Annotated in this window: 112 protein-coding genes (1 of these 112 running past the window's edge); 66 read left to right on the top strand and 46 right to left on the bottom strand. The window is 69.4% G+C overall.

Annotation, left to right across the window (positions count from 1 at the left end):
* The 3 genes in view from ABTX24_RS14550 to ABTX24_RS14540 are tightly spaced (each overlapping or abutting the next) and all read left to right on the top strand, a layout consistent with a single transcriptional unit that may run on beyond the window.
* Positions 1 to 361: the end of an ABC transporter substrate-binding protein gene (locus ABTX24_RS14550; RefSeq protein ID WP_160022544.1), read on the top strand. 941 nt of this gene lie to the left of the window's left edge; 361 of the gene's 1,302 nt are visible here — the last part of the coding sequence; the start codon falls outside the window, past its left edge; the stop codon is at positions 359 to 361.
* Positions 358 to 1,353 carry a carbohydrate ABC transporter permease gene (locus ABTX24_RS14545; protein ID WP_160022546.1) on the top strand — a complete coding sequence of 332 codons (996 nt, stop codon included), beginning with the start codon at positions 358 to 360 and terminating at the stop codon, positions 1,351 to 1,353. Before ABTX24_RS14550 ends, ABTX24_RS14545 begins: the two co-directional genes overlap by 4 nt.
* The gene (locus tag ABTX24_RS14540; protein WP_350840520.1) at positions 1,353 to 2,192 is read left to right on the top strand and encodes a carbohydrate ABC transporter permease; all 840 of its coding nucleotides are present in this window, start codon (positions 1,353 to 1,355) and stop codon (positions 2,190 to 2,192) included. The genes ABTX24_RS14545 and ABTX24_RS14540 overlap by 1 nt, the downstream gene beginning before the upstream one ends.
* 72 nt (positions 2,193 to 2,264) lie before the next feature.
* On the opposite strand, the gene ABTX24_RS14535 is transcribed toward ABTX24_RS14540, so the two are convergent.
* Positions 2,265 to 3,914, bottom strand: a complete 1,650-nt coding sequence (locus ABTX24_RS14535) for an acyl-CoA dehydrogenase family protein (protein WP_350840518.1) — start codon at positions 3,912 to 3,914, stop codon at positions 2,265 to 2,267.
* A gap of 38 nt (positions 3,915 to 3,952) precedes the next feature.
* Between ABTX24_RS14535 and ABTX24_RS14530 the strand changes: the two genes are divergently transcribed.
* Together ABTX24_RS14530 and ABTX24_RS14525 are read left to right on the top strand one after the other, a co-directional pair.
* Entirely contained in the window at positions 3,953 to 5,047 is a 1,095-nt protein-coding gene (locus tag ABTX24_RS14530) for a potassium channel family protein (RefSeq protein ID WP_160022552.1), read from the top strand.
* A gap of 201 nt (positions 5,048 to 5,248) precedes the next feature.
* Positions 5,249 to 5,533 carry a DUF3263 domain-containing protein gene (locus ABTX24_RS14525; protein WP_160022554.1) on the top strand — a complete coding sequence of 95 codons (285 nt, stop codon included), beginning with the start codon at positions 5,249 to 5,251 and terminating at the stop codon, positions 5,531 to 5,533.
* 254 nt (positions 5,534 to 5,787) lie between these two features.
* On the opposite strand, the gene map is transcribed toward ABTX24_RS14525, so the two are convergent.
* The 3 genes from map to ABTX24_RS14510 are packed head-to-tail and all read right to left on the bottom strand — an operon-like array spanning position 5,788 to position 8,294.
* Entirely contained in the window at positions 5,788 to 6,555 is a 768-nt protein-coding gene (gene map, locus ABTX24_RS14520; RefSeq protein ID WP_160028780.1) for a type I methionyl aminopeptidase, read from the bottom strand.
* A 48-nt stretch (positions 6,556 to 6,603) separates the two neighbouring features.
* Complete coding sequence (locus ABTX24_RS14515; RefSeq protein WP_350840516.1) at positions 6,604 to 7,854, bottom strand: RNA polymerase sigma factor; 1,251 nt, start codon at positions 7,852 to 7,854, stop codon at positions 6,604 to 6,606.
* Positions 7,851 to 8,294 (bottom strand): YciI family protein, encoded by a 444-nt coding sequence (locus ABTX24_RS14510; protein ID WP_350714742.1) that lies wholly within the window; start codon positions 8,292 to 8,294, stop codon positions 7,851 to 7,853. The genes ABTX24_RS14515 and ABTX24_RS14510 overlap by 4 nt, the downstream gene beginning before the upstream one ends.
* Positions 8,295 to 8,408: 114 nt before the next feature.
* Between ABTX24_RS14510 and ABTX24_RS14505 the strand changes: the two genes are divergently transcribed.
* Positions 8,409 to 9,182 carry a GNAT family N-acetyltransferase gene (locus ABTX24_RS14505; protein WP_160022558.1) on the top strand — a complete coding sequence of 258 codons (774 nt, stop codon included), beginning with the start codon at positions 8,409 to 8,411 and terminating at the stop codon, positions 9,180 to 9,182.
* On the opposite strand, the gene ABTX24_RS14500 is transcribed toward ABTX24_RS14505, so the two are convergent.
* From ABTX24_RS14500 to ABTX24_RS14490, 3 genes are read right to left on the bottom strand one after another with little or no spacing between them, the layout of a single operon-like run.
* A complete protein-coding gene (locus tag ABTX24_RS14500; RefSeq protein WP_350840514.1) occupies positions 9,183 to 9,893 on the bottom strand; it encodes a transporter substrate-binding domain-containing protein in 711 nt (236 codons plus the stop codon).
* Entirely contained in the window at positions 9,886 to 10,836 is a 951-nt protein-coding gene (locus tag ABTX24_RS14495; RefSeq protein ID WP_350840512.1) for a D-2-hydroxyacid dehydrogenase family protein, read from the bottom strand. The genes ABTX24_RS14500 and ABTX24_RS14495 overlap by 8 nt, the downstream gene beginning before the upstream one ends.
* A gap of 21 nt (positions 10,837 to 10,857) precedes the next feature.
* Entirely contained in the window at positions 10,858 to 11,526 is a 669-nt protein-coding gene (locus tag ABTX24_RS14490) for a hypothetical protein (protein WP_350840511.1), read from the bottom strand.
* Between the two features lie 120 nt (positions 11,527 to 11,646).
* Between ABTX24_RS14490 and ABTX24_RS14485 the strand changes: the two genes are divergently transcribed.
* Complete coding sequence (locus ABTX24_RS14485) at positions 11,647 to 12,279, top strand: ClpP family protease (protein ID WP_160022564.1); 633 nt, start codon at positions 11,647 to 11,649, stop codon at positions 12,277 to 12,279.
* Positions 12,276 to 12,881, top strand: coding sequence for a ClpP family protease (locus ABTX24_RS14480; protein WP_350840509.1), 606 nt, complete (start codon positions 12,276 to 12,278; stop codon positions 12,879 to 12,881). Before ABTX24_RS14485 ends, ABTX24_RS14480 begins: the two co-directional genes overlap by 4 nt.
* Before the next feature lie 34 nt (positions 12,882 to 12,915).
* Here ABTX24_RS14480 and ABTX24_RS14475 read toward each other — a convergent pair whose 3' ends face one another.
* Positions 12,916 to 13,236, bottom strand: a complete 321-nt coding sequence (locus ABTX24_RS14475) for a helix-turn-helix domain-containing protein (protein ID WP_350714745.1) — start codon at positions 13,234 to 13,236, stop codon at positions 12,916 to 12,918.
* 541 nt (positions 13,237 to 13,777) lie between these two features.
* Positions 13,778 to 14,044 carry a hypothetical protein gene (locus tag ABTX24_RS14470; protein ID WP_350840507.1) on the bottom strand — a complete coding sequence of 89 codons (267 nt, stop codon included), beginning with the start codon at positions 14,042 to 14,044 and terminating at the stop codon, positions 13,778 to 13,780.
* Positions 14,045 to 14,075: 31 nt separating this feature from the next.
* Here ABTX24_RS14470 and ABTX24_RS14465 point away from each other — a divergent pair, with 31 nt between their 5' ends.
* Positions 14,076 to 14,552, top strand: a complete 477-nt coding sequence (locus tag ABTX24_RS14465; protein WP_350840505.1) for a hypothetical protein — start codon at positions 14,076 to 14,078, stop codon at positions 14,550 to 14,552.
* On the opposite strand, the gene ABTX24_RS14460 is transcribed toward ABTX24_RS14465, so the two are convergent.
* The gene (locus tag ABTX24_RS14460; RefSeq protein WP_350840503.1) at positions 14,553 to 15,236 is read right to left on the bottom strand and encodes an MBL fold metallo-hydrolase; all 684 of its coding nucleotides are present in this window, start codon (positions 15,234 to 15,236) and stop codon (positions 14,553 to 14,555) included.
* Between the two features lie 150 nt (positions 15,237 to 15,386).
* Here ABTX24_RS14460 and uvrA point away from each other — a divergent pair, with 150 nt between their 5' ends.
* Positions 15,387 to 18,371: an excinuclease ABC subunit UvrA gene (uvrA, locus tag ABTX24_RS14455; RefSeq protein ID WP_350840501.1), complete on the top strand. Its 2,985-nt coding sequence runs from the start codon at positions 15,387 to 15,389 to the stop codon at positions 18,369 to 18,371.
* A gap of 75 nt (positions 18,372 to 18,446) precedes the next feature.
* The gene (locus ABTX24_RS14450) at positions 18,447 to 18,869 is read left to right on the top strand and encodes a Rieske (2Fe-2S) protein (protein WP_160022577.1); all 423 of its coding nucleotides are present in this window, start codon (positions 18,447 to 18,449) and stop codon (positions 18,867 to 18,869) included.
* Positions 18,870 to 18,991: 122 nt separating this feature from the next.
* Here the strand turns inward: ABTX24_RS14450 and ABTX24_RS14445 are convergent, their stop codons facing one another.
* Entirely contained in the window at positions 18,992 to 20,275 is a 1,284-nt protein-coding gene (locus ABTX24_RS14445) for a tetratricopeptide repeat protein (RefSeq protein ID WP_350840499.1), read from the bottom strand.
* A 60-nt stretch (positions 20,276 to 20,335) separates the two neighbouring features.
* Positions 20,336 to 21,370 (bottom strand): LacI family DNA-binding transcriptional regulator, encoded by a 1,035-nt coding sequence (locus ABTX24_RS14440; protein ID WP_350840497.1) that lies wholly within the window; start codon positions 21,368 to 21,370, stop codon positions 20,336 to 20,338.
* A 178-nt stretch (positions 21,371 to 21,548) separates the two neighbouring features.
* On the opposite strand from ABTX24_RS14440, the gene ABTX24_RS14435 reads away from it, so the two are divergent.
* From ABTX24_RS14435 to ABTX24_RS14420, 4 genes are read left to right on the top strand one after another with little or no spacing between them, the layout of a single operon-like run.
* On the top strand, positions 21,549 to 25,529 hold the full coding sequence (locus tag ABTX24_RS14435) for a GH92 family glycosyl hydrolase (protein WP_350840495.1): 3,981 nt from the start codon (positions 21,549 to 21,551) through the stop codon (positions 25,527 to 25,529).
* 60 nt (positions 25,530 to 25,589) lie between these two features.
* Positions 25,590 to 27,566, top strand: a complete 1,977-nt coding sequence (gene uvrC, locus ABTX24_RS14430; RefSeq protein WP_350840493.1) for an excinuclease ABC subunit UvrC — start codon at positions 25,590 to 25,592, stop codon at positions 27,564 to 27,566.
* Between the two features lie 3 nt (positions 27,567 to 27,569).
* On the top strand, positions 27,570 to 28,436 hold the full coding sequence (gene rapZ, locus ABTX24_RS14425; RefSeq protein WP_091041005.1) for an RNase adapter RapZ: 867 nt from the start codon (positions 27,570 to 27,572) through the stop codon (positions 28,434 to 28,436).
* 2 nt (positions 28,437 to 28,438) lie between these two features.
* Positions 28,439 to 29,419, top strand: coding sequence for a gluconeogenesis factor YvcK family protein (locus ABTX24_RS14420; RefSeq protein ID WP_502891087.1), 981 nt, complete (start codon positions 28,439 to 28,441; stop codon positions 29,417 to 29,419).
* Positions 29,420 to 29,486: 67 nt separating this feature from the next.
* On the opposite strand, the gene ABTX24_RS14415 is transcribed toward ABTX24_RS14420, so the two are convergent.
* On the bottom strand, positions 29,487 to 29,843 hold the full coding sequence (locus tag ABTX24_RS14415) for a hypothetical protein (protein ID WP_350840489.1): 357 nt from the start codon (positions 29,841 to 29,843) through the stop codon (positions 29,487 to 29,489).
* A gap of 329 nt (positions 29,844 to 30,172) precedes the next feature.
* Between ABTX24_RS14415 and whiA the strand changes: the two genes are divergently transcribed.
* The 6 genes from whiA to ABTX24_RS14385 all read left to right on the top strand — a co-directional run bounded on the left by whiA (position 30,173) and on the right by ABTX24_RS14385 (position 35,181).
* On the top strand, positions 30,173 to 31,159 hold the full coding sequence (gene whiA, locus ABTX24_RS14410) for a DNA-binding protein WhiA (RefSeq protein ID WP_045547796.1): 987 nt from the start codon (positions 30,173 to 30,175) through the stop codon (positions 31,157 to 31,159).
* Positions 31,160 to 31,345: 186 nt separating this feature from the next.
* Positions 31,346 to 32,344: a type I glyceraldehyde-3-phosphate dehydrogenase gene (gap, locus tag ABTX24_RS14405; protein WP_350840487.1), complete on the top strand. Its 999-nt coding sequence runs from the start codon at positions 31,346 to 31,348 to the stop codon at positions 32,342 to 32,344.
* Between the two features lie 38 nt (positions 32,345 to 32,382).
* Entirely contained in the window at positions 32,383 to 33,606 is a 1,224-nt protein-coding gene (locus ABTX24_RS14400) for a phosphoglycerate kinase (RefSeq protein WP_350840485.1), read from the top strand.
* Complete coding sequence (gene tpiA, locus ABTX24_RS14395) at positions 33,606 to 34,415, top strand: triose-phosphate isomerase (RefSeq protein WP_350840483.1); 810 nt, start codon at positions 33,606 to 33,608, stop codon at positions 34,413 to 34,415. Before ABTX24_RS14400 ends, tpiA begins: the two co-directional genes overlap by 1 nt.
* Before the next feature lie 43 nt (positions 34,416 to 34,458).
* Entirely contained in the window at positions 34,459 to 34,689 is a 231-nt protein-coding gene (gene secG, locus ABTX24_RS14390; RefSeq protein ID WP_008357155.1) for a preprotein translocase subunit SecG, read from the top strand.
* Positions 34,690 to 34,821: 132 nt separating this feature from the next.
* Positions 34,822 to 35,181 carry an RNA polymerase-binding protein RbpA gene (locus ABTX24_RS14385; RefSeq protein ID WP_160022595.1) on the top strand — a complete coding sequence of 120 codons (360 nt, stop codon included), beginning with the start codon at positions 34,822 to 34,824 and terminating at the stop codon, positions 35,179 to 35,181.
* A 126-nt stretch (positions 35,182 to 35,307) separates the two neighbouring features.
* On the opposite strand, the gene ABTX24_RS14380 is transcribed toward ABTX24_RS14385, so the two are convergent.
* From ABTX24_RS14380 to tkt, 6 genes are all read right to left on the bottom strand, one after another.
* Positions 35,308 to 36,276 carry a type IV toxin-antitoxin system AbiEi family antitoxin domain-containing protein gene (locus tag ABTX24_RS14380; protein ID WP_350840481.1) on the bottom strand — a complete coding sequence of 323 codons (969 nt, stop codon included), beginning with the start codon at positions 36,274 to 36,276 and terminating at the stop codon, positions 35,308 to 35,310.
* A 170-nt stretch (positions 36,277 to 36,446) separates the two neighbouring features.
* Positions 36,447 to 37,655 (bottom strand): endonuclease, encoded by a 1,209-nt coding sequence (locus tag ABTX24_RS14375; RefSeq protein ID WP_350840479.1) that lies wholly within the window; start codon positions 37,653 to 37,655, stop codon positions 36,447 to 36,449.
* A gap of 147 nt (positions 37,656 to 37,802) precedes the next feature.
* Complete coding sequence (gene pgl / locus ABTX24_RS14370; RefSeq protein ID WP_160022601.1) at positions 37,803 to 38,543, bottom strand: 6-phosphogluconolactonase; 741 nt, start codon at positions 38,541 to 38,543, stop codon at positions 37,803 to 37,805.
* Positions 38,540 to 40,192: a glucose-6-phosphate isomerase gene (gene pgi / locus ABTX24_RS14365; protein WP_350840477.1), complete on the bottom strand. Its 1,653-nt coding sequence runs from the start codon at positions 40,190 to 40,192 to the stop codon at positions 38,540 to 38,542. The genes pgl and pgi overlap by 4 nt, the downstream gene beginning before the upstream one ends.
* Positions 40,192 to 41,295, bottom strand: coding sequence for a transaldolase (gene tal / locus ABTX24_RS14360; protein ID WP_350840475.1), 1,104 nt, complete (start codon positions 41,293 to 41,295; stop codon positions 40,192 to 40,194). The genes pgi and tal overlap by 1 nt, the downstream gene beginning before the upstream one ends.
* A gap of 3 nt (positions 41,296 to 41,298) precedes the next feature.
* Positions 41,299 to 43,410 (bottom strand): transketolase, encoded by a 2,112-nt coding sequence (gene tkt, locus ABTX24_RS14355; protein ID WP_350714775.1) that lies wholly within the window; start codon positions 43,408 to 43,410, stop codon positions 41,299 to 41,301.
* Between the two features lie 170 nt (positions 43,411 to 43,580).
* Here tkt and ABTX24_RS14350 point away from each other — a divergent pair, with 170 nt between their 5' ends.
* Positions 43,581 to 44,519 carry a heme o synthase gene (locus ABTX24_RS14350; protein WP_160022609.1) on the top strand — a complete coding sequence of 313 codons (939 nt, stop codon included), beginning with the start codon at positions 43,581 to 43,583 and terminating at the stop codon, positions 44,517 to 44,519.
* Between the two features lie 54 nt (positions 44,520 to 44,573).
* Positions 44,574 to 45,443, top strand: coding sequence for a GNAT family N-acetyltransferase (locus ABTX24_RS14345; RefSeq protein WP_350840473.1), 870 nt, complete (start codon positions 44,574 to 44,576; stop codon positions 45,441 to 45,443).
* Positions 45,444 to 45,464: 21 nt separating this feature from the next.
* On the opposite strand, the gene ABTX24_RS14340 is transcribed toward ABTX24_RS14345, so the two are convergent.
* The 3 genes from ABTX24_RS14340 to ABTX24_RS14330 are packed head-to-tail and all read right to left on the bottom strand — an operon-like array spanning position 45,465 to position 48,107.
* On the bottom strand, positions 45,465 to 46,364 hold the full coding sequence (locus tag ABTX24_RS14340; RefSeq protein WP_350840471.1) for a COX15/CtaA family protein: 900 nt from the start codon (positions 46,362 to 46,364) through the stop codon (positions 45,465 to 45,467).
* Positions 46,361 to 47,152: an ABC transporter permease gene (locus ABTX24_RS14335; RefSeq protein WP_350840469.1), complete on the bottom strand. Its 792-nt coding sequence runs from the start codon at positions 47,150 to 47,152 to the stop codon at positions 46,361 to 46,363. The genes ABTX24_RS14340 and ABTX24_RS14335 overlap by 4 nt, the downstream gene beginning before the upstream one ends.
* Entirely contained in the window at positions 47,145 to 48,107 is a 963-nt protein-coding gene (locus tag ABTX24_RS14330; protein ID WP_502890807.1) for an ABC transporter ATP-binding protein, read from the bottom strand. The genes ABTX24_RS14335 and ABTX24_RS14330 overlap by 8 nt, the downstream gene beginning before the upstream one ends.
* A 247-nt stretch (positions 48,108 to 48,354) precedes the next feature.
* Here ABTX24_RS14330 and ABTX24_RS14325 point away from each other — a divergent pair, with 247 nt between their 5' ends.
* From ABTX24_RS14325 to ABTX24_RS14310, 4 genes are all read left to right on the top strand, one after another.
* Complete coding sequence (locus tag ABTX24_RS14325; RefSeq protein WP_350840467.1) at positions 48,355 to 48,996, top strand: glyoxalase; 642 nt, start codon at positions 48,355 to 48,357, stop codon at positions 48,994 to 48,996.
* On the top strand, positions 48,962 to 49,432 hold the full coding sequence (locus tag ABTX24_RS14320) for a PPOX class F420-dependent oxidoreductase (RefSeq protein WP_350840465.1): 471 nt from the start codon (positions 48,962 to 48,964) through the stop codon (positions 49,430 to 49,432). The genes ABTX24_RS14325 and ABTX24_RS14320 overlap by 35 nt, the downstream gene beginning before the upstream one ends.
* Before the next feature lie 280 nt (positions 49,433 to 49,712).
* The gene (locus tag ABTX24_RS14315) at positions 49,713 to 50,912 is read left to right on the top strand and encodes an RtcB family protein (RefSeq protein ID WP_502890806.1); all 1,200 of its coding nucleotides are present in this window, start codon (positions 49,713 to 49,715) and stop codon (positions 50,910 to 50,912) included.
* A gap of 143 nt (positions 50,913 to 51,055) precedes the next feature.
* Positions 51,056 to 52,252, top strand: coding sequence for an outer membrane protein assembly factor BamB family protein (locus ABTX24_RS14310; protein WP_350840463.1), 1,197 nt, complete (start codon positions 51,056 to 51,058; stop codon positions 52,250 to 52,252).
* Positions 52,253 to 52,350: 98 nt separating this feature from the next.
* On the opposite strand, the gene ABTX24_RS14305 is transcribed toward ABTX24_RS14310, so the two are convergent.
* Positions 52,351 to 52,992, bottom strand: a complete 642-nt coding sequence (locus ABTX24_RS14305; RefSeq protein WP_350840461.1) for a methyltransferase domain-containing protein — start codon at positions 52,990 to 52,992, stop codon at positions 52,351 to 52,353.
* A gap of 104 nt (positions 52,993 to 53,096) precedes the next feature.
* Between ABTX24_RS14305 and ABTX24_RS14300 the strand changes: the two genes are divergently transcribed.
* From ABTX24_RS14300 to ABTX24_RS14265, 8 genes are all read left to right on the top strand, one after another.
* Positions 53,097 to 53,480, top strand: coding sequence for a hypothetical protein (locus ABTX24_RS14300; RefSeq protein ID WP_350840459.1), 384 nt, complete (start codon positions 53,097 to 53,099; stop codon positions 53,478 to 53,480).
* Positions 53,481 to 53,574: 94 nt separating this feature from the next.
* The gene (locus ABTX24_RS14295; RefSeq protein WP_350840457.1) at positions 53,575 to 54,306 is read left to right on the top strand and encodes a helix-turn-helix transcriptional regulator; all 732 of its coding nucleotides are present in this window, start codon (positions 53,575 to 53,577) and stop codon (positions 54,304 to 54,306) included.
* On the top strand, positions 54,303 to 55,721 hold the full coding sequence (gene sufB / locus ABTX24_RS14290) for a Fe-S cluster assembly protein SufB (RefSeq protein ID WP_160022627.1): 1,419 nt from the start codon (positions 54,303 to 54,305) through the stop codon (positions 55,719 to 55,721). Before ABTX24_RS14295 ends, sufB begins: the two co-directional genes overlap by 4 nt.
* Positions 55,721 to 56,905 carry a Fe-S cluster assembly protein SufD gene (gene sufD, locus ABTX24_RS14285; RefSeq protein WP_350840455.1) on the top strand — a complete coding sequence of 395 codons (1,185 nt, stop codon included), beginning with the start codon at positions 55,721 to 55,723 and terminating at the stop codon, positions 56,903 to 56,905. Before sufB ends, sufD begins: the two co-directional genes overlap by 1 nt.
* Entirely contained in the window at positions 56,902 to 57,660 is a 759-nt protein-coding gene (gene sufC, locus ABTX24_RS14280) for a Fe-S cluster assembly ATPase SufC (protein ID WP_160022631.1), read from the top strand. Before sufD ends, sufC begins: the two co-directional genes overlap by 4 nt.
* Before the next feature lies 1 nt (position 57,661).
* Positions 57,662 to 58,915 carry a cysteine desulfurase gene (locus tag ABTX24_RS14275; protein ID WP_160022633.1) on the top strand — a complete coding sequence of 418 codons (1,254 nt, stop codon included), beginning with the start codon at positions 57,662 to 57,664 and terminating at the stop codon, positions 58,913 to 58,915.
* Positions 58,915 to 59,367, top strand: coding sequence for a Fe-S cluster assembly sulfur transfer protein SufU (gene sufU / locus ABTX24_RS14270; RefSeq protein ID WP_160022635.1), 453 nt, complete (start codon positions 58,915 to 58,917; stop codon positions 59,365 to 59,367). The genes ABTX24_RS14275 and sufU overlap by 1 nt, the downstream gene beginning before the upstream one ends.
* A gap of 140 nt (positions 59,368 to 59,507) precedes the next feature.
* Positions 59,508 to 59,843 carry a metal-sulfur cluster assembly factor gene (locus tag ABTX24_RS14265; RefSeq protein WP_160028798.1) on the top strand — a complete coding sequence of 112 codons (336 nt, stop codon included), beginning with the start codon at positions 59,508 to 59,510 and terminating at the stop codon, positions 59,841 to 59,843.
* Positions 59,844 to 59,902: 59 nt separating this feature from the next.
* Here ABTX24_RS14265 and ABTX24_RS14260 read toward each other — a convergent pair whose 3' ends face one another.
* Positions 59,903 to 60,244 (bottom strand): WhiB family transcriptional regulator, encoded by a 342-nt coding sequence (locus ABTX24_RS14260; RefSeq protein WP_160022637.1) that lies wholly within the window; start codon positions 60,242 to 60,244, stop codon positions 59,903 to 59,905.
* Between the two features lie 391 nt (positions 60,245 to 60,635).
* Between ABTX24_RS14260 and ABTX24_RS14255 the strand changes: the two genes are divergently transcribed.
* From ABTX24_RS14255 to ABTX24_RS14230, 6 genes are read left to right on the top strand one after another with little or no spacing between them, the layout of a single operon-like run.
* Entirely contained in the window at positions 60,636 to 61,820 is a 1,185-nt protein-coding gene (locus tag ABTX24_RS14255) for a dicarboxylate/amino acid:cation symporter (protein WP_350840453.1), read from the top strand.
* A gap of 12 nt (positions 61,821 to 61,832) precedes the next feature.
* Positions 61,833 to 62,474, top strand: a complete 642-nt coding sequence (locus tag ABTX24_RS14250; RefSeq protein WP_350840451.1) for a maleylpyruvate isomerase family mycothiol-dependent enzyme — start codon at positions 61,833 to 61,835, stop codon at positions 62,472 to 62,474.
* A 20-nt stretch (positions 62,475 to 62,494) separates the two neighbouring features.
* Entirely contained in the window at positions 62,495 to 63,241 is a 747-nt protein-coding gene (locus tag ABTX24_RS14245) for a GNAT family N-acetyltransferase (RefSeq protein WP_350840449.1), read from the top strand.
* 25 nt (positions 63,242 to 63,266) lie between these two features.
* The gene (locus ABTX24_RS14240; protein WP_350840447.1) at positions 63,267 to 63,800 is read left to right on the top strand and encodes an ASCH domain-containing protein; all 534 of its coding nucleotides are present in this window, start codon (positions 63,267 to 63,269) and stop codon (positions 63,798 to 63,800) included.
* A gap of 23 nt (positions 63,801 to 63,823) precedes the next feature.
* Positions 63,824 to 64,186: an MmcQ/YjbR family DNA-binding protein gene (locus ABTX24_RS14235; RefSeq protein WP_350840445.1), complete on the top strand. Its 363-nt coding sequence runs from the start codon at positions 63,824 to 63,826 to the stop codon at positions 64,184 to 64,186.
* A 9-nt stretch (positions 64,187 to 64,195) separates the two neighbouring features.
* Positions 64,196 to 64,810 (top strand): acVLRF1 family peptidyl-tRNA hydrolase, encoded by a 615-nt coding sequence (locus ABTX24_RS14230; RefSeq protein WP_350840443.1) that lies wholly within the window; start codon positions 64,196 to 64,198, stop codon positions 64,808 to 64,810.
* A 4-nt stretch (positions 64,811 to 64,814) separates the two neighbouring features.
* Here the strand turns inward: ABTX24_RS14230 and ABTX24_RS14225 are convergent, their stop codons facing one another.
* Positions 64,815 to 65,243, bottom strand: a complete 429-nt coding sequence (locus ABTX24_RS14225; protein WP_160022651.1) for a hypothetical protein — start codon at positions 65,241 to 65,243, stop codon at positions 64,815 to 64,817.
* Between the two features lie 102 nt (positions 65,244 to 65,345).
* Between ABTX24_RS14225 and ABTX24_RS14220 the strand changes: the two genes are divergently transcribed.
* Positions 65,346 to 66,263 (top strand): phosphotransferase, encoded by a 918-nt coding sequence (locus ABTX24_RS14220; protein ID WP_350840441.1) that lies wholly within the window; start codon positions 65,346 to 65,348, stop codon positions 66,261 to 66,263.
* Between the two features lie 121 nt (positions 66,264 to 66,384).
* On the opposite strand, the gene ypfJ is transcribed toward ABTX24_RS14220, so the two are convergent.
* Positions 66,385 to 67,338, bottom strand: a complete 954-nt coding sequence (gene ypfJ / locus ABTX24_RS14215; protein ID WP_350840439.1) for a KPN_02809 family neutral zinc metallopeptidase — start codon at positions 67,336 to 67,338, stop codon at positions 66,385 to 66,387.
* A 63-nt stretch (positions 67,339 to 67,401) separates the two neighbouring features.
* On the opposite strand from ypfJ, the gene ABTX24_RS14210 reads away from it, so the two are divergent.
* Positions 67,402 to 69,000, top strand: coding sequence for an ABC-F family ATP-binding cassette domain-containing protein (locus tag ABTX24_RS14210; RefSeq protein ID WP_350840437.1), 1,599 nt, complete (start codon positions 67,402 to 67,404; stop codon positions 68,998 to 69,000).
* Between the two features lie 3 nt (positions 69,001 to 69,003).
* Here the strand turns inward: ABTX24_RS14210 and ABTX24_RS14205 are convergent, their stop codons facing one another.
* Genes ABTX24_RS14205 through ABTX24_RS14185 form a run of 5 tightly spaced genes read right to left on the bottom strand, consistent with a single transcriptional unit; the run spans position 69,004 to position 73,147 of the window.
* Positions 69,004 to 70,236, bottom strand: a complete 1,233-nt coding sequence (locus tag ABTX24_RS14205) for a cytochrome P450 family protein (RefSeq protein ID WP_350840435.1) — start codon at positions 70,234 to 70,236, stop codon at positions 69,004 to 69,006.
* Positions 70,237 to 70,269: 33 nt separating this feature from the next.
* On the bottom strand, positions 70,270 to 70,869 hold the full coding sequence (locus tag ABTX24_RS14200) for a GTP-binding protein (protein ID WP_160022661.1): 600 nt from the start codon (positions 70,867 to 70,869) through the stop codon (positions 70,270 to 70,272).
* Positions 70,850 to 71,209, bottom strand: a complete 360-nt coding sequence (locus ABTX24_RS14195) for a DUF742 domain-containing protein (RefSeq protein ID WP_160022663.1) — start codon at positions 71,207 to 71,209, stop codon at positions 70,850 to 70,852. Before ABTX24_RS14195 ends, ABTX24_RS14200 begins: the two co-directional genes overlap by 20 nt.
* 14 nt (positions 71,210 to 71,223) lie before the next feature.
* Positions 71,224 to 71,610, bottom strand: a complete 387-nt coding sequence (locus ABTX24_RS14190; protein ID WP_160022665.1) for a roadblock/LC7 domain-containing protein — start codon at positions 71,608 to 71,610, stop codon at positions 71,224 to 71,226.
* A complete protein-coding gene (locus ABTX24_RS14185; protein ID WP_350840433.1) occupies positions 71,600 to 73,147 on the bottom strand; it encodes an ATP-binding protein in 1,548 nt (515 codons plus the stop codon). Before ABTX24_RS14185 ends, ABTX24_RS14190 begins: the two co-directional genes overlap by 11 nt.
* A gap of 230 nt (positions 73,148 to 73,377) precedes the next feature.
* Between ABTX24_RS14185 and ABTX24_RS14180 the strand changes: the two genes are divergently transcribed.
* Entirely contained in the window at positions 73,378 to 75,261 is a 1,884-nt protein-coding gene (locus tag ABTX24_RS14180) for an ABC transporter ATP-binding protein (protein WP_350840431.1), read from the top strand.
* Positions 75,262 to 75,265: 4 nt separating this feature from the next.
* Here the strand turns inward: ABTX24_RS14180 and ABTX24_RS14175 are convergent, their stop codons facing one another.
* Positions 75,266 to 76,153 (bottom strand): SURF1 family cytochrome oxidase biogenesis protein, encoded by an 888-nt coding sequence (locus tag ABTX24_RS14175; RefSeq protein WP_350714821.1) that lies wholly within the window; start codon positions 76,151 to 76,153, stop codon positions 75,266 to 75,268.
* Positions 76,154 to 76,219: 66 nt separating this feature from the next.
* Here ABTX24_RS14175 and moaA point away from each other — a divergent pair, with 66 nt between their 5' ends.
* Positions 76,220 to 77,239 (top strand): GTP 3',8-cyclase MoaA, encoded by a 1,020-nt coding sequence (gene moaA / locus ABTX24_RS14170; protein ID WP_350840429.1) that lies wholly within the window; start codon positions 76,220 to 76,222, stop codon positions 77,237 to 77,239.
* A 100-nt stretch (positions 77,240 to 77,339) separates the two neighbouring features.
* Here moaA and ABTX24_RS14165 read toward each other — a convergent pair whose 3' ends face one another.
* From ABTX24_RS14165 to ABTX24_RS14155, 3 genes are read right to left on the bottom strand one after another with little or no spacing between them, the layout of a single operon-like run.
* The gene (locus ABTX24_RS14165; RefSeq protein ID WP_350840427.1) at positions 77,340 to 78,278 is read right to left on the bottom strand and encodes a nucleoside hydrolase; all 939 of its coding nucleotides are present in this window, start codon (positions 78,276 to 78,278) and stop codon (positions 77,340 to 77,342) included.
* 24 nt (positions 78,279 to 78,302) lie between these two features.
* Positions 78,303 to 78,497, bottom strand: coding sequence for an acetone carboxylase (locus tag ABTX24_RS14160; protein WP_091041080.1), 195 nt, complete (start codon positions 78,495 to 78,497; stop codon positions 78,303 to 78,305).
* Positions 78,497 to 78,820, bottom strand: a complete 324-nt coding sequence (locus tag ABTX24_RS14155) for a DUF3099 domain-containing protein (RefSeq protein ID WP_160022677.1) — start codon at positions 78,818 to 78,820, stop codon at positions 78,497 to 78,499. The genes ABTX24_RS14160 and ABTX24_RS14155 overlap by 1 nt, the downstream gene beginning before the upstream one ends.
* Before the next feature lie 140 nt (positions 78,821 to 78,960).
* On the opposite strand from ABTX24_RS14155, the gene fabG reads away from it, so the two are divergent.
* From fabG to ABTX24_RS14140, 3 genes are read left to right on the top strand one after another with little or no spacing between them, the layout of a single operon-like run.
* The gene (gene fabG / locus ABTX24_RS14150) at positions 78,961 to 79,686 is read left to right on the top strand and encodes a 3-oxoacyl-ACP reductase FabG (RefSeq protein WP_350840425.1); all 726 of its coding nucleotides are present in this window, start codon (positions 78,961 to 78,963) and stop codon (positions 79,684 to 79,686) included.
* A gap of 2 nt (positions 79,687 to 79,688) precedes the next feature.
* Positions 79,689 to 80,462: an enoyl-ACP reductase FabI gene (fabI, locus tag ABTX24_RS14145; protein WP_350840423.1), complete on the top strand. Its 774-nt coding sequence runs from the start codon at positions 79,689 to 79,691 to the stop codon at positions 80,460 to 80,462.
* A 17-nt stretch (positions 80,463 to 80,479) separates the two neighbouring features.
* A complete protein-coding gene (locus ABTX24_RS14140; protein ID WP_350840421.1) occupies positions 80,480 to 80,986 on the top strand; it encodes a SixA phosphatase family protein in 507 nt (168 codons plus the stop codon).
* A gap of 80 nt (positions 80,987 to 81,066) precedes the next feature.
* Here the strand turns inward: ABTX24_RS14140 and serB are convergent, their stop codons facing one another.
* Complete coding sequence (serB, locus tag ABTX24_RS14135; RefSeq protein ID WP_160022683.1) at positions 81,067 to 82,311, bottom strand: phosphoserine phosphatase SerB; 1,245 nt, start codon at positions 82,309 to 82,311, stop codon at positions 81,067 to 81,069.
* A gap of 34 nt (positions 82,312 to 82,345) precedes the next feature.
* On the bottom strand, positions 82,346 to 83,128 hold the full coding sequence (locus tag ABTX24_RS14130) for an Rv1486c family protein (RefSeq protein ID WP_350840419.1): 783 nt from the start codon (positions 83,126 to 83,128) through the stop codon (positions 82,346 to 82,348).
* Between the two features lie 53 nt (positions 83,129 to 83,181).
* On the opposite strand from ABTX24_RS14130, the gene ABTX24_RS14125 reads away from it, so the two are divergent.
* The 5 genes from ABTX24_RS14125 (at position 83,182) to ABTX24_RS14105 (ending at position 87,095) form a co-directional block, all read left to right on the top strand.
* Positions 83,182 to 83,979 carry an ABC transporter ATP-binding protein gene (locus tag ABTX24_RS14125; protein WP_160022687.1) on the top strand — a complete coding sequence of 266 codons (798 nt, stop codon included), beginning with the start codon at positions 83,182 to 83,184 and terminating at the stop codon, positions 83,977 to 83,979.
* A 69-nt stretch (positions 83,980 to 84,048) separates the two neighbouring features.
* Positions 84,049 to 84,510, top strand: a complete 462-nt coding sequence (locus ABTX24_RS14120; protein ID WP_350840417.1) for an NfeD family protein — start codon at positions 84,049 to 84,051, stop codon at positions 84,508 to 84,510.
* Positions 84,511 to 84,557: 47 nt separating this feature from the next.
* Positions 84,558 to 85,646 carry an SPFH domain-containing protein gene (locus tag ABTX24_RS14115; protein ID WP_160022691.1) on the top strand — a complete coding sequence of 363 codons (1,089 nt, stop codon included), beginning with the start codon at positions 84,558 to 84,560 and terminating at the stop codon, positions 85,644 to 85,646.
* Complete coding sequence (locus tag ABTX24_RS14110) at positions 85,647 to 86,408, top strand: sulfite exporter TauE/SafE family protein (RefSeq protein ID WP_350840415.1); 762 nt, start codon at positions 85,647 to 85,649, stop codon at positions 86,406 to 86,408.
* Positions 86,409 to 86,426: 18 nt separating this feature from the next.
* Positions 86,427 to 87,095 (top strand): nitroreductase family protein, encoded by a 669-nt coding sequence (locus ABTX24_RS14105; RefSeq protein WP_350840413.1) that lies wholly within the window; start codon positions 86,427 to 86,429, stop codon positions 87,093 to 87,095.
* A 46-nt stretch (positions 87,096 to 87,141) separates the two neighbouring features.
* On the opposite strand, the gene ABTX24_RS14100 is transcribed toward ABTX24_RS14105, so the two are convergent.
* Positions 87,142 to 88,932 carry a BCCT family transporter gene (locus ABTX24_RS14100; protein ID WP_350840411.1) on the bottom strand — a complete coding sequence of 597 codons (1,791 nt, stop codon included), beginning with the start codon at positions 88,930 to 88,932 and terminating at the stop codon, positions 87,142 to 87,144.
* Positions 88,933 to 89,148: 216 nt separating this feature from the next.
* Here ABTX24_RS14100 and ABTX24_RS14095 point away from each other — a divergent pair, with 216 nt between their 5' ends.
* From ABTX24_RS14095 to ABTX24_RS14085, 3 genes are read left to right on the top strand one after another with little or no spacing between them, the layout of a single operon-like run.
* Positions 89,149 to 90,549 carry an ethanolamine ammonia-lyase subunit EutB gene (locus tag ABTX24_RS14095; protein WP_160022699.1) on the top strand — a complete coding sequence of 467 codons (1,401 nt, stop codon included), beginning with the start codon at positions 89,149 to 89,151 and terminating at the stop codon, positions 90,547 to 90,549.
* The gene (gene eutC / locus ABTX24_RS14090) at positions 90,546 to 91,304 is read left to right on the top strand and encodes an ethanolamine ammonia-lyase subunit EutC (protein WP_350840409.1); all 759 of its coding nucleotides are present in this window, start codon (positions 90,546 to 90,548) and stop codon (positions 91,302 to 91,304) included. The genes ABTX24_RS14095 and eutC overlap by 4 nt, the downstream gene beginning before the upstream one ends.
* A 40-nt stretch (positions 91,305 to 91,344) precedes the next feature.
* Positions 91,345 to 92,928: an amino acid permease gene (locus ABTX24_RS14085; protein ID WP_350840407.1), complete on the top strand. Its 1,584-nt coding sequence runs from the start codon at positions 91,345 to 91,347 to the stop codon at positions 92,926 to 92,928.
* On the opposite strand, the gene ABTX24_RS14080 is transcribed toward ABTX24_RS14085, so the two are convergent.
* From ABTX24_RS14080 to ABTX24_RS14070, 3 genes are read right to left on the bottom strand one after another with little or no spacing between them, the layout of a single operon-like run.
* The gene (locus tag ABTX24_RS14080) at positions 92,908 to 93,849 is read right to left on the bottom strand and encodes an alpha/beta hydrolase (RefSeq protein ID WP_160022705.1); all 942 of its coding nucleotides are present in this window, start codon (positions 93,847 to 93,849) and stop codon (positions 92,908 to 92,910) included. The genes ABTX24_RS14085 and ABTX24_RS14080 overlap by 21 nt on opposite strands.
* Positions 93,850 to 93,879: 30 nt before the next feature.
* Positions 93,880 to 95,295: a hypothetical protein gene (locus ABTX24_RS14075; protein ID WP_350840405.1), complete on the bottom strand. Its 1,416-nt coding sequence runs from the start codon at positions 95,293 to 95,295 to the stop codon at positions 93,880 to 93,882.
* A gap of 1 nt (position 95,296) precedes the next feature.
* Positions 95,297 to 96,649 carry a hypothetical protein gene (locus ABTX24_RS14070; RefSeq protein WP_350840403.1) on the bottom strand — a complete coding sequence of 451 codons (1,353 nt, stop codon included), beginning with the start codon at positions 96,647 to 96,649 and terminating at the stop codon, positions 95,297 to 95,299.
* 327 nt (positions 96,650 to 96,976) lie between these two features.
* Here ABTX24_RS14070 and ABTX24_RS14065 point away from each other — a divergent pair, with 327 nt between their 5' ends.
* The 3 genes from ABTX24_RS14065 to ABTX24_RS14055 are packed head-to-tail and all read left to right on the top strand — an operon-like array spanning position 96,977 to position 101,155.
* The gene (locus ABTX24_RS14065) at positions 96,977 to 98,362 is read left to right on the top strand and encodes a condensation domain-containing protein (RefSeq protein WP_350840401.1); all 1,386 of its coding nucleotides are present in this window, start codon (positions 96,977 to 96,979) and stop codon (positions 98,360 to 98,362) included.
* Positions 98,359 to 99,801 (top strand): condensation domain-containing protein, encoded by a 1,443-nt coding sequence (locus ABTX24_RS14060; RefSeq protein ID WP_350840399.1) that lies wholly within the window; start codon positions 98,359 to 98,361, stop codon positions 99,799 to 99,801. Before ABTX24_RS14065 ends, ABTX24_RS14060 begins: the two co-directional genes overlap by 4 nt.
* On the top strand, positions 99,782 to 101,155 hold the full coding sequence (locus tag ABTX24_RS14055; protein ID WP_350840398.1) for a condensation domain-containing protein: 1,374 nt from the start codon (positions 99,782 to 99,784) through the stop codon (positions 101,153 to 101,155). Before ABTX24_RS14060 ends, ABTX24_RS14055 begins: the two co-directional genes overlap by 20 nt.
* A gap of 12 nt (positions 101,156 to 101,167) precedes the next feature.
* Here ABTX24_RS14055 and ABTX24_RS14050 read toward each other — a convergent pair whose 3' ends face one another.
* From ABTX24_RS14050 to ABTX24_RS14040, 3 genes are read right to left on the bottom strand one after another with little or no spacing between them, the layout of a single operon-like run.
* On the bottom strand, positions 101,168 to 102,115 hold the full coding sequence (locus ABTX24_RS14050; protein WP_350840396.1) for an ABC transporter ATP-binding protein: 948 nt from the start codon (positions 102,113 to 102,115) through the stop codon (positions 101,168 to 101,170).
* A gap of 1 nt (position 102,116) precedes the next feature.
* Entirely contained in the window at positions 102,117 to 102,944 is an 828-nt protein-coding gene (locus ABTX24_RS14045; protein WP_350840394.1) for an ABC transporter permease, read from the bottom strand.
* A complete protein-coding gene (locus tag ABTX24_RS14040; protein WP_350840392.1) occupies positions 102,937 to 103,734 on the bottom strand; it encodes an ABC transporter permease in 798 nt (265 codons plus the stop codon). Before ABTX24_RS14040 ends, ABTX24_RS14045 begins: the two co-directional genes overlap by 8 nt.
* Before the next feature lie 162 nt (positions 103,735 to 103,896).
* On the opposite strand from ABTX24_RS14040, the gene ABTX24_RS14035 reads away from it, so the two are divergent.
* From ABTX24_RS14035 to ABTX24_RS14025, 3 genes are all read left to right on the top strand, one after another.
* Positions 103,897 to 105,072 carry an LLM class flavin-dependent oxidoreductase gene (locus ABTX24_RS14035; RefSeq protein WP_160028804.1) on the top strand — a complete coding sequence of 392 codons (1,176 nt, stop codon included), beginning with the start codon at positions 103,897 to 103,899 and terminating at the stop codon, positions 105,070 to 105,072.
* Positions 105,069 to 105,710, top strand: a complete 642-nt coding sequence (locus ABTX24_RS14030) for an FMN reductase (protein ID WP_350840390.1) — start codon at positions 105,069 to 105,071, stop codon at positions 105,708 to 105,710. Before ABTX24_RS14035 ends, ABTX24_RS14030 begins: the two co-directional genes overlap by 4 nt.
* Before the next feature lie 117 nt (positions 105,711 to 105,827).
* Positions 105,828 to 106,490: a response regulator gene (locus ABTX24_RS14025; RefSeq protein WP_160022723.1), complete on the top strand. Its 663-nt coding sequence runs from the start codon at positions 105,828 to 105,830 to the stop codon at positions 106,488 to 106,490.
* A gap of 51 nt (positions 106,491 to 106,541) precedes the next feature.
* On the opposite strand, the gene ABTX24_RS14020 is transcribed toward ABTX24_RS14025, so the two are convergent.
* On the bottom strand, positions 106,542 to 107,069 hold the full coding sequence (locus ABTX24_RS14020) for a YbhB/YbcL family Raf kinase inhibitor-like protein (protein WP_350840388.1): 528 nt from the start codon (positions 107,067 to 107,069) through the stop codon (positions 106,542 to 106,544).
* Positions 107,070 to 107,138: 69 nt separating this feature from the next.
* On the opposite strand from ABTX24_RS14020, the gene cobA reads away from it, so the two are divergent.
* The 4 genes from cobA to ABTX24_RS14000 all read left to right on the top strand — a co-directional run bounded on the left by cobA (position 107,139) and on the right by ABTX24_RS14000 (position 109,966).
* Positions 107,139 to 108,365, top strand: a complete 1,227-nt coding sequence (gene cobA, locus ABTX24_RS14015; RefSeq protein ID WP_160022727.1) for a uroporphyrinogen-III C-methyltransferase — start codon at positions 107,139 to 107,141, stop codon at positions 108,363 to 108,365.
* Positions 108,366 to 108,503: 138 nt separating this feature from the next.
* Positions 108,504 to 108,830, top strand: a complete 327-nt coding sequence (locus ABTX24_RS14010; protein ID WP_160022729.1) for a type II toxin-antitoxin system RelE/ParE family toxin — start codon at positions 108,504 to 108,506, stop codon at positions 108,828 to 108,830.
* A 9-nt stretch (positions 108,831 to 108,839) separates the two neighbouring features.
* Complete coding sequence (locus ABTX24_RS14005; RefSeq protein ID WP_160022731.1) at positions 108,840 to 109,160, top strand: helix-turn-helix domain-containing protein; 321 nt, start codon at positions 108,840 to 108,842, stop codon at positions 109,158 to 109,160.
* Between the two features lie 2 nt (positions 109,161 to 109,162).
* Positions 109,163 to 109,966, top strand: coding sequence for a TrmH family RNA methyltransferase (locus ABTX24_RS14000; protein ID WP_350840385.1), 804 nt, complete (start codon positions 109,163 to 109,165; stop codon positions 109,964 to 109,966).
* Positions 109,967 to 110,100: 134 nt separating this feature from the next.
* Here the strand turns inward: ABTX24_RS14000 and ABTX24_RS13995 are convergent, their stop codons facing one another.
* Positions 110,101 to 110,478: a hypothetical protein gene (locus ABTX24_RS13995; RefSeq protein WP_350840383.1), complete on the bottom strand. Its 378-nt coding sequence runs from the start codon at positions 110,476 to 110,478 to the stop codon at positions 110,101 to 110,103.
* Positions 110,479 to 110,774 lie beyond the last annotated feature (296 nt).

The raw sequence follows: 110,774 nt of genomic DNA, 5'->3' as shown, positions 1-110,774 counted from the left end.
CGGCTTCGAGGGCAACCCGGTGCTCGGCGGCGGTGACATGGCGACCGCCTTCACCAACGACACCGACGTGGTCGAGCTGATGGAGTTCTTCGCGTCTCCCGACTTCGGTGCCGAGTGGGCCAAGTCCGGTGGCTGGCTCTCGCCGAGCGTCGAGTTCGACAACTCGCAGTACGCCGACCCGATGTTCGGTGAGATCGCGACGCTGCTGCAGGACGCCGACACCTTCCGCTTCGACGGTTCGGACCTGATGCCCGCACAGGTGGGCGCCGGGACGTTCTGGAGCGAGATGAACGCCTACGTCGGAGGTGAGAAGAGCGCTCAGGAGGCGGCCGACGCGATCGAGGAGAGCTGGCGAGGATGAGCGATGACCCATATCTGAAGATCCTCAACGGCCTGATCGCGATCGTCCTCGGGGTCGGTGGCACCGCTGCGCTCTTCTGGCTGCTCAACTTCCTCTCGGGCCTGCTGCCGGGCAAGTGGGAGCGGCGGGTCAAGCCGTACGTCTTCATCGGCCCGGCCATCCTGGTGGTCGCCGTCTTCCTGGTCTACCCGGCCCTGATGACGGTGATCTACAGCTTCGCCGATGACAACAGCATCAACTGGGTCGGGTTCGACAACTACACGGCGCTCTTCCGGGACGACGAGTTCATCGGCACGTTGGTCAACAACCTGCTCTGGATCCTCATCGTCCCGGCCGCCAGCGTCATCGTCGGTCTGCTCGTGGCGGTGCTGGCCGATCAGCTCAAGGCGTTCCCGGAGCGGGTCGCGAAGTCGGTCATCTTCATGCCGATGGCGATCAGCTTCGTCGGGGCGAGCACGATCTGGGGTTTCGTCTACGCGACCAGGTTCGCGCAGGGGGACAAGCAGATCGGTCTCCTCTCGGCGATCTCGACCAGTCTCGGGTTCGAGCCGGTCGCCTGGCTGCGCATCTCCGACTACAACCTCAACGACCTGCTCCTGATCGTCATCATGATCTGGTTGCAGGCGGGGTTCGCGATGGTGCTGCTCTCCTCGGCGATCAAGAGCGTCCCCGAGGACACCGTGGAGGCGGCGCGCATCGACGGGGCCAGCGAGATCCAGATCTTCTTCAAGGTCGTCGTACCGCAGATCTGGCCGACGGTGATCGTGGTCTTCGTGACCATCCTCATCCTGGTGATGAAGGTCTTCGACATCGTCTACGTGATGACCGGTGGCCGGTCCGGCACCTCGGTGCTGGCCAACACCTTCGTCCTCGAGCTCTTCGAGTTCGGTGACGCCGGTCGCGCGGCCGCGGTGGTCGTGGTCCTGATGATCGCGGTGATCCCGGTGATGGTCTACCAGATGCGCCAGTTCAAGAAGCAGGAGGCCCGCTGATGAGGAGCTTCACCCTCGGCAGCATCGCTGTCCGTGTGGGCATCGTCCTGCTGTGCGTCCTCTGGTTCATCCCGACGCTGGGTCTGCTGATCTCGTCGTTCCGCGACGAGGCCGATGTGAAGTCGTCGGGCTGGTGGACGGTCATCACCGACCCGTTCTCCCAGTGGACCTTCGACAGCTACTCGCAGGTCCTCGAGAGCGGGATGGCGAACGCCTTCGTGAACTCGATCGTCGTCTCCGTCCCCGCGACGGTGCTGCCGATCATGATCGCCGCGTTCGCTGCGTACGCGTTCACGTTCATGCGGTTCCCGGGGCGCAACGTGCTGTTCATGGTGATCGTCGGGTTGCTGGTCGTCCCGCTGCAGGTGGCGTTCGTGCCGCTGCTCAACCTGTTCGGGAGCTACGACCTCAACGGCACCTTCCTCGCGGTGTGGCTGGCCCACACGGCGTTCGGGATGCCGTTGGCGGTCTTCATCCTGCGCAGCTACATGGCGACACTGCCGCAGGAGATCATCGAGTCGGCCGAGATCGACGGGGCCTCCCACTTCCAGACCTTCTGGAGGCTGATCGTGCCGATGTCGGTGCCCGCACTGGCAGCGTTCGCGATCTTCCAGTTCCTCTGGGTCTGGAACGACCTTCTGGTCGCGCTCATCTTCCTCGGGGCGGGTGACAACGAGGTCGTCACGATCACGTTGCGCGACCTGATCGGTGACCGTGGCCAGGAGTGGCACCTGCTCACTGCTGGTGCGTTCATCACGATGACGGTGCCGCTGCTGGTGTTCTTCTCGCTGCAGCGCTACTTCGTCCGTGGGCTCACGGCCGGGTCCGTCAAGGGCTGAGGTCCGGTCCGCAAGCGGCGGGCGTCATGTCTCCTTCGGGGCATGGCGCCCGCCGCTTGCGCGTCGAGGCCGCTACAGGGTCGGCGTCGCCCGCTGCACGACCGCCACCTGGTCGCCGCCGGCGAGCATGCCGTACGTCCCACCGTGGCCCGGCAGGCGGCTGGCGCAGAAGATGTCGGCCACCTCGTCGGGTCCGTGCTGGACCAGGAGGCTCCCCTGCAGGAGTGTCGCCATGCTGCCGGCCAGGCGCCTGGCCGAGCGCTCCAGCTCCTCGGGACCGGTCATCGACTCGCCCAGCAGGGAGAGGGTGGCGTCGACGGCCCGGTCGTAGCGCCGGTCGGCGCCCTTGGCCTTGCCGACCTCGGTGATCCAGGCGTCGAGGACCCCGGGTTCGCGCTGGATGGCACGCAGGACGTCGAGGGCGTTGACGTTGCCGGAGCCCTCCCAGACCGAGTTGAGCGGGGACTCGCGGAAGAGCAGCGGCATCACCGACTCCTCGACGTACCCGTTGCCGCCCAGGCACTCCAGCGCCTCCGCCACCATCGCCGGAGTGCGCTTGCAGACCCAGAACTTGGCCAGCGGCAGGCCGATACGGCGCAGGGCCCGCTCGTGCTCGTCGTCGGGCCGGTCGACGGCGGCGGCCAGGCGCATCGCCAGGGTCGTGGCCGCCTCGGACTCGACGGCCAGATCGGCGATCACGTTCTGCATCAGCGGCTTGTCGGCCAGGGTGGAGCCGAACGCGGAGCGGTGGGCGACGTGCCAGCTCGCCTCGGCCACGGCCCGGCGCATCAGGGAGGCCGAGCCCAGCACGCAGTCGAGGCGGGTGGCGGCGACCATCTCGATGATCGTGCGTACGCCGCGGCCCTCCTCGCCCAGCCGGTAGGCGGTGGTACCGCGGAACTCGAGCTCGGAGCTGGCGTTGGAGCGGTTGCCGAGCTTGTCCTTGAGCCGCACCACGTCGAGCCGGTTGCGGCTGCCGCCGGGCAGGATGCGAGGCACGAGGAAGCAGGTGAGGCCATCAGGTGCTTGGGCCAGCACCAGGAAGACGTCGTTCATCGGTGCCGAGGTGAACCACTTGTGCCCGTGCAGCTCGTAGACGCCGTCGCCGGCGGGACGCGCCTCGGTGATGTTGAGGCGTACGTCCGAGCCGCCCTGCTTCTCGGTCATCCCCATGCCCGCCAGGGCGCCGAGCTTCTCGGCGGGGTCGCGGGGACCGAAGTCATAGGTCGTGGAGGCGAGCCTCGGCACCCACTCCTCGGCGAGCGACTCGTCGGCGCGGAGGGCTGGGACCGCGGCGTAAGTCATGGAGATCGGGCACAGGTGGCCGGGCTCGGTCTGGGACCAGGCGAGGAAACCGGCGGCGCGGCGTACGTGGGCGTTCTTCTCGCCCTTCTCGGCCAGTGCCCAGGGCGCGGCGGCCAGACCGTGGCCGACGGCTCTGTCCATCAGCCAGTGCCAGGAGGGGTGGAAGGCGACCTCGTCGATCCGGTTGCCGTAGCGGTCGTAGGGGACCAGCTCGGGGTGGAAGCGGTTGGCGAGGCGGCCGTGCTCCTGTGCCTCGGCGGTGCCGGCCTCGGCGCCCAGGGAGACGAGCGATTCGAGGGTCTCCTCGCCCGCGTGACGCAGGACCGCCGCCGACAGCGCGGCATCGCCGGTGACCACGTTGTGGCCCGCGAGCGGGGGCGCCTGGTTGGTGACACGGCGGATGTCGGAGGCACTCATGCAACAGACGATAGAGCGCGGCGGATAGGGTCACAGATGTGTCCGAGACATCTGCATACGCCCCGAAGTGGGCCGGTGTCGAGCAGGTCGCTCTTCCCGAGACGGTGCGGTCGCCCTGGTGGCAGCTCGGGCGGCGGCTGCTGGCCGCCCTCGCGATCCTGATCGGGACGGTTCTGCTGGTCTATCTCGACCGCGACGCGTACGCCGACAACAACGATCCCACCGGCCAGATCAGCCTGATCGACGCGATCTACTACACGACGGTGACGCTGAGCACGACCGGCTACGGCGACATCGCCCCGGTCGAGGCGCACGCGCGGATGATCAACGCGTTCATCATCACGCCGGCTCGCATCGCCTTCCTGGTGCTGCTGATCGGCACGACTCTCGAGGTCCTCACCAAGCAGGGCCGTGACCTCATCCGAGTAGCTCGCTGGAGGAAGAAGATGTCCCAGCACATCGTCGTCGTCGGTTACGGCACGAAGGGCCGTAGCGCCGTGGAGACGCTGATCAGCAGCGGAGCGGATCCCGAGGAGTTCGTCGTGGTCGACCCCGACCCGGTGGCGCGCTCGGATGCCCACTCCGACGGGATCGCGGTGGTCACCGGCGACGCGACCCGGCGCGAGGTGCTGATGCGGGCGGGCGTCAAGGACGCCGAGCAGGTCATCATCACCACCAACCGTGACGACTCCAACGTTCTCACGATCCTGACGGTGCGGCAGATCAACCCCGAGGCGTGGATCGTCGCTGCCGCTCGCGAGCGCGAGAACGCGCCGTTGATGAAGCAGTCCGGAGCCGACTCGGTGATCACCTCCGCCGACGCGGTCGGCCGGCTGATGGGCCTGTCCACCATCTCGCCGACCCTCGGGTCCGTCATGGAGGACCTGCTCAACTCCGGCACCGGCCTGGAGGTCGCCGAGCGCGACCTGCTGGTCAACGAGGTCGGCAAGCAGCCGCAGCAGCTCGCCGACCAGGTGATCGCGGTCGTACGCGACGAGAAGGTCTTCCGCTACTTCGACCCGGTCGTCGGCACCCTGTCGCGCGGGGACCGGCTGGTCGTCGTGCGGGCCGCGAGGGAGCTGCCCTGGGCACCGCGACCGGGGACGCACGGCGAGGACACCGCGGACGTGTGACACCCGCTGAAATAGAAGTCAGCCGCTGGCGTCTCGGGTCACCAGCGGCTGACATGGAAGAGATTAGCGGACGGTCCGGCGAGCTTCAAAGAGTTGATCTGCACTTTTATGAAGATGGCCCAGATGGGCTATGCCGGGTAGTTCTAGACGGTGACGCGTGGCGGTTTCGGAGGCGCCCGCCGCGCCTGGGATGATGTACGCATGACCGAGGCGCCCCACAGCCCCGGGTCTGCCGACGGGCAGCCGGGCCTTTCCGAGAACGAGAAGCAACTGCTGGACTTCGAGCGTTCCTGGTGGTCGGCCGGCACCGGACGCGACGAGGCGGTCAGGGAGCAGCTCGGGATGAGCGCGGCCGAATACCACCGAGCCGTCAACGATCTGATCGACAAGCCCGAGGCGCTCGCCTACGACGGCGTCCTGGTGCGTCGGCTGCGGCGGCAGCGCGACGCGCGGCGTACGCAGCGCTCGAAGAACCCGCGCTCATAGCCCACTCGGGTGGTCCGAGTAGCCCGGTCGGATCATTTGCAGTCTTCTGCATTGCAGGTGCTTGCACGTGTTCGACTTCGTCGGCTAACGTTCTTCTTGTCAGCCGCTGGTGACCCGAGACGCCAGCGGCTGACTTCTGTTTTGCCGCCCCTCGCCGAGACGTCACTCGCGCAGGCCGAGACGTCGCGGCGCTGCCCACTCGGCCGACGGCGGTGACGCCTCGACCGCCGTACCTGACGCCTCGGCCGGGTTGGTCAGTCGCGAGCGGTGAGGACGAGCGGGCCGTCCTCGGTGATCGCCACGGTGTGCTCCATGTGAGCGCCGCGGGAACCGTCGGCGCTGCGCAGGGTCCAGCCGTCGGGGTCGGTGAAGATCTCGTCGGTGGTGTGCAGGAACCACGGCTCGATCGCGATGACGAGTCCGGGCTGCAGCTTGAAGCCGCGGCCGGGACGACCGTCGTTGGCGATGTGCGGGTCGCCATGCATGGTGCGGCCGACGCCGTGGCCGCCGAACTGGGTGTTGATCTTGAGGCCCTTCGCGCGGGCGACGCTGGCGATCGCGTGGGAGATGTCGCCGACCTTGTTGCCGACGCGCGCGGCGTCGATACCGGCGGCGAGCGCCTGGGTGGTGGTCTCGATCAGATCGAGGTCCTCCTGGCGGGGCGTACCGACGACGACGGAGAGGGCCGAGTCGGAGACCCAGCCGTCGACGCTGGCCGCGAAGTCCACGCTGAGCAGGTCGCCGTCCTGCAGCTTGTAGTCGAAGGGCAGGCCGTGCAGCACACCGTCGTTGACCGAGGTGCAGAGCACCTTGCCGAACGGCATCGCGCCGAAGCTCGGGTGGTAGTCGATGTAGCAGGACTCCGCGCCGCGGTCCTTGATCATCTTGTGCGCCAGCTCGTCGAGCTCGAGCAGGTTGACGCCCACGGCAGCGTGCTCGCGGAGTGCGGTCAGGACATCGGCCACGAATCGGCCGGCGGGCTTCATCTGCTCGATCTGGGTCGGGGTGCGCAGTTCGATCACAGGCACAGCGTATCCTGAGAACGGTTCTCACTAGAATTCAGCGATGCGTCAGCACCGAGCATCGCGCAACGCGGCCGCCTTCGACGTCAGGAAACGGCGCTCGGCGAGGTTCGTGGCCCGCACCGAGGCCAGATCGTACGCAGCGGCAGCACCGTCCAGGTCGCCGGCGAGCTCCAGCAGATGAGCGCGCACCGCGGGCACCCGCGGATGGTCGGCGAAGCCTCCGGAGCCGTTCTGAGCACAGTCGCGCAGGAGCTCGTCGAGCAGCGCGAGCGCGGGGCCCGGGCCGTCGGCGTACCCGACCGCGACGGCCTTGTTGAGCGTCACGATCGGCCCGGGTGCGACCTTCTCCAGCAACCCGTAGAGCGCGGTGATCTGCAGCCAGTCGGTCGCCTCCGCGGTGGGCGCACGATTGTGGAGCGCGGCGATGGCGGCCTGGATCTGGTAGGTCCCCGGCCGGCCGGTGCCGATGACGGAGTCGACCAGCGCGACCCCCTCGCGGGTGGCCTCGTGGCGCCACAGACTCCGGTCCTGGTCGGCCAGCGGCACCACGGCGCCGTGCGCGTCGATCCGGGCTGGGCGGCGAGCGTCGAGCAGCAGCATGAGCGCGAGCAGGCCGCCGAGCTCGCCGTGGGCGCTCCCCGTCATCCGGGCGAGCGCGGTGCGGGCGAGGCGGGTCAACCGGATCGCCTCGGCGCACAGGTCGACCCGCTGCAGGTGGTCGCCCTCGGTCGCGACGTACCCCTCGTTGAAGAGCAGGTAGAGCACCTTCATCATCGCCGGGATCCGCGCCGCGAGGTCGGCGGAGCCGTCGATCCCGAGCGAGCGTCCCTTGATCGTCGCCTTCGCCCGGGAGATCCGCTGCGCCATCGTCTTCTCCGGGACGAGGTAGGCGTTCGCGATCTCCCGGGTGGTGAGCCCGCCGACCGCCCGCAGGGTCAGCGCGACTGCCGAGGCCGGGGTCAGGCTGGGATGACAGCAGAGCAGGAGTACGTCGAGGGAGTCGTCGATCCCCGAGGCACTCTGCCCCTCGGGCTCGGCGAGATGGTCGGCATGCTCGCGGTCGCGGCGGCGCGACTCGCTGCGCTTGGCATCGATGAGGCGGTGCATCGCGGTGGCGATCAGCCAGCCCCGAGCGTTCTCCGGTACGCCGCGCTCCGGCCAGGTGCGTACCGCCTCGACGAGCGCCTCCTGGACGGCGTCCTCCGCGGCGTCGAAGTCCCCCCAGCGCCGGGTGACGACGGCGACGACCTGCGGAGTGAGGTCGCGCAGGAGGTCACCCGGCAGCGCCTCGGTCACTCGATGCTCGCCTCGCCGAAGGCGATCGTGTCGTCGACCGAGGAGCCGTCAGTGCCGTGGTACATCCGGCGCACCTGGATCGGCTGCTCGATCGGCCGCCCGCCCGGGCCGGGAGCCGCGGAGTAGAGACCGGCGATCTCCAGCGCGCGCTCCTGAGTCTCGGCGTCGATGATCATGTAGCCGGCGACCCACTCCTTGAACTCCTGGAACGGCCCGTCGGTGACGGTCCTGTCGGCACCGTCGGAGGTCACCACGAACGCCTGGTCGGGCGGCGTCAGGGCCTCGACGTGCACCAGCTCGCCGGACTCGGTCAGGGCCTTGTTGAGCGCTTCGTAGTAGCTCATGTGGCCCTGCACCTCCTCCGGCTTCCAGCCAGCCATGCCGCCGGGAGTCTCGTCGTTGCCGGCTTGGTAGTCGAGGATCATCAGGTAGCGAGGCATGTTCTCACCCTTCCACTTCGGGCGCTCCTTGTAAGCGCCATTCACGAGGGGAACGGAGCCGGCCGCCCGATAACTACATGCACCGGTGTACGACTTCGACGTAGGTTTCTCGCCGTGCTGAAGGCCTATGACGAGCAGTTGCGAACCGATGCCGAGACCACCGGGGCGGTGTCGGTGACCCGACACGGGCCGCTGCGTCTCGCGACCTTCGGCGGCGGACGCGGATTCATCTCCTACCAGGATCTCGACGGGGCCGACGCAGCCGGTGTCGAGGAGCTGGTCGCCGCCGCGGTGGCGCACTTCGATGCCGACCCGGCGATCGAGGAGGTCGAGTGGAAGACCCGCGGCCACGACCACGCCCCGGGGCTGCACGACACGCTGCTGCGGCACGGCTTCGCGCCCGACGAGCCGGAGTCGATCATGGTCGGCGAGGCTGCCCTTCTGGCCGTCGACGTGCCCCTGCCGGACGGGATCGGCCTGCGTGCCATCACCAGCGAGCAGGACGTACGCGCCGCCAGCATCATGCAGGACGGCGTCTTCGGCTCACCGGCCTCGGAGGCTCGGGTCGAGAGCCAGCTGCGAGGCATCGCGGCGGGGGAGAGCGAGATGTGGGTCGCCGAGGCAGACGGCGAGATCGTCAGTGCCGGCCGGATCGACATGGTGCCGGACACGGAGTTCGCCGGCATCTGGGGCGGGGCGACGCTGGAGAAGTGGCGCGGCCGCGGCATCTACCGCGCCCTCACCGCCGCTCGCGCCCGCACCGCCATCGCGCGGGGCAAGCGCTACATCCACAGCGACTCCACCGAGTTCTCCCGGCCGATCCTGGAGCGCTCGGGGCTGGCGAAGGTCGGCACCACGACGCCCTACGTCCGGCGCAGCTCACGGTGATCAGGGAGCGACCGACGCGTCCTGCCCCGAGGTGACCAGCGACTCGGCGATCCGTCCGCTCGACTTCAGGTCCTCGACCAGCTCGTGCACGAAGCTCACGGTGGCAGGACGATGCCCGCGCGCGAGCGCCACGGCCTGGCGGATCTGCATGAACCGCGGCTCGACCAGCCGCAGACCGGGGTCGGCGTCGACATGCCGGCCGAGAGGCTGCCGGATCCCGGCGGCGACCTCGAGCCCGAGCTCGCGGAAGGCGTCGATCCCGTCGGTGCCGCGTACGACCTCGGCGTTCTCCAGCGTGCGGGTCAGGAAGAGGTCGTAGGCCGAGCCCTCCTTCACGCCGACCCGAACGCCCGGGCGGTCGACGTCGTCCGCGGTCCGGATCGGGGAGTCGGCCGCGACGGCGTAGACGCCCTCGATGAGGACGTACGGCGCGGTGAACTCGACCTCGGCGGCCCGCGCGGGCTCGACCGCGAGGAAGGCGACATCGGCGGCGCCGGTCCGCAGTGCTTCGAAGGACTTGCGGGCGGCGTCGAAGCACTGGAAGGAGACCGGTACGCCGAGCCGGCTCGCCAGCTCGCGGGCGATGTCCACGGTGACCCCGCTTGGCGCCTCGGGGGTGCCCTGGGCGAGGACCGGGTTGCCGAGGTTGATCGAGGCGCGCAGGACCCCGGTCGGTGCCAGGTCGGCGGCCAGCTGGATCGGGTCAGGCATCAGGGTCCTTCGGCAGGAGAGTACGGATCGGGTCACCGGCCAGCCAGGCGGCGATGTCCTCGACGGCGCCACCGTAGAACCGGCGGTAGTTGTCCTCGGTGACGTAGCCGAGGTGTGGCGTCGCGACCACGTTCGGGAGGTGGCGGAGCACGTCGTCGGCGGGCAGCGGCTCGATGTCGAAGACGTCCAGGCCCGCGCCGGCGATCGTGCCGGAGCCGAGGTGGGCGATGAGCGCGTCGGTGTCGACCAGCCCGGCGCGGGAGGTGTTGACCAGGTGGGCGGTCGGCTTCATCGAGGCCAGATCGGCGTCTCCGACGATGTGTCGCGTGGCCTCCGAGAGCACAAGATGGAGCGAGACGATGTCGCTGGTCTCGAACAGGGTGGCCTTGTCGACCGCGCGCACCCCGAGCGGTTCGGCGCGTTCGGCCGTGAGGTGCGGGCTCCAGGCGATCACGTCCATCCCGAACGCCTGCCCGACGGCCGCGACCCGGGCCCCGATCTTGCCGAGGCCGAGCAGGCCGAGGGTGCGGCCGTGGAGGTCGCTCCCGACGGTCCGCTGCCAGGTCTGCCCGGTCGCCTCGGTGACGATGTGGCGGGTCAGCGCGTGGATCAGTGCCCAGGTCAGCTCGACCGGCGGATGCGGGCTCGACGGCGTGCCGCACACGGTGATCCCCAGCCGGGCCGCCGCGGCGAGATCGATCGAGGCGTTGCGCATCCCGGTCGTGACCAGCAGCTTCAGGTCGGGCAGCTGTTCCAGCACGGCGGCCGGGAACGGCGTACGCTCCCGCATCGCCACCACGATCTCGGCACCGTCGAGCGCCCGGACCAGGGCGTCAGGCCCGAGGTGCTCGGTCAGCGACGTCACCTCTACCCCGTCGAGAGAGTCCCAGGCGGCGTACGTCCTCGCCACGTCCTGATAGTCGTCGAGAATCACGCAGCGCACGTGCAGAGCGTACGAGGTCGGTCAGTAGCGGTTCAGAAGGTGATCGGGAACGAGGTCGAGGAAGGCGGTCAGGTCGGCCAGCCGTGGTTCGAGGTCATCCGGCCGTGCAGGCCCGTCGACGACCATGACCAGCCACGTCCCGTCGAACTGGTAGCGGGCCCTGCTGCGGAGGAGGTGATCGCGCATCTCGTCGTGGAGGACGGCCCTGGAGAACGACGGACGGGTCGTCTCCACGGCGTACGCGCGCTCGAAGCTGTCGCTGCGGCGCCTCGGCTGCAGGTGCAGCCACGGGTGGAGGTGCTCGAGGTCGAACCCGACCACATGGAGGGACTCCGTGCGGTAGCGGTAGAGCCCCTGGACCAGGCGGTCCCTCTCGAACGACCTGTGCTCGTAGGCGAGGAACGTCAGGCCGGCGTAGGTGCCGGTGACCACGTTGACCGCCTTCGGCTCGGGGACCGCGGAGTCCATCTGCGTCGGCATCATCTGGAATCTCGCCGGCAGGCTCTCGTCACGGCTCGCGTACGTCCAGCCGTGGCGTGCACACAGTGCGACGTACGCGGTGTCGGGGCCGGAGTCCCGAGCGAGCCTGCGCATCCTGACTCCCGTCACCGTCGCGACCACGGCGGCGTAGCTGGTGTACGCGAGCAGTCCTGCGGCCAGGACGTGGACGACCTCGATATCGGCGAGCACGGGTGAGAGTGTGCCGCAGCCTCGGCTGTTGTGGGGCTCGACCGGGTGATCTGCTCAGGGCAGATCTGCTCCCGGCAGAATCGCTGGATCGCGGCTCACGCCTGAGTCAGGCTCGACAGCATGACTCAGACACCAGTGGCGGCCGGGCCGCTCGACGAGCAGCTCACGGCACGACTGCAGAACCAGAGGATCATCGTGCTCGGCCAGGAGGTGGACGATGCGATCGCGAACCGGATCTGCGCGCAGCTGCTCCTGCTCAGCGCCGAGGATCCGCACCGCGACATCTCCCTCTACATCAACTCGCCCGGCGGCTCGGTGACGGCCGGGATGGCGATCTACGACGTGATGCACCTGATCCCCAACGACGTCTCCACGCTGGGGATGGGGATGGCGGCCAGCATGGGGCAGTTCCTGCTCACTGCCGGCACTCCGGGCAAGCGCTACGTCCTGCCGCACACCGAGGTGCTGCTGCACAAGGGGTCGGCGGGGATCGGCGGCTCGGCGGCCGACATCGAGGTGCAGGCCGCGCGGTTGGCGCGGATGACCGAGCAGATGCTCCGGATCACCGCCGAGCACACCGGCCAGAGTGTCGAGCAGATCGACCAGGACTCGCTGCGCGACCGGTGGTTCACCGCCGAGGAGGCGCGCGAGTACGGGTTCGTGGACGAGGTGCTCAACGACGTGCAGTCGGTGACGCCGGTGCAGCAGCGCAGCGCCGCCTTCGGTCTCTCCGCGGCTGGGGGTGCCCGATGAGCTCGTACACGATTCCCTCGGTCATCGAGAAGACCCCACGTGGCGAGCGGGCTCTCGATGTCTACAGTCGCCTGCTCTCGGACCGGATCGTCTACCTCGGTACGCCGATCGACGACGGGGTCGCCAACGTGGTCATCGCGCAGCTGATCCACCTGGAGTCGGACGCGCCCGACAGGCAGATCGAGCTCTATCTCAACTCTCCGGGCGGTGATCCCACCGCGATGCTGGGCATCTACGACACGATGCAGTTCCTGCGTTCTCCGGTGGCGACCACCTGCGTGGGCCAGGCCGCCGGCTCCGCGGCCGTGCTGCTGGCCGCGGGGGAGCCGGGGCGGCGTACGATCCTCCCGCACGCGCGGGTCGTGCTGCAGCAGCCGGGCCAGGACGGTCAGCGGGGCGATGTCACCGACCTGCAGGTCGCGGCGAAGGAGATCGGCCGGGTGCGGGCCGAGATGGACACGCTGCTGGCGCGCCACACCGGTCACGACACCGACCAGATCCACGCCGACACCGAGCGCGACCTCGTCCTCGGCGCGACAGAAGCGGTGACGTACGGCTTGGTGGACGCAGTGCTGGAGAGCCGCAAGCTCGCTTCGGTGTGACCTGGGTCGACCTGGGTCGACCTGGCCCGCCGGGTCAGGCGGCGAGAGCCATCGGGCCGGACGGGCGGGCGCCCGCGCGCAACGTGCGGGTGACCCGCTCGGTGAGATCGACGAGGCCGAGGCCCAGCGCGCCCCCGACCGCCTCGAGCACCTCGGAGCTCGGCTCCTTGCGGCCGCGCTCGATCTCGGAGAGATACTGCGTCGAGACACCGGCATCGCCGGCGACGTCGGCGAGGGTGCGCTCCTGGCGGGACCGCTCCTCGCGGATCACCTGGCCGGCGGCCTCACGCCACAGCGGCGCCGGTTTGTCGTGGTCCGGCAGCGGATGGCCGGGAAACCTGATCACTTCGCCCATGGCAACACACTAGCGCTGCACACGAGGGCGGAACGGGGCGTTCGCGCCGGGCGAACAGACCTCCTACCAGGGGTTATATCGGTCGAACGATAGATGACAAGGACTTGCCAGCGAGTCCCGACACCCCGATAGTGGTCGCACAGTTTCGATCTTTGTAGGTCTACTGTGCACGACCAGAGAACTTGTCGAGTCGTTGGTATCACGGGGGAATCGTGTTGCATCGCAAGCAGATCGCCTTGGCTGGAATGGCAACGGGGCTGGCCATGACGAGCATCGGGATTGGTGGCCTGATCGTCGGCAACGCCGGAGCTGAAGAGCCAGGTCATCACTACGCCACGGATGAGTCCGGGGTCAGCCTGATCTCGCCGGTGGCACCGCTGGAGAAGTCGAAGTCGTCCTCGACGCCGTCGCAGGCTGGTCCTTCCAGCCAGATGGGTCCCGGGAGCGAGGTTCCCGAGGTGGCTGAGCCAGTCCCGGCGAGCCCGCGGTCGGTCGAGGAGTCGGCAGACGGCTACATGCCGCCGCTCCCGGCGCGACCCACTCAGGTGCCGTCGGAGCCGAGGCCGACGGGCAGGCCGACCGAGTCGCCGAGCGAGCCCAGCCAGTCGCCGAGCGAGAGCCCCAGCGACCCCAGCGAGTCGCCGAGCGACCCCAGCGAGTCGCCGAGCGAGCCGACCGACTCCCCGAGCGAGCCCAGCGAGTCGCCGAGCGAGACCCCCAGCGAGTGACCCAGGCTCCCGTGGAGCGGTGCCGCGATGCCCCCGGGTGGGTAACGCTCGAGGCATCGCTGCCCTACGCTGTGCGCCACACCATGCGCGGGGCGGGTACAGGGAGTCGAGTTGCAGAGCAAGCAGGTCGCCGTGGCAGGCATCCTGACCGGCGGGGTCATCACCGGTCTCGGGGTGGTCGTCCTCATCGCCGGCTTGGCGCAGGCTGAGCGACCCGATCGTGACCCGGTCACGGGTTACGAGGACGTCGGGAACGTCTATCCCGACGTGGATCCGCTGCCGCCGCCCGGATCGGAGCCGTCGGAGGAGCCCTCCGACGGCTATTCGGCGCGTCCGCACGGCGCGGCGGACGATCGTGACGGTTCGACGTACGAACCGGGAGAGACCGAACCCTCCACGGCCGGCGACCCGGACCGGCCGACGGCGTCGCGTGAGCCGGAGGAGCCTGCCGAGACCAGCGGCTCGACTCCCACCTCCAGGCCCACGCTCACGACGGAGCCGGAGCCGACCGCCGAGCCGACCGAGTCGGCCGAGCCGACCACGGATCCGACGCCGACGGAGACCGCGACCCCGACTACGGAGCCGTAGTCACCATCCCCGTTCGCGCCACTCGGCCAGATGGGGACGCTCGGCGCCGAGCGTGGAGTCGTCGCCGTGGCCGGGATAGAACCAGGTCTCGTCGGGGAGGGTGCCGAAGACGCGCTCCTCGACATCGTCGAGCAGCTGGGTGAAACGTACGGGATCCTGCTGCGTGTTTCCGACGCCGCCCGGGAAGAGGCTGTCGCCGGTCCACAGGTGGGGCGTGCCCTCGGGGTCGCGGTAGACGAGAGCGACCGACCCGGGCGTGTGCCCGCGCAGCGCGATGACCTCGAGGGTGCAGTCGCCGACCGCGACCGTGTCTCCGTGGGTGAGCGGGCGAGAGATGGGTACGCCGGTGGCCTCCGTGATCGCGGCGGCATCGGGCTCGCCGGCGAGCGTGGCGGCGCCGGTTGCGGCGGTCACGTCGGCCAGGGCTCGGTGGTGGTCCCAGTGCTGGTGGGTGGTGACGACGGTGGCCAGCTCGCCGCCGATGAGGGGGAGCAGGGTCTCCGGCTCGGCCGCGGCGTCGACGAGGAGCTGCTCGCCGGTGGCTCGGCAGCGCAGCAGATAGCAGTTGTTGGACATCTGCGCGTCGACGGCGACCTTCGTGACGGTCAGCCGGCCGAGCTCGCGTACGTCGGCCGGGCCGCCCGGTTTCACCGCGCCTGTATAAGTGGTAGGGGCATCGCTCATACGCCTATGCAAGCACGTCGGACACGACCAGAAGTAAAATGTCGGTGCTCCGTGAGAGGGTGCCGTCTGGGAGTCTTCCCAGCGTCGTATGATGCGAACATCTGTTCGACGCAGTAGCGCGATGCGATAAGCACTGGACGAGGAAAGAACGTGGCGGAGCAGCAGCTGATCATCCGGGGAGCCCGGGAGCACAACCTCAAGGATGTCTCCCTCGACCTGCCTCGGGACTCGATGATCGTGTTCACCGGCCTGTCCGGAAGCGGGAAGTCGAGCCTCGCGTTCGACACCATCTTCGCGGAGGGCCAGCGTCGCTACGTCGAGTCGCTGTCGGCGTACGCTCGACAGTTCCTCGGTCAGATGGACAAGCCCGACGTCGACTTCATCGAGGGGCTCTCCCCGGCGGTGTCGATCGACCAGAAGTCGACCTCGAAGAACCCGCGCTCGACGGTCGGCACCATCACCGAGGTCTACGACTACCTGCGTCTGCTCTACGCGCGCGCGGGCCGTCCGCACTGCCCGACCTGCGGCGCGCCGATCGAGCGGCAGACGCCGCAGCAGATCGTGGACCACGTGCTCACGCTGGAGGAGGGGCGCCGCTTCCAGGTGCTGAGCCCGGTGATCCGGGCCCGCAAGGGGGAGTACGTCGAGCTCTTCAGCCAGCTGCAGCAGCAGGGCTACTCCCGGGTGCGGGTCGACGGCGAGACCCACCAGCTCGACGCGCCGCCCAAGCTGGAGAAGCAGAAGAAGCACACCATCGAGGTGGTCATCGACCGGCTCGCGGTCAAGGAGTCCTCCAAGCGGCGGCTGACCGACTCGGTCGAGACCGCGCTGGAGCTGGCCGGCGGTCTGGTCGTCTTCGACTTCGTCGACACTGGCGAGCAGATGAAGTTCTCCGAGCGGATGTCGTGTCCCAACGACCACCTGCTCGACACCGACGAGCTCGAGCCGCGGTCGTTCTCGTTCAACTCGCCCTTCGGCGCCTGCCCGGCATGCACCGGCCTCGGCACGCGGATGGAGGTCGACCCCGAGCTGGTCGTCCCCAACCCGGCAGCCACCCTTGCCGAAGGCGCGCTGCAGCCCTGGTCCCAGGCCCACGTCGCCGAATACTTCCTGCGCCTCCTGGAGGCTCTCGGCGGTGAGCTCGGCTTCGACCTGGACACCCCCTGGGACGACATCCCGGCCGCCGGCCAGAAGGCGATCCTCGACGGTCACGGACGCAAGGTGCACGTGGTCTCGGTCAACCGCTACGGCCGCCGCCGTTCCTACGACGCCGAGTTCGAGGGCGTACGCCGCTGGGTGGAGCGCCGCCACAAGGAGGCCGAGTCCGACACCACCCGGGAGCGCTTCGAGGGCTACATGCGCCAGGTGCCGTGCCCGACCTGCAAGGGCACCCGGCTCAAGCCCGTCTCGACCTCGGTGACGCTGGGGGAGCGGAGCGAGGGCGGGCTCAACATCGCCGAGCTGTGCGCGCTGCCGATCAACGAGGCCGCGGAGTGGCTCGACCAGGTCGAGCTCAGCGGCCGGGAGCGGCAGATCGCCGAGCAGGTCCTCAAGGAGATCCAGGCGCGGCTGCGCTTCCTCCTCGACGTCGGCCTCGACTATCTCTCCCTGGAGCGGCCCTCGGGATCGCTCTCCGGCGGTGAGGCCCAGCGGATCCGGCTGGCGACCCAGATCGGGTCCGGCCTGGTCGGCGTCCTCTACGTGCTCGACGAGCCCTCCATCGGCCTCCACCAGCGCGACAACCACCGGCTGATCGAGACCCTCGAGCGGCTCAAGCGGCTCGGCAACACCCTGATCGTCGTCGAGCACGACGAGGACACCATCAAGGTCGCCGACTGGGTCGTCGACATCGGCCCCGGCGCCGGTGAGCACGGCGGCCAGGTGATCCACTCCGGCACGGTCAAGGAGCTGCTCGCCAACGAGCAGTCGGTGACCGGTCAGTACCTGGCGGGCCGCCGCGAGATCGCCGTCCCGGCCGTACGCCGCCCCCGCACCGCCGGGCGCGAGCTGACCGTCCACGGTGCCAAGGAGAACAACCTCAAGGACATCGACGTCACCTTCCCGCTGGGGCTCTTCCTCGCGGTCACCGGCGTCTCCGGCTCGGGCAAGTCGACGCTCGTCAACGACATCCTCTACACCGCCCTGGCCAAGGAGTTCTACCGCGCCCGCACCGTTCCGGGCCGGCACACCAAGATCTCCGGCCTGGACAACGTCGACAAGGTGATCCACGTCGACCAGTCCCCGATCGGGCGTACGCCGCGGTCCAACCCGGCCACCTACACCGGCGTCTTCGACCACATCCGCAAGCTCTTCGCCTCCACCCCGGAGGCCAAGATGCGGGGCTACCTGCAGGGCCGGTTCTCGTTCAACGTCAAGGGCGGCCGCTGCGAGGCCTGCTCGGGTGACGGCACGATCAAGATCGAGATGAACTTCCTGCCCGACGTCTACGTCCCGTGCGAGGTCTGCCACGGCGCGCGCTACAACCGCGAGACGCTCGAGGTCCACTACAAGGGCAAGTCGATCGCCGAGGTGCTCGACATGCCGATCGAGGAGGCGGTGGAGTTCTTCGCCGCCGTGCCCGCGATCGCGCGCCACATGAAGACCCTGGTCGAGGTCGGCCTGGGCTACGTGCGGCTGGGACAGCCCGCGACCACCCTGTCGGGCGGTGAGGCCCAGCGGGTCAAGCTCTCCGCCGAGCTGCAGAAGCGCTCGACCGGCAAGACCCTCTACGTCCTCGACGAGCCGACCACCGGCCTCCACTTCGAGGACATCCGCAAGCTCATCGGCGTGCTCTCCTCGCTGGTCGACAAGGGCAACACGGTGCTGGTGATCGAGCACAACCTCGACGTCATCAAGACCGCCGACTGGATCATCGACATGGGTCCGGAGGGCGGCAACCGTGGCGGCACGGTGATCGCCGAGGGCACGCCCGAGACCGTCGCCGCGACCCCTGGCAGCCACACCGGCGGCTTCCTCGCCCCGCTGCTCGACGGCAAGGCCGCCGAGCAGCCACCGGACAAGCCGGTCAAGGCGAAGGCGGAGCCGGCCAAGAAGACGGCGGCCAAGAAGACGGCGGCCAAGAAGGCACCGGCCAAGAAGACACCGGCGGCGCGGAAGAAGGTCAGCGCGTCCTGACCCGAGATCGAGATTTGCCAGAAGGTTTGCGCTCGGCAGGGGACGTGCGTCGCCGGCGCGCCTATTCTGGGCGGCATGAGTGAATCTCGAATCACCCGGCGGAAGGTCGTCACCGGCACCGCGATGACCGCGGTCGGCGTCCCTCTCCTGGCAGCATGCGGCAGCGGTGACGGCGACACCGGTTCCTCGGGTGACGGCGGGTCAGGTGGCAGCGGCCCGCTGGTCGCGACCAGCGAGGTCCCGGTCGGTGGGGGAGTGATCGTCGCCGACCGCAACCTGGTGGCCACGCAGCCGACCGAGGGCACGTTCAAGGTCTTCTCCGCGATCTGCACCCACCGGAGCTGCCCGGTCACGAAGGTCGCCGGCGGCACCATCGACTGCCCGTGTCACGGCAGCCGGTTCTCGATCGAGGACGGCTCGGTGACGCAGGGCCCGGCGACGAGTGCACTGGAGGAGGTCGCCTTCGAGGTCACCGACGGCGAGATCGTTCCCAGCTGAGCCACCCCCGCCGAATCCTCACCTGTGGGGAGCGAATCTGTAGTTGTGGCCCACCGAGTGGCGAGTTGTGGGTGACGATTGTCGACCTTCGTCACCCACAACTGAGGATTCGGCGGGGCCGATCAGGCGCGTGCGAGCGCCTGTGCTCGCCACAGCTCGTCGCGCGGAGAGCGGCGGCGGTCGAGACGGGCATCGAGCAGCACCCGGGCCTCGTCCCAGCGATCGGCGCGGAGCAGGGCGGCGATGCGGGCCTCCTCGATGATCTCCCGCTGCGCGTCGGAGCCGCCGAGACGGCGGATCGACGGCGCGAGCACGGCGAGCCGGTCCGCGGCAGCCGAGTTCTCGTCGCGGGCCATCATCCCGAGCGCCTCGGCGAGCGGGGAGACGACCGTGGCCATGGTCGGATGTACGTGCCCGGCGGCCCACGACCTCAGCTCGTCGAGCGCACCGGCGTCACCGGTGGCGAGGTGCGTGACCGCGGTGTGCATCGCCAGGAACGGGGTGGCGGGCCGGATCATCGTTTCGCGGCCGGTGACGCGTACGACCTCGGCGATGTCGGGCACGTCGTGAGCACCCGGTGTGAGCGCCCACCGGAAGAGCAGCGAGCCGGAGTCGACCAGCGCCCGGCAGCCCAGCGCATGGCCGGGCTGGAGCTGGGTCTCGTAGCGGCGGCGTACGGCTTCCAGGTCGCCCAGCGAGAGCTCGTGCAGCGCGGCGTGCCAGGAGAAGTGGGAGAGCGAGTCGATCTGTGCGCCGTCGCCGAGCACCCACGAGGACATCCAGGTGAGACCGGCCTCGTGGTCGCCGGTCTCGTAGTGGGCGTGTGCGCGGGCATGGGCGGAGTGGCCGGCACCGGGCTCCACCGCCAGCGAGGCACAGGAGAGCGACATCGCGTCGTCGAAGCGGCGCTGCTCCTGGCGTACGAAAGCGAGCAGGCCGGCGAACCACCAGTCGTCACCGTAGGCGGGCCTGGCGCGTTCGACGATCGCCCACGCTTCCTCAGGCACCTCGGTGGCCCCGGCGAAGGCGATGGTCGGTACCGCGGTCGAGAGCAGCAGCGCGTCTCGCGGGAAAGCCGCCAGGTGGTCGATCAGTGGCCGCGGGTTGCCGCCGATGTGGGCCTCGACCGCGTGTACGTGGCTGCGCTCGCGTTCGGTCGCCCGCCGGGCGTGCAGCCGAGCCTGCTTCAGGCGGGCGCCGACGTCGACGGGCGCGCACATCTCGTGGCCGAGCAGTGCCAGCGCGGCGTGTCCGAGCGCGAATGTCGGGTCGAGGACGATCGAGGCCGCGAAGGAGGCGAGGGCGCCGTCCCGTAGACGAAGCACGTCGAGCAGCCCCTGGGAGTAGGCCAGGGCAGCTTCGTCACTGGTGGTCAGCGCGTATCCGTAGCGGTCACGACAAGGCACATAACCATACTAGACCACTAGACTTTAAAACCCAGGCCGGCGCGGCAGATTTCCCCAGACTCAGGGAGCCGGGAGCTCGCCGGAGCCCCGGGGGATCAGCCGGGCGCCGATGGTGACCGTCTGGGGTGGGCCTGCGGTGTCGCCGGCGATGCGCTGGAAGAGGAGTCGCGCGGCGGCCGCGCCCATCGCCCCGGGATCCTGGGCGACGACGGTGAGTCCCGGCTGGAGGAGATCACCGAGCTCGACGTCGTCGAACCCGACCAGGGCCAGTCGCGTGGAGCGCCGGGCGAGCTCTCGGAGCACGCTCACGGTGGTGCGGCTGTTGCCGCACAACAGCGCCGTCGCCGGTGACGGTCCGTCGAGCAGCCGGTCCAGTGCGTCGGCGGTCGACGCGGGCGACGGCGGCGCCTGCGTGACGAGATCCTCGGAGAAGGGGATCCCGGCGGCCTCGAGCGCCTCGCGGTAGCCGCGCAGGCGCTCGCCCGCGGTGTAGATCTCCGGCGCGTCGCCGATGAAGCCGATGCGGCGATGTCCGTGGGAGAGCAGATGGTCGACGCCGCGCCGGCTGCCACCGCGGTTGTCGGTGAGGATCATGTCGGCCTCGATGTCCCCGGGCGGCCGGTCGACGAACACCACCGGGATGCCGGCCCGCATCTCGGGGAGGAGGTAGGAGTGGCTGGTGCCGGCCGGCACGACGATCAGCCCGTCGACGCGTCGCTCGCAGAACGCGAGAGCGAGCTCGCGCTCTCGGTCGGCGTCCTCGGCCGAGGACCCGGCGAAGACCATCGTCCCGTGCTCCCGGGCGACCTCCTCGACCGCGCGGGACAGGATCGAGTAGAACGGGTCGGCTACGTCCTCGAGCAGCAGCCCGACGGTGCCCGACCGTCCCTGCCGGAGATCGCGGGCGCTGGCGTTGCGTCGGAAGCCGAGCGCCGCGATCGACTCGAGCACGGCCGCGCGTAGGTCGTCGTTGACGTTCGACTCGCCGTTGACCACCCGCGAGACGGTCTTCAGGCTCACCCCGGCCGACGCCGCGACGTCCTTCATGGTCGGGCGGCGCTGCTGACGGGTCTGCTCGGACGAGGGTGATGCCACGTGCTCAGCGTAGACGTCGATCCGAGCGCGACAACGATGTCTTGATTCTTCCCGTGTGTCGGCACAAATCGCGAGGGATCCACAGAGTGCACGCGTAAATCCTTCGGAAACGTCGTTGACAACGTTGTCATGTCACGGTTCCATCTGGGATGGCCCCCATGTGAAGGAGATCACACCGATGCATCGTTGGGACGTACCACGCAGAACGAGAGGCCGGGCCCGCCTGGCCGCGATGATCGCCGCGACGGCGACGCTGATGGCCGTGATGAGCGGCACCGCACCAGCGCTCGCGACGCCGGAGGCACCTGAGCCCTCGGCCCCGAGGAGCAACACCGCCGACCCCCAGCAGGCCGCCGAGGGCGGCGACTGGGCGACCTCCTTCGAGGAGGGCGACCCGCAGCCCAGCTGGGCCGACCTCGTCGACACCGATGACGACGGCAACCCGCGCACCGCGGGCGTCACCGGACCCGACCCCTTCGGCATCCCCGGCGACATCTCTGAGCACATCACCGGCGTCACCGCCAGCGGAGAGAACTCCGGCTCGGGCGAGGGGGCCGCCGAGCTCGTCGACGGCGACATCAACACCAAGTGGCTCACCTTCGCGACCACCGGCTGGGTGCAGGTCGAGCTCGACCAGCCCGTCAACGTCGTCAGGTACGCCCTCACCTCGGCCAACGACGCCGCCGAACGTGACCCCAAGAACTGGGTGATCCAGGGCTCCACCGACGGCCAGACCTGGACGACCGTCGACACCCGGACCGGCCAGTCCTGGGACGAGCGCTTCCAGACCCGTGAGTTCGAGATCGCCTCACCGCAGGCGTACTCCCACTACCGCATCGACATCTCCGCCAACCAGAGCGGCGGCATCATCCAGCTCGCCGAGTGGCAGCTCTCCGACGGCTCCGAGCCCCCGCCGCCGCTGAAGAACATGACGAGCCACCCCGACGACGGTCCGGCCTCGGCGTACGCCGCGAAGTCGAAGGTCGGCTTCACCGGGGTGCACGCCTTCGAGTACGCCGGCAAGATCACCGCCGACAAGGGCCACTCCTACAACCGCGTCTTCGACGTCGACATCCCGGTCGGCGACGAGACCGAGCTGTCCTACCTGGTCTTCCCGGAGTTCATCGAGGGCGACCTGAGCTACCCGAGCACCTACACGGCGGTCGACTTGGCCTTCACCGACGGGACCCTGCTCTCGGAGCTCGGCGCGCTCGACGAGCAGGGCTACGTACTGTCCCCGCAGGGCCAGGGCGAGTCGAAGTCGCTCTACACCAACCAGTGGAACAAGAAGACCTCCGTCATCGGCGAGGTCGCCGCGGGCAGGACGATCGATCGGATCCTGGTCGCCGTCGACGCCCCGAGCGGCCCGACGAAGTTCCGCGGCTGGTACGACGACATCGAGATCACCGCGTCCCCGGAGGAGCCGGAGGGCACCAGCCGCGTCGACTACGCCGTCACCACGCGTGGCACCCAGTCCAGCGGCAGCTTCTCGCGGGGCAACAACATCCCCGCGACCGCGGTCCCGCACGGCTTCAACTTCTGGGCGCCGATGACCAACGCCGGCTCGCTGTCCTGGTTCTACCGCTACCACCAGGACAACGACGCTCAGAACCGGACCAGCCTGCAGGCGCTGACGCTGAGCCATGAGACCAGCCCGTGGATGGGTGACCGGCAGACCTTCCAGGTGATGCCGTCGGCCGCCGAGGGCATCCCCGACCCGGGCCGCAACGCGCGTGAGCTCACCTTCGAGCACGAGAACGAGACCGCGCGTCCTCACTACTACAAGGTCGGCTTCGACAACGGGCAGAGCGCCGAGATCGCACCGACCGACCATGCGGCCGTCTTCCGGTTCACCTACCCCGGCGACTCCGCCCGGCTGGTGTTCGACAACGTCAACAACGACGGTGGGCTGACCCTCGACCCGGAGGCCGGGACGCTGACCGGATTCACCGACACCCGCAGCGGCCTGTCCAACGGCGCGACCCGGATGTACGTCTACGCGACCTTCGACCAGCCGGTCACCGGCGGCGGCAAGTACGCCACCGGCGAGCGCCCGAACGTACAGGGCCATCTCGCGTTCGACGCCGGCGCGGACCGGACCGTGACGATGCGCATCGCCACGAGCCTGATCGGCATCGACCAGGCCAAGCGCAACCTCGAGCTCGAGGTCGGCGACGACTCCTTCGACACGGTCAAGGAGAAGGCGAAGGCGCTGTGGCAGGACAAGCTCGACGTGCTCGACATCCAGGGTGCGACCGAGGACCAGAAGACGACCGTCTACTCCAACCTCGCCCGGCTCTTCCTCTACCCGAACTCGGGGCATGAGAACACCGGCACCGAGGACGAGCCGGTCTGGAAGCACGCCGTGCAGTCCACCTCCGGTGAGACCAACCCGCCGGGCACGACGCCCACCCACACCGGGGCCGAGATCAAGGACGGCAAGGTCTATGTGAACAACGGCTTCTGGGACACCTACCGCACCACCTGGGCGGCCTACTCGCTCCTGGAGCCGAGTCAGGCGGCCGAGATGGTCAACGGCTTCGTGCAGCAGTACAAGGACAACGGCTGGATCTCGCGCTGGTCCTCGCCGGGCTACGCCAACCTGATGACCGGCACCAGCTCGGACGTCTCCTTCGCCGACGCGTACGTCAAGGGAGTGGAGGGGATCGACGCCGAGGCCGCCTACGCGGCCGCCGTGAAGAACGCCACGGTCCGTCCGCCGGGCTCCGCGACCAACTCCAACGTCGGCCGCAAGGGCATGCAGACCTCGGTGTTCCTCGGCTACACGCCCGCGGCCGTGAGCGAGGGCGTCTCCTGGGGGCTCGAGGGCTACATCAACGACTACGGCATCGGGAACATGGCCGCGAAGCTCGCCGAGCGCGACGGGATCTCCTCGGCCGAGCGCAAGCGGCTGCGGGAGGAGTCGGAGTACTTCCTCGGCCGCGCCCGCAACTACGTCAACACCTTCGACACCAAGGTGGGCTTCTTCCAGGGTCGCAACGCCGACGGCACGTTCAAGAAGTCGCCGGCCGACTACAACCCGCTGATCTGGGGGAGCGACCACGACTACACCGAGACCAACGGGTGGAACTTCGCGTTCCACACCCCGCAGGACGGCCAGGGCCTGGCCAACCTCTACGGCGGTCGCGGCGGGCTCGCCAAGAAGCTGGACACCTTCTTCTCCACGCCGGAGACGGGGGAGTACCCGGGCTCCTACGGCGGCATCATCCACGAGATCCGTGAGGCCCGTGACGTACGCATGGGGCAGTGGGGCTTCTCCAACCAGGTCAGCCACCACATCCCGTGGATGTACAGCTACACCGGGCAGCCCTGGAAGACGCAGGAGATCGTCCGCGAGACCCTGCGCCGGATGTACACCGGCTCCGAGATCGGGCAGGGCTACGCCGGCGACGAGGACAACGGCGAGACCTCGGCGTGGTACCTCTTCGCCGCCCTGGGCCTCTACCCGCTCCAGATGGGCAGCGAGAACCTCGTGCTCGGCTCGCCGCAGTTCACCAAGGCCACCCTCCACCTCGAGGGCGGCAAGGACCTGGTGATCAAGGCACCGAAGAACAGCAACGAGAACATCTACGTCCAGGGCGTCACGATCGACGGCAAGACCTGGGACAAGACGTACGTCTCCCACCAGGAGCTCGCCGACGGCGGCACCATCGAGTTCGACATGGGCTCGAAGCCGTCGCGCTGGGGCACCTCGCCCAGCGCCGTCCCGCCCTCGCTGACCACCGGCTCGGAGCCGGCCACGCCGATCGCCGACAAGTCGGGTGCGGGCAAGGGCACGGTCTCGGCCAGCGGCAACGACGGCGAGAGACTGGTGGACAACGACTCCGGGACGCAGACGACCGTGGCCGGCGACGGTTGGGTCGAGTACCGGTTCTCCGGGAGCAAGGTGCCAGTGTCGTTCTACACCCTCACCAACGGCGCCGACGGCCGCTCGCCGAGCGGCTGGGTCGTCAAGGGGTCGAACGACGGCACCGACTGGAAGGTCCTCGACCGGCGCTCGGGTGAGGAGTTCGCCTGGCAGCAGGCCACCCGGCCGTTCAAGCTCGAGTCGGAGTCGAGGTTCAACCGGATCCGGATCGAGTTCACCGGGACGTCCGGCGAGCCGATCACGCTCTCGGAGGTGGAGCTGCTGGGCTAGCCGACCCGGGCACGTCCACGTACCGCCAGCCTGTCGGTGCTCGCCGATAGGCTGGCGGACGTGCCCGATCCGCAGAGCTATCGCCCGAAAGCTGGGAGCATCCCGACCCAGCCAGGGGTCTACCGGTTCCGCGATCCCAAGGGGCGGGTGATCTACGTCGGCAAGGCGATCAACCTGCGTCAACGGCTCGCGAACTACTTCCAGCCGATCCCCAGTCTCCACCCGCGCACGGCCACGATGGTGACCACCGCGGCCAGCGTCGAGTGGACGACGGTCAACAACGACATCGAGGCGCTCCAGCTCGAATACACCTGGATCAAGGAGTTCGACCCGCGGTTCAACGTCAAGTACCGCGACGACAAGTCCTACCCCTGGCTCGCGGTCACCGTCTCCGAAGAGTTCCCGCGGGTCATGGTCGGGCGCGGGGCCAAGCGCAAGGGCACCAGATACTTCGGCCCCTACGGGCACGCCTGGGCGATCCGCGAGACCGTCGACATCCTGCTGCGGGTCTTCCCGATGCGCTCGTGCAGCAACGGCGTCTTCAAGCGCTCGCAGCAGATCGGCCGTCCCTGCCTTCTCGGCTACATAGACAAGTGCACCGCCCCGTGCGTCGGCAACATCTCCGCCGAGGAGCACCGCGAGATCGTCGACGACTTCTGCGACTTCATGGCCGGCCACACCGCGACCTTCACCAAGCGGATCGAGAAGGAGATGTACGCCGCGTCCGAGGCCCTCGACTTCGAGAAGGCCGCGCGGCTGCGTGACGATCTCGCCGCGATGCAGCGGGCCCTGGAGAAGCAGGCGGTGGTGCTCGGCGACGGTGCCGACGCCGACGTGATCGCCCTGGCCGAGGACCCGCTCGAGGTCGGCGTGCAGATCTTCTATGTACGCGGCGGCCGAATCAAGGGCCAGCGCGGCTGGGTCGCGGACCGGATGGACGACGCCGACACCGCCGGCCTGGTCGAGCACTTCCTGCTCCAGCTCTACGCCGGCGAGGACGCAGAGGCGATCCCGCGCGAGATCCTCGTCCCGGCGCTCCCGCCCGACCACGAGACCTTCGAGGACCTGCTCTCGGACGTACGGAAGGCGAAGGTCAGGATCCGGGTCCCGCAGCGCGGCGACAAGAAGACGCTCCAGGAGACCGTCGCCAACAACGCCAAGCAGGCCCTCGCGCTCCACAAGACCAAGCGCGCCAGCGATCTGACCATCCGCAACCGGGCGCTCGAGGAGATCCAGGAGGCGCTCGAGCTCGACGAGGTTCCGCTCCGGATCGAGTGCTACGACATCTCCCACCTGCAGGGCACCGAGATCGTGGCCAGCATGGTGGTCTTCGAGGACGGCCTGGCTCGCAAGTCGGAATACCGGCGCTTCATCATCAAGGGCCAGGACGGCTCCGACGACGTCAAGGCGATGCACGAGGTGATCACCCGGCGGTTCAAGCGACTTCTCGACGAGCAATCGACGTCGATCGTCTCGACCGAGGTCGAGGGGGCCAGCGGTCCGATGCTGGTCGACCCGGAGACCGGCCGGCCCCGCAAGTTCGCCTACGCCCCGGGCCTGGTCGTCGTCGACGGAGGCGCGCCCCAGGTGGCGGCCGCGCAGCGCGCCCTGGCCGAGCTCGGCATCGACGACATCCCGGTCGTCGGCCTGGCCAAGCGGCTGGAGGAGGTCTGGGTCCCCGACGAGGAGGACCCGGTGATCCTGCCGCGCAGCTCCGAGGGTCTCTACCTGCTGCAGCGGGTCCGCGACGAGGCGCACCGGTTCGCCATCACCCACCACCGCGGGCGTCGGTCGAAGTCCATGGTGGAGAGCCTGCTCGACGACGTACCCGGCCTCGGTGAGGTGCGCCGCAAGACGCTGATGAAGCACTTCGGCTCGCTGAAGAAGCTCCGTGCCGCAACCGTCGAGGAGATCGCTCAGGTGCCCGGCATCGGCCCCGGCACCGCGACAGCGATCAAGACCGCTGTGGAGCAGACCGCGAAGAATGGCAAGGTTAGCGCCATCAACGTCACCACCGGCGAGATCATCGAGGAGTAGGTCATGCACAAGGGGGAGGTCGTCGTCATCACCGGCATGACCGGTGCTGGGCGGAGCACCGCCGCCAAGGAGTTGGAGGACCTCGGCTACTACGTCGTCGACAACCTGCCGCCGAGCCTGCTCCCGCAGGTGGTCGAGCGGGTCGACGCGGCCCGCGGCCCGGAGCAGCCGGTGGCGGTCGTGACCGACGTACGTTCGGGGTCCTTCTTCGCCGAGCTCGAGGAGATCGTGGCGAAGGGAGCCACCGGGCGGCGTACGACCCTGGTCTTCCTCGACGCCGCCGACGACACCCTGGTACGCCGGCAGGAGGCCGCGCGGCGGCCGCACCCGATGCAGCGGGGCAACGAGCGGCTGCTGGATGCGCTCGAGCGGGAGCGGGTGGTGCTGGCCAACCTGCGTGGCGCCGCCGACCTCGTGATCGACACGACCCAGCTCAACGTGCACCAGCTCACCGCGAGGATCGCGGAGGCGTTCGGCACCCCGGAGCGAACCACCCTGAAGGTGTCGGTGGTGAGCTTCGGGTTCAAGTACGGGATCCCGGTCGACGCCGACTTCATGGCCGACATGCGGTTCCTGCCCAACCCGCACTGGGTGCCGGAGCTGAAGGACGGCAACGGACGTGACAACCCCGACGTCGCCGCCTACGTCTACTCGCGCCCTGGTGCGGAGGAGTTCCTGAGCGGGTATGTTCCGGTGCTCATCGGAGTGACCAAGGGCTACCTCCACGAAGGAAAGAGGTTCATGCGCGTGGCGATCGGGTGCACGGGCGGCAAGCACCGCAGCGTGGCGATGGCGGAGGAGATCTCCAGGCGGCTGCGAGATGCCGGCCTGGATGCGAAGGCGATCCACCGAGACCTCGGGCGGGAGTGAGAGTGGCCGGGGCCGACCGACCCGGGGCAGATGCCCAGGCCGTCGTCGCCCTGGGGGGAGGGCACGGACTGCATGCGTCGTTGAGCGCGCTGCGGCTGCTGGTCGACGACCTGACCGTCGACCAGCTCACCGCGATCGTGACGGTCGCCGACAACGGCGGCTCCAGCGGCCGGCTCCGACGGGAGTTCGGCGTGCTCCCGCCGGGCGACCTGCGGATGGCGCTCGCCGCGCTGTGCGGCGCGGACCGCTGGGACGACACCTGGGCGCAGGTGCTGCAGCACCGCTTCGCCGGCGAGGGCGAGATGCGCGGCCACAACCTCGGCAACCTGCTGATCGTGGGCCTGTGGGAGCAGCTCGGCGACCACGTCGAGGCCCTCGACTGGGTCGGCCGCCTGCTGGGCGCCAAGGGCCGGGTGCTGCCGATGGCGCTGGTGCCGATGGACATCGTCGCCGACGTACGCGGCCTGGTGCCCGGATCTCCCGAGGCCCTCACGTCGGTGCAGGGCCAGGTCGAGGTCGCCAGCACCGACGGGATCATCGAGTCGATCAGGCTGATCCCGGACAACCCTCCCGCCGCACCCGACGCGGTCAAGGCGATCCAGGACGCGGAGTGGGTGTTCCTGGGGCCGGGGTCCTGGTTCACCTCGGTCCTGCCGCACCTGATGGTCCGGGCCTTGCGCGAGGCCCTGGTCGCCACCTCCGCGAAGATCGTCGTCGTGCTCAACCTCGGCGAGCAGCCGGGGGAGACGACCGGGTTCGGCCCCGCCGAGCACCTCTCGGTCCTCCTCGACCACGCCCCTGACCTCCGCATCCACACCGTCCTCGTCGACTCCTCACTCGACGGTCTCGACGACCTGTCGCGGGTGGCCGAGAAGTGCGGTGCGCAGGTCGAGGTCGCCGACGTCGCGGTCGGCGACGGGACTCCTCGCCACGACCCGGAGCGGCTTGCCGCTGCGTACGCGAGGGTGATCGGGGCGGGTTAGCGCTCGAACGTTGCGGCGAGGACCGCGATCAGCGATTCGACGGGCACGTACTCGTCGGCGCGACGTGTCAGGTGGGCGAGTTCTCCAGGTCCAAGCGAGCGCGGCGACGTTGACGGAGCTCACGAATGAAGAGGCACAGAAGCGCTGTGCCGAGGGCGGCATGGATGACGCCGTCGACGCGATATCCCCAGTCTGAAGTGCCTGTCTTTGTCTCGATGTACGGCGCCCCCTCGACGATTCCTCCGCCTCCCATGCAGGCAAGGATCACGCCCAGGACCAGATATGCGCTCGCGGCCCAGCGATCAGGCGGGTACACCGGCGTACGAGCGATCTTTACGACTCCCGCCACGAGGCCGGCGAGCACGAGGCACTCGATTCCGACGAAGAAGACCAAGTCGTCTACACCAGCGTCCCTGGACTCCACCGAGGTGAGTGCGCCGAACGGGCCGGGCGTACAGCACAGACTGAGGACGAAGATCCACAGCAGGCGCGAATCCGGGTCGCGGGGGTCGATAGAGGGTTGAGCCACGATGACGCACGCTAGGACATGCGGTCAGGGCTGGCCGCTGGAACGGTGATTTCGCCGCCCGACGTCGCCGGTATCCACTCTCGCCGACGAGAGATCGGCGTGCTCATCGCGTCATGCCCGGCCGGCGCCGTTCCTCTCACTGCAAGCCTCGCTCTGCCCCACACAGAGCGCTCTGACGTGGAACCGATTCGAGGGTCGTTGACATCAATGAAAGACTCTCCGGCATGGCGATGACGGGACAGGTGAAGGCCGAGCTGGCCTCCACTCAGATCACCAAGACATGCTGCCGGAAGGCAGAGGTTGCCTCGACGTTGAGGTTCGCTGGGGGGATCCACATCGTGGCAGGCAGGATCGTGGTCGAGGCTGAGCTCGACACCGGTCTGGCCGCCAGGAGATTGAAGCGAGACATCGCCGACGTCTTCGGTCACGAGGCAGAGGTGGCTCTCATCCAGGCGAGCGGACTCCGTAAGGGCAGCCGCTACATCGTGCGCGTGGTCAAGGACGGTGAGGCGCTGGCGCGTCAGACCGGCCTTCTCGACCAGCGTGGCCGGCCGGTGCGGGGTCTTCCGCCTGCCGTCGTCTCGGGCGGAGCTTGCGACGCGGTGGCCGCCTGGCGCGGTGCCTTCCTGGCCCACGGCTCGCTCACCGAGCCGGGCCGCTCCTCCTCGATGGAGGTGACCTGCCCGGGCTCGGAGTCGGCTCTCGCCCTCGTCGGCGTCGCCCGTCGTATCGGCATCTCGGCGAAGCCGAGGGAGGTACGCGGCGTGGACCGCGTGGTCATCCGCGACGGTGACGCGATCGGCCAGCTGCTCACCCGCCTGGGCGCCCACGAGTCGCTGATGGCCTGGGAGGAGCGCCGGATGCGCCGCGAGGTGCGTGCCACCGCCAACCGGCTCGCCAACTTCGACGACGCCAACCTGCGCCGCTCGGCCCGTGCCGCGGTCGCCGCCGGCGCCCGCGTCGAGCGCGCCCTGGAGATCCTCGGCGAGGACATCCCCGACCACCTGCGCCAGGCCGGCAAGCTCCGTCTCGAGCACAAGCAGGCCTCGCTCGAGGAGCTCGGACAGCTCCACGACCCGGTGCTGACCAAGGACGCGATCGCCGGCCGCATCCGCCGCCTGCTGGCCATGGCCGACAAGCGGGCCGAGGAGCTCGGCATCCCTGACACGGAGGCGTCGCTGACCGCGGAGATGCTCGCCGAGGACGCCTGAGAGCAGCATCCACAACCTGAGAACCGGCCCGAGCCCCTCGACTGATCGAGGGGCTCGGGCCGTTTGCTACTCGTCCGTCTTTTGGAACGATCCAACCCAGTCTCCCGCTGTTCAGAGGCGCTGGGTAGTGTCGGCGTCAGCGGGTGATCCCGCGCACAATCTTTTCGACGCGAACCAGGAGTCCACGTGACAGTTCGAGTAGGCATCAACGGATTCGGCCGGATCGGCCGCAACTTCTTCCGCGCGGTGCGCGCCTCCGACCTCGACATCGAGATCGTCGGGGTGAACGACCTCAGCGACAACACGACCCTCGCGACGCTGCTGAAGTTCGACTCGATCCTCGGCCCGCTCGGCGCCGACGTGTCCGCCACCGAGGACGCGATCGTCGTCGACGGCAAGGAGATCAAGGCGTACGCCGAGCGCGACCCGGCCAACATCCCCTGGAAGGACCTCGACGTCGACGTCGTGATCGAGTCGACCGGGTTCTTCACCGACGCGACCAAGGCACGCGCCCACATCGACTCCGGCGGTGCGAAGAAGGTGATCATCTCCGCGCCGGCGAAGAACGAGGACGCCACCATCGTGATGGGCGTCAACGAGTCGGTCTACGACCCCGAGGTCCACACGGTGATCTCCAACGCCTCCTGCACGACCAACTGCCTCGCGCCGCTGGCGAAGGCGCTCAACGACGGCGTCGGCATCAACCAGGGCTTGATGACCACGGTCCACGCCTACACCGCCGACCAGAACCTTCAGGACAACATCCACAAGGACATGCGCCGCGCCCGCGCGGCCGCTCTCAACGTCGTGCCCACCTCGACCGGCGCCGCCAAGGCGATCGGTCTGGTGCTGCCGGAGCTGAAGGGCAAGCTCGACGGCTACGCCCTGCGCGTGCCGGTGCCGACCGGCTCGATCGTCGACCTCTCCTTCGAGGCCTCGCGCGAGACCTCGGTCGAGGAGATCAACTCGATCATGGAGAAGGCCGCGGACGGGAAGTACCTCGTCTACTCGACCGACCCGATCGTCTCCTCCGACATCGTCACCAACCCGGCGTCCTCGATCTTCGACGCCCCGCTGACCAAGGTGATCGGCAACCAGGTCAAGGTGGCAGCGTGGTACGACAACGAGTGGGGCTACTCCAACCGGCTCGGTGACCTGGTGGCGTACGTTGGCGCGAGCCTGTGACCCAACGACCTGCCTCACAGGTTAGGGTCTAGCCCGTTATGTCTCTGAATCTCACGCAGCTCATCGAGCAGGGTGTCGCGGGCAAGCGAGTTCTCGTGCGCTCCGACCTCAACGTCCCGTTGGAAGGCACGACGATCACCGACGACGGTCGCATCCGTGCCTCGGTGCCCACGATCAAGGCGCTGGCCGACGCCGGCGCCAAGGTCGTGGTGGTCGCCCACCTCGGTCGGCCGAAGGGAGAGCCCGACCCGGCCTACTCGCTGGCGCCCGTGGCGACCCGCCTCGGTGAGCTGCTCGGTGCCGAGGTCGCCTTCGCGACCGACACCGTCGGCGACTCCGCCAGCTCGGTCGTCGGCGGGCTCGCCGACGGTCAGGTCGCGCTGCTGGAGAACGTACGCTTCAACGCCGGTGAGACGAGCAAGGACGACATCGAGCGGGCCACCTTCGCCGCCGAGCTCGCCGCCCTGGCCGACGCCTTCGTCTCCGACGGCTTCGGCGTGGTCCACCGCAAGCAGGCCTCCGTCTACGACGTCGCCAAGCTGCTTCCGAGCGCGCAGGGCGGCCTGGTGGCCACCGAGATCGAGGTTCTCAAGCGGCTCACCGAGACCCCCGAGCGCCCCTACGTGGTCGTCCTCGGCGGCTCGAAGGTCTCCGACAAGCTGGGCGTGATCGACAACCTGCTCGGCAAGGCGGACAAGCTGCTCATCGGGGGCGGCATGGTCTTCACCTTCCTCAAGGCCCAGGGCTACGAGGTCGGCCAGTCGCTGCTCGAGGAGGACCAGATCCTCACCGTGCTCGGCTACCTCGAGCGCGCCGAGGAGATCGGCGTCGAGATCCTGCTGCCGACCGACGTCGTGGTCGCCGACTCCTTCGGTGACGAGGCCTCCGCCCGTGTGGTGGCGGCCAACGCGATCCCGGCCGACTCGCTCGGGCTCGACATCGGCCCGGAGTCGGCCCAGACCTACGCCGCTGCGCTCGAGGGTGCCAAGACGGTCTTCTGGAACGGCCCGATGGGCGTCTTCGAGCAGGCTTCCTTCGCCGAGGGCACCCGCGCGGTCGCCCAGGCGCTCACCACGATCGACGGCCTCTCGGTCGTCGGTGGTGGCGACTCCGCCGCCGCGATCCGCCAGCTCGGCTTCGCCGATGACCAGTTCGGCCACATCTCGACCGGCGGCGGTGCCTCGCTCGAGTATCTGGAGGGCAAGACCCTTCCGGGCGTCGCCGTGCTGGACGAGGCGACCGTGGTCGGAGGACTGGGCTGATGGCGGCCAAGAAGCCGGCCACGGGCCGCACCCCGCTCATCGCCGGCAACTGGAAGATGAACCTCAACCACCAAGAAGCGGTGGTCCTGGTCCAGAAGCTCGCCTGGACGCTCTCCGACAAGCGCCACGACTTCGCCGCCGTGGAGGTGGCGGTCTTCCCGCCGTTCACCGACATCCGTTCGGTGCAGACGCTGGTCGACGGCGACAAGATGCGCATCACCTACGGTGCCCAGAACGTCTCCACCCAGGAGTCCGGCGCCTACACCGGTGAAGTCTCGGCCGCGATGCTGGCCAAGCTCGGCTGCTCCTACGTGATCGTGGGTCACTCCGAGCGTCGTGAGCACTACGGCGAGACCGACGAGATCGTCGCGCTCAAGGCCAAGATCGCGCTCAAGCACAACATGATCCCGATCGTCTGCGTCGGCGAGGGCCTCGAGGTCCGCCAGGCCGGCAACCACCTCGACCACTGCACCGCCCAGGTCGAGGGTTCGCTGGCCGGGCTCACCGACGCCGAGGTCGGCCAGGTCGTGATCGCCTACGAGCCGGTCTGGGCGATCGGCACGGGGGAGACCGCCACCGCGCAGGACGCTCAGGAGGTCTGCGCCGGCATCCGGGACCAGCTCGAGAAGAGCTACGGCGCGGAGATCGCCGATGGCGTACGCATCCTCTACGGCGGCTCGGTAAAGCCCAACAACGTGGCCGCGCTGATGCAGGAGGCCGACGTCGACGGGGCGCTGGTCGGCGGGGCGAGTCTCTCGGTCGAGGACTTCGCGGCCATCTCGCGCTACTACGACCTGCCGGTCCTCTAGGCCAGTGCTGTAGGTTTCGGGCTCTCCAGATAGGATTTCAGACGTGGAACTTCTCTTCACCATCATCCTGGTCATCGCGAGTGCGCTGATGATCCTGCTCGTGCTGCTTCACAAGGGCCGCGGTGGCGGACTCTCCGACATGTTCGGTGGCGGTGTCTCGAGCTCGCTGGGTGGATCGTCGGTCGTCGAGCGCAACCTCGACCGGCTCACCATCGGCATCGGTGTCATCTGGTTCGCCTGTGTGATCGCGCTCGGCCTGCTGATGGCCTACTGAAACATTCCCCTTCAGCGCACGCGCGATAGCGTCTAAACTCATCGACGCTGGACGGAGATTTTGCCGTCCGATTCCCCCAAAGTGGCCTCTCGGGGCTGCGAACTTTAAGTTGAGAGAGGACACCGCAGCACCATGGCAGGTGGAGGGAACGCGATTCGGGGCTCCCGAGTCGGTGCTGGGCCGATGGGTGAGGCGGAGCGCGGCGAGGCAGCGCCGCGGAAGGCCGTCACCTACTTCTGCACCAACGCACATCGCTCGGTCATCACCTTCGCCGTCGAGGCGACGCCGCCGGACTCCTGGGACTGCCCCAAGTGTGGGCTCCCAGCCGGTCTGGACGAGGAGAACGCGCCCCCGGCGCCGAAGATCGAGCCCTACAAGACCCACCTCGCCTACGTGAAGGAGCGCCGCTCCGACGCCGAGGCCGAGGACATCCTGGAGGAGGCAATCGCTCTCCTCCGCTCCCGCCGCAAATCCGGCGAGATCATCTTCTGAACCCCCGCCGAGTCGGCGCATCTGCTCCAAGCAGAGGCGCCGACTCGGCGCATCTGTCCCACCCGTGGAGCGCGAGTCGGCTCGTCAGTCCCGTGTGAAGCGATCGAGTCGGCGCAACTGTCCCGTTCAGCTCGCCAGCCGTCCACCGCGCCGCCGGAGCGCCCGATTGTGCAGTTGCCGGATGCGTACGTCTGCAGTGCCGGTCCGCGTGAAGATATCGCTCTTCGTGAACGCCTCGACCAGCCAGCCTTCTCGACACACCTCCGTGCGCCGTTCCCGGTCACGTACCTGCTGGCCGGGGGAGGAGTGCCATTCCGCGCCGTCGTACTCGACAGCTGCGAGGAGGTCCTCGTTGGCCAGATCGAGACGGGCGACGAACTCTCCGGTCGCGGTGGAGACCTCGACCTGCGGCGTCATGGGAAACCGCGCTTGATGGCAGTGCAGACCCAGCACCGCTTCGGGCGGTGACTCGAACCGCCCGTCAGCCAGCGGGCCGATTTCGCGAAGCGTGGTGACCCATCGCTGACCGCGGAACTGCTCGATCCCTTCGATGAACTCCTCAGGCTCGTACGCGCCGAGCCGGTGCATCATCGAGACTCCGGCGATCGCCTCATCGGGCCAGCGGACGCGACCGAGATCCCAGGCCGTACGTAGCGCGGTGGTGACCCTCAGGCCGCCGATCTCCTCGGTCTCGCTGTCCGCCACGTCGCGTTCCCCGCTGCTGGCGATGTGGTTGCGAAGGCGGCCGCGGCCGGACGGGCGGAAGAACGAGAGCGGTCGAAGGCTGATGTGTTCGCCGGGGGCGAGGATCATCTCGGCTCCGAGGAGCCAGCCGGCATGTCGGTCGACGACGATGCAGTCGGCGGGTGCGACCAGTCTCAAGCAGGCAGCGCGTACGGCCAGGGAGTCGCCCGCCTCTGTGGCCAGATACACACCCTTGATGGGGCGACGCACAAGGCCCGTCTCGAGAAGCGTGCCGAGCCGCCTCCGCGAGATCCCGGCTTCGCGGGCCATCCTGAAGGTGAATGGCTCGGTCGCCGGCAGCGGGAAGCTGCTTCCGAGGCTTCCGCTGAACAGCATCTCGTTGATGTCCATGTCCCAGAGTCTGGGAGCCGTCCCCGGATCCCGCCAGCGGTCCTCGGTGGCCTGTGGAAAAGCCTGTGGACAGTATGGGGCTGACGCGCCGGCTCGGGTCGTTCGAGCGGGGCTGACGCGCCGAGTCGGCGCCTCTGCGTGGGACAGATGCGCCGACTCGGCGGGGAGGGTCAGCAGGTGGCGCCGAAGATGGACTCGGCGTACTCCGGGTGATCGATGAAGGGGTTTCGGTTGCGCTGGTAGGTCGAGTAGATGGTGTTGTTGCGTGTGCGCTCGGCCGCGGTGACGGGGTCGGCGGTGTGCCAGCTGAGCAGTACGCAGACCTTGCCGAGGTAGTTGGTCGAGCCGTTGATGGAGTTGTTGACCTCGAGGTCGGCGAAGCCGTCGTCGCCGTTGTAGCGCACGGCCATGTAGAGGATGCCGCGGGCGAGGTCGCCCTTGACGCTGTCGCGTGGCTCGAAGGAGTCGGAGTCGGTCCAGCAGTCGCTGCACTCCGAGACCGCCGACCCGCCCAGGTCGAAGTCCTTGCTGCCGCGGGTGGAGTTGACGGTGACGTCCTCCGGACGAAGGTGGTGTACGTCGGTGCCGGGACCGTTGCTGGTGCCGAAGTCCCCGTGGCTCTGCGGCCAGGTGTGCTCGCGGTTCCAGTTGTTGGCGTCTCCGCCGTTGTTGGTCTTCGGTGTGGAGACCCCGGAGTAGAACTCGATGACGTTCGCGGAGTTGTTCGGGTCCTGGTCGAGGACCTTCAGCGCCTCCCACACCGCGCTGTAGGACAGCGTGGTGTGGCCGTCGATGATGTTGTGCAGCGCCGACTTCAGCGACGATCCGGACAGGCCGGCGGCCGAGTCGTAGTAGCCCGCCGGGATGTTCGGGTCCGCGGTCGGGGTGGCCGTCGGGGTCGGGGTCGGGGTCGGGGTCGGGGTCGGGGTCGGGGTCGGCGTGGAGCCCGCGAACGCGAAGGCGGTGGCGTTCTTGTGGCCGGGATGGGAGAAGTACGCCGTCAGGGTGCCGGTCACGTCGATCTGACGCCCCTTGAGGCTTGGGTTGGACCGGAGGCCCCATGCGCTGCGGAACGCCTCGGGGATCTGCACGTAGAGCATCTTGGACGTGCTGGTCTCCGAGGCCGAGTCAGCGATCGCGAGAGCGTAGTCGCTGGGGTAGTTGCTGGTCACGACCGTGCTGGTCGCTGTGGGCTGGCCGACGATGTAGCCGCGTACGGTGGCCGTCGAGCCGTTCTGGGTGGCGATCGCCGTGGTGACGTTGATCGTGGCCGCCTGGGCCGGGGCGGTCGTGATCACGACCGCCATGAAACTCGCCAGGGCGAGGGCAACGAGGCTGGCCAGGGTCAGGCCGAGCCGCCGAGAGGCGCTGAGGGACATGCTCGGATGGTGGCAGTCGGCAGGTGCCCGCGGAACCCGCTGCGGGAAAGATTTACCTGCAGTTAGCAACCTGGGTAACGGAGTTCCCGAGACTTTTGCGCCGACTCGGCGCTCCTGGGTGGGACAGTCGCGCCGAGTCGGGAGGGGTCAGAGCTTGGACGCGGCCGCTCGGTCCAGGAACCAGGTCGTCTCCGTGGTGCCGGTGACGCCGGTGGCGGGGATCTCGGTGATCGGAGCGCCGGCATGTGCCTTGGCCACGGCTTCGGCCTTGCCCTCGCCGCTGACCAGGAACCATACGGTCGTGGACCGGCGCAGCGCCTCGAAGGTGAAGGTGATCCGCTCGGGCGGGGGCTTGGGGGAGCCGGTGACTCCGACGGCGATCGCGTCCTTCGCCTCGAGCTGCGGGAAGCCGGGGAAGAGGGAGGCGATGTGGCCGTCGGGGCCGACGCCGAGCATCAGGATGTCGAAGCCGCCCGAGCCGTGGCTGCGTACGTCCTCGGAGAACCGTGCCGCGGCCTCGTCGACGCTCAGGCCGGAGTCGGTGGCGGGCATCTCGTGGATGCGGTGGTCCGGGACGCCGACCTCGGTCAGGAAGGCGGCGCGGGCCTGACCGGCGTTGCGGTCGGGGGAGTCGGCGGCGACGTAGCGCTCGTCGCCGAAGAAGAACTCGACCGCGCCCCAGTCGACACCCGACTCGGGTGCGAGGCGGGCGATCTCGCGGTGGATCGCCTCGGCGATCGTGCCACCGGTGAGGCCGATGGTGGGGACGTCGCCGGCCGCCTGCAGGTCGGCGAGGCGGCTGAGGAACTCTCCGGCGACCGCCGAGGCCAGGGCCTCAGCGCTGTCGTGGACCTCGATGAGTGACTCGGGATGACCGTCGCTGGTCACGTGCGCTTCTCTCTGTAGTAGGCGATGAGGGATTGGGTGGAGGTGTCCTGCTGCTTGGCGGTGTCCGCGTCACCGGAGACCGCCGGGCTGATCTGGACGGCGAGCTGCTTGCCGAGCTCGACGCCCCACTGGTCGAAGGAGTCGATGCCCCACACCACGCCCTGGGTGAAGGTGATGTGCTCGTAGAGGGCGATCAGCTGGCCCAGTACGCCGGGGGTCAGCGCGGGCGCCATGATCGAGGTGGTCGGCCGGTTGCCGGAGAAGACCCGCGCGTTGACGATGTTCTCCGCGGTGCCCTCGGCGCGCACCTGCTCGGCGGTCTTGCCGAAGGCGAGCGCCTGGGTCTGGGCGAAGAAGTTGGCCAGGAACAGCTCGTGCACGTCGATGTCCCCGTCCGCGAGCGGATAGGCCGGGTTGGCGAAGGCGATGAAGTCGGCCGGGATCACCCGGGTGCCCTGGTGGATCAGCTGGTAGAACGCGTGCTGTCCGTTGGTGCCGGGCTCGCCCCAGAACACCTCGCCGGTGTCCGTGGTGACCGCGGTGCCGTCCCAGCGCACCGACTTGCCGTTGGACTCCATCGTCAGCTGCTGGAGGTACGCAGGGAACCGGTGCAGCAGCTGGGAGTAGGGCAGCACGGCGTGGGTCTGAGCGTCGAGGAAGTTGACGTACCAGACGTTCAGGAGACCCATCAGCGCCGGCACGTTCTGCGCGAGCGGAGTCTTCGCGAAGTGCTCGTCGATCGCGTGGAACCCGCCGAGGAACTCGGCGAACCCCTCCGGCCCGATGGCGATCGCCAGGGACGTGCCGATCGCGGAGTCGACCGAGTAGCGGCCGCCGACCCAGTCCCAGAAGCCGAAGGCGTTCTCCGGGTCGATCCCGAAGGCCGCGACCTTGTCCAGCGCCGTGGAGACGGCCACGAAGTGCTTCGAGACGGCCTCGGCGGCGTCCACGCCGTCACCGAGCGAGTCGAGCAGCCAGGTGCGCGCGAGGCGGGCGTTGGTCAGCGTCTCCAGCGTCGAGAAGGTCTTCGAGGAGACGACGAACAGCGTGGTGGCGGGGTCGAGCCCCTTCAGCTTCTGGCCGGCGTCGGTGGGATCGATGTTGGAGATGAACCGGCACTCGATCTCCGGGTGACGGAACGGCTCGAGCGCTTCGTACGCCATCACCGGGCCCAGGTCGGAGCCGCCGATGCCGATGTTGACCACGGTGCGGATCCGCTCACCGGTGACGCCCTTCCACTCACCGGAGCGGACCCGGTCGGCGAAGGCGTACATCTTCGCCAGGGTCTCGTGGACGGCGGGCACCACGTCGGTGCCGTCGACCTCGAGGGAGGCGTCGGCGGGAAGGCGCAGGGCGGTGTGGAGCACTGCGCGGTCCTCGGTGACGTTGATGTGCTCGCCGGCGAGCATCGCGTCGCGCCGCGCCTCCAGACCGACCTGCTCGGCGAGCGCCAGCAGTTCGGCCAGGAGGTCGTCGGTGAGGAGGTTCTTGGAGAGGTCGACATGGAGGTCGGCCGCTTGATAAGTGAAGCGTGAGGCCCGGCCGGGATCATCGGCGAACCACGAGCGCAGGTCAGGTGTGATACCGGCTCGCAGCTCGGTGAGTGCCTTCCAGGCGTCCGTCGTCGTCGCGTCGACCGGGCCGCCCACTACTTGACCGCCTCGATCTGGCCCTGCACGGTGTCGACGAGCTCGGTCCAGGAGACCTTGAACTTGTCCACGCCCTCGGTCTCCAGCACCAGGAAGACGTCATCGAGGTCGACTCCGACCGAGCGGAGCGACTCGAAGACGGTGGCCGCCTCGGCACCCTTGCCGGTGACGACATCGCCCTTGACCTTGCCGTGGTCGGCGAAGGCCTCCATGGTCTTCTCCGGCATGGTGTTGACCGTGTCGGCGACGACCAGGTCGGTGACGTAGAGGGTGTCGGGGTAGGCCGGGTTCTTGACCCCGGTCGAGGCCCACAGCGGCCGCTGGGCGTTGGCGCCCTCGGCAGCCAGGGCGGTCCAGCGCTCGCTGGCGTGGACCTCCTCGAAGGCGGCGTAGGCGGCGATCGCGTTGGCCACCGCGGCCTTGCCGAGCAGCGCGCTGGCCTCGGGGGTGCCGATCGCCTCGAGCCGCTTGTCGATCTCGGTGTCGACCCGCGAGACGAAGAACGACGCCACGCTGCGGATCGTGGACAGGTCCTTGCCGGCCGCCTTGGCCTGCTCCAGACCGGTCAGGTACGCGTCCATCACGGCCCGGTAGCGCTCGACCGAGAAGATCAGGGTCACGTTGACCGAGATGCCCTCGGCGATCGCGGCGGTGATCGCCGGGAGCCCCTCCAGGGTCGCCGGGATCTTGATCAGCGCGTTGGGGCGGTCGACCGCGGCCCACAGCGCCTTCGCGGAGGCGATGGTCGCCTCGGTGTCGTTGGCCAGGGTGGGCTCGACCTCGATCGAGACCCGGCCGTCGTCCTTGGTGGACTCGGCGACCGGCGCGAGGATGTCGCAGGCGTTGCGTACGTCCTCGGTGGTGAGGCCGAAGATGACCTCGTCGACGTTCTTGCCGTCGGCCACCAGCGAGCGCAGCTGCTCGTCGTAGCGCTCACCCTTGGCGATCGCGGCCGCGAAGATGGTCGGGTTGGTGGTCACCCCGACGACGGACTTCTCCTTGACGAGATCGGCGAGGTTGCCGGTCTCGATCCGCTCGCGGGAGAGGTCGTCGAGCCAGATGGATACGCCGGCCTCGGCCAGCGCCTTGAGACGGTCAGACATATTTCATGCTCCCTTGTTGATGGCGGCGAGGCTCTCCTTGGCGGCCGTGACGACCGCCTCGGGGGTGAAGCCGTACTCCTTGAACAGCAGCGCACCGGACGCCGAGGCGCCGAAGTGCTCGAGCGAGACGATCCGGCCGGCGTCGCCGACGTACTCCCGCCAGCCCTGCTTCACGCCGGCCTCGACGCTGACGCGCGCCTTGACGTTGGGCGGGATCACCGAGTCGCGGTAGTCCTGCTCCTGGGCCTCGAACCACTCCAGGCAGGGCAGCGAGACGACGCGGGCCCCGATGCCCTCCTTCGCCAGCTCCTCGCGGGCGGCGACGGCGTACTGCACCTCGGAGCCGGTGCCGAGCAGGACGACGTCGACGGTGCCGGTGGGGGAGTCGAGGAGTACGTAGCCACCCTTGGCCACACCCTCGGTGGTCGCGTAGCCGTCCTTGCCGCGGGGGAAGGTCGGCAGCGCCTGACGGGTCAGGATGAGCGCCGAGGGGCGGTCGTGGTGCTTGAGCACCTCGAGCCACGCGGCGGCGGTCTCGTTGGCGTCGGCGGGACGGACCACGTCGAGACCCGGGATCGCCCGGACCGCGGCGAGGTGCTCGACCGGCTGGTGGGTCGGGCCGTCCTCGCCCAGACCGACGGAGTCGTGGGTCCAGACGTGGATCACCGGCAGCTTGGACAGCGCCCCGACGCGTACGGCACCGCGCATGTAGTCGGAGAACTGGAAGAACGTGCCGCCGAAGGCCTTGGTGGGCGAGTGGGCCACGATGCCGTTGAGGATCGCGCCCATGGCGTGCTCGCGGATGCCGAAGTGGAGCACGCGGCCGGCGTAGGGGTCGCCCTTCCACTCGTGGGTGGAGCGGTCCTCGGGGACGAAGCTGGGCGCACCGGAGATGGTGGTGTTGTTGGAGCCGGCGAGGTCGGCCGAGCCGCCCCACAGCTCGGGCAGCACCGGCGCGAGCGCGTTGATCACCTTGCCGGAGGCGGCACGGGTGGCGATGCCCTTGGCGTCGGCCTCGAAGAACGGCAGCGCGTCGGCGATGTCGGCGGGAAGCTCCCCGGCCTGCATCCGCTCGAGCAGCTTGGCGCCCTCCGGGTTGGCCTCGGCCCAGGCGGCCTCCTCGGCGCGCCAGGCCTGCTCGGCCTTCTCGCCGCGCTCGATGAGCTTGCGGGTGTGGGCGAGCACCTCGGGGTCGACGTCGAAGGACTTCGCCGGGTCGAAGCCCAGGATCTCCTTGGTCGCGGCGACCTCCTCGGCGCCGAGCGCCGAACCGTGGGCCGCCTCGGTGTTCTGCGCGTTCGGGGCCGGCCAGGCGATGACGGTGCGCAGCACGATCAGCGACGGCTGGTCGGTGACCTCGCCGGCGGCGTTGATCGCGTCGAACAGCGCCGGGACGTCCTCTGTGTAGCCGGTGCCGTCGTGGGTCCAGTCGACCTCCTGGACGTGCCAGCCGTAGGCCCGGTAGCGAGCCGCGACGTCTTCGGTGAACGCGACGTTGGTGTCACCCTCGATCGAGATCCGGTTGGCGTCGTAGATCATCGTGAGGTTGCCGAGCTTCTGCGTGCCGGCGATCGAGCTCGCCTCGCTGCTGACGCCCTCCTGCAGGTCGCCGTCGCCGGCCAGGACGTACGTCTTGTGGTCGAACGGGCTCGGCTGGTCGACCGGGGTGTCTGGGTCGAGCAGGCCGCGCAGCCGGCGCTGGGCCATCGCGATGCCGACGGCGTTGGCGACGCCCTGGCCGAGCGGGCCGGTGGTCACCTCCACGCCGCGCGTGTGGCCGCGCTCGGGGTGACCCGGGGTCAGCGAGCCCCAGGTGCGCAGGCTCTCCAGGTCGCCGAGCTCGAGACCGAAGCCGCCGAGGTAGAGCTGGATGTAGAGGGTGACGCTCGAGTGGCCGACGGAGAGCACGAACCGGTCACGGCCGAGCCAGTCGGTGTCGGCCGGGTTGTGCTTCATCACCTTCTGGAAGAGCAGATAGGCAGCAGGGGCCAGGCTCATCGCGGTGCCAGGGTGGCCGTTGCCGACCTTCTGCACGGAGTCCATGGCGAGAACGCGGACGGTGTCCACGGCCTTGCTGTCCAGATCGGTCCACTCGAGTACAGGTTTGGTGCTCACGAGGTGCCTTTTCAAATCGGAGAGTCCACTTGGGAGGTTCTTGGGCTGGCCGTGGGGGGCTGCCGAATCCGAGCCTACTCACGCCCCGGGTTAGACTGCGAGCCGCATGCTGTGAACTGCCTGTATGAGCCGCATGTGAAGCCTCAACCCGATCGAGAAGGATCTTCTCAGTGACGCACGTCGAACAGCCGGTCCCCGACCTCGACCAGCGTAGCGACCGCGCGTCAATGCGCGATGTCATCTCGGCGTACGTCTCCCTGACGAAGCCCCGCGTGATCGAGCTGCTGCTGCTCACCACCGTGCCGGTGATGTTCTTCGCCGCCCAGGGTGTCCCGGGCGTCGGCCTGGTCGCGGCCACGGTCGTCGGTGGGATCTTCTCGGCCGGCTCGGCCTCGGTCTTCAACTGCGTCTACGACCGCGACATCGACGAGCAGATGAGGCGTACGCGACGCCGGGCCCTGCCGCGGCACGTGGTCACCCCGCGGGCGGCGCTGATCTTCGGGTCGGTCCTCGCGGTGCTGTCGGTGGTTGTCCTCGGCCTCTTCGTCAACTGGCTCTCCGCCGGGCTGTCGGTGGCCGCCAACGCGTTCTACGTCTTCGTCTACACGATGCTGCTCAAGCGGCGCACCACGCAGAACATCGTCTGGGGCGGCATCGCGGGCTGCTTCCCGACCCTGATCGGCTGGACCGCGGTCACCAACTCGGTGAACTGGGAGCCGCTGATCCTGTTCATGGTCGTCTTCTTCTGGACCCCGCCGCACACCTGGGCCCTGGCGCTGCGCTACCGCGAGGACTACGCCCAGGTCGACGTGCCGATGCTGCCGGTGGTCAAGTCCGCCCGCTACGTGGGTGCTCAGATCGTGGCGTACTCCTGGGTGATGGTCGCCACCTCGCTGCTGCTGTGGCCCCTCGCCTCCACCGGCTGGCTCTACCCGGTCGCAGCGATCGGCCTCGGCGCCGTCTTCCTCGTCCAGGCCCACCAGCTGCACGCGCGAGCCAAGGGCACCGAGGACCTCACCAAGATCCGCCCGATGCAGCTCTTCCACTCGAGCAACCTCTACCTGAGCCTGCTCTTCGTCGCCCTCGCGGTCGACCCGCTCCTGCGCTGAGACCTCCGCCCGCTGAGCTGATCGACGCGTCGTGCGGCTCGATAGGGTTCCGGCGTGGAGATCCGGTCGATGCAGCCCGAGGACGTCCCGCTGGCGGAGCGGCTGAGCGCGGAGGCGTTCTACGAGCTCGACGTACGGATCCGGCGGCCGCACGAGACCGAGCCGGAGAAGCGGTCCCCCGAGCAGGCGGAGAAGTGGAACCGGCGTACGCGGCGGTTCCTGGACACCGACCCGGAGGGGTGCGTCGTCGCGGTCGACGAGCACGGACTCGCCGGTTTCGCGACCTCGATCCGCCGCGACGATGCGGTGTGGGCGCTGGCGACCTATGCCGTACGTCCCGGGCTGCAGGGGCAGGGAGTCGGCAAGCGCATCCTCGCCCTGGCCGCCCAGCACGGGGCCGACTGCCCGCGGTGGATGCTGTCCGCGAGCGATGACCCGAAGGCGGTCCGGCGCTACCGGCTGGCAGGCTTCGACCTGCACCCGCAGATGGTCCTGTGGGGCCAGGTCGACCGGTCAGCCCTGCCGACCGTCGGCGGACTGCGGCAGGGTTCGCTCGACGACGTCGGCCTCCTCGACCACATCGACCGGCTGGCCCGCGGCGCGGGCCACGGTCCCGATCACGAGACACTGGCGTCGATGGGCACCTTGGTCGTCGACACTGCGGGTCGTGGGTATGCCTATGCCGGCACCAGCGGCCCCGCGCTGCTCGCCGCCCTCGACGAGGAGACCGCGGTCCGGCTGCTGTGGGAGTGCCTGGCGCGCACCACGGACGAGCGGGCCGTCGTCGGCCATGTCACCGCCGCCAACCAGTGGGCGACGGACGTCGGGCTCGCCTGTCGCCTGAGCCTCGGCACCGACGGCTACCTCGGGGTTCGCGGGATGGCTCCGCCCGCGACGTACATCCACAACGGGGCGCTGCTCTGACGGGAGCCGACCACGTCGGGGCTAGGCGTGGGCGCGGACCGAGCAGACGACGCGGGCGAGGCCGGCGGAGATGAGGGCGGCGCCGAGCATGTGGAAGCCGACCAGGAGGACGGGAAGGTCGGTGAGGTACTGGACCCAGCCGATCAGGCCCTGGGCGAGCTCGATGGCCAGCAGGACGAGCGTGACCTGACGGACGTACGCGTGCTTGCGGCCGAGCCACAGCGTGACCAGGGTCGCGGCGATGAGCGCGTAGACGGCGTAGGCGTGGATGTGGGACATCAGGGCCGGGTCGAGGCCGGTGCGGCGGGACTCGAGGTCGCCGGAGTGCGGGCCGGAGCCGGTCACGACCGTGCCGAGCCAGAGGGAGAGCCAGCCGACGACGAAGGTGACCACAGCGGCGATGCGTACGGTGCGCGGCGCGGCCTCACGCTCCGGCGAGCGGAGGTCGTCGAGCAGCCACACGCACAGGCCGACCATCGCCATCGAGGCGAGCAGGTGGAGCGCGACGACGTAGGGGTTGAGCTCGGAGAGGACGGTGATGCCGCCGATGACGCCCTGCAGCGGGACACCGAGGGCGATGACGATCGCCAGGGTGCGAATGGTGCCGCGGCGGTTCCAGACGGCGATGACGACGGTGATGGCGATCGCGGCCAGGACGTAGGTCAGCAGCCGGTTGCCGAACTCGATGACGCCGTTGATCCCGAGCGCTTCGTGAGCCACGTAGGACTCCTCGGTGCACTTGGGCCAGGTGGGGCAGCCGAGGCCGGAGCCGGTCAGCCGGACCACCGCACCGGTCACCACGATCCCGATGTTGGCGACGAGGTTGGCGATGGCCAGCCCGAACGCATGCGCGCGGAGCCAGCCGAGGGCCTTGTCTTTGGCCGAGGGGCCCGGGTCGGTGGAGGGTTCGGTGGTGGTCATTCCCACTTGAAGGTCCTAGCTGTGAGGGTCGAGCCGAGGAGGGCCCAGACGAGGAGCACCCCGAGGTCCCGCCAGGCCGGGACGCCGTCGAGGAAGGCGGTGCGTACGGCCTCTCCGAGCGCGCCCGAGGGGAGCCAGCGGGCGACGTCGCCGTAGGCGCCGTACGCCGTCAGCGGCAGCACGACGGCACCGCCGGCCAGGAGGAGCAGGTAGATGAGGTTGGCGGCGGCCAGAGTCGCCTCGGCCCGCAGCACCCCGGCGACGAAGAGCCCGAGCGAGGCGAAGGCCAGGGTGCCCATCGCGATGGCGAGGAAGAAGGCGAGGACGGTGCCGAACCCTGCGGCGGGGGTCCAGCCGAGGATCTGGCCGACGGCGCCGATGACGAAGAGCTGCACGAGCTGTACGCAGCCGAGCGCGAGCACCTTTCCGGCGAGCAGGCCGGTCCGGGGGAGCGGTGAGGCGCCGAGGCGCTTGATCACGCCGTAGCGCCGCTCGAAGCCGGTCGCGATCGCGAGGCTGGTGAAGCTCGTCGACATGATGGCCAGCGCAAGGACCCCGGGGGTCAGGAGGTCGACCAGCGGGCGGTCGGTGCCGAGGTCGAGGTCGATGGCGTTGCCGGCGGTGACGCCGCCGACGAGCACCATCACCGGGATCACGACGGCCAGCAGGAGCTGCTCTCCGTTGCGGAGCATCAGCTTGGCTTCCATCAGCGCCTGGGCGACCACCTGCTGGGTGATCGGCGCACCGCCGGGCTTGGGGGTGAAGGTCCCCGTGGCGACCTCAGACATGCTCGATCCCCTCGGTGAGGTGAAGGCCGCCGGTGAGATCGAGGAAGACGTCCTCGAGGCTCCGGCGGCCCAGGGTCAGCGACTCCGGGAGGACGTCGTTCTCCTCGCACCAGCGGCTCACCTTGGCGAGCGTGGTCGGGTCGGCCTTGCCGGTGACCCGCATCGAGCGCTCGTCGAGCAGGGTGACCTCGGTGTCCTCGCCGAGCGCCTTGCGCAGCGACTCGCGCGCGCCGGGTGGGAACGGCTTGGTCACGACCAGCCGCACGGTGGCGGTCGCGCCGCCGCGGGTGAGCTCCAGCGGAGTGCCCGAGGCGATCATCCGGCCGCGGTCGATGATGTGCACCTGGTCGGCCAGCTCCTCGGCCTCCTCCAGGTAGTGCGTGGTGAGCACGACGGTGACGCCGTCCTGCCTGAGCTCGCGCAGCAGCTCCCAGGTCGTACGCCGCCCCTGCGGGTCCATCCCCGCCGTGGGCTCGTCCACGAACACCAGCTCCGGACGGCCCACCAGCGCCATCGCCAGCCCGAGCCGCTGCTGCTGCCCGCCGGAGAGCCGCCGGTAGGGGGTGCGGCCGCACTCGCCCAGGCCCAGCCGCTCGGACAGGTAGTCGACGTCGAGCGGATGCGCGTGCAGCCGGGCGATGTGCTTGAGCATCTCCATGGCGCGTACGCCGCTCCAGGCGCCCTGACCCTGCAGCATCACCCCGATCCGGGGGAGCAGCTGCTTGCGGTCGGCGATCGGGTCGAGCCCGAGGACGCGAACCGTCCCCTGCTGGGGCTTCCGGTAGCCCTCGCAGGTCTCCAGGGTCGTCGTCTTGCCGGCACCGTTGGGCCCGAGCACGGCCGTGATCGAGCCCTCCGCGACGCTCAGCGTGAGTCCGTCGACGGCCGTCTTGTCGCCATAGGTCATGCGCAGGTCGCGTACCTCGACAGCAGGCCTGGCGACGGAAGAGTCCACGGCGGCAGTCTAAGAAGGCGTACGCCACCGGCCCAATCGCCTAGGTGCGATCCCATGGATTCTTAGGTGCCTGTCAGGACGTTGGCCGCCCAACTCCCACCGAAGGACGGCCAACGCGGGGATGAGACGCCATGCCCCCAGACCTATGACGCGGTGTCTCAGACACAATTTCTGCTCAGGAGATCAACAAGCGAGGCGGTCAGGAATCGAGAAGCCCGCAAGGCCCCGGGATTCCTAAGGTCGAGACATGTTCACACTTCAGACCATCACCCTCGACGCTGCAGACCCCACGGACGCCCGGGCGTTCTACGAGAAGGCCTTCGGGCTCACCGACCAGATCTCCGTACGCCAGGGCCCGGGCACCGGCACCGGCCGGCCGTTCACGATCTCCTTGGTCGTCGGCCAGCCATCGACGGTCGACAGTCTCGTCGACTCCGCGCTCGCGGCCGGCGCCACCTCCCTCAAGCCGGTCGAGAAGTCGTTCTGGGGCTACGGCGGCATCGTCCAGGCCCCCGACGGCTCGATCTGGAAGATCGCCACCTCGGCGAAGAAGGACAACGGCCCCGCCACCCGCGAGATCGACGACATCGTCCTGCTCCTCGGCGTCGCCGACGTCAAGGCGACCAAGCGGTTCTACGCCGAGCGAGGGCTCGGCGTGAAGCGGAGCTTCGGCGGCAAGTACGCCGAGTTCGAGGCCGCTCCCGGCGCCGTCCAGCTCGCGATCTATCCCCGGCGTGCCCTGGAGAAGGAGACCGGTGTCGCGGTCGACCCGGACGCTGCGTACGGAATCGTCCTGGGCGGCGGTAGCGAGGCCTTCACGGACCCGGACGGGTTCACCTGGCAGGCTGGTGACCATGGCACGCACGATCGCGACGAACACGACCGTTGATCTCGAGGGGCTCCTGGAGTTCGTACGTCCCCGCCACCAGATGATCCTGGTGACCAGCCGAGCCGACGGGTCCCCACAGCTCTCGCCGGTCACCGGTGGCGTCGACGACGACGGGCGCATCGTGATCGCGACCTACCCCGAACGGGCCAAGACCCGCAATGCCCGCAGTCGCCCGCAGGTCAGCGTCATGGTTCTCTCGGATGAGTGGAACGGCGCCTGGGTCCAGGTCGACGGCGACGCCGAGGTGCTCAACGCGACTGCGGGCGAGGAAGCCCTGGACGCCTTCGTCACCTACTTCCGCAACATCTCCGGCGAGCACTCCGACTGGGACGAGTACCGCCAGGCCATGGTCGACCAGGGCAAGTCCCTCCTTCGGATCACCCCGAAGCGCTGGGGCCCGGTCGCCACCGGTGGCTTCCCCGCCCGCCTCGCGTAAACCAGTGGCACCAGACGTACGCCGCTGACTACCGTTTCCAGCACACAGGAACACACGAGGAGATGAGCATGCGCAGGTCGGTCGAGATCCGCTCCGCCGCCGGGAACCCCGGTCTGGCGAGCGAAGCCTGCCTGCGCTCCGACCTCCGCTCGGACCGCATCGGCCAGGAGCCGCCGACGCGCTGAGCATCAGCGCCGACCTGAAAGGGCCGCTCCCGCCGCAAGAACCCGGCCGGAGCGGCCCTTTCGCATGCCCCGGCCCTGTCGAAGGAGAGAAAGAGATGACGAACGAGTTCCCGATCGCCCTGGCCGGCGCCAAGGCCGAGACCCTGATGTGGGCGCGTCCGCACGAGATCGAGCACGCTGCCCAGGACCAGCTGCGCAACATCTCCAAGCTGCCCTGGGTGCACGGAGTACGTGTCATGCCGGACGTGCATCTCGGCAAGGGCGCCACGGTCGGCTCCGTGGTCGCGATGAAGGACGCCGTCTCGCCGAGCGCGGTCGGTGTCGACATCGGCTGCGGGATGATGGCGGTCAAGACCTCCGTCACGACCAGCGACCTGCCCGACGACCTCGGCCCGCTGCGCTCGGCGATCGAGGAGGCGGTCCCGGTCGGGTTCCAGGCGAACGACGGCCAGGCCGGCGTCGTCCGCAAGGACCTGAAGCTGAAGGTCGCCTTCGACAAGCTCTTCGGCGGCTTCGAGGAGCTGCGGGCGCCGAAGCTCGGCGACCGGCACAAGCGGGCGGTCGCGCAGTGCGGCTCGCTCGGCGGTGGAAATCACTTCATCGAGGTGACCGCCGACGACGACGGCGTGATCTGGCTGATGCTGCACTCCGGCAGCCGCAACATCGGCAAGGAGATCGCCGAGCGGCACATCTACGCGGCCAAGGGGCTCGAGCACAACCTCGGCCTGCCCGACCGCGACCTGGCGGTCTTCCTGGCCGGCACCGCGGAGATGGACGCCTACCTGCACGACCTCTACTGGGCACAGGACTACGCCAAGCTCAACCGGCGGATCATGATGGCTACGGTCAAGAGCGTCTTCGCGCGCTTCTTCCCCGAGGTCGTGTGGGGCCGGGAGGTCAACGCCCACCACAACTACGTCGCCCGGGAGACCTACGACGGCGTGGACCTGGTCGTCACCCGGAAGGGCGCGATCTCGGCCAAGTCCGACGAGTACGGGCTGATCCCAGGATCGATGGGCACCGGTTCGTACGTCGTGCGCGGGCTCGGCAACGAGGCGTCCTACTGCTCTGCCTCCCACGGCGCGGGCCGGAAGATGTCGCGTTCGAAGGCGAAGAAGACCTTCAGCGTCGCCGACCTCGCCGCGCAGACCGAGGGAGTCGAGTGCCGCAAGGACGCCGGCGTCGTCGACGAGATCCCCGGTGCGTACAAGTCCCTGGAGAGCGTCATCGAGGCACAGACGGATCTGGTCTACGTGGAGGCTCGGCTGCGCACGCTGCTCTGTGTGAAGGGCTGAGGCAGCAATAGGAAAGTGGTCAATTTGGGCCCGAAGGCGACCTGCCGAGGGCCCAAAATGACCACTTCTCCAGTGCAGTTGCGTCGTGGCTGGTTTCTGGAAAGCCGACACCGGGATCGTGAGGGGTCTTAACGTTGAGGCCCATGAAATCTCAGCAGAGGTTGCTGGCGACGTTCGTGTTGGCCGGCACCTTGCTCGTCGGTTGCGGCGAGACGGACGGAGCGGGGTCAGCGCTGGCCGAGAAGTGGTCTCGAGCAGGCGGTCCGGAGAGCGAGTTCCTGTCCTCGGGTTCCTGGACGGCGACCGACGAGCTGTGGATCTACGCCAACATCGACTCCTCCCGGATCGAAGCCGTACGCCTCGCCGACGGCGAGGAAGCCTGGCATCTGCCTCTCGAGGAGAACGTGTGCGAGATCTCGCCGGTGAACCAGGCCGGGCTCGTCGCGGTGCGTGACCACCCACCGGGCTCTCACGGCTGCAACCGGGTCACGGTCGTGGACACCTCCGACGGCGGCGTCGTGTGGTCAGCGACGTTCGAGTCGATCGGTGGACGCTCCGAGGGCGGCGGCATGGTCGGGTTGACCGAGACGACCGTGTCGGTCACGACCGACTGCGCGGTCGAGCGCTGGGAGGCGACGTCCGGTGATCGCCTGGAGCCGCTGATGGCTCGCGACGGGGCCGCCGAGCTGGGCTCGTTCGGGTGCCGGGTCGCCACCACGGGCAACACCGCGCTGGTCCCAGAGAAGGACGGCCTCAGCGGCTTCGACGTCGATACCGGCGAGCGCCTGTGGACCGTCGCCGGCGACCACCCACAGGTGGGCGCCGTCTACGCCACCGAACCGATCGTCGCCGACGTATGGATCGAGGGGGTGCAGGGCGTTCGCATGATCGACCCACGCACCGGTCAGCTGGGAAGGATCGTCGGCCGGTCCCTGGATGCCGGCGCTGCGACGCCGACGCTCGGGCTGGCCGCCGTCGTGGGAGACCGGATCGCCGGCGCCTACGACGAGGAGCTGTCCGGGTCCGACGCCGCCGCGGACGGCGCCGTGCGAACGTGGGATCTGACCTCGGGCTCAGAGGCTTGGAGTCGGGCTAGCGAAGCCGGCGACATCTTCCTGGGGGCTGACGAGAAGGGCGTCTACATCGGTCGTGACACCCGGTCCGAGGCCGGCTACAGCGTGCTCCGTCGCGACCTCGATGACGGCTCCGAGAAAGTCGTCGGCTCCGTCGAGAACGCACCCGCCGTGGTGACGAAGGTCGGTGACCTGCTGCTGGTGGGCGCCGTCGACGCGGCGCGCGAGGACAGCGAGACGACGGCCTACCAGCTGCCCTCGAGCTGAGGGGCCGTGGCGTCAACCACGCTCCGCCGCCCATGGGTCGGGGCGGAGGATGTCGCGCACGAAGGCGAAGAAGACCTTCGCCGTTGCCGACCTGCCGCTCAGACCGAGGGTGTCGAGTGCCGCGATGCCGCTGCGTGAACGCTGAGGCGGCGCTGCCAGATCCCGAGGCGGTGGCTCCACGGCATCCGCGGGTTCAGTCGGCGCGGCTCGGAGACGTGGACCAGGTCGAAGTCCGGGCCGAGGGCGCGGCTCATGTCCTCGGGGACGTACGTCCACGGCGGGCCCGCCTCCATCCTCGGACGGTCGATCGGGAAGACACCCGACGCGACCCGGCCGCCGGGGCGTACGACCGCGCGGGCCAGGTCGCCGACGCGGCCGCGCCAGTCGGGCGGCAGCGCGCAGAAGAAGGTGTGGTCCCACATCAGGTCGACCGGCCCGCCGGTCGCGGCCAGGACGACGTCGGCATCGAGAGCGTCGCCGACCGCGTAGGTGACGTCCGGGTAGTGCTCCGCCGCGTAGGCGGCCGCCGTGGGGGAGAGGTCGACGACCGTCGTACGCCATCCGGCAGCCGCCAACCCTGCCGCATCGTGCCCCCGGCCGGCGCCGGGCGCGAAGGCGGTGCCGGGCTCGCCGAGGAGCGCCGCGTCCTCCTCGATGTAGGCCAGGGGAGCGCCGAGGTCCCAGCCGGTCGTGCCGCGGACGTAGGCGGTATCCCAGTCGGTGGGGTCGTTGACCGTCATGGCCACAGTCTCTCGGGCCGGCGCGACGAGTGGGAGAGCGGGGCGCATGACAAGTCCTCGTTCCACGGTTCCGCGGGCCGTCGCGGACGGGTACGCTTTCGAACATGAGATCGACTGGCGGCGCGTCCCGGCGCGACGTACCGCTGCCGTTCGACGTCGTTCCCGGCGCTCTGCCCACGCCCACGCGGCGGGCACCTGCGCCTGCACCGCAGGACGAGACGCTGGTCCACCGTCTTGTCGGCGCCCACCTCACCTCGCGAGGCCTCCCGCCCGGCTCCGACCTCGTGATCAACCCCCGCCGACCCAAGCGCGGTGAGGTGGCGGTCGTACGCTCCGGCGGCCGCATCCGGGTCGGCATCTTCGACCTCGAACGCGGTCGCACGGTCCTGCGCTCCGACCGGGGCACCCGCTGGCTGCCGCCCGACGCTGTCTACGTCGGCGTCGCCGCCCTCGCCTCTCCGACCCTTGACGGGATGCCGACGGGCTGATCCGGGGTGACGTACGACACGTCGTCACCGGCCAGCGGGCAAGTAAGGGTTGCCTTCGTTGAATCGCCTGGGGGAATAACGTCACAATGGTGTTGTGAAATTCGACGAGAGCACTCTGCAGCCCGCAGAGACCAGCGAGGAGAGCACCCGCCAGCGGGTCGCTCGGTCGCTGCTTGTCGACGGCCCGCAGACCGCTGCGACGCTGGCCAAGCGGCTCGATCTCACCCCGGCCGCGGTCAGGCGCCACCTGGACGCGCTGGCCGAGGAGGAGGCGGTGGAGCAGCGTGAGCCGCGCACCGCGTCCACGCGTGGGCGGGGCCGCCCGGCCAAGCTCTTCGCGCTCACCGACCAGGGTCGGGACGGCTTCGAGAAGAAGTACGACGACCTGGCGGTCGAGGCGCTGCGGTTCCTCTCCGAGGTGGCCGGCGAAGAGGCCGTGCGGGAATTCGCGGAGCGCCGCGCGGCGTTCATCAAGCAGGGACTGGACCGGATCGCCGCCGGTGAGACGGATCTCAGCCCCGCGCAGGTGCTTGCGAATGTGTTCACGGCCAACGGCTATGCGGCCTCCGTCAGGGAGCTGCCGCTGATCAACGGTCACGACGCAGGTGAGCAGCTGTGCCAGCAGCACTGCCCGGTTGCCCATGTCGCCCAGGAGTTCCCCGAGCTCTGCGAGGCGGAGACAGAGGCGATCGCGAAGCTGCTCGGCACCCACGTACAACGCTTGGCCACCATCGCCCACGGCGACGGAGTCTGCACGACGCACATCCCTCCTGGATCCTCCGGTCCCGGCGAAGTTTCGAAGAAGAAGGAGCAGGTCACGACATGACCTCCATCGAGGAGCTCAACCCCGAGCTGAAGGGCATCGGCAAGTACGAGTTCGGCTGGTCCGACTCGGACGTCGCCGGTGCTGCGGCACAGCGCGGTCTCAACGACGCCATCGTCCGCGACATCTCCGGCAAGAAGTCTGAGCCGCAGTGGATGCTCGACCTGCGCCTGAAGGGCCTCAAGCTCTTCGGCCGCAAGCCGATGCCCACCTGGGGCTCCGACCTCTCGGACATCGACTTCGACAACATCAAGTACTTCGTGCGCTCGTCGGAGAAGCAGGCCACCTCGTGGGAGGACCTGCCCGAGGACATCAAGAACACCTACGACCGGCTCGGCATCCCGGAGGCGGAGAAGCAGCGCCTGGTCGCCGGTGTCGCCGCGCAGTACGAGTCGGAGGTCGTCTACCACTCGATCCGCGAGGACCTCGAGGCCCAGGGCGTGCTCTTCCTCGACACCGACACCGCGCTCAAGGAGCACCCGGAGATCTTCCAGGAGTACTTCGGCACGGTGATCCCGGTCGGCGACAACAAGTTCGCCGCGCTGAACACCGCCGTGTGGTCGGGTGGCTCCTTCATCTACGTGCCCAAGGGCGTCCACGTCGACATCCCGCTGCAGGCCTACTTCCGGATCAACACCGAGAACATGGGCCAGTTCGAGCGCACCCTGATCATCGCCGACGAGGGCTCCTACGTTCACTACGTCGAGGGCTGCACCGCGCCGATCTACCAGTCCGACTCGCTGCACTCCGCGGTCGTCGAGATCATCGTGAAGAAGAACGCCCGCGTTCGCTACACGACCATCCAGAACTGGTCGAACAACGTCTACAACCTGGTCACCAAGCGCGCCACCTGCGAGGAGGGCGCGACCATGGAGTGGGTCGACGGCAACATCGGCTCCAAGGTGACCATGAAGTACCCGGCGGTCTACCTGATGGGTGAGCACGCCAAGGGCGAGACGCTCTCCATCGCCTTCGCCGGCGAGGGCCAGCACCAGGACGCGGGCGCCAAGATGGTGCACGCCGCCCCGAACACCTCCTCGTCGATCCTGTCGAAGAGCGTTGCGCGTGGCGGTGGCCGCACCTCCTACCGCGGCCTGATCCAGATCAACGAGGGCGCGCACGGCTCGAAGTCCAACGTGCTCTGCGACGCGCTCCTGGTCGACCAGATCTCGCGTTCGGACACCTACCCCTACGTCGACATCCGCGAGGACGACGTCTCGATGGGTCACGAGGCCTCGGTCTCGAAGGTCTCCGACGACCAGCTGTTCTATCTGATGTCCCGCGGCATGGCCGAGGACGAGGCGATGGCGATGATCGTGCGCGGCTTCGTCGAGCCGATCGCCAAGGAGCTCCCGATGGAGTACGCCCTCGAGCTCAACCGCCTGATCGAACTGCAGATGGAAGGAGCGGTCGGCTGATGACCGCAGCTGTGCAGGAGGCCCTGGAGCTCGACAAGGTCGAGTCCCACCTCCACCCGGAAGGCTCTTTCGACGTCGAGGCGCACGAGGTGCCGAAGGGTCGCGAGGAGATCTGGCGGTTCACCCCGCTCAAGCGCCTCAAGGGCATCCACGACAACGCCCCGTTCGCCGACGGTGCGACCAAGGTGGAGGTCGAGGCGGCCACGGGCGTGACCGTCGAGACCGTCGCGGCCGACGATGACGTACGCGGCAGCTCGGGCCTGGTCCCGACCGACCGTGTCTCGGCGCGGGCCTGGGCGGCCAGCACCGGCGCGACCGTCGTGCGGATCCCGACCGACACCGTCGTCGAGGGCGCGACCGTGATCCGCCACCACGGCACCGGCTCGGAGACCGCCGGCGCCGGTCACGCGGTGATCGTGGCGGAGAAGTTCGCCAAGGCGACCGTTGTGCTGGTCTTCGAGGGCTCTGCCGTCGTCGCCGACAACATCGAGATCGTCGTCGAGGACGGCGCCGACCTCACCGTCGTCTCCGTCCAGGACTGGGCCGACGACGCCGTCCACCTCTCCACCCAGCACGCCAAGGTCGGCCGCGACGCCAACCTCAAGCACGTCTCGGTGAGCTTCGGGGGCGACGTGGTGCGTCACGACTTCTCGGCGGAGTACTCCGGCCCCGGCGGCTCCGTGGAGTCGCTCGGCCTCTACTTCGCCGACGCCGGTCAGCACATCGAGCACCGTCTCTTCGTCGACCACACCGCCCCGAAGACCAAGTCCAACGTGATCTACAAGGGCGCGCTGCAGGGCGAGAAGGCCCACGCGGTCTGGATCGGCAACGTGCTGATCCGCAAGGAGGCCGAGGGCATCGAGACGTACGAGGAGAACCGCAACCTCATCCTCACCGACGGTGCCTGGGCCGACTCCGTGCCCAACCTGGAGATCGAGACCGGCGAGATCGAGGGCGCGGGTCACGCGTCGGCGATCGGCCGGTTCGACGACGAGCAGCTCTTCTACCTGCAGAGCCGCGGCATCTCCGAGACCGAGGCGAAGCGCCTGGTCGTGCACGGCTTCTTCAACGACCTGATCCGTCAGATCGGTGTCCCCGAGCTCGAGGAGAAGCTGACCGGCACGGTCGAGGCCGAGCTCGCCAAGAACATCAACACCCTTATCGAGAAGGACGCAACCGCATGAGCACGCTTGAGATCAAGGACCTCACGGTCTCGGTGAACACCGAGGACGGTGCCAAGGAGATCCTCAAGGGCGTGACCCTGACGATCAACTCCGGCGAGACCCACGCGATCATGGGCCCCAACGGCTCGGGCAAGTCGACGCTTGCCTACTCGATCGCCGGCCACCCGAAGTACACCATCACCGGCGGCACCGTCACCCTCGACGGCGAGGACGTCCTGGAGATGTCGGTCGACGAGCGCGCCAAGGCCGGGCTGTTCCTGGCGATGCAGTACCCCGTCGAGGTTCCCGGCGTGAGCGTGGCCAACTTCCTCCGCACCGCGAAGACGGCGCTGGACGGCGAGGCCCCCAAGCTGCGTACGTGGGTCAAGGACGTCAACGGTGCGATGAACAAGATGCACCTGGACCCGACCTTCTCGCAGCGCTCGGTCAACGAGGGCTTCTCCGGTGGCGAGAAGAAGCGCCACGAGATCGCCCAGCTCGACATCCTCGACCCGGCCGTCGCGCTGCTCGACGAGATCGACTCCGGCCTCGACATCGACGCGCTCAAGGTCGTCTCCGAGGGGATCAACGACTTCCGCGCCCGCGACGGCAAGTCGGTCCTGCTGATCACCCACTACACCCGCATCCTGCGCTACATCAAGCCTGACCACGTGCACGTCTTCGTGGCCGGCCGGATCGCGGAGTCGGGTGGCCCGGACCTGGCCGAGGAGCTGGAGGCCAACGGCTACGAGAAGTACGTCGCGGCAGGGGTCTGACATGAAGGGTCTGCTGCCCGACCTGGATCTGGTCCGCAAGGACTTCCCGATCCTGGAGCGCACCTTCGACGGCGGCGAGACCCCGCTGGTCTACCTCGACAGCGCCAACACCTCGCAGAAGCCGCAGATCGTGATCGACACCATGGTCGATCACCTGGAGCGGCACAACGCCAACATCGCTCGGGCGATGCACCACCTGGGTGCCGAGGCGACCGAGGCGTTCGAGGGGGCGCGCGACACCGTCGCGCGCTTCCTCGGCGCGCCCGAGCGCGACGAGGTGATCTTCACCAAGAACGCCTCCGAGGCGCTCAACCTGGTCGCCAACACCGTGCCGCTGGCCGCCGGCGACGTGGTCGTGACCACCGAGATGGAGCACCACTCCAACATCGTTCCGTGGCAGCTCGCCACGCAGCGCGCGGGTGCGACGTTGAAGTGGTTCGGACTCACCGACTCCGGTGAGCTCGACCTGTCGAACATCGACGAGCTGATCACGCCGGCGACCAAGATCGTCGCGCTGACCTGGGTCTCCAACATGCTCGGCACGGTCAACCCGATCGCCGAGATCGCCCGCAAGGCCCACGAGGTCGGTGCGCTGGTCGTCGTCGACGCTGCGCAGGCCGCCCCGGTGCTGCCGATCGACCTGGCCGGCATGGCCGAAGAGGAGCGTCCCGACTTCCTCGCCTTCACCGGCCACAAGGTCGTCGGCCCGACCGGCATCGGCGTCCTGTGGGGCCGGCGTGCCGCGCTCGAGGCGCTGCCGCCGTTCCTCGGTGGCGGCGAGATGATCGCCACGGTGACGATGGAGAAGTCGACCTACGCGCCGATCCCGCACAAGTTCGAGGCCGGCACCCCGCCGATCGCCGAGGCTGTGGGTCTCGGTGCGGCGCTGGAATACCTCATGCACCTCGGTATGGAGAACGTCCACGCCCACGAGCAGGCGATCACGGCCTACGCGTTGGAGCGCCTCGCGACCGTCCCGGGTGTGACCGTGCTCGGCCCGGCCGACGCCGCCAAGCGCGGCGGCGCGATCGCCTTCGAGCTCGACGGCGTGCACCCGCACGACGTGGCCCAGGTGCTCGACTCCAAGGGCGTCGCCATCCGCGCCGGGCACCACTGCGCCAAGCCCGCCCACCAGCGGTTCGGCGTCCAGGCCTCCAACCGGATGTCGTCCTACCTCTACACCACGCCCGCCGAGATCGACGCGCTGGTCGAGGGGTTGGAATACGTACGCACGTTCTTCAAGTTGGACAAGTGATGACTGCCGCGAACCTCGAGAGCATGTACCAGGAGATCATCCTGGACCACTACAAGAACCCGCACGGGAAGGGTCTTCGCGACCCCTTCGAGGCGGAGGTTCACCACGTCAACCCGACCTGCGGTGACGAGATCACCCTGCGGCTCCACGTCGACGGGGGCAAGATCGAGGACATCTCCTACGACGCCCTCGGCTGCTCGATCTCGCAGGCCTCGGCCTCCGTGCTCAACGACCTGGTCGTGGGCAAGACGGTGGACGAGGCGATGGTGATCCACGAGGAGTTCCTGCGGCTGATGCAGGGCAAGGGCCAGGTGGAGCCCGACGAGGACATTCTGGAGGACGGCATCGCCTTCGCCGGCGTCGCCAAGTTCCCCGCCCGGATCAAGTGCGCGCTGCTGTCGTGGATGGCCTGGAAAGACGCCGCCGCGAAGACTGTCGCCGAGGAGAACTGATGACTGAGACCGACCACACTGAGCACGACCACGCGGGTCACGACCACGCGGGTCACGACCACGCGGGGCATGACCACTCCGGCCATGACCACTCGGGCCACGGCCACGGGCACGGTCACGAGGCGCCTGAGTGGCAGGGGATGCGTACGTCCACGGTCGAGGGCGCGAGCCTGAAGATCGAGGACGTCGAGGAGGCGATGAAGGACGTCGTCGACCCCGAGCTCGGCATCAACGTTGTCGACCTGGGTCTGATCTACGGCCTGCACATCGAGGACCACTCCAACGTGGTCATCGACATGACGCTGACCTCGGCGGCCTGCCCGCTGACCGACGTCATCCAGGACCAGACCTCGCAGGCATTGGAGGGCATGGTCAACGACGTGCACATCAACTGGGTCTGGATGCCGCCGTGGGGCCCGGACAAGATCACCCCCGACGGCCGCGAGATGCTGCGCGCTCTCGGGTTCAACGTCTGAGGTTCGCCCGACGTGGGAGTCCTGAGGTCACTGGGTGACCTCAGGACTCCCACGTCATTTCAGGCGACGCGGCGGGCGCGCGCGATCGCTTCCTGGCTGCGCTTGTAGGGCTTTCTTCCGGGAGTTCTGGGGGTGTCCCGAGGTTTGCCGCTCTCCAGGAGCACACCGCCCCAGACTCCCCACTCCCGCCGGGCGGTGCCGAGCTCGAGGCAGGTCTGCCGCATCGGGCAGTCGGCGCAGACCTGCTGCGCCTCGGCGAGCTGGGTGAGGTCCTCGGGATGAAAGAGCTCCGGGTCCTCGCCCACGCAGGCCCACTCGTCGGTCCGGGGAGTCGGGTGCTTCAGCGTCAGCTCGTAGGTCTTCGAGCTGTTGCCCTCTCCGAAGAGTGTGATGATCTCCATCTCGTTCACCTCCTGGTGATGCTGCTGGACATGAGAAAGGGCCGCCTCCGATTCGATCGGAGCGGCCCTGGTGGATGCGGTGAGCACCTACGTTCGTTGCGGCTCCGAGCGCGCAAACTCCACGTCCTGGACCGGTCGGCTCAGGTGCTTGCAGATCGTGGTCTCGCGCATGACATCAATGGTATTCACCCCGCCCCAGCCGGGACCACTGGTTTGTCCCGGGAAACGTGCCGGTGACGGCGGCTTAACCGGCGGCGTACGCGGCCTCGTTAGCGTCCGGGATCCACCGTCGTCGACGCTTAGGAGACCCGATGAAGGTCTTGAAGTCCCCAGCCGTCCTGATCCTCGCCGGTGCCGTCGCCGGCATCGTCTTCGGCTTGGTGGTGGGGGAGTGGGCGGCAACCTCAAGTTCGTCGGTGACATCTTCATCCGGCTGATCCAGATGTCGATCGTCCCGCTGGTCGCCTCGTCGGTGATCGTCGCGACGGGCGCGATGACCGGGGCGGGCGCCGGCAGATTGGCCGGGGCGACCTTCGGCTGGATGCTGGGGTTCGCGGTGGTCGCCGCCTTCGTCGGCTGGGGGCTGGCGGAGCTGATCGAGCCGGGAGCGGGGATGCGCTATGACGGCGACCTCGACCCGACCCTGACCGACTCGGCCGCGGCGACCGCGGTCGGCTGGCAGCAGACCGTGACCGCCTTCGTCTCCACCAACGTGGTCGAGGCGATGGCCACCGGCGCGATGGTGCCGATCATCGTCTTCGCCCTGATCTTCGGTCTCGCGCTCAACCGCTACACCGCGATGAACGGCCCGACCGTCGTGCTCACCTTCTTCGAGCAGATCCAGGCGATCGTCCTGCTGATGATCAGGTACGTCATGTACCTGGCGCCGATCGGCGTCTTCTGCCTCCTCGCCGATCTCGCCGGCCGCGTCGGCTTCGGGGTGGTCACCACCGCGCTCGCCTACCTGGGCACGACCCTGGCCGGCGTGGTGATCATCTCCGCCCTCTACGTCGTCGTGGTCGTCGCCGTCACCCGGCTCAACCCGCTGCGCCTGCCCGCGAAGCTCGCCGAGCAGACCGTCGTGGCCGTCACCACCACCTCGTCGGCGGTCACCTTCCCGACGGTGCTGAAGAACGCGGTCGAGAAGTTCGGCATCTCGAAGCGGGTCGCGGACTTCACGCTCTGCCTGGGGATGACGATGGGCTCGTGCGGCGCGGTGCTCAACTACACGATCGTGGTGCTCTTCCTCGCCCAGGCCTCCGGCGTCTCGCTCTCCCCTGGCGACATCGCGCTCGGGATGGCGCTCGCGGTGCTGCTCAACATCGGCACGATCACGGTGCCCGGCGGGTTCCCCGTCGTCGCCATCTTCCTGGCCACGTCCCTGGACCTGCCCATCGAGGCCGCCGGGCTGCTCATCGCGGTGGACTGGTTCACCGGCATCCTGCGTACGTTCCTCAACGTGAACGGAGACACCATGGTCGCGCTGCTGGTGGCGCACGGCGCGGACGAGATCGACCGGGACGTGTACGCCGGGACGAAGCCGGTGGTGGAGCCTGTCGCGGAGGCGGCGGCCTGACACGATGGAGTCATGGACGTAGCCGCCCGCACCGCAGCCAACCGACGCCTGCTCGCCGACTTCTTCGACGGGCTCGACGAATCCCAGCTGGAGACACAGAGCCTCTGCTCAGCCTGGACGGTGAGGGAGGTGCTGGGCCACAGCGCGATGCCGTTCTCGGTCGGGATCGGGCGGCTGCTGTGGCGCACGCTGCTGGCCCGAGGCTCCATCGACCGGGCCTCGGCCGCGATCGCCGAGGAGCAGGCGCGGCGGCCGGTGGCCGAGCTGACCGGGCTGCTGAGGACGTACGCCACCAAGCGGGTGCCGGCGCCCGGCGTCGGTCCGATGGGGCAGTTCACCGACCACTGCATCCACCTGCGTGACTGCGCCCGACCGCTCGGTCTCGACACCGACGTCCCGCTCGAGGACTGGCGCGCGGTGCTCGACTGGCTGCCGACCAAGCAGGCCTCGCTCGGGGTGGTCCCAACCGGCCGGCTCGACGGGCTCGCGCTGCGCGCGACCGACCAGGACTGGTCCTGGACGGCGGCGAACGGCTCGAGCGAGGAGGTCGCCGGTCCCAGCGAGGCCCTCGCGATGGCTCTCTCCGGCCGGTCGGTCGCGTTGGCGGATCTCGACGGGCCAGGGGTGGCGACCTTGCGGGAGCGTCTCGGCTGACCCGGGTAGGCTCCCCGGACGTGGAGGCTCCTGGTCGGATCTGGTTCGGGTACGTCGCCTCGGTGGGCCTCGCCGCACTGTCCGCTGCCGCGGCGGACACCGACCTTGCGGACTTGGTCTCCCGATGGGCCCGCGGTTGGGCCTACGCCCGGGGCTTCTCCCGCCCTGCGGCGGTGCCTGGAGGCGTACGAGTGGAGGTCGGGGAGAGCGGCCGCCGGGTCGAGTGGGTGGCGACCGACGACGCCGACACGCTCGCCGGGCTCGTCGACACCGCCCGGGTCACGCCCGAGGCGTGGTTGTCGGTGGTGACCGAGTCGCCCGCGGGCGTACGACCTTGGTTCGTGGAGGGCGGGCTGGTCGCCAGTGATGGTGAGGAGGCGCTGATGTCGATCCAGCTCGCCGACCACGCGTTCCGGCGGCTTCCGGAGGGCTATCTCGCCGATGTGGATCGCGACGGCGGCCTCATCACCGTGACGGTCCGCGTGGGCGAGGACGTCGCGGCCCTCGGGCGGATCGCCGTCATCGGTGCCGACGCCGTCGCCGACCGGATCCAGACCGAGCCCGACCACCGGCGCCGCGGTCTTGGCGGTGCGGTGATGAGCCTGCTCGTCTCGGCCGCCCGGGAGGCCGGTGCCGTCCATGGCCTTCTGGTCGCCAGCGAGATGGGCGAGCCTCTCTACACCGGCCTCGGCTGGCGCGCCCGAGCCCGTCTGGTGAGCGCGCGAACAGCCACGCCGCGTACCTCCGCCGAGTCCCGGCACGGCTAGTGCCAACTGTGGTTGAGTGTCGCCTATGAGCGACGACGCCGTCATGGTTCCCGACAACCCTGAGCAAGAGACAGAGGTTGCTGCGTTCTGGGAGGACGTGAAGCATCACGCCCATCTCAGCGCCGCGCCGGGCTACTTCGGTGCGTCTCCGCTGGAAGCGCTGCAGCCACCGGCGTGGGCGTTCGGTGGGACGCCGGAAGAGGCAGACGGGCTGCTCGAGCTCGTCCTCGAAGGGGTGAAGACGGCGACCGCCACTGCGCAGTGGGACTTCGAGAGCGGAGACGAGCCGTTCCCGACCGTAGGTGGCATGAGCATCATCCTCGACGGCTCCGGTCATCCACGCGCCCTCATCGCCACCACTCAGGTCGACGTCGCCCCGTTCCGGGACGTCCCGGCGGAGTTCGCGCGACTGGAGGGCGAGGGCGACCTGTCGCTCGAGTACTGGCGCGAGGTGCACGAACGCTTCTTCACCGAGTTCGCCGGTCCCGACCACGAGTTCAGCGAGGACATGCCGGTCGTGATGGAGCAGTTCGAGCTCGTCTGGCCGAAGCCGGACTGATCCGGAACCCGGGTGGTGGGCGGATGACACCGACCGAGCTGACCGACCGGGTCCGGGAGATCTGCCTCGGGTTCCCGGAGAGCGCCGAGCGGGTCACCCACGGCGCGCCCGGGTTCTTCGTGAAGAAGCAGTTCGTGATGCTGTGGCCGCAGGGACATCACGGGCGCGACGAGCCGCATCTGTGGGCGGCCGCCGCGGCGGGGGTGCAGGCCGAGGTCGTCGGTGACGATCCCGAGCGCTTCTTCGTGCCTCCCTACGTCGGTGGGCGTGGCTGGGTCGGCATGCGGCTCGACGGTGACGTCGACTGGGACGAGGTAGCCGAGATCTGCGAGGACGCCTATCGCCACATCGCGCCACCTCGGCTGCTGCGTGGCCTGGACCGGTAGCGTACGGACATGCCCAACGTCGCCGTCCCGGTCGCTCGGATCCAGCGGTGGGTCGACAACTTCGCCGCGCGCCACGGCGAGACCCGGCTCGGGGTCGACTCCGGTGCGCTGACCGGTGCCGCGGCCGACGGATCCTCGTTCATCGCGGCGCTGCCGTTCGAGAAGACGTACGCCGGGCCGGCCGATGTCGAGGCGTTCATCGCCGCCTCGGCTCCGCCGCGGGACTGGGGCCTGCTGCTGGTGCGCAAGGGCGGCTTCGCGATCGCCCGGATGAGCGGCGGCGAGATCGCCGACCACAAGATCGGGCGGCGGCACGTCCAGGGGAAGACCAAGGCGGGCGGCTGGAGCCAGCAGCGCTTCGCCCGGCGCCGCGCCAACCAGGCCAGCGCCGCGTACGAGGCGGCGGCCGAGCATGCCGCCCGGATCCTCGACGGGCTGCGAGGCCCGCTCGTCACCGGCGGCGACCACGGCGGTGTCGACGACGTGCTCGAGGACCGGCGGCTGGCGTCGCTCGAGGTGACCGGACCGTGGCTGGCCGTGCAGGACCCCAACCGCGCGGTGCTCGATCAGGCGATCGAGGAGGCCCAGAAGGTGCGGATCGAGGTCCTCAACGCCGACAGCTGACGCGTCAGGGGAGCTGCCAGACTCCCGGCGACCCCTTGACCATCAGGCCGTCGGTGAGCAGCGTCTGACGGGCACGTCGCGCCGCGTAGCGCCAGCGGAGCTCGCCCTCCGGGGTGGTTTCGAAGTCACCCGGGAGGAGGCTGTCAGCCAGCTGGCTCTCGAGCTCGTCGAGAACGTCGTCGGCAGACATCGAGCCGCCGGCGGTCTCGAGGATCTCGAGGATGAGCGGCGCGAAGGCGGCCGGCGGGGTCCACTTGCGGGGAGCGGACTTGGTGACGACCTTCGGCGCGGCGGCCGTCGAACTCGTCGTGGTCTTGCGTACCCGGGTTGTCGGCTTCTTCACTGGAGCCGGAGCGGGCGGGGCCGGGGGCCGCCCATGGATGCACTGTGACTTCGGCAGGTCACACAGCTCGCAGTAGTCAGTCTCGGACATCGGCTCAACCATATCGGCCCCAGGATCAAACTCAGCATCCCGTCGTCGCCTCCCGGCGGTGAGTGCCGTTGCGACCTGCGAGGATGCGCTACTTTGGCAAGCATGTGGCAGCCCGACCCAGGGTGGCTCGTCCTCCCCGGCGGCACCGGACCCTCCACGCTGGGGGTCTGGCGCACTGCTGTGGGCGAGGAGCAGGAGCCGGTCGTGGTCAAACGGCTCGGGCAGCCGGGGGCGTACGACCCGGCCGAGCTGAGCCGCCGCCGACACTTCGCCTACTGGCGGCGGGCAGCGGACGTCGCGACCTCGGGGCTCGTCGACGACTCCCCGGGCATGATCGGCGCGCGTACGAGCGTCGCCGAGGACGACGAGGGCATCACCCTGACCAGCGAGTGGGTCGAGGACGCCGCCAACTCCGGGCTCTTCGCGGCGCTCTCCATGGGCCGCTTCGCCGGCGCGGACCTGGGCGAGGCGCGCTGGCTGGCGCGCGACCAGTTCCGCGACCGGATCGCGCGGGTGGAGTACAACGGCGGCTGGCCGACGATGATGCGTACGACCGCCGCGGACATCGCCCACACCCTCTGGGAGCGGCGCGGGCGCTTCACCAACCTCCTCGACGAGCTGCCCCAAGTCGCCCAGCACGGCGACCCCGCGCCGCAGAACCTCCTCGGCCGCACCGACGACGGCGAGCGGCTGATCGCGATCGACTGGTCGAGCCTGGGCCACGGCCCCGTCGGCGGTGACCTCGGGCTCTATCTGCTGCACGCCCGGGAGTCGTTCGAACCGCTGCTGGAGGCGTACGTCCTGGGGCTGCCTGCCGGCGTCGCAACCCGTGAGGAGGTGACGCTCGGTGCGCAGATCAGCGCCGTCTACACCGCGCTGAGCCGCGCCGAGTGGGCGCTGAGCCGGATCAAGCCAGGGGAGGGACCGCTGCTCGCGAAGTTCCGCCACCCCGCCGTCGCGCCCCACCTGCGGACCCTGCAGAAGCATGCACCGCTGGTCGAGGCGCTGCTCGAGATGTGAGCTGCTCGGTCGCCAGGCGTCACATCCGCAACACCGCTCAGGCAATGCCTGCACTTCTCAGGTGTTGCAATGCCCGATAAGTGCAGGGATACCCGGTTAACCGGGTATCCCTGCACGGGGCCTACGGGTTGTCGAGATCCCGAGCCTTGAACGTGTCGCAGCCGGCGATCGAGTCGGGGGTGGTCATGCCCTTCCGGAACCAGGCGATCCGCTGCTCGGAGGAGCCGTGGGTGTACTGCGAGGTGTCGACGCGGCCGGTGGTGCGGGACTGGATGTGGTCGTCGCCGACGGTCTTGGCGGCATCGATGCCCTCGGTGATGTCCTGGTCGGTGATGTCCTCGACGAACCCGTCGTCCTCCGCGGCGGCGGTCCACATGCCGGCGTAGCAGTCGGCCTGCAGCTCCAGGCGTACGGCGTCGGACTCAGGACCCTGCTGGGTGCGCACCTGGCCCATGGTGCCGAGCAGGTTCTGGATGTGGTGGCCGTACTCGTGGGCGAGCACGTAGGCGCGTACGAAGGTGGTGTCCTGCCCGCCGAGCTGCTCGAAGATCGAGTCGAAGAACGTCGGGTCGAGGTAGATCGTCTGGTCGGCGGGGCAGTAGAACGGGCCGACGGAGCTCGACGCGGAGCCGCAGCCGCCGGTCTGGACCTGGTCGGAGAAGATCACGACCGCCTGCTCGGGCTGGAACCGGCCGGAGAGGTCGCGCTGGGAGTCCCAGTAGCCGGTCATCGAGTTCTCGAGGGCGACGAAGGCGCAGTTCTCGTCGTTGTTGGCGTCCTCCCCGGTCTGGCACGACCCGAAGTCGCCGGTCTCGCCGCCGTCGGCCGCCTGCATGCCGCCGAAGGTGCCGGTGCCCACCGAGGTCGTGCCTCCGCTGTCGCCGAGGACCTGCGGGCCGACGCCGGTGCACTGGGTGATGAGGAAGAAGAGCAGCAGCACGATGACGGTGCCGATGCCACCGCTCGCCTTGCCGCCGGGGATCGGGATCCGGCCGCCACCTCCACCACCGAACCCGCCGCCGCCACCGCCGGAGGTCCGGCTGGTGTCGAGTCTGGCCTTCGGGTTGAACCGCATCTTGTCCCCCTGGAGGTGGTGATGTGTGGGACCGAGTGCCCCGCCCATACACTAGTGACGGAGATGATCACTGCCCATGACCTAGAAGTCCGCGTCGGCGCCAGACTTTTGATGGAGAACGTCACATTCCGAGTCGGACCCGGCGACAAGGTCGGGCTCGTAGGCCGCAACGGCGCTGGGAAGACGACCCTGACGAAGGTGCTCGCCGGCGACCACCTGCCTGCCTCCGGAACGGTGTCCAACACCGGTGAGATCGGCTATCTGCCTCAGGACCCACGGGTCGGCGACCCCGAGGTGATCGCCAAGGACCGGATCCTGTCCGCGCGCGGCCTCGACGATGCCGTACGCCGCATGCGGATCGCCGAGGAGGAGATGGGCTCCGAGGACCCGAACGTCCGCGAGAAGGCGATGAAGCGCTACCAGCGCGCCCACGACGAGCTCGACGCGGGCGGTGGCTACGCGGCCGAGACCGAGGCTCTGCAGATCGCCCAGTCGCTCGGCATCCCGGACCGGATCATGACCCAGCCGCTCAAGACGTTGTCGGGCGGCCAGAGGAGACGCGTCGAGCTGGCACGCATCCTCTTCTCGTCGGCTGAGGTGCTCATCCTTGACGAGCCGACCAACCACCTCGACGCCGACTCGATCATCTGGCTGCGCGACTGGATGAAGTCCTACAAGGGCGGCTTCATCGTGATCTCCCACGACAACGATCTGCTCGCCCGGACGGTCAACAAGGTCTTCCACCTCGACGCCAACCGCGAGGTGATCGACATCTACAACATGCCGTGGAAGCAGTACCTCGTGCAGCGCGAGACCGACGAGGCGCGCCGCAAGCGTGAGCTGATGAACGCGCAGAACAAGGCCAAGACGCTCACCGACCAGGCCAACAAGATGCGCGCCAAGGCCACCAAGGCGACGGCCGCGCAGAGCATGCTCAAGCGCGCAGAGAAGATCATGGCCGGTGTCGAGGGGGAGCGGAAGCAGGAGAAGGTCGCCGCGATCAAGTTCCCCTCGCCCGCGCCCTCCGGCAAGACCCCGCTCACCGCCAACGACCTCTCCAAGTCGTACGGCGCGCTCGAGGTCTTCACCGCCGTCGACCTGGCGATCGACCGAGGGACCCGGGTGGTCATCCTCGGGCTCAACGGTGCCGGCAAGACCACGATGCTCCGGATCCTGGCCGGCGTCGACCAGCCCGACACCGGCGAGGTCGTGCCGGGCCACGGGCTGAAGGTCGGCTACTACGCCCAGGAGCACGAGACCCTCGACACCAAGCGGTCGGTACTGGAGAACATGCAGTCCTCGGCGCCGCAGCTCACCGACACCGAGGCGCGCACCGTGCTGGGTGCGTTCCTCTTCACCGGCGACGACGTGCACAAGCCCGCCGGGGTGCTCTCCGGTGGGGAGAAGACCCGGCTGGCCCTGGCCTCCCTGGTCGTCTCCGCCGCCAACGTGCTCCTGCTCGACGAGCCCACCAACAACCTCGACCCGGCCTCCCGCGAGGAGGTGCTCAACGCGATCCGCCGCTACGAGGGCGCGATTGTGCTGGTCACCCACGACGAGGGCGCCGTGCACGCGCTGGAGCCCGACAAGGTGCTCATCCTCCCCGACGGCGTCGAGGACCTGTGGAACGAGGAGTACGCCGACCTGGTCTCGCTCGCCTGACGCTCAGGCCAGCGTTCGGACGAACGTCACCGGCATCGAGGTCGGGTAGCGGTAGGAGAGCGAGTCGGTGTTGCGCTCGACCTGGTCGGCCGGCACCGCGAGGGAGACCTCGGGGAGTCGCTCCAGGACGGTGCGTACGGCCGCTTGGACGATGATCGTGCCCGGCCGCTGGGCGGGGCAGGAGTGGGGCCCGGCGCTCCACGACATGTGGGCGCGGTTGCCGATCTCCAGCCACGGGTCGCCGCCGGTCATCAGCGGGTCCACGTTGGCGGCCGCGATGCACGGCACCACGGCGTCGCCCTTGCGGATCAGCTGACCGCCGAGCTCGACGTCGCGCAGCGCGAACCGCGGGGTGATGTTGTAGCAGGGTGGGTCGCGCCACATGACCTCCTCGATCGCCTGGTCGACGTCGAGGCGGCCGCCGCGCAGCCGGCCGGCGAAACGCTCGTCGGAGAGCATCAGCAGCAGGGTCTGGGTGATGGTCGCGATGGTCAGCTCGTTGCCGGCGATGATCATCACGATCATCGCCTCCATGACCTCGTTGTCGTCCCACAGGCCGGGGTCGTCGATCAGGTGCGAGGTGACGTCGTCCTGGGGCTCCCGGCGGCGCTTGGCGATGTGGTCGACGATCTCCACGGCCAGCTCGATGACGCCCTCCTGGGCGAGCTGGCCGCCACCGAGGACCTTGTGGGCGGCCTTGCGCATCGAGTCGCCGACCTCCTGGCCCATGCCGAACATCGCGGCGACCGACAGCAGCGGGATCAGCACGGCGTAGTCCTGGACCAGGTCGGCCTCGCCGCGCTCGAGCATGTCGTCGACGAGGTCGTTGCAGATGCTGCGTACCTTCGCGGCGTAGCCGTGCTCGTCGACCCGCGAGAGCGCCCGGTCGACCGGCGAGCGCAGCCGCCGCCGGAGCTCGCCGTCGTTGTGGAAGGAGTTCTGCCGAGTGGTCACGAAGGGATAGATCGGCATGTCCGGCAGGATCTTGCCCTCCTGCACCGCGCTCCAGTTGTCGCCGTTGCGGGAGAAGACGTCCTCGTTGCGGATGACCTCGCTGAACTCGGCATAGCCCATCGCGAACCAGAGGCGTACGCCGGGGGAGAGCTCGCCGGGGGCGACCGGGCCCCACTCGGCCCGGAGCCGTTGGTGCACCTCTCTCGCCCGAGGCCCGACGGTCTCGGGCGCCTGGACGAGGTCGGTGAGATCGGCGAGACGTACGGTGCGGGTGGGAGTCATCGCGAGGAGTGCCTGTCGGTCGTGGATCGGGGGTCAGTGCGTCTTCAGGGCATGGCGCACGAGCGCGGCGAGCGCTCGGACGCAGGCGTTGCGGTTCTTGGCGTTGCACACCACGATCGGGGTCTCGTCGTCGAGGTCGAGCGCCGTGCGGATCTGGTCGGGCTCGTAGTTCGGTGCGCCCGGGAACTGGTTGATCGCGACCACGAACGGCAGGGACGTACGCGTCTCGAGCTGGTCCAGCACCTCGAAGGAGTCCTCCAGCCGGCGGGTGTCGACCAGGACGAGGGCACCGGCGGCGCCCTCGGCGAGGCCTGACCACAGGTCCCAGAAGCGGCGCTGCCCCGGGGTGCCGAACAGGTAGAGCGCGATCTCGTCGGTCAGCGTGATCCGGCCGAAGTCCATCGCGACCGTGGTCGTCGTCTTCTCCGGGGTCGCCGCGACCTCGTCGATCCCCTCGCTGGCCTGGGTGATCGTCTCCTCGGTGCGCAGCGGCTCGATCTCGCTGACCGAGCCGATCAGCGTGGTCTTGCCGACCCCGAAGGAGCCGACCACCAGGATCTTGACCGACTCGACGACCGTGGGCGCCAGATAGTGACTGTCGCCAGGGGTGGGCTCAGAGGTGGTTGAGAGCATGCAGGACCTTCTGGAGGGTTTCGCGGGAGGGGCCGGCGGCGGCGTCGCTGTCGGGACGTACGCCGATCAGGCCGGCGTCGATCATGTCCGAGGCGATCACCGCCAGGACGCTGACCGGCTGGCCGAGGTGGACGGCCATCTCGGCCATGGAGATCACGCCGAGGCACTGGGAGAGGACCTCGCGCTCCTGACGGCCCACCGACGAGTCCGTCGCCGCCGGGCTGGTGTGGCCGATCAGGAGCGTCGCCGGCGTCAGCCGATGGGTCGGCCGGGCACGACCACCCGTCCGGACGTAGGACCGGATCGGGTGGTCGACGTAGTCGTCAGAAGCGTCGGGCATCGGCTCGGGTCGGCTCAGATCGAGCGTCTCGGGGTGCTCATCGCGCGCTCCCCGAGCATCAGGACGGTCGCCTGCATCTGCTGGGCGACCAGTGCCGGGTCGATGCTCATCTCGGTGACGACCGCGAGGCGGGAGCCGTCGCCGGCGCCACGGATGAACAGGAAGCCGCCGTTGAACTCGACCATCACCTGACGCGGGTGGGCGTCGGCGCCGAACTGACGGCTGATCCCGTGACCGAGCGAGGTCAGGCCGGCGCACGCCGCGGCCAGCTTGTCGGCCTCCTCGCGCGGGGTGTGGCTCGTGCGGACCCGGACGAGCCCGTCGGCGGAGAGGACCACGACATGACGTACGCCGCGTACTCCCGCGACCAGCTCCAGCATCCAGCTGTTCTCATCGGTCATGGTTCCTCCAGTGGTTCTCGGATGCGGAATCGGTCTCCGCGGCGGTGCTGCGGTTCTCGGGGTCGACGGCCTGGTGGGGGATGGTCGTGCCGGCCGCGGGTGTGGCCGGGGTGCTGAGGAAGCTGCTCATCCAGGCGCCCGCCTGCTCGGCGGTCGGCTCGGGGCGTGTCGGGACGGGTTGGCTCGCCGCGAGCTGCTGCCCGGTCGCGAAGCGCTGGCCGCGCTTCGATCGGCGCTGCGGCAGGCCGTCGGAGGTGAACAGCGACGGCTCGCGCTGCTCGCTCTGCTCGCGGTCGGGGACGGGATCGGGGGCGCTCGGGGTGCTGTGCACGGGCCAGACCGGCGGCGGGGGCGTCGACGGGGACGGTGCCTTCGGCGCTTCCGACAGGAGCGCGGCGGGGACGGGGGTCGAGGTCGGCGTACGCGGCGCGACCGGCTCGAGCGCGGCCGGGCTCAGCGGGGTCGTCATCGCCTCGGGGACGAGCACGGCGACCCGCAGGCCACCGTGGACGGACTCGGTCAGGTCGACACGGAACCCGTGGCGGCGTACGTAGGTGCCGACCACCGCCAGTCCGGTCTGCGGGATCTCGCCGAGGTCGTGCAGGCGAACCTGTCGGGTGCCCGAGGCGATCTCACGCATCCAGGCCAGGTTGGTCTCGTCCATGCCGACGCCCGCGTCGTCGATCTCGAGGGCCGCGCCGCGGCGTACGGAACGGATCGTGACCAGCACCTCCGTCGCCGGCGGCGACGACTGGGTCGCATTGGCGAGGAGCTCGGCGACGAGATGGATCAGCGGCTCGACGTACGCACCCTGGACCGCGACCGGCGGGTCACCCTCCACCCGGACCCGGCGGTAGGCCGTGATCCGGCCGGCCGCGCCGCGTACGACGTCGGCGATCGCGAGCGGGTCACGCCAGTGCTGCCCGGGCTGCTCCCCGCACAGCGTGGCGATGCTCTGCGCCAGCCGTGCCTGCTGCGCCGCCGCGTGGTCGACCCGCATCCCCGCCTCGAGCACGTCCGGCTCGGCCGGGAACTTCGCCACCATCCGCGTCGACTCCTCCTGGATCCGGTGCGCCGACGCCTGCACCTTGCGAGACAGCGACAGCACCGCCACCCGCATCCCGGCCTCCCCACCTCTCCCGGCCGGTCCGGCCGGTCCGGCCGGTCCGGCCGAGTCCGCACTTGTGGCGACCGAGTCCGCACCTTCGGGGATCGAGTCCTCAATTGTGGGCGCCGAAACTGTCGTCTCGGCGTCCGAATCTGCCGATTCGATCGCAGCAACCGCGGACTCGTCGTCCACTTCTGCAGTCTCGGCCGCCGCTTCTACGGATTCGGCGGGAGCGGTGTCGTAAGCCATCGCGGTGAGCCACAGGGTGAGGGCGACGACGGGTACGCCGGCGAGGATCCACGGCCAGAACCACTGGTCACCGGAGGCGGTGACGAAGATGACGGGGGAGAGCGCGACGAAGAGGAGGATCGCGGTACTGCAGAACCATGGACCGGCTCGATGGAGTCGGACCAGGAGTGGTCGGGTCATGTCAGGGCACCTGGTGTGGGGGTGAGCAGTCATGGCATGAACCCGCGGGTTCAGGGCAGTCTGGACGAATCCTGATCCAGCCCCCGGAGACCGGCGCACACACGCGCTCCACTTCATACCACCAACAGAGCGCTTGGTCACCTACCTCAGGTGATTTTGACCATATTTCGACGAACCATCCCGAGGCAGCCGAACGTCGCCGGGCGAACTAGGGTGACGGGGTGTCACAAATGGGTCCAGGCTTCGGTGCGAGCGGCGGGGCGATGGGCGGCGGCGGGATCATGCGCAACCTGCGCGCCGACCGGACGGTTCTCCAGCGCGGGTTGCCGAAGGGCACGCTGAAGCGCGTCATCTCCTACGCCGGGCCTCACCGGGCTCTGATCAGCGCGTTCCTGGTGTTCACCGTCTTCGACGCCGCGCTCGTGGTGGTGACCCCGCTGCTGACCCAGCGCCTCATCGACGACGGCGTACTCGAGAAGAACGTCTCCGTGGTGGTCTGGCTGGCCGCGGCGATGGCGTTGGTGGCCGTCATCGACATGTGCTTCGGGATCGTCTCGGGCTGGCTCTCGACCCGCATCGGCGAGGGACTCATCTTCGACCTGCGCACCCAGGTCTTCGGCCACGTCCAACGCCAGTCGCTGGCCTTCTTCACCCGGGCGCAGACCGGCGCGCTGGTCAGCCGCCTGAACACCGACGTGCTCGGCGCGCAACGGGCCTTCACCTCGACCCTGTCCAACAGCGTCTCCAACCTGATCTCGCTGGTCGTGGTCGGCGCGGCGATGCTGGTGCTGTCGTGGCAGGTGACGCTGATGTGCGTCGCGCTCTTCCCGATCCTGTTCCTGACCTCGCGCTGGGTCGGCCGCCGCCTGGCCGGCCTGACCCGCGAGCAGATGGACGGCAACGCGGCGCTGGCGACCACGATGACCGAGCGGTTCAACGTCGGCGGGGCCCTCCTGCTCAAGCTCTTCGGCCGCCGCGAGGAGGAAGACGCCGCGTTCGCGCAGCGAGCCGACGTCGTACGCCGTCTGGGCATCCGGATCGCGCTGCTGACCCGCCTGTTCGGGGCGACCATGCAGGTGGTGCCGGCGCTGGCGACCGCGCTGGTCTACGGGGTCGGCGGCTGGATGGTGATCCAGGGCGACGTCACGCTCGGCACCCTGACCGCACTCGGTCTGCTGCTGGTGAGGCTGCTGGGGCCGCTGCAGGCGCTCTCCAACGTACGCATCGACGTGATGACCGCGCTGGTCAGCTTCGACCGCGTCTTCGAGGTCCTCGACCTGCCTTCGCTGATCAAGGAGAAGCCGGACGCGGTCGAGGTGCCGGCGGGCGCCGCGTCGGTGCGGTTCCGCCATGTCGCCTTCACCTACCCGGGCGCCGACGAGGTCTCGCTCGCCTCCCTCGAGACGATCGCGCGCCCGGAGAGCCGGGAGGTGCGCGAGGTGCTGACCGACATCGACTTCGTGGCCGAACCGGGGGAGATGGTCGCCCTGGTCGGACCCTCCGGCGCCGGGAAGTCGACGATCACCCACCTGATCGCGCGGCTCTACGACGTACGCTCCGGGGCGGTCGAGGTCGGCGGCCTCGACGTGCGCGACGTGACCCTGGAGTCGCTCGAGGCCGCGGTCGGCTACGTGACCCAGGACGCCCACATGTTCCACGACTCGGTGCGCGGCAACCTGCTCTACGCCCGCCCCGGCGCCTCGGACGACGACGTCTGGGCAGCCCTGGAGGCCGCCCAGGTCGCCAACGTCATCAAGGGCCTCCCGGACGGCCTCGACACCGTCGTCGGCGACCGCGGCTACCGTCTCTCCGGCGGCGAGCGCCAGCGGCTCGCGATCGCCCGGCTGCTGCTGAAGGCGCCCCATATCGTCGTACTCGACGAGGCCACCGCCCACCTCGACTCCGAGTCCGAGGCCGCGGTGCAGACCGCTCTGGACGCCGCGCTGGAGGGACGTACGTCCATCGTGATCGCCCACCGGCTCTCCACCATCCGCGCCGCCGACCGCATCCTGGTCGTCGAGGCCGGACGGGTCGTGGAGTCCGGCACCCACGAGTCGCTGCTCGCCGCGGGCGGGCTCTACGCGGAGCTCTACGAGACGCAGTTCCGCCGGTAGGCGGTCAGCTCTTCCCGCTGCGTTCCTTCTCGTACGCCGCCTGGTAGGCGGCCTTCACGGCCTGCTTCTGGGCGAGCTTGGCGGCCTTCTTGCGGCTGCGCTCGTCGGCCGGCTCGTCGCTGTCGGCGGTGTCATCGTCTTGTGCAGGGGCGTCCTGGCGCTGGGTGCGCCGCTCGTCGTACATCAGGTAGAAGAAGCCGGCGATGGCGAGGACGCCGAAGAACCACCACTGCAGTCCGTAGAAGAAGTGGGGGCCGTTGTCGAGCTCGGGCAGGTCGGCCTGGCGCAGCTGGGTGGCGGGCTCGGGGGACTCGCTGTCGAGGTGGAGCCAGCCGGTCAGGAGCGGCTCGTCGACCACCTTCGCGACCTGGGTCGAGGAGAGTGCGCGGGTGGCGTGGTAGCCGTCGACCTGGGCGACGTCGGTGGAGTCGCCGGTGCCGTCGGCGCGTACCCAGCCGGTGATCGTGACCTCACCCGACGGCGGCGCCGGGAGGTCCTCGAACTCGTCCTGGGACTCGGTCTGCAGCCAGCCGCGGTCGACGAGCACGGCGCTGCCGTCGGCGAGCACCAGCGGGACGACGATGTCGACACCCTTCGCGTCGTCGGGGGTGCGGTAGCGCCAGATGATCGTGTCGTCGACCGCGTACGTCCCGGTCGCGGTCACCCGCCGCCATTCGTCCTTCTCGGCGACCTTCTGGCCCGGGGCCAGTACGTCGGAGACGGGCGCGGGCTCGGCGTGCTCGTTGACGCGGACGATCTGGTTGCTGGCCTTGCGGTCCTCGAGACGGTCGAACTGCCACTGGCCCAGCCACCAGGTCCCGTAGGCCAGGATCAGCACGAACACCGTGAAACCGGCCCAGCGTCGGCTGAGCAGGAAACGGAACGAACTCACCCTACGAGACTAACTGGCATGCGGTCCTCACTCACGATCCGGGTCGAGCCTGCCTAGACTGGTGTGATGACGACCTCCCCGACAGATCAGACCCAGCAGAGGCTCGTCGACCGGTTCGGCCGGGTCGCGACGGATCTGCGGGTCTCTCTGACCGACCGCTGCAACCTGCGGTGCACCTACTGCATGCCGGCGGAAGGGCTCGACTGGCTGCCCGGCGACGAGGTGCTCACCGACGACGAGGTGGTGCGGCTGATCGGCGTCGCCACGGGGCAGCTCGGCGTACGCGAGGTGCGGTTCACCGGTGGGGAGCCGCTGGTGCGGCGCGGGCTGGTCTCGATCGTCGCGCGCACCCGCGAGGTCGCCCCCGAGGCGGAGCTCTCCATCACCACGAACGCGCTGGGGCTGGCCAAGATGGCCGAGTCCCTCGCCGAGGCCGGGCTCGACCGGGTCAACGTGTCGCTGGACTCGATCCGGCCGGAGATCTTCGCTGAGATCACCCGTCGCGACCGGCTGGCCGACGTGGTCGCCGGGCTGGAGGCCGCGGCCGACGCCGGCCTGGGACCGATCAAGATCAACGCGGTTCTGCTGCGGGGAGTCAACGACGACCAGGCTGCCGAGCTGCTCGGCTGGTCGGTCGAGCGTGGCTACGAGCTGCGGTTCATCGAGCAGATGCCTCTCGACGCCCAGCACGGGTGGTCGCGCGACAAGATGGTGACCGCCGACGAGACGCTGGCGGCGCTGTCGGCGGCCTTCGACCTGACGCCCGCGGAGGAACCCCGAGGCAGCGCGCCCGCCGAGCTCTTCTACGTCGACGGCGGCCCGGCCAAGGTCGGCATCATCGCCTCCGTCACCCGCCCCTTCTGTGGCGACTGCGACCGGGTGCGCCTCACCGCCGACGGGCAGGTGCGCGACTGCCTGTTCGCGCGCTCCGAGTCGGACCTGCGTACGCCGCTTCGTGCCGGCGCCTCCGACGACGATCTCGCCGCCCGGTGGGTCACCGCCATGGCCGGTAAGCGCGCCGGCCACGGCATCGACGACCTCGGCTTCCTCCAGCCCGACCGCCCCATGTCCGCCATCGGCGGCTGACCACCAGCCGAGGCGTCACCCGCGTCGGCCGAGTTGGCACCGCGGTGACGCCTGGGCCGTCCGGGGTGACGCCTCGGCTGACCTGGGTGACGCTTCGGCCTCAGGAGCCGACGCGGTCGAGGGCGTCCAGGACGAGGTCCCAGTAGCCGTCGACGTCGAGGGTGATCGCGACCTGGGCGTTGGGCGGCTCGTCGAGGCGGCCGTGCAGGTCGACGACGGTGGCGCCGCGGGTCCAGCGGCCGGCGGTCTCGGCGGCCACGAACGACTTGTGCCAGGTGATCAGGCCGGGGTCGATGAGGGCCGCGATGGTGCAGGGATCGTGGACCGGGGGAGCGGCGAAGTCGAAGACGTCGGAGTAGGTGCCGCCGAAGAAGCCCATCAGGTCGGCGCACGCCCGGCCCACCGGGTGATCCATAGCCCGCATCCGCGCGACGACCTCGGCAGTGGCCAGCGCCTGGTGGGACAGGTTGAGCCCGACCATCCGGATCGGCAGGCCGCTGGTGAGGACGAGGTCGAGCGCCTCGGGGTCGGCGTAGGCGTTGAACTCGGCGGCCGGGGTGGTGTTGCCGCGCTCGGTCGAGCCGCCCATGAACACGATCTCCGCGATGTGAGGACCGACCTCGGGATGGTCGCGCAGTAGCACCGCGACGTTGGTGATCGGCCCGGTCGCGACCACGGTGACGGGCTCCGGGGCGGCCAGGAGGGACGTACACAGGAACTCGACCGCGCCCAGCGCGACCGGCGCAGCGAGCGGTTCGGGCAGGTCGGGTCCGTCGATCCCGGTCGCGCCGTGGATGAAGTCGCCGATGTGGATCTCGCCGGCCAGCGGCCCGGCGGCACCTGTGGCGACCGGGACATCGGCCCGGTGCGCCAGCGCCAGGATCCGCTGGGCGTTGTAGGTCGCCTTCTCCACCCGGCAGTTGCCGAACGTGGTGGTGATGCCGAGCAGGTCGATGTGCGGGCTGCCGAGGGCCAGCAGGATCGCGATGGCGTCGTCGTGGCCGGGGTCGCAGTCGAGGAGCACAGGGATCGGGTTCATCGCACGACCTCTCCGGGGGAACGGCTAGTGAGGGACGACGTCCTTGAGGAATCCGCGCGCTCCCAGGAAGTCGCTGAGCGACTCCTTGTGCGTCTCGCACGCGAGCCAGATCTTACGCCGATCGGCCGTGTGGATCTTGGGATTGTTCCACTGCAGCTCCCACGAGCCGGGGTCCTGGCAGCCCTTGGCCGAGCACAGGTCGGAGTCGAGCGCGCCCATCAGAGCTCGCCCTTCTCCCGGAGCTGCTGCTCGCGCCCGCTGTTGAGCTGGCGCGGGCCGTAGGGCGAGTCCATCAGGTTCATCTCGTCGCTCTTGGTGTTGGTCGCGTTGGCCATGACGACCGCGACGTAGGGCAGGATCAGCGCCCCCGCGATCAGGATCGGCCACAGCCAGCCGATGCCGGCCAGACCGGCGATCACGGCACCGATGAAGCACAGCGAACGGATCGACATCGAGATGGCGTAGCGCTTCTGGCGCATCGCGATGTCCTCGGCGCGGCTACGCCCGGCGGTGGTGATCCTGATCGGTTGCGCCTTGGACATACCGCCAGTCTAGGTCGTGACCGATGGCACCCGGTCAATGGTGTGGTCCCAACAGGGGCGCTCCGAAAGACCTTGGAGGGTTCTCACAAGCAAATCCAAGGCATTGGTCGTACGCCGAAGTAATCGCTACCGTCGCGCCTGTGACTGACAGTGAAAACCCCACAAGGCCACCCCGCTCGGTGCTCGTCACCGGCGGCAGCCGTGGCATCGGCCGGGCGATCGCCGAGGCGTTCCTCGCCAACGGCGACCACGTCGCCGTGACCTCCCGCAAGGGCGGGGCCCCCGAAGGGGCTCTGGACCTGGTGTGCGACATCACCGATCCGACCGCCGTCGAGGAGGCGTACGCCGCGGCCGAGGCCGCCCACGGACCCGTCGAGGTCCTCGTCGCCAATGCCGGGATCACGAAGGACACCCTCGTGCTCCGGATGTCGGAGAAGGACTTCACCTCCGTGATCGACACCAACCTGACCGCGTCCTTCCGGCTCGCCAAGCGTGCCTCGAAGGGCATGCTGCGGCTGCGCCGTGGGCGGATCATCTTCATCTCCTCGGTCGTCGGTCTGATGGGCAACCCCGGCCAGGTCAACTACGCGGCCTCCAAGGCCGGGCTGGTCGGCATGGCCCGCTCGCTCGCACGCGAGCTCGGCTCGCGGGGCATCACCGCCAACGTGGTCGCGCCGGGGTTCGTGGAGACCGAGATGACCGCGGTCCTCACCGATGAGCAGCAGAAGGCGATCACGGACCGGGTCCCGTTGGGGCGCTATGCGTCACCGGACGAGGTGGCCTCGGCCGTGACGTGGTTGGCTGATGCGGGTTATGTGACCGGGGCCGTGATCCCGGTCGACGGCGGACTTGGAATGGGGCACTGATCATGGGTTTGTTGGACGGCAAGACTGTTCTCGTCGCGGGGGTCACGATGGACTCCTCGATCGGCTTCGCGGTAGCCAAGGTGGCCCAGGAGCAGGGCGCCCGCGTCCTGATCTCCAACTTCGGCCGCGCGCTGTCGATCACCAAGCGGATCGCGAAGCGGCTCCCCGAGGAGCCGCCGGTCCTCGACCTCGACGTGACCAACCAGGAGCACCTCGACGGCCTCGCCGACGCACTCCGGGCCGAGGGCGTCGAGCGGCTCGACGGAGTCGTGCACTCGATCGCGTACGGCAACCCCGAGACGCTCCTGGGCGGCAAGTTCCTCGACGGCCCCTGGGAGGACGTCTCCCAGGCGGTCCAGGTCAGCGCCTACTCGCTGAAGTCGCTCGCGATGGCGACCAAGCCGCTGCTGGCGCCCGGCTCCTCGATCGTGGGGCTGACCTTCGACGCGACGATCGCCTGGCCGGCGTACGACTGGATGGGTGTCGCCAAGGCCGCGCTCGAGTCGACCTCGCGCTACCTCGCCCGCGATCTCGGACCTGACGGGATCCGCTGCAACCTCGTCTCCGCGGGGCCGCTCAAGACCCTCGCCGCCAAGGCGATCCCGGGCTTCGAGGAGCTCGACGAGGGCTGGGGCACCCGGGCGCCGCTGGGTTGGGACAACACCGACCAGGGCCCGACCGCGAAGGCCGTCTGCGCGCTGATCTCGGACTTCTTCCCGGCGACCACCGGCGAGATCATCCATGTCGACGGGGGCTATCACTCGCTGGGTGCGTGAGGTCATAGGGTTGCCGCATGCGGACCCTTGTCATCATGCGGCACGCCAAGGCGGAGTCGTCGGCACCCACCGACTACGAGCGTCAGCTGACCGAGCGCGGCCATGCCGACGCGGTCGCAGCGGGGGAGTGGTTGGCCGAGCAGGGCGTGGTCCCCGACTACGTGCTGGTCTCGGCGGCCGACCGCGCCACCCAGACCTGGGAGGACGTCGCACTCGGTGCGTCGTGGGACCTGACGCTGGCGGAGTACGACCAAGGTCTGTACGCCGCCGGCACCTCCACCGCCCTCGACCTCGTCCGCGGCGTCGATGACGGCATCTCGACGGTCGTGGTGATCGGTCACAACCCGACCGTGTTCTCCCTCGTGCAGCTCCTCGACGACGGCGAGGGCGATGACGAGGCCGGCAACGAGCTCGCCCTCGGCTTCCCGACATCCGCCGTGGCCGTACTCAGCTACGACGGCGACTGGTCCGAGCTCGACGAGGCCGAGGCCTCCGTCACCGCCTTCCACGTCGCACGAGCCTGACGTCCCGCCGAGTCGGCCCGTCTTGACGGGCCGACTCGGCGGGATTTCGGGTCAGGACGAGCCGACTCGGCGGGCGCGGGTCAGATGAGCGGCGGCGCGGGGGTGACGATGCCGGCCTCGGCGTCGGCGGCCTCGATCTCCTCGCGGGAGATGCCGAGGAGATACATGATCGTGTCGAGGTAGGGGACGTTGATCGCGGTCCCGGCGGCCGAACGTACGGCCGGCTTGGCGTTGTAGGCGATGCCGAGGCCCGCGGCGGCGAGCATGTCGAGGTCGTTGGCGCCGTCGCCGATGGCGACGGTGGCGGCCTCGGGGATGCCGATCTCGGCGGCGAACTCGCGGAGCGCGCGGGCCTTGCCGGCCCGGTCGACGACCTCGCCGACCACCTCTCCGGTGAGTACGCCGTCGACGATCTCGAGCTCGTTGGCGCGGGCGTAGTGGATGCCGAGGTCGGCCGCCAACCGGTCGGTGATCTGCGAGAACCCGCCCGAGACGATGGCGAAGCGGTAGCCGAGGCGGCGCAGGGTGCGGACCATCGTCCGCGCGCCCGGGTTGAGCTGCAGCCCGGCGTACACCTCGTCCAACGCGGTCGCGGGGACGCCCTTGAGGTACTTCACCCGGCCTCGGAGCGACTCCTCGAAGTCGAGCTCGCCGCGCATGGCCGCCTCGGTGACCGAGGCGACCTCCTTCTCGTAGCCTGCGTGGGCGGCGATCATCTCGATCACCTCGCCGTCGATCAGCGTCGAGTCGACGTCCATGACGATCAGGCGCATGCCGCGGCGGACGAGGTTGGCGGGCTGCACGGCGATGTCGACGCCCTGGGCGGCGGCCTCGGCCGCCAGCGTGACCCGCAGCTCGTCGGGAGAGGCGCCGGAGACGTGCAGGTCGAACGCGGTGACCGGGTAGCGGGCCAGCCGGATGATCCGGTCGATGTTGCCGCCGGCAGAGGCGATCGTCCGCGTCACCGATGCGAGCGCGGCCGCCTTCAGCGGGAGTCCCAGCACCGTCACCCGGGCGCGGTCGGCAGGCTCCCGCGGGGTGTCGCCGACGCCCTCCTCGATCTCGACGGTCATGTCGAGAGCGTGGGCGGTCTCCTCGATCGCGTGCTTGAGCGCGTCGGTGCTCGCCGCGTCGGCCGGCGCGGTCACCAGGAGCCCGAGCACGAGCCGCGCCCGCAGCACGATCTGCTCCAGGTCGACCACGTCGACCCCGGCCAACGCGAGCGTCGCCAGGGTGGCCGAGGTCAGCCCGGGACGGTCGTTTCCGGCGAGGGTGATCAGCAGGGTGTCGGGACGGCGCTCGAGCGCGTCGAATTCCTCGGTCATCTCTGCAAACGATAGTGGAGCCGGCGGCCGCGTCTCAGTTCGGCGGCCACACCTCGGGCGATCCGGCCGCGGTGAGCGCCCTTCGCGCGGCGCGGTCGAGGCCGACCAGGGCCTCCCGCCGCCGCAGCATCTCCGAGGCGGACACGGCGCCGCCCTCGTCCTCGAGCGCCACCGCGACGATCTCCCGAGCCTGTACGCCCCGGGCGGCGAGCTCCACGCACCGCGGCGGCACCCCGGGAGCCCCGGCCAGCGAAGGCCGGTGGCGGAGGTTCATCAGCCGGTCGGCGACCTCGGGCCGCCACCGCGCGACGTCGAGCTCGGCGAGCGCCGTCGCCGACTCGGTCAGCGCGAGCCGGAGGGCCCGGTCGGCCTCGCCGACGTCGGGGAGCTGACGCCGCTGGGCCGGGTACGCCTGCCACTCGACGACCGCGCCGACCCGGACCGGCACGAGCCCGATCCCGGCGTCGCTCACCACGGCCTCGCCGGCCTCCATCGCAGCCGTGTTGAAGGCCCGGGGTCCGCCCAGCCCGACCGGGTCGCCCTCGGCGGGGAAAGCGACCCCGACACTGGTCGCCCCCTCCGTACGCAGCCGTCCCATCCCGCTGACGAAGGCGTCCGCGACCCCCTCGGTGCCACCGAGCCCGAGCGCGGCCAGCCCGCTGACGGTATGGGTCGCGTCGGGCCCGATCACCGCATCGAGCACCAGGTCGGTGACTGCCTCACCGCGCAGCCACGCCGTCACCCACCAGGCCAGGCGCAGCGCCTCAGGGGTGGTCTCCAGCGACCCTGAATTCAGCTCCGCATCGTCGACACTCACAGCCGCCTACCCTAACCCCGAGCCGGGCAACCCCTGCCGATAGATTTGCCGCCATGGCAGCCGTGCTGGAGTTCACCGACGTCACCGTACGCCGTGGGGGCAACGCCCTTCTCGACTCTGTGAGCTGGGTGGTCGAAGAGGATGAACGCTGGGTGATCCTGGGCCACAACGGCGCCGGCAAGACCACGCTGCTCCAGGCCGCGGCGGCCCAGCTCCACCCGACGTCGGGGGTCGTGAAGATCCTCGGCGAGCAGATCGGCCGCATCGACGTCTTCGAGCTGCGCCCGCGCATCGGCCTCACCTCCGCCGCGCTGGCCGACCGGATCCCGCGCCACGAGCTCGTCCGCGATGTCGTGGTGAGCGCCTCCTACGGCGTGGTCGGGCGCTGGCGCGAGCACTACGACGACCTCGACCACGACCGTGCCCAGGCGCTGCTGATCGAGGTCGGCATCAAGCACCTCGGCGAGCGGAAGTTCGGCACCCTGTCCGAGGGCGAGCGCAAGCGCGTCCAGCTGGCCCGTGCGCTGATGGTCGACCCGGAGATGCTGCTCCTGGACGAGCCCGCCGCCGGGCTGGACCTGGGCGGCCGGGAGGACCTGGTCTCGACGCTGTCGACGCTCGCCTACGACCCCGACAGCCCGGCGACCGTGCTCGTCTCCCACCACGTCGAGGAGATCCCGCCCGGCTTCAGCCATGTCCTGATGATGCGCTCCGGCCGGATCACCGCCCAGGGGCTCATCGAGGACACGCTGACCTCGGCCAATCTCTCCAAGACCTTCGGTATGCCGCTCGAGCTCGAGGCGAGCGATGGCCGTTTCTGGGCGAAGCGTCGCGCCCGCCACACCCGGTAGGCCTAACGTTAAGAAGTCGGTACCCGAACCTCCCCACAACGCGTGGCCCGTCTGGATAGGGTGACGCCCATGGACTGGCAGGACTGGGACTGGGCGATCTGGACAGCACTCGGAGCGCTGCTCGTCGTCGGAGAGCTCTTCAGCCTCGACCTGATCCTGCTGATGCTCGCCACCGGCGCCTTCGCGGGCGCGTTGACCGGCGCGTTCACCGACAGCTTCGTGATCCAGGCGATCGTCGCGCTGGCGGTCTCGGTCTCCATGCTCGCGGTCGTACGCCCGGGGTTGGCCAGGCGGCTCCACAACGGCCCGGAGATCCAGATCGGCGCGCAGAAGCTGATCGGGGTCCAGGCCATCTCGCCCGTCGAGATCAGTGCCCACAAGCCGGGGCAGCTCAAGCTCGCGGGCGAGCTCTGGACCGCTCAGCCCTATGACGAGACGCTCGTGATCGCGGCCGGCACGCCGGTCGAGGTGCTCGAGATCAGAGGAGCGACGGCGTACGTCCATCCTCTTCCGGAGCTCGGGACTCCGTAGTTTCCGGGCAACCTGACGCAACACGAATAGACAAGGACTGATTGGCAATGGGTGGCATCATCCTGGCCCTTCTGGTCATCTTGGCGGTGCTGGTGATCACCACGCTGGCCAAGACGATCAAGATCATCCCGCAGGCGCGGGTCGGCATCGTGGAGCGCTTCGGCAAGTTCCAGTCGAAGCGTGACCCCGGCCTGAACGCGGTGATCCCGTTCGTCGACAAGGTGCGCTACATGATCGACATGCGTGAGCAGGTCGTCGCGTTCGCACCGCAGCCGGTGATCACGGAGGACAACCTGACCGTCTCGATCGACACGGTCATCTACTTCCAGGTCAACGACCCGGTGGCGGCGACGTACGAGATCGCCAACTACATCCAGGCCGTCGAGCAGCTCACCATGACCACCCTGCGCAACATCGTCGGTGGCATGACCCTGGAGGAGACGCTGACCAGCCGCGAGCAGATCAACTCCGGTCTCTCGATCGTCCTGGACGAGGCCACCGGCCGCTGGGGCATCAAGGTCAAGCGCGTCGAGATCAAGTCGATCGACCCGCCCATGTCCATCAAGGACGCGATGGAGAAGCAGATGCGCGCCGACCGTGACAAGCGCGCCGCGATCCTCACCGCCGAGGGTCAGCGTCAGTCCGCGATCCTCTCGGCGGAGGGAAACAAGCAGTCCGCAATCCTGAACGCTGAGGGTCAGCGCGAGTCGCAGATCCTCGCGGCGCAGGCCGACCGTGAGGCCGCGATCCTGCGCGCCCAGGGTGAGGGCCAGGCCATCCAGACGGTCTTCCAGGCGATCCACGACGGCCGCCCCGACCAGTCGCTGCTGGCCTACCAGTACCTCCAGATGATGCCGAAGATCGCCGAGGGCGACGCCAACAAGGTGTGGATCATCCCGAGCGAGATCGGCGCTGCGCTCGAAGGCCTCGGCTCGACGATGAACAGTCTCAAGGGCATCCCGGACGAGGTCGAGGGCCCGGTCAAGCGCGTCGACATGGGTTCGGCCGAGCCGAAGCTCGACCGTGAGCAGTCCTCCGCGGCCGCGGCCGTCGAGGAGGCTCTCGCCGAGGCCAAGCAGGCCGAGGCGCCCAACCGGCCTCAGGCTCCGCAGCCTCCTGCAGAGCCGACCGTCTAAGTGGATCCACTTCAGTCCGCCCTCATCCTGCTCGCCGGGGTGGGGGCGGGCACCATCAATGCTGCCGTCGGCTCCGGGACGCTGATCACGTTCCCGACGCTGCTGGCCTTCGGCGTACCTCCGGTCGTCGCCAACGTGTCCAACACGATCGGCCTGGTGCCGGGCTCGCTGGCCGGCGCCTGGGGCTACCGTCGCGAGCTCGCCGGGCAGCGCCGCCGGATCCTGCGGCTGGGGGCTGCGGCACTCATCGGCGGCGCGGTCGGCGGGATCCTGCTGCTGGTGCTGCCGCCGGGTGCGTTCGAGGCGATCGTCCCCGTGCTGATCGGGCTCGGTGTGGTCCTGGTGATCACCGGCCCGCGCATCTCCCGGTGGGTCGCCAGACGGCACGGCGACCTTCCCGATGATGGCAGCGAACGTTGGTGGGTCTGGCCGGCGATCGCGATGCTCGGCGTCTACGGCGGCTACTTCGGGGCCGCTCAGGGTGTGCTGATGATCGCGATCATCGGCATCGGGGTCGCCGAGTCGCTGCAGCGTCTCAACGGGCTCAAGAACGTGCTGGTCGCCATCACCAACGGCATCTCCGGGCTCATCTTCGCCCTCGTGGCCGACGTCGACTGGACGATCGCGGTCCTGATCGCCGTCGGCGCGACGATCGGTGGTCTCCTGGGTGCCAGGATCGGCCGCCGGCTGCCGCCCAACGTGCTCCGCGGTGTGATCGTCGTGGTCGGCATCACCGCACTGGTCGCCTTCCTGCTGGGCTGAGTCTGCTGGGATGGAGCCATGGAGCTCTACGAGGCGATGCGGACCACCCATGCCGTACGCGACTTCACCGACGACCCGCTACCCGACGAGATCCTCGCCCGGATCCTCGACAACGCCCGGTTCGCCCCCTCCGGCGGCAACCGGCAGGGCGGCCACGTCGTGGTCGTACGCAGGCAGGAGACCCGTGAGCGTCTGGTCGAGCTGACCGCGACGGGCGCCCGCAGGTACATGGCGCAGCAGAAGGCGGGGGAGATGCCGTGGAACACGGTGCACCCGACGGCGGTGACCGACGAGCAGATCGCCGCGACCCGGGTCCCGCATGTGATGACCGAGCCGCTGCGTACGGCTCCGGTGGTGCTCGTCTTCCTCGTCGACCTCGGCGCGGTCGCCTCCCTCGACTCCGAGCTGGACCGGGTGGGTGTCATCTCCGGCGCCTCGGTCTATCCGCTGGTGTGGAACACCCTCCTCGCGGCGCGTAACGAGGGCTTCGGCGGGGTGATCACCACGATGGTGGTCGCCGAGGAGCCGGCGGTGCTCGAATTGCTCGGCGCTCCTGAGGGATACGCCGTCGCCGCGGTCGTCCCGCTGGGCAAGCCGGTCAAGCAGCTCACCAGGCTGCGGCGGCATCAGGTCGAGGAGTTCGTCACCCGGGAGACGTACGCCGGAACGCCCCTCACGAACGACTGATGGCGGGGTCCCGAAGGACCCCGCCATCAGGCTCAGACCGCGAGGATCAGGCCTTGTCGTCGGTCACGGCGGCCGGTGCCGGCGTGGCGCCGTTGTTGCTGTGGTCGTCCTCGACGACCGCGAGCGCGAAGTCGTCACCATGCTCGGTGACGCCGGTGATGACGGCCTGCTCGACCGCCTCCGCGGCGTACTGACCACGCACGATCAGCGGGTCATGGGCCAGGTCGCGCTGCAGCGAGACCGCCAGCCCGACCATGATCACCACGAACGGAAGTGCCGCCACGATCGTGATCGTCTGCAGACCTGACAACGCATCCGCACCACCGGCGATCAGGCCCAGGATGGCCACGACACCGGTCGCGACACCCCAGAAGACCACCGTCGGCCGGCTCGGCTCCTCGGCGCCACGCTCGGAGAGCGTGCCCATCACGATCGAGGCCGCGTCGGCTCCGGAGACGAAGAAGATCGCCACCAGCACCATGACCAGGATGCTCATCGCCGTGGCCAGCGGGAACTGGTCGAGCGTGGTGAACAGCTGCGACTCGACCCCGCCGAGACCGGCGATGTCGACGGTGCCGTCACGCTGCAGGTCGATGGCGGTGCCACCCATGATGCAGAACCAGATCACGCTGACGGCGCTCGGGACGAGGAGCACGCCGGCGACGAACTGCCGGATGGTGCGCCCACGCGAGATCCGCGCGATGAACATGCCGACGAACGGCGTCCAGGAGATCCACCAGGCCCAGTAGAAGACGGTCCAGGAACCGAGCCAGGCGGAGGTCTCCTCGCCGCCGACGCCGGTGCGGGCCGACATCTGGGCGAGGTCGCCGATGTAGGTGCCGAGCGAGGTCGGGATCAGGTCGAGGATGAAGACCGTCGGGCCGACCACGAACAGGAACAGCGCCAGGAGCAGGGCCAGCACCATGTTGATGTTGGAGAGCCACTGGATGCCCTTGGCCACACCCGAGACCGCCGAGATCACGAAGCAGACCGTCAGGATCGCGATGATCCCGATGAGGACGTTGTTGCCGACCTCGCCGAGCCCGGCCACGATCTGCAGGCCGCTCTCGATCTGGATCGCGCCCGTGCCGAGCGAGGTGGCGGAGCCGAACAGGGTCGCGAAGATCGCGAAGATGTCGATCGCCTTGCCTGCCGGACCCTCGACGGTCTTCTTTCCGAGCAGCGGCGTGAAGGCCGAGGAGATCAGGCTGACGCGGCCCTTGCGGTAGGCGCCGTAGCCGATCGCCAGACCCACGACCGCGTAGATCGCCCACGGGTGCAGCGTCCAGTGGAACATCGTGGTCGCCATCGCGTGCTGGATGGCCTCGGGGTTGCCCGCCTCGCCGGTGCCCGGCGGCGGGGTGACGAAGTGCGAGATCGGCTCGCTGACGCCGTAGAACATCAGACCGATGCCCATTCCGGCGCTGAACATCATCGCGATCCAGGAAGCCGTCTTGAACTCCGGCTTCTCGTCGTCACGGCCCAAGGGGATGTTGCCGTACTTACTGACGGCGAGCCAGATGATGTAGATGACGAAGCCGCTGGCGGTCAGGACGAAGACCCAGCCGGCCTTGTCCAGCACCCAGGCGAGGGCGTCGCCGGCGACCTTGCCCATGCCGTCGGTGTTGATGAAGCCCCAGGCCATGAACGCGATCGCGATGGCCGCGGCGATGCCAAAGACGACCCAGTCGATTCCCTTGCGTTGTTCCTGTTCGCTCGAGATCGGCAGGTCCAGCGCGGGGTGGGGAACGACTTCGCCCGTGGGGGATTTGATGAGACCAGAGGGGTTGTGATGGTCGGAATTTTTCGGACTGTCTGTCTTCTTCTCAGAAGTCACACTGTTGTCCTTCCGGTTGGGTTCGGGACCACAGCACCCTAACGCGCACTGTCTTTGCCTTCTGTTCACCGGGGTGGCGCGGCTGTCGATTGAAAGCGACTTCTGGATCGACTGTGTCGAGTGGGTTCGCGTGTTGTTCTCGCGCCGTGGTCCGACGTGCTGCACTGGTGCCTGAGCCTCACACCGTGGAAATATTGCGGCTCTACCGTTGATCTCATGCGCTACCGGCAGAGTCTCCACGGGCACGGCTTCGAGTTCGACGGTCTGGTGGAGGTGCTGGCGCGGGCGACGCCGCTGCGCTCCGGCGACGTCCTGGCCGGATGCGCCGCACGGTCCGACACCGAGCGGGTCGCGGCGCGGATGGTGCTCGCCGACCTTCCGCTGACCACCTTCCTCGAGGAGCAGGTGGTGCCGGCCGAGTCGGACGACGTCACTCGGCTGATCCTGGAGACCCACGACGAGGACGCGTTCGCGCAGGTCAGCGGCTTGACCGTGGGTGCCCTTCGGGAGTGGCTCCTCGGCGCCGCCGCGCGGCGTGACACGGCCGCGCTGACCGCCGTCGCGCCGGGGCTGACCCCCGAGATGGTCGCGGCGGTCTCCAAGATCATGCGCAACCAGGACCTGATCGCGGTGGCGGCGGCTACCGAGGTGGTCACCGGCTTCCGTACGACGATGGGCCTGCGGGGACGTCTGGCGACCCGGCTGCAGCCCAACCACCCGACAGACGATCCGGGGGCCATCGCGGCCTCGATCCTGGACGGGCTGCTCCTGGGATCCGGGGACGCGCTGATCGGTATCAACCCGGCCTCCGACAACCCGCGTACGGTCGCCGACCTGCTTCGGCTCGTCGATGACGTACGCCTTCGCTACGAGATCCCGACGCAGAGCTGCGTCCTGACCCACGTCACCACCACGATCGACCTGATCGAGGCGGGGCTGCCGGTCGACCTGCCGTTCCAGTCGATCGGCGGCACCCAGGGTGCCAACGAGGGCTTCGGGGTGACCCTGGCGATGCTCGCGGAGGCCGACGAGGCGGCCCGGTCGCTGGCGCGCGGCACCGTGGGGACCGAGGTGATGTACTTCGAGACCGGCCAGGGCTCGGCACTCTCCACCGGTGCCCACCTCGGCAGCGGCGGCAGACCGGTCGACCAGCAGACCCTGGAGGCCAGGGCGTACGGGGTGGCGCGGGCGTTCAAGCCGTTCCTGGTCAACACGGTGGTCGGCTTCATCGGCCCCGAGTACCTCTACGACGGCAAGCAGATCATCCGCGCCGGGCTCGAGGACCACTTCTGCGGCAAGGTGCTGGGTGTGCCGATGGGCGTCGACGTCTGCTACACCAACCATGCCGAGGCCGACTCCGACGACATGGACAACCTGCTCACCCTGCTCGGCGTCGCCGGGTGCACGTACGTCATGGCTGTCCCGGGCGCCGACGACGTCATGCTCGGCTACCAGTCGACCTCCTTCCACGACGCCCTCTACGCTCGCCAGGTCCTCGGCAAACGCCCCGCGCCGGAGCTCGAGGAGTGGCTGGCCTCGGCCGGCCTGCTCGACCCGGACGGCTCCGTACGCGACATCGACCCGTCGTCCACGATGCTGAAGGAGCTGGCAGGATGAGCGCGTTCTGGGAGCCGTTGCGCAGGGCCACGCCGGCGCGGATCGGCCTCGGCCGGGCCGGCAACTCGGTCCCGACCGCCGAGGTCCTCTCCTTCGGCGCCGCCCATGCCGCGGCTCGCGACGCGGTCCATCTCCCGCTCGACGTCGAGGCGCTGGTCGAGGCGCTCGACACCCTGGGACTGGGTACGCCGACGGTCGTCGCCTCCGCGGCACCGGACCGGGCCACCTACCTGACCCGGCCGGACCTCGGCCGGGTGCCCGGAACCGACCTGGAGGTCGGTCCGGGTGGAGCCGAGATGGCGGTCGTCGTCGCCGACGGCCTCTCCGCCGAGGCGGTGGCGAAGCACGCGGTGCCGCTCCTGGAGCACCTGGTCCCGCTCCTCGACAGCGCCACGACCCTCGCCGCGCCGGTGGTCGCGACCCAGGCCCGGGTGGCGCTGGGGGACCACATCGGCCGGGCACTGGGCGCGCGGCTGGTCCTGGTGCTGATCGGCGAGCGGCCGGGGCTCTCGTCCAGCGACTCGCTGGGCGCCTACCTCACCTGGGACCCACGGCCGGGCGTCCTCGACTCGGCCCGCAACTGCGTCTCCAACATCCGTCCACCCCACGGCCTGGACCATGCGACCGCGGCGCGCACCATCGCGAGCCTGGTCTCCGGGGCCCGGGCGCTCGGCGCGACCGGGGTGGCGCTCAAGGACGGATCTTTCACAGCGCCGTTACCTGGCGCGACCACGACCGCCACGGACCGTTTCTAGCCTCAGACACATCCACCCCCACGGAATCCGGAGGCGTGCCATGTCCGAGGCACCTGAAACCGTCGAGCCGACCCAGCTCGACGACGAAGCACATCTCGCCCGTCTCGGCTACAAGCAGGAGCTGTCCCGCACCTGGTCGGGGTTCTCGAACTTCGCCATCTCGTTCTCGATCATCTCGATCCTGGCCGGGTGCTTCACCACGTTCGGCCAGGCCTGGAACAACGGCGGACCCGTGGCCATCTCATGGGGCTGGCCGATCATCGCTGGCCTCATCCTGATCATCGGGTTCACCATGTCCGAGCTGGTCTCGGCGTACCCGACCTCGGGCGGCATCTACTGGTGGGCGGCCAAGCTCGGCGGCCCGGCGGCCGGCTTCTTCACCGGGTGGCTCAACCTGATCGGCCTGCTCGCGGTGACCGCGAGCGTCGCGTACGGCGCCGCCACCTTCCTCGACCTCACCCTCTCGACGCTCAGTGAGAGCTGGGCCGAGGGCTACTCCCTGGGCAGGGTCTACCTGATCTTCCTGGCCATCCTGGTGCTGGCCGCGCTCGCCAACATCTACTCCAGCCACCTGCTGGCCGTCATCAACAACATCTCGGTGTGGTGGCACGTCGCCGGCGCCGCGATCGTGGTCCTGGTGCTGGTCATCGTCCCGGACGACCACCAGAGCATCAGTTACGTCTTCACCGAGCGGATCAACAACTCCGGCTATGCCGACGCGAAGTACTGGTTCCTGGTGCTCCCGCTCGGGTTCCTGCTGACGCAGTACACGATCACCGGGTTCGACGCCTCCGCCCACCTCTCCGAGGAGACCCAGGGCGCGGCCGACGGTGCCGCGAAGGGCATCTGGCGCTCGATCTTCTACTCCGCGGTCGGCGGGTACGTCCTGCTGCTGGCCTTCCTCTTCGCGGTCCAGGACCCCGAGGGCGTGAGCGCAGGCGGCGGCGCGGTCGACGTGATCTTCGGCCAGGCGCTACCGGACACGTGGCACTTCGTGGTGCTGCTGATCTCCACCGCCGGGCAGCTCTTCTGCGCCACGGCCTGTCTCACCAGCGCCTCCCGGATGACGTACGCCTTCGCCCGCGACGGGGCGGTGCCCGGCTCGTCGCTGTGGGCGAAGGTCAGCCCGACCCGGAAGGTCCCGGTGAACGCGGTGCTCCTGGTGGCGGTCGTCGGTGCGATCATCACGCTTCCCGCGCTGTGGGGTGTCGGCGGCATCCCGCTGGCCTTCTACGCGATCACCTCGGTCGCGGTGATCGGCCTCTACCTCGCCTTCGCCATCCCGATCTTCCTGCGCTGGCGGGCCGGGGACGCCTTCGAGACCGGGCAGTGGACCCTCGGCAAGCACTACAAGTGGCTCAACCTGGTCGCCGTCGCCGAGATCGCGATCATCTCGGTCTACTTCGTCCTGCCGTTCGTGCCCCCCGGCTGGATCACCAGCGACGACTTCTCCTGGGCGTCGGTCAACTACGCGCCCATCCTCACCGTCGGTTCGCTGGTCCTCCTCGCGCTGTGGTGGCGGCTCTCGGCGCGCAGGTGGTTCAAGGGCCCGAAGACGACCCTCGACACAATCGACCCAACCGACTCAACCGACCCAACCGGCTCAGACGCCGTACGCCGCTAGCCACCGCTCGATCTCGGCGTAGGCCTGCTTGCGGACCTCGGGGCGCGACAGGATCACGTCGTGCTTCGCCCCGGGGACCGCGATGTAGGTGACGTGGGTGCCGATGGCGGTCGACCACCGGCGGATCTGGCGCACGTCGAGGACGATGTCGGTGGAGTGGACGAGCTCGCCCATCGCCTTCGGCTTGCTGGAGCGGTCGGAGGAGAGCACCAGCACCGGAGCCTTCACGTCCAGACCGCGGTGGAGGCGGGCGTGGCCGTCACGGATCGCCTTGAGCCAGCCGAGCCGGATCGGGTAGGAGCCGACCGGCTTGAGGCCGAGGTCGAACTCCCACTCGCCGTCGTGCTCGACGTGGAGCGACATGGTGTAGAAGCCGCTGACATCGCGGCCGAGCTCGCGCATCGGGGCTCGGTGGCCGACCCGGCGCACCACCGGGCTGGCGACCGAGCGCAGCAGGAACGAGCCCTGCAGGTCGAGCCACGGCGAGTTGAGGACCATCCCGGCCAGCGCGTCGGGCTGGCGGTCGTCGGCCCACAGCGAGACCGTGAGCCCGCCGGTGGAGTGGGCGCTGAGCATGATGTGCGAGTGGCCGTCGCGCTCGGTGATCCGCTCCCAGGCGGCGTCGATCTCGTCGAAGTACTCGGCCAGGTCACCGACGTACGTCCCGGACTGGTGCTCCCGCAGCGAGCGACCGTACTTACGCAGGTCCAGGCCATAGAAGTCGTAGCCGCGGGCGGTCCACCACTCGGCGTACTCCTTCTGGAAGAAGTAGTCGGAGAAGCCGTGGACGTAGAGGACGGCGCCCTTGGCGTCGCCGTCGGCGGGCCGCTTGACCAGCGTGGCCACGACCGTGCCCTCGAAGTCGTCCGCGAGGTCGATGGTCTCCACGGTGTAGGGCTCACCGAGTACGTCGATCGTCATGACCGCATCCTCTCACCAGGCCGCGCCGGATCACCAGAAGGTCGGCACCAGGCCCCAGCGTCCGTAGACGGTGGTCACGATCTCCTTCAGCCGCTCGGAGTCGGGGACCGCGTCGGGGTCGAGCGCGCGGATACCGAAGCTGCAGGTATCCCCGACCTCGCACCACCACGACGTCACCCCACCGCGCATCCGGCGCAGCTCGCCGCGGGTCGCGCCGAGCGCCAGGGCGCGGAAGACGATCGACTCGGCGGGCACCCCGAACGGCGCTACGAAGTCGGGGTCGGGCCGGCCCAGGTTGGAGGCCAGACCGAGCGGCGTGACGACGTTCTTGAGCAGCGGCTTCGCGAGGCGGTCCGGGATCATCTGCGCCAGCGGCGCGATGTGGGCGATCGGGTCGGGGCGGGTGCCCTTGAAGAGCGCGGAGAACTCCCGCTTCGACCGCTCCCGGATGTGAGCCAGGTCGGTGACCCGGCCGACGCCGTCGCGCAGCTCGGTCTCGACCGCGATCGAGACACCCGAGGTGGCGTTGGAGCGCAGGTCGCCCTCGCCGCGCAGCGAGACGGGCAGCGACATCTTGACCGGCTCGCCGGGGCGTACGATCCCGGCCTCGAGGAGCACCTCGACCGAGATCGCGACCTGCAGCGCGTTGGCGGTGCCACCGGCCCGCTCCGCGGCCGCGTTCCACTCCGCGACGGGGCAGTCGGCAGTGGCGTTGGCGACCTCGTGGACGACGTCGTGGTCGGGCTGCGGGGCCGGCACCGGCCGCTTCTCGGAGGACTGGGCCTCCAGCACGGGGAGCTTCCCGGCCCTCCGGGCTTCCCGGAGGCCGCGAGCGGCGGCGCGTGCCATCGTGCGAGCGTCGCGCCGGTCGTCCCTGCGGGTGACCTCGGGCTCCGCCTCGGCGGCGGGGAGCCGCGGCAGGCGCTGGCGGCGTACGGCCGCGATCACGGCGCCGAGCTTCATGCCGCCGTCGCAGACGATGTGGGAGGCGTTGTAGGCCACGACCGTGCCGCCGTCGGTGGTGTAGGCCAGGAAGAACGCCCACAGTGGGCCCTTCACCGGGTCGAACGGCACCTCGTCGGCGGTGCTGTCGAGCCAGGCCACCACCTGGTCGGGCTTGATCCGGTCGTGGTGCAGGTGGACCGGCTCGGCGGTCGTCGCCGGCACCCAGCGGGAGCGCGCGCCGATGACCGTGGGGCGTACGACGAGGCGGTTGAGCGGGCCCTCGGCCAGCTCGTCGACCAGGTCCTGGACCGCCTCGACCGGGATCTCGGTGGGGAATCGCCAGGCGGTCTGGGCCACGACCGGGACGCCGATGACGGTCGCGGAGCGGAGGAAGACCTCGTCGTCGTACGTCAGCCGGTTGGTGCGCTCGGGAGCGAACGGTGCCGGGCGGGCGCCGAGGCTCGCGGGCGGCAGCGATGACAGCATCTCGGGCTGGGGCACGTCACCACACCTCGGCGGTCAGACCCCACGAGCCGAGCTCCTCGACGACCAGTCTCTTCAGGAAGTCCAGGTCGGGCACACGGTCGGGCTCGGCGGCGACCAGGTTGAGCGTCGTACGCGGCCCCGACTGGATCAGCCAGGAGATGATCCCGCCGCCGACGTCATAGGCGTCCTGGGCGGTCGCGTTCTGGTAGCCGGCGAGGCCGGCCACGAGACGTACGTCCTCACCCATCGCGTAGCGGTAGTCGTCGGGGAGCTGGGGCAGGTTGGAAGCCATGCACGCCGCGGCCGGCGGCTGCGGGAGCTTGTCGAGCACGGCGTCGGGCAGCATCTGCATCATCGCCAGCGGCACCGGGACCAGCCTCGGGCCGGCCTGGCCGAGACGGATGTAGGCCGCCTTGGAGAGCTTCTTGATCTCGGCGAGATCGCGCTTGTCGAGCACGTCACGGGGCACCTCGACCATGGCCACCCGCGTCGAGTTGGAGCGTACGTCCCCGGGCTGGAAGTCGCTCATCGGCAGCGAGACCGGGACGTCGCCCCGGTCGACCGGCACGTGGTCGATGCGGACGAGCAGGTCGGCCACGACGTTGATGAACCAGGCGTTGGTCGAGCCGCCGTGCTCGGCGGCGATCTTCGTCATCGTCTCGGTGTCGAACTCGGTGATCATCCGCGGCATCCGCCAGGCCCCGGGCCTCGGGTTCGGGGTGGCCTCCGGATAGACGCGGGGCGCCTTGGTGGCCAGGGCCGCGGTGCCGTCCTTCTTCGCCTGCCGGCGGGCCTTGGTCCAGTCGCGGACGGCGCGCCACTGTGCGCGACTGTCGGCGGCCTCGGCACGGAGGCGGTCCCAGCCGTTGGCGGGTGCCGCCGGCAGCCGCAGCGGCTCGCCGCGGGAGGCACGGCACACGGCGTCGAGCACGGAGCCGCCGTCGCCGACGGCGTGGGCGAGCAGCATCGAGACGACCGAGGTGCCGTCGTCGAGGTTGATCGCGGTGAGCCGGTAGGTCAGGCCCTCGTGCGGGTCGAGGTGGTCGCTGTGACGCTCCTGGAGCCAGTCGGTGATCTGGGCGACCGGGAGGATCTCCTCGTAGAGCTCGAGCGACGGCTCGCGGTCGGCGTTGGTCCACAGGTCGCGGGCTCCGGGGAACTTCGCCCGGTGCAGCTTCCGCGACAGCCCGCCCTCGGCCAGGCCGGCGGCGATGTAGCGCAGCCGGTCGGCGTCGTAGGGACTGTTGAGCCGCCAGATCCACTGGTTGGCGATCGGACTTCCGAGACCGCGATGGCGGCGGGCGAAGAGGTCGTCGGCGAACTGCAGGCGGCCGGAGTTGTCGATCGGTGCACGGGTGGCAACGGGCATGGGGGAGTCCTCGAGATTGGCGGGCGGCCGGGCAGAGGCCCAGCGAGATCACACAGCGATAGCGCGCGCAGGGGGAGGAGTCAATCGGAGTTTGATACGTCATGTAAACCCCCGGGGGCAATAAAGAAGTGTGGCGATTCCCACGTCCGGGGGCGGTCGAATTCGGGTGCGGACCTGTGTGCACAATAGGCCGCGACGTGGACGACATCGCTGTCGTCCCAGGCGGGTCGCCTTCTCGGGCTACGGCGTTCTTGAGGTTCGTTCGGGTCCCCGAGAAGACGTTTTGCCGCAACGAGCCCCCCACCTCAGAGAGGAACTCCACCTCCGATGGAGTACACCGAGCTGTCCGCGTACGACGTACCCCCGGGCGAGGTGACCGCGTGGATCCCCGCTGCGGAGCCGGGTGCCTGGGTCGACGACGAACGCCGGCTGTCCCACAACCACGAGCTGCACCTCGACACCGCCGAGGCGGGCTCCTGGATCGGCTCGATCATGCGGTTGCCCGGGCAGCTCGACACCGCGGCGCTCGGCCTCGCGCTCCGTGCCTGGATCGGGCGTCACGAGGCGCTGCGCGGGACCGTCGAGGAGACGCCGGCCGGCCGGCGCCGTCGTGCGGTCGCCGCTGCTGACGTCTCGGTGAGCACCACCGTTCTCGGCCGGTTCGACGGCGAGGACGCCCGCGGCCGCATCTCGGACTTCCTCGCCGATCACATCGACCCCTCGGCCTGGCCCTACGTCGTCTTCGCGACGGTCGCCGACGCCGACGGCTTCACCCTGGTCTTCGGCGCCGACCACGGCGTCATGGACGCCTACTCCCAGCTGCTCTGGTTCGAGGAGATCGCCTCGCTCTACGAGCGGGCTCTGGCCGGCGAGCCGTTCGCGGAGCTGTCCGCGGCGACCACCGGCAGCCACGTCGACCACGCCGCCGCCGAGCGGGTCACCGGCGAGACGATGTCGCTGGAGAGCGAGTCGGTGCAGGTCTGGCGCGACTGGCTGACCGGACCCGACGGGGGACTTCGGTTCGCCGACTTCCCGGTCACGGGCATCACCGACGTACCCGCGTCGGCGTCGCCGCTGCCGCAGGCGAGCCTGTCGCAGTGGCTCGGCGACCCCCGCCAGGCCCGGGCCCTGGGCGAGCTGTGCAAGGGCGCCGGTGTCTCCTTCCAGGCCGGGATGATGGGCGCGATGGCGTACGTCCTGCGGGCCCAGCACGGCGTGGAGCGGATGCGTTTCGTGGCGCCGATGCACACCCGCTACACCGCCGAGCACGCCGCCGCGGTCGGCTGGTACGTCGGTCTCGTCCCGATCACCCTCGACATCACCGGCGCGACCACGCTGCCCGAGGTCGCCGGCCGCGTCCAGGCCGCGCTCGCCGCGGCGAAGCCGCTGGTCCCGCAGCCGTTCGCGCGGGTCGCCGACCTGCTCGGCGTCGACGACGCCCCGCACTTCGTCGTCACCTTCGTCGACACCCGCTTCATCGCCGGCGCCGAGCGCTGGAACGACTGGGACGCCCGTACGCTGCGTGCCCCCGTCCGCGCCGACGACGAGGTCTACCTGTGGCTCGTGCGTGACCGGGACGGTCTCAACGTCTCGACCCGCTACCCGGAGACGGTCGCCGCCGAACGGGTCGTGCGCGACCTGATCGGCGGGATGAGCGGGCTCCTGGAGGAGATCGCGCGCCCTGAGGCCACCGAGCTGGAGGGCACCGCATGAGGATCGGGGCGCTCGCGGAGCTGGCACCGGCGCCGGGCCGAGTGGTCGTGCTGCGGCCGACGGCCGGGTGCCGGGCCGCGGCCGACGCGGCGCCCGTCTCTCCCGGAGCGCCCTCGTTCCTGCAGGCCGATCATCTCAACGCCTACCGGGCCAAGATCGCCGCCGGCGGGATGCATCGGGCCTGGACCGGGACCGCCGGGGAGTTCGACGTGGCCTTCGACGAGCCGGCCTACATCGGGGCGCTGACCTCGTTCGTCGCTCGTCACGAGGGGCTGCGCACCTGGTTCGACCTCTCCGGCGCCACGCCGGTGCGCCACCTCGTACCGGCTGACGCGATCGCCTTCGAGGCCGTCGAGGTCGAGGCGCCCGCCGACTGGTCCGGTGGCTGGCCGAAGCTTCTGGTCAGCCTGTGGGACGAGCAGTGCCGCCCCGACTCCTGGGCGCCGTTCCTGCTCGGCGCGATCGTGCGCGAGGAGGGCTTCACCTACTTCTGGGGCTGCGACCACGCCTTCACCGACGGCGCCTCGCAGCTGATGGTCCCCGCCGAGCTCGGCGCGGCCTACACCGCGGCCGTCGGAGTTCCGTCGCCGGACGTGCCGGAGGCCGACAGCTTCGTGAGGTACGCAGCCGCCGAGCAGCAGCTCGCCGCCGAGTGCGACGCGGAGACGCCAGCGGTGCGCGAGTGGGTCGACATCGTCTCGCGTCACGGCGGGCGGCTGCCGCGGTTCCCGGTCGACCTCGGGCTGGCCCCGGGCGAGACCGCGCCCGTCCGGATCCGGTCCTGGACCGCGCTCGAGGGCGAGGCTGTGGCCGAGCTGGAGGAGCTCTGCCGTGCTGCCGGCGGACGGTTCACCAGCGGCGTCTTCGCGCTCCTGGCCCATGCCGAGCAGCGTCTGACCGGCAGCTCGGACTATCTGGGGATCACCGTGCTCGGCACCCGGTCGCAGCAGACCGCGACGTCGCACGGCTGGTTCTGCAACTTCGCCCCCGTCTCGATGCCGCTGGGGGAGACCTTCCCCGAGACCGTGCTCGCGGCGGAGAAGGCCTTCGGCACCGCCCGCGAGCTGGCCCGCACCCCGGTCCACGTTGCGCTGGGTGCGATGGTCGCCGGCGGGGTGCTCGCGCCGACCGAGCTGGCCAGCCCGCAGATGGTCTCCTACCTCGACGTACGCAAGTTCCCCGGCGCCGGGACCACCCCGTTCGACACCGGGCTGCACTTCACCGGCGAGGGCCGCACCGCCAACGCGAGCCTGTGGGTCAACCGCTTCGCCGACCGCTTCGAAGTGGTCACGCAGAGTCCGGACACCGTGCAGGGCGGGCGGGCCGTGGCGACCTACTTCGAGGCGCTCCACGACGTGCTCGCCGATCTCGGCCTCCCGGTACGCCCGGTCGATGCTGACCAGATCATCGGGACCGGACATGCTGGTCACGACCGCTGATCTGTGGGAGCCCCGGCCGGGCACGCTGCTCCGCTGGGACCTCTCCGCTCCCGCCCACGGCGCGCCCGCCGAGCTCTCGCTCAACCAGCGCAACCACCTCGCCGGCGCGCTGGCCGGAGGACCGACCGTCTGGCTGGCGGCAGCCTTCGACGTCGACGGCCCCATCGAGCCGGTCGCGCTCTCGCGCACCTGGCGGGCCTTCATCGCCCGCCACGGCAGCCTGCAGCTCGAGGTCGTCGCCGGGTCCGAGGGGCTCCGGGCCCGCCGGCACCACCCCGGCACACTCACGTGGTCGGTGACCTCCGTCGGCCACACCAGCACGGTCGAGGAGACCCGCGCCGCGCTGCACGCCGCCCTCGACGAGCGGTGCGGGCCGCTCGCCTATCCCGCCTTCCTGCCGGCCGCGATCTCCCGCCCCGACCGCTCCACGATCGTCCTCGGCATGGACCACCTGCACTGCGACGCCCACTCGGTCGCGGTCGCGGTCGAGGAGCTCGCCCACCTCTACGCCACCTTCACCGAGGGCGGCGACGAGCCGTCGCTGCCGCCGGTGAGGTCGTTCCTCGAAGCCGTCGCGGAGGGAGCCGACGGCCCCGCCTGGGTCGACGCCGACGACCCGCTGCTGCGTGGCTGGCGTGAGTTCCTCGGCGGCCGCGGACACCGGCTGCCGACCTTCCCGCTGCCGCTCGGACTCGAGCCGGGTGAGCGGGCCGCCCAGGCCACCGCCGTTGCCCCGCTGGCCGACGCCGTCCTGATGGACCGCATCGGCGCCCGCGCCCGCAACAGCGGTGCCTCGACGTATGCCGCCGTGCTCGCGGCCCTCGCCACCACGATCTCCGACCTCGGCGGCGGTGACCGGCTGGAGACGATGGCGCCGGTCTCCACCCGCTCCGCGGACGCCCTGACCCGCTCGATCGGCTGGTACACCACCACCGTCCCGCTCACGGTCCCCGCCTCGCTCACCGACGTGGGCCTGGCCGAGGCCGGCGACGCGGTCCGGCATGGCGTACGCCTCGGGTCGGTGCCGCTCGACCAGGTCCTCGGCTCGCTCACCGAGCCGCTGGTACAGACCCGCAACGACGTCTTCGTCGTCTCCTGGGTCGACTACCGGCACGTCCCCGGCGGCTCGTCCCACCTCGACCGCGACGCGCAGCACATCTCCGCCTCGACCCTGGCCGACGACGTACAGATCTGGTTCTCCCGCACCCACACCGGCCTCGCCGTCCGCGTCCGCTACCCCGACACCGCAGTGGCCGCAGCGTCCGTCGAGGCTCTTCTGGACCGCCTGCGCCACACCCTCGCCGAGCTCTCCCGTCAGCCCGACGACCTCGCCGTCCTCCGCGCTGAGCCCTGAGTTCCGCCAGGATCAGCGCGCGTAGAGCTGCCGGATGACGTCCTCGATGTCGGGCTCGTGGATGGAGAGGTCGGCGACGTCGTACGCGGCGGCGACCTGTGCGACGAGCGGCGCGGCGGAGGCGCCGGCGGGGAAGGTGAGCCACTGGCGGGGGCCTTCGACCTTCACGACCCGAGCGCCGTCGATGGCGATGGCGGAGGCCTCGTCGACGAGATCGACGACGAGGGTGCGGGAGGCGTCGCCGTTGGCTCGCAGGGAGGGCAGGGGGCCGTCGAAGACGGCGGTTCCGTGGTCGATGACGATGACCCGGTCGCACAGCGCCTCGATGTCCTGCAGGTCGTGCGTGGTGAGCATCAGGGTCGTCCCACGCTCGTGATTGAGGGCGCGCAGGAACTCCCGCAGGCGGCCCTTGGAGATGACGTCGAGACCGATGGTCGGCTCGTCGAGATAGAGGATCTCCGGATCGTGGAGCAGCGCCGCGGCGATGTCGCCGCGCATCCGCTGACCGAGGCTCAGCTGTCGCACCGGGGTGTCCATCAGGTCGCCGAGGTCGAGCAGCGCGACGTGGTCCTCGAGGTTGCGGCGGAAGGTCTTGTCGGGGATCCGGTAGATCCGCCGCAGCAGCTCGAACGAGTCGCGCAGCGGCAGGTCCCACCACAGCGACGTACGCTGCCCGAAGACCACCCCGATCCGCCGGGCCAGCTCCCGGCGCTGGCGAGACGGCTCCAGGCCCGCCACCCGCGCCGACCCGCCGGAGGGCACCAGGATCCCGGTGAGCATCTTGATCGTGGTCGACTTCCCGGCACCGTTGGGTCCGATGTAGCCGACCATCTCACCGGCGTCGATCTCGAAGGACAGGCCGTGCACGGCTTGCTTCACCACCGACGTACGTCTCATCAGACCCGCCTTCTTGCGGATCGTGAACTCGCGGGAGAGGTCCCGCACCTCGATCAGTGGCACATCAGCTCCCGGTCGATCGGTATCGGCGAAGCCCCTGGCGCCACACGAGCGTGGTGACGCCGACCAGCACCAGCGCGGCCAGGGGCGAGGCGAAGCGGTACCAGTCCGGGGATCCGAACGGGTCGGTGCGGCCGAGCAGGAACAGGCACGGGTACCAGTTCACGAAGGCCAGCGGCAGCAGGTAGGTCAGCGACCGGACGACCTCGCGCGGGAAGATCGTCATCGGATACTGCATGATCGTGTTGCCGCCGTAGGTGAAGGCGTTGGCGAACTCGGAGGCGTCCGTGGTCCAGAACTGGATCGTCGAGAAGGTCACGAAGACGCAGAAGTAGATGACCACACCCGAGACGAGCGCCACCACCAGCACCAGCAGGCGCTGCGGGTTCCAGTCCACGATCGGTGCTGCCCAGGCGAAGACCGCGATGCCCTGGGCGATCTGGCCGAGCCGGCGCAGCTCGAACCGGTCGGCGCACAGCTGCACCAGCACCGGGACCGGCTTGGTCATCATCGCGTCGAGATCGCCGCTGCGTACATATCGCCCGATCCTCTCCACGCTCCCGACCAGCATGTCGGCGACCCGGAACGCGATCGAGGTGACGCCGTAGAGCAGGGCGATCTCGTGCAGCGTGAAGCCGCCGTAGGTGTCGATGTGGCTGAACATCAGCCAGATCGCGACGAAGTCGAGGAAGGTGATCAGCACGCCGCCGACCGTCATCGTCCAGAACGAGACCGGGTAGGCCATCGCCGCCCGGATCCACAGCAGCGCGATGAGCCAGTAGGAACGGATCGCCTCCGTCGCGGGTGATCGAGCCTGTCGAGATTCAACCACCCTGGACCACCACCTTGCGGGTCGCGGCACGCAGCACGAGCGCGCAGACGCCCAGGAGGACGACCGCCCACAGCACCTGCAGCCCGATCGCGGCGAGCATGTCGAGCCCGGTGTGGCGGCCCAGCCAGATGTCGGCCGGGGTCTGGATGTAGGAGGCGAACGGCAGCGCCAGCGCGATCTGGCGCAGGCCGTCGGGGAAGAGGTTGAGCGGCAGGGTCAACCCGCTGAAGAAGGTGGCCAGCACGCTCAGCAGCACCCGCGGACCGGTCGCGTCCAGGAGCCAGAACGCGCTGGCGGCGAAGAGGAACCGAACGGCGAAGCTGACCACCACCGCGAGGACGACGCTGACCAGGAACCCGACCGCGCCGGCGGGGGAGGGCATGACCAGCCCGAAGAGCAGCGCACCGACGATGGTCGGCGCCACGCCCCGGGTCGCGAAGTGGTAGAGCCCGCGGCCGAGGTCGGCGGCGAGATACCAGCCGAGGACGCTGACGGGACGGTAGAGGTCGACGGCGATGTCGCCGTTGCGGATCCGCTCGGCGAGGTCGTCGGTCGAGCCGCCGCTCCAGAGCGCGATCGTCATCAGCAGCGCCTGCCCGATCCAGACGAAGGTGACCGCCTGGTCGGCCTCATAGCCGCCGGCGGACGGGTTCTGCTCCCACAGGGCCAGGTAGGCGAAGCTGAGGATGATCCCGAAGACCGAGTTGGTGAAGATCCCGGCGAGCGTGGCCGCGGTGTAGGTGGAGTAGCGGCGGAACGAGCTGGTCGCGATCGCGGCGTACAGACTCAACTGTGGATGCAGCGCCCCGGACACCTGACGTACGTTGGCACAGGAGGGCCTGCGTACGCCACGGGGTTTCCTGGAATAACGTTGATGCAGCAACTGTTTGCCGAGTAGTTCGGATTTCAACTATCGTGGAAGAGTCCACGAAAGGGGCAGGGAACCATGGGTATGCAGTTCGGCATCTTCACCGTCGGTGACGTCACGATGGACCCGACGACCGGTAGGACCCCGACGGAGAACGAGCGCATCAAGGCCACCGTCGAGATCGCCAAGCACGCCGAGGAGGTGGGCCTGGACGTCTTCGCGACCGGTGAGCACCACAACCCGCCGTTCATCGCATCCAACCCGACCGCCACGCTTGCCTACATCGGCGCCAAGACCGAGAACATCATCCTGAGCACCGCGACCACGCTGATCACCACCACCGACCCGGTGCTGATCGCGGAGGACTACGCCAAGATCCAGCACCTCACCGACGGCCGCGTGGACCTGATGATGGGCCGCGGCAACACCGGCCCGGTCTACCCCTGGTTCGGCAAGGACATCCGCCAGGGCATCAACCTGGCCATCGAGAACTACGCCCTGCTGCGCCGGCTGTGGTCGGAGGACGTAGTGGACTGGTCGGGAAGGTTCCGTACGCCGCTGCAGGGCTACACCTCGACGCCGCGGCCGCTGGACGGCGTCGCGCCGTTCGTCTGGCACGGTTCGATCCGCTCGCCCGAGATCGCCGAGCAGGCTGCGTACTATGGCGACGGCTTCTTCCACAACCACATCTTCTGGCCGGCCTCGCACACCAAGCAGATGGTGCAGCTCTACCGGCAGCGCTTCGAGCACTACGGCCACGGCACCGCCGACCAGGCCATCGTCGGGCTGGGCGGGCAGTTCTTCATGCGGCCCAACTCGCAGGACGCGATCAACGAGTTCCGGCCCTACTTCGACAACGCCCCGGTCTACGGCCACGGTCCCTCGCTGGAGGACTTCAGCGAGGCCACCCCGCTGACCGTCGGCTCGCCGCAGCAGGTCATCGAGCGCACGCTCTCGTTCCGTGAGTACGTCGGTGACTACCAGCGCCAGCTCTTCCTGCTCGACCACGCCGGGCTGCCGCTGAAGACGGTGCTGGAGCAGCTCGACCTCTACGGCGAGATCCTGCCGACCCTGCGCGCGGAGTTCGCGAAGCTGCGCAAGCCCGGCGTCCCGGACGCCCCGACCCACGCCTCCCTGGTGGAGAAGGCCGGCGGCGCGAAGGACTCGACCGTCTACGCCGAGGGCGACTCCGCCACCGGCTCCTCCGACCGCGACTTGAGCGACCCCGAGGTCGCCAAGGTGCTCGAGGGGGAGCTGTGACCCGGATCGTCGTCGTCTCCGCGGGGCTGTCGGTCCCGTCCTCGACCAAGCTGCTCGCCGACATGCTCGGCGAGGCCACGACCCGGGCCGTCCAGGCCCGGGGCGCGGAGGTCGAGGTCGATCACGTCGAGCTGCGCGGCCTGGCCCACGAGCTGACCGACAACCTGCTCACCGGGTTCGCCAAGCCGGCGCTCCAGTCGGCCATCGACCAGGTACGGCGTGCCGACGCCGTCATCGCGGTGACACCGGTCTTCTCAGCGTCCTACTCCGGCCTGTTCAAGACGTTCTTCGACGTACTCGAGCAGGGCGTCCTCGACGCCAAGCCGGTGCTCATCGCGGCCACGGCCGGCACCGCGCGGCACTCGCTGGTGCTCGAGCACGCGCTCCGACCGCTCTTTGCCTATCTGCACGCGGTGGTCGTCCCGACCGGGGTCTTCGCCGCCACCGAGGACTTCGCCGGTGGCCCGGAGCTCCCCAAGCGGGTCGATCGTGCCGCCGCCGAGCTGGCTGCCCTGCTGGCCGTGGGCGGCACGCCCACTCCGGCGCCGCACCGGACGCTGGTCGAGGACGAGTTCGCCAACCCGACGTCCTTCGAGACGCTGCTCAAGCGGGCCTCCGAAGGGCCGCCGGAGTTCTGACCGGGCGGGGTTCCCTTCGGCTGCCGATGTGAACACGGGCGCGAGATACCGAGGGTTTGCGGGGAAGTGCGACAGAATGCGTCTCGACCGCTACCCCCAGCACCGAGCGGAGCCGTTGTGTCCAGCTATGAGCCGAGCGTCGTCGTTGCCGACGAGTCGCCTCTTCTTCGTGCTGGACTCACCGCCCTGCTCGCGCGTGGTGGCTACCAGGTGGTTGCCGATGCCGGTGACGCCGAGGCGCTCGTCCAGGCCGCGACCGACACCCTGCCGACGCTGGTCGTGACCGACGCCCGGCTGGGCCCGGACGACGAGGGCATCAGCGCCACCCTCCGGCTGCACGAGAAGGTGCCGGAGATGGGCGTCGTCGTGCTCGCCGACTCGGTCGACACGGCCTTCGCGGCCGCCGTCTTCGCCAGCACCGGCACCGGCGGCCTCGGCTACCTGCGCAAGTCTCGCGTACGCACCGTCCCGCACTTCCTCGACGTCGTCGGCAGGGTGGCGTCGGGTGAGGTCGTCGTCGACCCGGAGGTCATCTCCCAGATGGTCGAGGCGTCGCCGGACGCCGATCCCGATGCGATCGCGAGGCTGACGATGCGCCAGAGCGAGGTGCTGGGCCTGATCCACGCCGGGTACCCCGACCGCGCGATCATCAGCAGGCTCTTCAGCGGCAGGCGGCAGTTCGAACGGTGTCTGAGCGAGATGTTCCTCGCGTTCGGGCTGTCCCGCGACGTCGAGCACCGGCGTACGCCGACGCTGCTGACCCACCTGGCATCAGGCTGACGTGGGAGTCCTGAGATCACCCGGTGACCTCAGGACTCCCACGTCGGAGCCTCAGTGCTGGTAGGTGCCCACCACGACGGCGCGGGCCAGTGCCTTGAAGGCCAGGTTGAAGGAGACGACGGCCGGGGTGACCTGGTCGTCCACGCCCAGCGTCTCCTCGCCGACCGCGTGGACGACGAAGTAGTAGCGGTGGACCTGGTCGCCGGCAGGGGGAGCGGCGCCGCCGAAGTCCTTGGTGCCGAAGTCGGTCGCGACGTGGAACGCCTTGCCCGGGAGCTCGGCGGTGCCGGCGCCGGCACCGGCGGGAAGCTCGGTCACGTCGGCGGGGACGTCGACCAGGACCCAGTGCCAGAAGCCGCTGGGGGTCGGCGCGTCGGGGTCGAAGCAGGTGATGACGTACGACTTCGTCCCCTCCGGCGCGCCGCTCCAGCTGAGCTGCGGCGAGGTGTTGCCACCGTCGTAGACCTGGTCCTGCTTCAGCGGCTGGCCGTCGGTCACGTCCTCGCTGTTCAGCGTGAAGGAGGGGAGAGCGGGCATGAGGGAGTAGGGATCCGGCTTCACCGGACGATCGAGTGCCATGTCCACCAACGTAGTCCGCGAATCGACCCGTTGTCAGGCCGCACCCCGGTGTTGGGCGAGGATGTACCCATGAGTTCTGAGCATGCCGTTCCCTATCCCGCCGGCCTCATCCTTGAGGGGCGGAGGGTGGTCGTCGTGGGTGGTGGCCGGGTGGCGCAGCGGCGCGTGCCGGCGCTGATCGCCGCGGGGGCGCGGGTCGAGGTCGTCTCGCCGTCGCTGACCCCTGCCCTGGAGGGGCTGCTCGGCTCGGGCGAGATCACCTGGCACCAGGCCCGCTTCTCGGCCGACGTGCTCGACGGCGCCTGGTACGTCATCGCCGCGACCCAGAACGCCGACGTCAACGAGGAGATCTCGGCCGCCGCCGAGGAGCGACGGATCTTCTGCGTACGCTCCGACGACGGCACGCAGGCCACCGCCTGGACCCCGGCGACCGGACAGGACGGCGACCTGACCATCGCCGTGCTGGCCAACCGCGACCCGCGGCGCTCGGCGGGCGTGCGTGACCGGATCCTCGACGGGCTGCGCTCCGGTGATCTGATCGCTCCGCACGAGCGTCAGCGCGTGCCCGGTGTGACCCTGATCGGTGGCGGCCCGGGTGACCCCGGGCTGATCTCGGTGGCCGGCCGCAAGGCCCTGATGGAGGCCGACATCGTCGTCGCCGACCGGCTGGCGCCACGAGAGCTGCTCTCCGAGCTGCCCGCCGACGTCGAGCTCGTCGACGTCGCCAAGCTCCCTCGCGGCCGCTCGGCCCAGCAGGAGGAGATCAACCGGATCATCGTCGAGGCTGCCCTGGAGGGGAAGGCGGTCGCGCGCTTCAAGGGCGGCGACAACTTCATCTTCGGCCGTGGCTTCGAGGAGGTGCTCGCCTGCCGTGAGGCCGGCGTCCCGGTCCACGTCATCCCCGGCCTGACCTCGCCGGTGACGGTGCCCGGCGTCGCCGGGATCCCCGTGACCCACCGCGGCGTTGCGCACGAGTTCACCGTCATCTCCGGCCACGTCCCCCCGGGCGACCCCACCTCGCTGACCAACTGGTCCGCCGTCGCCGGTCTGGGCGGCACCCTGGTCCTCCTGATGGCCGTCCAGAACGCCCCCGCGATCGCGACCGCCCTTCTCGACGGCGGCCGCGAGCCCGGCACCCCCGTCGCGGTCATCTGCGACGGCACGATGCCCACAGAGCGTACGGTCTTGGCGACCCTCGAGACCCTTGAGAAGACCCTCGCCGACGAGAACGTCCAGCCCCCGGCGATCATCGTCGTCGGCGAGGTCGTCCGCGTCGCCCACCCGGACTTCTTCTGAGGGCTGGTCGGGTCGGCGCGCCGTCGACTCGTTGCCATGAGTGATCTCTTACGGTCGTCTCATGGGTCTTGTGCTGTGTCAGTGCGGTGAAACGGCGTGCGATGATCGCACTTGTGCGATCATCGCGTGGATGCGATCATGAGCATGGAGGTTGAGCTTCACGACGAGGTCGTGAAGTGGCTGGACGCTCTGAGCGATGACGAGTGGGGTCGAGTCGTGGTGATCGTGGATCGGTTGGCCGATCTGGGGTTCCGCGCTCGGATGCCGCTCTCGCGGAGCCTTGGGGAGGGTCTGTTCGAGCTCCGTTTCACCCTGGGGTCGACCGCGCGGAGGATCACCTACAGATTCACGAACGATGCTCGGATCATCCTTCTGACGACGTTCCACAAACAACGAGACAACGAGCGCGGCGAGGTGGCCAGGGCCCGCAAGGCGGCGGCCGAGTGTGCCCGGCGCTATCCCTAGGAGAGCAACATGGCGAACTACTCCCGCTGGTCTGACGTGCGGGCGGAGCGACCTGTCCCGTCCGACGAGACGAGGACAAGTGTCGAGCAGGACCTTGCCCTCGGCCAGCTGATCTACGACCTGCGTACGGCGGCAGGACTGAGTCAACGCGAGCTGGCCTCGCGGATGGGTACGACGCAGTCGGTCATCTCCCGCCTCGAGGAAGGTGGAGGGGCGCGCAACCGGATCGACACCCTGGCGCGGGTCGCGACCGCGTTGGGGAGACATCTGGTCCTTTCGTTCCCTGAAGAAGTGCCGGGGGACATGAAGGACTCGGTGCAGGTCGCCTGAGCATGGCTGAACTCATCGAGATCTCCGACCCCACTGACCCACGGCTCGCCGACTACCGCGACCTTCGCGACGTCGAGCTGCGGAAGTCGCTTGAGTCGTCGGAGGGGCTGTTCCTGGCCGAGGGCGAGAAGGTCGTACGCCGGGCCGTGGCCGGTGGCTTCGAGCCGCGCTCGTTCCTGATGGCGCCGAAGTGGCTCGACGGGCTCGCCGACACGCTCGCCACGACCGATGCGCCGTGCTACGTGATGAGCGAGAAGGCCGCCGAGGAGGTGACCGGCTTCCACGTGCACCGCGGCGCGCTGGCGTCGCTGAAGAGGCGGCCGCTGCCGCCGGTCGACTCGGTGCTCGAGGGTGCCCGCTCGGTCCTGGTGCTCGAGGACATCGTCGACCACACCAACGTAGGCGCGATCTTCCGGTCGGGCGCCGCGCTCGGGTTCGACGCGGTGCTGCTGGCGCCACGCTGCGCCGACCCGCTCTACCGCCGCTCGATCAAGGTCGCGATGGGCGCGGTCTTCGCGCTGCCGTGGACCCGCCTGCCGGACTGGTACGAAGCGCTCCCGTCCCTCTCCGCCGCCGGCTTCACCACCGTCGCCCTGACCCTTGCCGACGACGCCGTCGACATCGAGAAGGCCGTCGAGGGCGTCGACAAGGTCGCCCTCGTCCTCGGCTCGGAGGGTCACGGCATCTCCCCGCGCTGGCAGCAGGCCGCCGACCGCCGCGCCATCATCCCGATGTCCGCCGGCATCGACTCCCTCAACGTAGCCGCCGCCACCGCCGTCGCCTGCTACGTCACCGCCCGCCGCTAGCGCCGAGGTGTCAGCCGCGTCGGCCGAGCCGTCACGTCCGTCGGCCGAACTGGCAAGGCGGCGCGAACTCGGCCCGCGAGGCTGACTTCTCGGCTGGTAGGCCTGACCAATTGGTGGAGTCGTCGAGGAGACGACTACCGCGGATTGTCGCGGCCACAAACCAGGTCCGAGAAGTCAACCACGTGGTCCTCCGCGGGGTCATCTGGTACGTAGCAGATCTCGAGCCGGTCGCCGATGTAGGTGTTCTCGTATACGCCGAGTGTGTCTTCGTAGACGCGGCCGTTCACTTCATAGATGTATGTGATGAGTTGCTTGCTGGCACCGGTCTTCACCGCCTTGGTCACGACAGCTTCGGTATGTCCGGTGTAATTCGTCAGGTCGCGGTTGTTGGGGATCACGACGAGCCACACGAATGCCACGACCAGGCCAAATAGCACGAATGGGACCGGCGCTAGGAGGAGCATCGTGAGACAGCCGACCTGGGGTGCCTGTCGGTTCTCGGTCTCGCCCACGAGGTACCTCCTGACGATTGCCGCGCAGTCGTGAGCGCGGCGGCGGCCTAGGCGCCGACGACCCGAATTTCGACGCGTCCTCAGGCTACGGGCGCTCGCCCGATCGAGCCGGTAGCGAAACCTGCGAGCAGCGTTTTCTCAGACCCAACGGCACCGTCCGCCACTGGCTGGCCGAGGCGTCACGTACGTCGGCCGAGTCGGCATGGCGGCTCTCGCCGAGAAGGGCGTATCGCCCACCGTGGTCGACGACCAGATCGGCCGGCTCACCTTCACCGACACCCTCGCCGCGGCCACCG

The sequence above is a fragment of the Nocardioides sp. NPDC127514 genome (assembly GCF_040302125.1).
Lineage (GTDB): Bacteria > Actinomycetota > Actinomycetes > Propionibacteriales > Nocardioidaceae > Nocardioides.
Note: the sequence above shows the minus strand (reverse complement) of the source record. Positions and strands in the feature narration are given on the sequence as shown.

Bases quoted from the DNA above. Each gene is read 5' to 3' on its own strand.
- ABTX24_RS14185 (WP_350840433.1), bottom strand. From the start codon at position 73,147: ATGACCCGACCACTCCTGGTCCGACTCCATCGAGCCGGTCCATGGTTC.
- ABTX24_RS14200 (WP_160022661.1), bottom strand. From the start codon at position 70,869: ATGCTCTCAACCACCTCTGAGCCCACCCCTGGCGACAGTCACTATCTG.
- ABTX24_RS14225 (WP_160022651.1), bottom strand. From the start codon at position 65,243: ATGTCCGAGACTGACTACTGCGAGCTGTGTGACCTGCCGAAGTCACAG.
- ABTX24_RS14140 (WP_350840421.1), top strand. From the start codon at position 80,480: ATGCGGACCCTTGTCATCATGCGGCACGCCAAGGCGGAGTCGTCGGCA.
- ABTX24_RS14275 (WP_160022633.1), top strand. From the start codon at position 57,662: ATGAAGGGTCTGCTGCCCGACCTGGATCTGGTCCGCAAGGACTTCCCG.
- ABTX24_RS14540 (WP_350840520.1), top strand. From the start codon at position 1,353: ATGAGGAGCTTCACCCTCGGCAGCATCGCTGTCCGTGTGGGCATCGTC.
- ABTX24_RS14095 (WP_160022699.1), top strand. From the start codon at position 89,149: ATGCGCTACCGGCAGAGTCTCCACGGGCACGGCTTCGAGTTCGACGGT.
- ypfJ (WP_350840439.1), bottom strand. From the start codon at position 67,338: ATGCGGTTCAACCCGAAGGCCAGACTCGACACCAGCCGGACCTCCGGC.
- ABTX24_RS14400 (WP_350840485.1), top strand. From the start codon at position 32,383: ATGTCTCTGAATCTCACGCAGCTCATCGAGCAGGGTGTCGCGGGCAAG.
- ABTX24_RS14190 (WP_160022665.1), bottom strand. From the start codon at position 71,610: ATGACCGATGAGAACAGCTGGATGCTGGAGCTGGTCGCGGGAGTACGC.
- ABTX24_RS14450 (WP_160022577.1), top strand. From the start codon at position 18,447: ATGAGTGAATCTCGAATCACCCGGCGGAAGGTCGTCACCGGCACCGCG.
- serB (WP_160022683.1), bottom strand. From the start codon at position 82,311: ATGACCGAGGAATTCGACGCGCTCGAGCGCCGTCCCGACACCCTGCTG.
- ABTX24_RS14000 (WP_350840385.1), top strand. From the start codon at position 109,163: ATGGCTGAACTCATCGAGATCTCCGACCCCACTGACCCACGGCTCGCC.
- ABTX24_RS14500 (WP_350840514.1), bottom strand. From the start codon at position 9,893: ATGCCTGACCCGATCCAGCTGGCCGCCGACCTGGCACCGACCGGGGTC.
- ABTX24_RS14480 (WP_350840509.1), top strand. From the start codon at position 12,276: ATGAGCTCGTACACGATTCCCTCGGTCATCGAGAAGACCCCACGTGGC.
- ABTX24_RS14250 (WP_350840451.1), top strand. From the start codon at position 61,833: ATGGACGTAGCCGCCCGCACCGCAGCCAACCGACGCCTGCTCGCCGAC.
- ABTX24_RS14020 (WP_350840388.1), bottom strand. From the start codon at position 107,069: ATGGCACTCGATCGTCCGGTGAAGCCGGATCCCTACTCCCTCATGCCC.
- ABTX24_RS14435 (WP_350840495.1), top strand. From the start codon at position 21,549: ATGCATCGTTGGGACGTACCACGCAGAACGAGAGGCCGGGCCCGCCTG.
- ABTX24_RS14195 (WP_160022663.1), bottom strand. From the start codon at position 71,209: ATGCCCGACGCTTCTGACGACTACGTCGACCACCCGATCCGGTCCTAC.
- sufU (WP_160022635.1), top strand. From the start codon at position 58,915: ATGACTGCCGCGAACCTCGAGAGCATGTACCAGGAGATCATCCTGGAC.
- ABTX24_RS14155 (WP_160022677.1), bottom strand. From the start codon at position 78,820: ATGTCCAAGGCGCAACCGATCAGGATCACCACCGCCGGGCGTAGCCGC.
- ABTX24_RS14230 (WP_350840443.1), top strand. From the start codon at position 64,196: ATGCCCAACGTCGCCGTCCCGGTCGCTCGGATCCAGCGGTGGGTCGAC.
- ABTX24_RS14085 (WP_350840407.1), top strand. From the start codon at position 91,345: ATGTCCGAGGCACCTGAAACCGTCGAGCCGACCCAGCTCGACGACGAA.
- ABTX24_RS14475 (WP_350714745.1), bottom strand. From the start codon at position 13,236: ATGGGCGAAGTGATCAGGTTTCCCGGCCATCCGCTGCCGGACCACGAC.
- ABTX24_RS14340 (WP_350840471.1), bottom strand. From the start codon at position 46,364: ATGACCACCACCGAACCCTCCACCGACCCGGGCCCCTCGGCCAAAGAC.
- tpiA (WP_350840483.1), top strand. From the start codon at position 33,606: ATGGCGGCCAAGAAGCCGGCCACGGGCCGCACCCCGCTCATCGCCGGC.
- ABTX24_RS14525 (WP_160022554.1), top strand. From the start codon at position 5,249: ATGACCGAGGCGCCCCACAGCCCCGGGTCTGCCGACGGGCAGCCGGGC.
- cobA (WP_160022727.1), top strand. From the start codon at position 107,139: ATGAGTTCTGAGCATGCCGTTCCCTATCCCGCCGGCCTCATCCTTGAG.
- ABTX24_RS14535 (WP_350840518.1), bottom strand. From the start codon at position 3,914: ATGAGTGCCTCCGACATCCGCCGTGTCACCAACCAGGCGCCCCCGCTC.
- ABTX24_RS14070 (WP_350840403.1), bottom strand. From the start codon at position 96,649: ATGCCCGTTGCCACCCGTGCACCGATCGACAACTCCGGCCGCCTGCAG.
- ABTX24_RS14205 (WP_350840435.1), bottom strand. From the start codon at position 70,236: ATGACTCCCACCCGCACCGTACGTCTCGCCGATCTCACCGACCTCGTC.
- ABTX24_RS14160 (WP_091041080.1), bottom strand. From the start codon at position 78,497: ATGGGCGCGCTCGACTCCGACCTGTGCTCGGCCAAGGGCTGCCAGGAC.
- ABTX24_RS14180 (WP_350840431.1), top strand. From the start codon at position 73,378: ATGGGTCCAGGCTTCGGTGCGAGCGGCGGGGCGATGGGCGGCGGCGGG.
- rapZ (WP_091041005.1), top strand. From the start codon at position 27,570: ATGCACAAGGGGGAGGTCGTCGTCATCACCGGCATGACCGGTGCTGGG.
- ABTX24_RS14265 (WP_160028798.1), top strand. From the start codon at position 59,508: ATGCGTACGTCCACGGTCGAGGGCGCGAGCCTGAAGATCGAGGACGTC.
- ABTX24_RS14115 (WP_160022691.1), top strand. From the start codon at position 84,558: ATGGGTGGCATCATCCTGGCCCTTCTGGTCATCTTGGCGGTGCTGGTG.
- ABTX24_RS14510 (WP_350714742.1), bottom strand. From the start codon at position 8,294: ATGCCTCGCTACCTGATGATCCTCGACTACCAAGCCGGCAACGACGAG.
- ABTX24_RS14105 (WP_350840413.1), top strand. From the start codon at position 86,427: ATGGAGCTCTACGAGGCGATGCGGACCACCCATGCCGTACGCGACTTC.
- ABTX24_RS14060 (WP_350840399.1), top strand. From the start codon at position 98,359: ATGAGGATCGGGGCGCTCGCGGAGCTGGCACCGGCGCCGGGCCGAGTG.
- ABTX24_RS14035 (WP_160028804.1), top strand. From the start codon at position 103,897: ATGCAGTTCGGCATCTTCACCGTCGGTGACGTCACGATGGACCCGACG.
- ABTX24_RS14220 (WP_350840441.1), top strand. From the start codon at position 65,346: ATGTGGCAGCCCGACCCAGGGTGGCTCGTCCTCCCCGGCGGCACCGGA.
- ABTX24_RS14125 (WP_160022687.1), top strand. From the start codon at position 83,182: ATGGCAGCCGTGCTGGAGTTCACCGACGTCACCGTACGCCGTGGGGGC.
- ABTX24_RS14310 (WP_350840463.1), top strand. From the start codon at position 51,056: ATGAAATCTCAGCAGAGGTTGCTGGCGACGTTCGTGTTGGCCGGCACC.
- ABTX24_RS14210 (WP_350840437.1), top strand. From the start codon at position 67,402: ATGATCACTGCCCATGACCTAGAAGTCCGCGTCGGCGCCAGACTTTTG.
- ABTX24_RS14165 (WP_350840427.1), bottom strand. From the start codon at position 78,278: ATGAACCCGATCCCTGTGCTCCTCGACTGCGACCCCGGCCACGACGAC.
- eutC (WP_350840409.1), top strand. From the start codon at position 90,546: ATGAGCGCGTTCTGGGAGCCGTTGCGCAGGGCCACGCCGGCGCGGATC.
- ABTX24_RS14320 (WP_350840465.1), top strand. From the start codon at position 48,962: ATGGCACGCACGATCGCGACGAACACGACCGTTGATCTCGAGGGGCTC.
- ABTX24_RS14010 (WP_160022729.1), top strand. From the start codon at position 108,504: ATGAGCATGGAGGTTGAGCTTCACGACGAGGTCGTGAAGTGGCTGGAC.
- fabI (WP_350840423.1), top strand. From the start codon at position 79,689: ATGGGTTTGTTGGACGGCAAGACTGTTCTCGTCGCGGGGGTCACGATG.
- ABTX24_RS14485 (WP_160022564.1), top strand. From the start codon at position 11,647: ATGACTCAGACACCAGTGGCGGCCGGGCCGCTCGACGAGCAGCTCACG.
- ABTX24_RS14235 (WP_350840445.1), top strand. From the start codon at position 63,824: ATGACACCGACCGAGCTGACCGACCGGGTCCGGGAGATCTGCCTCGGG.
- ABTX24_RS14315 (WP_502890806.1), top strand. From the start codon at position 49,713: ATGACGAACGAGTTCCCGATCGCCCTGGCCGGCGCCAAGGCCGAGACC.
- ABTX24_RS14380 (WP_350840481.1), bottom strand. From the start codon at position 36,276: ATGGACATCAACGAGATGCTGTTCAGCGGAAGCCTCGGAAGCAGCTTC.
- ABTX24_RS14055 (WP_350840398.1), top strand. From the start codon at position 99,782: ATGCTGGTCACGACCGCTGATCTGTGGGAGCCCCGGCCGGGCACGCTG.
- sufB (WP_160022627.1), top strand. From the start codon at position 54,303: ATGACCTCCATCGAGGAGCTCAACCCCGAGCTGAAGGGCATCGGCAAG.
- moaA (WP_350840429.1), top strand. From the start codon at position 76,220: ATGACGACCTCCCCGACAGATCAGACCCAGCAGAGGCTCGTCGACCGG.
- ABTX24_RS14385 (WP_160022595.1), top strand. From the start codon at position 34,822: ATGGCAGGTGGAGGGAACGCGATTCGGGGCTCCCGAGTCGGTGCTGGG.
- sufD (WP_350840455.1), top strand. From the start codon at position 55,721: ATGACCGCAGCTGTGCAGGAGGCCCTGGAGCTCGACAAGGTCGAGTCC.
- sufC (WP_160022631.1), top strand. From the start codon at position 56,902: ATGAGCACGCTTGAGATCAAGGACCTCACGGTCTCGGTGAACACCGAG.
- whiA (WP_045547796.1), top strand. From the start codon at position 30,173: ATGGCGATGACGGGACAGGTGAAGGCCGAGCTGGCCTCCACTCAGATC.
- ABTX24_RS14065 (WP_350840401.1), top strand. From the start codon at position 96,977: ATGGAGTACACCGAGCTGTCCGCGTACGACGTACCCCCGGGCGAGGTG.
- ABTX24_RS14460 (WP_350840503.1), bottom strand. From the start codon at position 15,236: ATGAGCGATGCCCCTACCACTTATACAGGCGCGGTGAAACCGGGCGGC.
- tal (WP_350840475.1), bottom strand. From the start codon at position 41,295: ATGTCTGACCGTCTCAAGGCGCTGGCCGAGGCCGGCGTATCCATCTGG.
- ABTX24_RS14325 (WP_350840467.1), top strand. From the start codon at position 48,355: ATGTTCACACTTCAGACCATCACCCTCGACGCTGCAGACCCCACGGAC.
- ABTX24_RS14005 (WP_160022731.1), top strand. From the start codon at position 108,840: ATGGCGAACTACTCCCGCTGGTCTGACGTGCGGGCGGAGCGACCTGTC.
- ABTX24_RS14545 (WP_160022546.1), top strand. From the start codon at position 358: ATGAGCGATGACCCATATCTGAAGATCCTCAACGGCCTGATCGCGATC.
- ABTX24_RS14260 (WP_160022637.1), bottom strand. From the start codon at position 60,244: ATGGAGATCATCACACTCTTCGGAGAGGGCAACAGCTCGAAGACCTAC.
- ABTX24_RS14120 (WP_350840417.1), top strand. From the start codon at position 84,049: ATGGACTGGCAGGACTGGGACTGGGCGATCTGGACAGCACTCGGAGCG.
- ABTX24_RS14375 (WP_350840479.1), bottom strand. From the start codon at position 37,655: ATGTCCCTCAGCGCCTCTCGGCGGCTCGGCCTGACCCTGGCCAGCCTC.
- ABTX24_RS14305 (WP_350840461.1), bottom strand. From the start codon at position 52,992: ATGACGGTCAACGACCCCACCGACTGGGATACCGCCTACGTCCGCGGC.
- ABTX24_RS14335 (WP_350840469.1), bottom strand. From the start codon at position 47,152: ATGTCTGAGGTCGCCACGGGGACCTTCACCCCCAAGCCCGGCGGTGCG.
- ABTX24_RS14300 (WP_350840459.1), top strand. From the start codon at position 53,097: ATGAGATCGACTGGCGGCGCGTCCCGGCGCGACGTACCGCTGCCGTTC.
- ABTX24_RS14080 (WP_160022705.1), bottom strand. From the start codon at position 93,849: ATGACGATCGACGTACTCGGTGAGCCCTACACCGTGGAGACCATCGAC.
- ABTX24_RS14240 (WP_350840447.1), top strand. From the start codon at position 63,267: ATGAGCGACGACGCCGTCATGGTTCCCGACAACCCTGAGCAAGAGACA.